Annotated in this window: 116 protein-coding genes and 1 pseudogene (2 of these 117 cut by a window edge); 47 read left to right on the top strand and 70 right to left on the bottom strand. The window is 73.1% G+C overall.

What is annotated here, in order from left to right; all coding sequences use genetic code 11:
• A protein-coding gene (locus tag O7627_RS13440; RefSeq protein WP_278093844.1) for a hypothetical protein crosses the window boundary here: on the bottom strand, positions 1-436 show its 5' portion. The gene continues 98 nt to the left of window position 1, outside the view; the window shows 436 of its 534 coding nt (coding positions 1-436); the start codon lies at positions 434-436; its stop codon lies beyond the left edge, outside the window.
• A gap of 97 nt (positions 437-533) precedes the next feature.
• Complete coding sequence (locus O7627_RS13435) at positions 534-1220, bottom strand: M23 family metallopeptidase (protein WP_278093843.1); 687 nt, start codon at positions 1218-1220, stop codon at positions 534-536.
• A 118-nt stretch (positions 1221-1338) separates the two neighbouring features.
• Between O7627_RS13435 and O7627_RS13430 the strand changes: the two genes are divergently transcribed.
• The 6 genes from O7627_RS13430 to O7627_RS13405 all read left to right on the top strand — a co-directional run bounded on the left by O7627_RS13430 (position 1339) and on the right by O7627_RS13405 (position 6291).
• Positions 1339-1641 (top strand): urease subunit gamma, encoded by a 303-nt coding sequence (locus O7627_RS13430; RefSeq protein WP_278098268.1) that lies wholly within the window; start codon positions 1339-1341, stop codon positions 1639-1641.
• 37 nt (positions 1642-1678) lie between these two features.
• The gene (locus tag O7627_RS13425; protein ID WP_347404656.1) at positions 1679-2044 is read left to right on the top strand and encodes an urease subunit beta; all 366 of its coding nucleotides are present in this window, start codon (positions 1679-1681) and stop codon (positions 2042-2044) included.
• The gene (locus tag O7627_RS13420; RefSeq protein WP_278093842.1) at positions 2041-3750 is read left to right on the top strand and encodes an urease subunit alpha; all 1710 of its coding nucleotides are present in this window, start codon (positions 2041-2043) and stop codon (positions 3748-3750) included. Before O7627_RS13425 ends, O7627_RS13420 begins: the two co-directional genes overlap by 4 nt.
• Before the next feature lie 60 nt (positions 3751-3810).
• Positions 3811-4494: an urease accessory UreF family protein gene (locus O7627_RS13415; protein WP_278093841.1), complete on the top strand. Its 684-nt coding sequence runs from the start codon at positions 3811-3813 to the stop codon at positions 4492-4494.
• A gap of 256 nt (positions 4495-4750) precedes the next feature.
• Positions 4751-5446, top strand: coding sequence for an urease accessory protein UreG (gene ureG, locus O7627_RS13410; protein ID WP_347404655.1), 696 nt, complete (start codon positions 4751-4753; stop codon positions 5444-5446).
• Positions 5446-6291, top strand: coding sequence for an urease accessory protein UreD (locus tag O7627_RS13405; RefSeq protein ID WP_278093839.1), 846 nt, complete (start codon positions 5446-5448; stop codon positions 6289-6291). The genes ureG and O7627_RS13405 overlap by 1 nt, the downstream gene beginning before the upstream one ends.
• Here the strand turns inward: O7627_RS13405 and O7627_RS13400 are convergent.
• Positions 6285-7328 (bottom strand): S1 family peptidase, encoded by a 1044-nt coding sequence (locus O7627_RS13400; RefSeq protein WP_278093838.1) that lies wholly within the window; start codon positions 7326-7328, stop codon positions 6285-6287. The genes O7627_RS13405 and O7627_RS13400 overlap by 7 nt on opposite strands.
• A 237-nt stretch (positions 7329-7565) precedes the next feature.
• Between O7627_RS13400 and O7627_RS13395 the strand changes: the two genes are divergently transcribed.
• On the top strand, positions 7566-8396 hold the full coding sequence (locus O7627_RS13395; protein ID WP_278093837.1) for an SGNH/GDSL hydrolase family protein: 831 nt from the start codon (positions 7566-7568) through the stop codon (positions 8394-8396).
• Here O7627_RS13395 and O7627_RS13390 read toward each other — a convergent pair.
• Complete coding sequence (locus O7627_RS13390; RefSeq protein WP_278093836.1) at positions 8386-8886, bottom strand: helix-turn-helix domain-containing protein; 501 nt, start codon at positions 8884-8886, stop codon at positions 8386-8388. The genes O7627_RS13395 and O7627_RS13390 overlap by 11 nt on opposite strands.
• 56 nt (positions 8887-8942) lie before the next feature.
• Between O7627_RS13390 and O7627_RS13385 the strand changes: the two genes are divergently transcribed.
• A complete protein-coding gene (locus O7627_RS13385; RefSeq protein WP_278093835.1) occupies positions 8943-9506 on the top strand; it encodes a PaaI family thioesterase in 564 nt (187 codons plus the stop codon).
• Between the two features lie 11 nt (positions 9507-9517).
• Here the strand turns inward: O7627_RS13385 and urtE are convergent, their stop codons facing one another.
• The 8 genes from urtE to O7627_RS13345 all read right to left on the bottom strand — a co-directional run bounded on the left by urtE (position 9518) and on the right by O7627_RS13345 (position 17880).
• A complete protein-coding gene (urtE, locus tag O7627_RS13380; protein WP_278093834.1) occupies positions 9518-10216 on the bottom strand; it encodes an urea ABC transporter ATP-binding subunit UrtE in 699 nt (232 codons plus the stop codon).
• A 3-nt stretch (positions 10217-10219) separates the two neighbouring features.
• Entirely contained in the window at positions 10220-10987 is a 768-nt protein-coding gene (urtD, locus tag O7627_RS13375; protein ID WP_278093833.1) for an urea ABC transporter ATP-binding protein UrtD, read from the bottom strand.
• A complete protein-coding gene (gene urtC, locus O7627_RS13370; RefSeq protein ID WP_278093832.1) occupies positions 10984-12255 on the bottom strand; it encodes an urea ABC transporter permease subunit UrtC in 1272 nt (423 codons plus the stop codon). The genes urtD and urtC overlap by 4 nt, the downstream gene beginning before the upstream one ends.
• Positions 12252-13127 (bottom strand): urea ABC transporter permease subunit UrtB, encoded by an 876-nt coding sequence (gene urtB, locus O7627_RS13365; RefSeq protein WP_278093831.1) that lies wholly within the window; start codon positions 13125-13127, stop codon positions 12252-12254. Before urtB ends, urtC begins: the two co-directional genes overlap by 4 nt.
• 46 nt (positions 13128-13173) lie before the next feature.
• The gene (gene urtA, locus O7627_RS13360) at positions 13174-14352 is read right to left on the bottom strand and encodes an urea ABC transporter substrate-binding protein (protein ID WP_278093830.1); all 1179 of its coding nucleotides are present in this window, start codon (positions 14350-14352) and stop codon (positions 13174-13176) included.
• A gap of 200 nt (positions 14353-14552) precedes the next feature.
• Positions 14553-15515, bottom strand: coding sequence for an acyl-ACP desaturase (locus O7627_RS13355; protein WP_278093829.1), 963 nt, complete (start codon positions 15513-15515; stop codon positions 14553-14555).
• Between the two features lie 111 nt (positions 15516-15626).
• The gene (hisS, locus tag O7627_RS13350; RefSeq protein ID WP_278093828.1) at positions 15627-16982 is read right to left on the bottom strand and encodes a histidine--tRNA ligase; all 1356 of its coding nucleotides are present in this window, start codon (positions 16980-16982) and stop codon (positions 15627-15629) included.
• Positions 16983-17130: 148 nt separating this feature from the next.
• On the bottom strand, positions 17131-17880 hold the full coding sequence (locus O7627_RS13345; RefSeq protein ID WP_278098266.1) for an MBL fold metallo-hydrolase: 750 nt from the start codon (positions 17878-17880) through the stop codon (positions 17131-17133).
• Positions 17881-18208: 328 nt separating this feature from the next.
• Here O7627_RS13345 and O7627_RS13340 point away from each other — a divergent pair, with 328 nt between their 5' ends.
• Both O7627_RS13340 and O7627_RS13335 read left to right on the top strand, forming a co-directional pair.
• Positions 18209-19141, top strand: a complete 933-nt coding sequence (locus O7627_RS13340) for a peptidylprolyl isomerase (protein WP_278093827.1) — start codon at positions 18209-18211, stop codon at positions 19139-19141.
• 126 nt (positions 19142-19267) lie between these two features.
• Complete coding sequence (locus O7627_RS13335) at positions 19268-20101, top strand: peptidylprolyl isomerase (RefSeq protein ID WP_278093826.1); 834 nt, start codon at positions 19268-19270, stop codon at positions 20099-20101.
• A gap of 77 nt (positions 20102-20178) precedes the next feature.
• On the opposite strand, the pseudogene O7627_RS13330 reads toward O7627_RS13335, so the two are convergent.
• The 11 genes and pseudogenes from O7627_RS13330 to O7627_RS13280 all read right to left on the bottom strand — a co-directional run.
• Positions 20179-22455, bottom strand: a pseudogene (locus O7627_RS13330) (bifunctional (p)ppGpp synthetase/guanosine-3',5'-bis(diphosphate) 3'-pyrophosphohydrolase); the annotation flags it as partial.
• A 618-nt stretch (positions 22456-23073) separates the two neighbouring features.
• Positions 23074-23637 carry an adenine phosphoribosyltransferase gene (locus tag O7627_RS13325; protein ID WP_278093825.1) on the bottom strand — a complete coding sequence of 188 codons (564 nt, stop codon included), beginning with the start codon at positions 23635-23637 and terminating at the stop codon, positions 23074-23076.
• Positions 23638-23669: 32 nt separating this feature from the next.
• Positions 23670-24887, bottom strand: coding sequence for a protein translocase subunit SecF (secF, locus tag O7627_RS13320; protein ID WP_278093824.1), 1218 nt, complete (start codon positions 24885-24887; stop codon positions 23670-23672).
• Between the two features lies 1 nt (position 24888).
• On the bottom strand, positions 24889-26799 hold the full coding sequence (gene secD, locus O7627_RS13315; protein WP_278093823.1) for a protein translocase subunit SecD: 1911 nt from the start codon (positions 26797-26799) through the stop codon (positions 24889-24891).
• A gap of 191 nt (positions 26800-26990) precedes the next feature.
• The gene (gene yajC, locus O7627_RS13310) at positions 26991-27329 is read right to left on the bottom strand and encodes a preprotein translocase subunit YajC (RefSeq protein ID WP_278093822.1); all 339 of its coding nucleotides are present in this window, start codon (positions 27327-27329) and stop codon (positions 26991-26993) included.
• Between the two features lie 135 nt (positions 27330-27464).
• The gene (gene ruvB / locus O7627_RS13305; protein WP_278093821.1) at positions 27465-28544 is read right to left on the bottom strand and encodes a Holliday junction branch migration DNA helicase RuvB; all 1080 of its coding nucleotides are present in this window, start codon (positions 28542-28544) and stop codon (positions 27465-27467) included.
• Positions 28541-29143, bottom strand: coding sequence for a Holliday junction branch migration protein RuvA (ruvA, locus tag O7627_RS13300; protein WP_278093820.1), 603 nt, complete (start codon positions 29141-29143; stop codon positions 28541-28543). Before ruvA ends, ruvB begins: the two co-directional genes overlap by 4 nt.
• Complete coding sequence (ruvC, locus tag O7627_RS13295; protein ID WP_278093819.1) at positions 29140-29664, bottom strand: crossover junction endodeoxyribonuclease RuvC; 525 nt, start codon at positions 29662-29664, stop codon at positions 29140-29142. Before ruvC ends, ruvA begins: the two co-directional genes overlap by 4 nt.
• A 44-nt stretch (positions 29665-29708) precedes the next feature.
• Positions 29709-30353, bottom strand: a complete 645-nt coding sequence (locus O7627_RS13290) for a TetR/AcrR family transcriptional regulator (protein ID WP_278093818.1) — start codon at positions 30351-30353, stop codon at positions 29709-29711.
• A 6-nt stretch (positions 30354-30359) separates the two neighbouring features.
• Positions 30360-32000 (bottom strand): MFS transporter, encoded by a 1641-nt coding sequence (locus tag O7627_RS13285; RefSeq protein ID WP_278093817.1) that lies wholly within the window; start codon positions 31998-32000, stop codon positions 30360-30362.
• Positions 32001-32057: 57 nt separating this feature from the next.
• Positions 32058-32762, bottom strand: a complete 705-nt coding sequence (locus O7627_RS13280) for a transcriptional regulator (protein WP_278093816.1) — start codon at positions 32760-32762, stop codon at positions 32058-32060.
• 169 nt (positions 32763-32931) lie between these two features.
• On the opposite strand from O7627_RS13280, the gene O7627_RS13275 reads away from it, so the two are divergent.
• A complete protein-coding gene (locus tag O7627_RS13275) occupies positions 32932-33816 on the top strand; it encodes a DUF4328 domain-containing protein (RefSeq protein ID WP_278093815.1) in 885 nt (294 codons plus the stop codon).
• Positions 33817-33826: 10 nt separating this feature from the next.
• Here O7627_RS13275 and O7627_RS13270 read toward each other — a convergent pair whose 3' ends face one another.
• From O7627_RS13270 to O7627_RS13260, 3 genes are all read right to left on the bottom strand, one after another.
• On the bottom strand, positions 33827-34768 hold the full coding sequence (locus O7627_RS13270; protein ID WP_278093814.1) for a sigma-70 family RNA polymerase sigma factor: 942 nt from the start codon (positions 34766-34768) through the stop codon (positions 33827-33829).
• Positions 34769-34778: 10 nt separating this feature from the next.
• Entirely contained in the window at positions 34779-35960 is a 1182-nt protein-coding gene (locus O7627_RS13265; protein WP_278093813.1) for an FAD-dependent oxidoreductase, read from the bottom strand.
• Between the two features lie 87 nt (positions 35961-36047).
• Entirely contained in the window at positions 36048-36446 is a 399-nt protein-coding gene (locus O7627_RS13260) for a hypothetical protein (protein ID WP_278093812.1), read from the bottom strand.
• A 150-nt stretch (positions 36447-36596) separates the two neighbouring features.
• Here O7627_RS13260 and O7627_RS13255 point away from each other — a divergent pair, with 150 nt between their 5' ends.
• On the top strand, positions 36597-37379 hold the full coding sequence (locus tag O7627_RS13255; protein WP_278093811.1) for a helix-turn-helix transcriptional regulator: 783 nt from the start codon (positions 36597-36599) through the stop codon (positions 37377-37379).
• The gene (locus O7627_RS13250; protein ID WP_278093810.1) at positions 37370-37555 is read left to right on the top strand and encodes a DUF397 domain-containing protein; all 186 of its coding nucleotides are present in this window, start codon (positions 37370-37372) and stop codon (positions 37553-37555) included. Before O7627_RS13255 ends, O7627_RS13250 begins: the two co-directional genes overlap by 10 nt.
• Positions 37556-37725: 170 nt before the next feature.
• On the opposite strand, the gene O7627_RS13245 is transcribed toward O7627_RS13250, so the two are convergent.
• The 7 genes from O7627_RS13245 to pgsA all read right to left on the bottom strand — a co-directional run bounded on the left by O7627_RS13245 (position 37726) and on the right by pgsA (position 43785).
• Positions 37726-38475 carry a YebC/PmpR family DNA-binding transcriptional regulator gene (locus tag O7627_RS13245; RefSeq protein WP_278093809.1) on the bottom strand — a complete coding sequence of 250 codons (750 nt, stop codon included), beginning with the start codon at positions 38473-38475 and terminating at the stop codon, positions 37726-37728.
• A 244-nt stretch (positions 38476-38719) separates the two neighbouring features.
• Positions 38720-39334 (bottom strand): pyridoxal 5'-phosphate synthase glutaminase subunit PdxT, encoded by a 615-nt coding sequence (gene pdxT, locus O7627_RS13240; RefSeq protein WP_278093808.1) that lies wholly within the window; start codon positions 39332-39334, stop codon positions 38720-38722.
• 76 nt (positions 39335-39410) lie between these two features.
• Entirely contained in the window at positions 39411-40334 is a 924-nt protein-coding gene (gene pdxS / locus O7627_RS13235) for a pyridoxal 5'-phosphate synthase lyase subunit PdxS (protein WP_278093807.1), read from the bottom strand.
• Between the two features lie 154 nt (positions 40335-40488).
• Positions 40489-40983 (bottom strand): hypothetical protein, encoded by a 495-nt coding sequence (locus O7627_RS13230; RefSeq protein WP_278093806.1) that lies wholly within the window; start codon positions 40981-40983, stop codon positions 40489-40491.
• A 47-nt stretch (positions 40984-41030) separates the two neighbouring features.
• The gene (locus O7627_RS13225) at positions 41031-42191 is read right to left on the bottom strand and encodes a glycosyltransferase family 4 protein (RefSeq protein WP_278093805.1); all 1161 of its coding nucleotides are present in this window, start codon (positions 42189-42191) and stop codon (positions 41031-41033) included.
• A gap of 14 nt (positions 42192-42205) precedes the next feature.
• Positions 42206-43153, bottom strand: a complete 948-nt coding sequence (locus tag O7627_RS13220) for a phosphatidylinositol mannoside acyltransferase (RefSeq protein ID WP_278093804.1) — start codon at positions 43151-43153, stop codon at positions 42206-42208.
• Positions 43150-43785, bottom strand: a complete 636-nt coding sequence (gene pgsA, locus O7627_RS13215) for a phosphatidylinositol phosphate synthase (protein ID WP_278093803.1) — start codon at positions 43783-43785, stop codon at positions 43150-43152. The genes O7627_RS13220 and pgsA overlap by 4 nt, the downstream gene beginning before the upstream one ends.
• Positions 43786-44037: 252 nt before the next feature.
• Between pgsA and O7627_RS13210 the strand changes: the two genes are divergently transcribed.
• Entirely contained in the window at positions 44038-46206 is a 2169-nt protein-coding gene (locus tag O7627_RS13210; protein WP_278093802.1) for an elongation factor G-like protein EF-G2, read from the top strand.
• Positions 46207-46225: 19 nt separating this feature from the next.
• Here O7627_RS13210 and O7627_RS13205 read toward each other — a convergent pair whose 3' ends face one another.
• Together O7627_RS13205 and thrS are read right to left on the bottom strand one after the other, a co-directional pair.
• Positions 46226-46792 (bottom strand): HIT domain-containing protein, encoded by a 567-nt coding sequence (locus tag O7627_RS13205; RefSeq protein ID WP_278093801.1) that lies wholly within the window; start codon positions 46790-46792, stop codon positions 46226-46228.
• 67 nt (positions 46793-46859) lie between these two features.
• Positions 46860-48920: a threonine--tRNA ligase gene (gene thrS / locus O7627_RS13200; RefSeq protein WP_278098265.1), complete on the bottom strand. Its 2061-nt coding sequence runs from the start codon at positions 48918-48920 to the stop codon at positions 46860-46862.
• Positions 48921-49107: 187 nt separating this feature from the next.
• Here thrS and O7627_RS13195 point away from each other — a divergent pair, with 187 nt between their 5' ends.
• The 3 genes from O7627_RS13195 (at position 49108) to O7627_RS13185 (ending at position 52443) form a co-directional block, all read left to right on the top strand.
• The gene (locus O7627_RS13195; RefSeq protein WP_278093800.1) at positions 49108-50250 is read left to right on the top strand and encodes a class I SAM-dependent methyltransferase; all 1143 of its coding nucleotides are present in this window, start codon (positions 49108-49110) and stop codon (positions 50248-50250) included.
• Positions 50251-50332: 82 nt separating this feature from the next.
• Positions 50333-51022 carry a response regulator transcription factor gene (locus tag O7627_RS13190; protein WP_278093799.1) on the top strand — a complete coding sequence of 230 codons (690 nt, stop codon included), beginning with the start codon at positions 50333-50335 and terminating at the stop codon, positions 51020-51022.
• Between the two features lie 29 nt (positions 51023-51051).
• The gene (locus tag O7627_RS13185; RefSeq protein WP_278093798.1) at positions 51052-52443 is read left to right on the top strand and encodes a HAMP domain-containing sensor histidine kinase; all 1392 of its coding nucleotides are present in this window, start codon (positions 51052-51054) and stop codon (positions 52441-52443) included.
• Positions 52444-53259: 816 nt separating this feature from the next.
• Here the strand turns inward: O7627_RS13185 and O7627_RS13180 are convergent.
• Entirely contained in the window at positions 53260-54285 is a 1026-nt protein-coding gene (locus O7627_RS13180) for an adenosine deaminase (protein WP_278093797.1), read from the bottom strand.
• Positions 54282-55157, bottom strand: coding sequence for a methyltransferase domain-containing protein (locus O7627_RS13175; RefSeq protein WP_278093796.1), 876 nt, complete (start codon positions 55155-55157; stop codon positions 54282-54284). The genes O7627_RS13180 and O7627_RS13175 overlap by 4 nt, the downstream gene beginning before the upstream one ends.
• A gap of 102 nt (positions 55158-55259) precedes the next feature.
• On the opposite strand from O7627_RS13175, the gene O7627_RS13170 reads away from it, so the two are divergent.
• Together O7627_RS13170 and O7627_RS13165 are read left to right on the top strand one after the other, a co-directional pair.
• Positions 55260-56243 (top strand): aldo/keto reductase, encoded by a 984-nt coding sequence (locus O7627_RS13170; RefSeq protein ID WP_278093795.1) that lies wholly within the window; start codon positions 55260-55262, stop codon positions 56241-56243.
• A gap of 55 nt (positions 56244-56298) precedes the next feature.
• Complete coding sequence (locus tag O7627_RS13165; RefSeq protein WP_278093794.1) at positions 56299-56502, top strand: hypothetical protein; 204 nt, start codon at positions 56299-56301, stop codon at positions 56500-56502.
• A 192-nt stretch (positions 56503-56694) separates the two neighbouring features.
• On the opposite strand, the gene O7627_RS13160 is transcribed toward O7627_RS13165, so the two are convergent.
• From O7627_RS13160 to O7627_RS13120, 9 genes are all read right to left on the bottom strand, one after another.
• The gene (locus tag O7627_RS13160; RefSeq protein ID WP_007075740.1) at positions 56695-56898 is read right to left on the bottom strand and encodes a cold-shock protein; all 204 of its coding nucleotides are present in this window, start codon (positions 56896-56898) and stop codon (positions 56695-56697) included.
• Between the two features lie 164 nt (positions 56899-57062).
• Positions 57063-58688 carry an MFS transporter gene (locus tag O7627_RS13155; protein ID WP_278093793.1) on the bottom strand — a complete coding sequence of 542 codons (1626 nt, stop codon included), beginning with the start codon at positions 58686-58688 and terminating at the stop codon, positions 57063-57065.
• A gap of 6 nt (positions 58689-58694) precedes the next feature.
• Positions 58695-59393, bottom strand: coding sequence for an LppX_LprAFG lipoprotein (locus tag O7627_RS13150; RefSeq protein ID WP_278093792.1), 699 nt, complete (start codon positions 59391-59393; stop codon positions 58695-58697).
• A gap of 106 nt (positions 59394-59499) precedes the next feature.
• Positions 59500-59772, bottom strand: a complete 273-nt coding sequence (locus O7627_RS13145; RefSeq protein ID WP_278093791.1) for a DUF4235 domain-containing protein — start codon at positions 59770-59772, stop codon at positions 59500-59502.
• Positions 59769-60080 carry a DUF3618 domain-containing protein gene (locus O7627_RS13140; protein ID WP_278093790.1) on the bottom strand — a complete coding sequence of 104 codons (312 nt, stop codon included), beginning with the start codon at positions 60078-60080 and terminating at the stop codon, positions 59769-59771. Before O7627_RS13140 ends, O7627_RS13145 begins: the two co-directional genes overlap by 4 nt.
• Entirely contained in the window at positions 60077-60511 is a 435-nt protein-coding gene (locus tag O7627_RS13135) for a phage holin family protein (protein WP_278093789.1), read from the bottom strand. Before O7627_RS13135 ends, O7627_RS13140 begins: the two co-directional genes overlap by 4 nt.
• A gap of 59 nt (positions 60512-60570) precedes the next feature.
• Positions 60571-61911 (bottom strand): mechanosensitive ion channel domain-containing protein, encoded by a 1341-nt coding sequence (locus O7627_RS13130; protein ID WP_278093788.1) that lies wholly within the window; start codon positions 61909-61911, stop codon positions 60571-60573.
• 96 nt (positions 61912-62007) lie between these two features.
• A complete protein-coding gene (locus O7627_RS13125) occupies positions 62008-62829 on the bottom strand; it encodes a DUF1206 domain-containing protein (RefSeq protein ID WP_278093787.1) in 822 nt (273 codons plus the stop codon).
• 56 nt (positions 62830-62885) lie between these two features.
• Positions 62886-63260, bottom strand: a complete 375-nt coding sequence (locus O7627_RS13120) for a hypothetical protein (protein WP_278093786.1) — start codon at positions 63258-63260, stop codon at positions 62886-62888.
• A gap of 113 nt (positions 63261-63373) precedes the next feature.
• Between O7627_RS13120 and O7627_RS13115 the strand changes: the two genes are divergently transcribed.
• Positions 63374-63658: a GNAT family N-acetyltransferase gene (locus O7627_RS13115; protein WP_278093785.1), complete on the top strand. Its 285-nt coding sequence runs from the start codon at positions 63374-63376 to the stop codon at positions 63656-63658.
• A gap of 61 nt (positions 63659-63719) precedes the next feature.
• On the opposite strand, the gene O7627_RS13110 is transcribed toward O7627_RS13115, so the two are convergent.
• Positions 63720-65321, bottom strand: coding sequence for an ABC transporter permease (locus tag O7627_RS13110; protein WP_278093784.1), 1602 nt, complete (start codon positions 65319-65321; stop codon positions 63720-63722).
• On the bottom strand, positions 65318-66241 hold the full coding sequence (locus O7627_RS13105; protein WP_278093783.1) for an ABC transporter ATP-binding protein: 924 nt from the start codon (positions 66239-66241) through the stop codon (positions 65318-65320). The genes O7627_RS13110 and O7627_RS13105 overlap by 4 nt, the downstream gene beginning before the upstream one ends.
• A gap of 102 nt (positions 66242-66343) precedes the next feature.
• Here O7627_RS13105 and O7627_RS13100 point away from each other — a divergent pair, with 102 nt between their 5' ends.
• The 3 genes from O7627_RS13100 to O7627_RS13090 all read left to right on the top strand — a co-directional run bounded on the left by O7627_RS13100 (position 66344) and on the right by O7627_RS13090 (position 68636).
• On the top strand, positions 66344-66850 hold the full coding sequence (locus O7627_RS13100; RefSeq protein WP_278093782.1) for a MarR family transcriptional regulator: 507 nt from the start codon (positions 66344-66346) through the stop codon (positions 66848-66850).
• A gap of 124 nt (positions 66851-66974) precedes the next feature.
• Positions 66975-68033 carry a hypothetical protein gene (locus O7627_RS13095; protein WP_278093781.1) on the top strand — a complete coding sequence of 353 codons (1059 nt, stop codon included), beginning with the start codon at positions 66975-66977 and terminating at the stop codon, positions 68031-68033.
• A complete protein-coding gene (locus O7627_RS13090; RefSeq protein ID WP_278093780.1) occupies positions 68034-68636 on the top strand; it encodes a SigE family RNA polymerase sigma factor in 603 nt (200 codons plus the stop codon). It abuts the gene before it with no gap.
• A gap of 16 nt (positions 68637-68652) precedes the next feature.
• Here the strand turns inward: O7627_RS13090 and O7627_RS13085 are convergent, their stop codons facing one another.
• A complete protein-coding gene (locus O7627_RS13085) occupies positions 68653-69438 on the bottom strand; it encodes a DUF6042 family protein (RefSeq protein ID WP_278093779.1) in 786 nt (261 codons plus the stop codon).
• Positions 69439-69501: 63 nt separating this feature from the next.
• Entirely contained in the window at positions 69502-71049 is a 1548-nt protein-coding gene (locus O7627_RS13080) for a glycoside hydrolase family 3 protein (protein WP_278093778.1), read from the bottom strand.
• Positions 71050-71219: 170 nt separating this feature from the next.
• Between O7627_RS13080 and O7627_RS13075 the strand changes: the two genes are divergently transcribed.
• From O7627_RS13075 to O7627_RS13065, 3 genes are all read left to right on the top strand, one after another.
• Positions 71220-71354: a hypothetical protein gene (locus O7627_RS13075; protein WP_278093777.1), complete on the top strand. Its 135-nt coding sequence runs from the start codon at positions 71220-71222 to the stop codon at positions 71352-71354.
• Between the two features lie 49 nt (positions 71355-71403).
• A complete protein-coding gene (locus O7627_RS13070; RefSeq protein ID WP_278093776.1) occupies positions 71404-73041 on the top strand; it encodes an ATP-dependent DNA helicase RecQ in 1638 nt (545 codons plus the stop codon).
• Between the two features lie 67 nt (positions 73042-73108).
• Positions 73109-73612, top strand: coding sequence for a hypothetical protein (locus O7627_RS13065; protein ID WP_278093775.1), 504 nt, complete (start codon positions 73109-73111; stop codon positions 73610-73612).
• Positions 73613-73620: 8 nt separating this feature from the next.
• Here O7627_RS13065 and O7627_RS13060 read toward each other — a convergent pair whose 3' ends face one another.
• The 8 genes from O7627_RS13060 to O7627_RS13025 are packed head-to-tail and all read right to left on the bottom strand — an operon-like array spanning position 73621 to position 82405.
• Positions 73621-74604 carry a DNA topoisomerase IB gene (locus O7627_RS13060; RefSeq protein ID WP_278093774.1) on the bottom strand — a complete coding sequence of 328 codons (984 nt, stop codon included), beginning with the start codon at positions 74602-74604 and terminating at the stop codon, positions 73621-73623.
• Positions 74588-75631 (bottom strand): glycosyltransferase family 9 protein, encoded by a 1044-nt coding sequence (locus tag O7627_RS13055; protein WP_278093773.1) that lies wholly within the window; start codon positions 75629-75631, stop codon positions 74588-74590. Before O7627_RS13055 ends, O7627_RS13060 begins: the two co-directional genes overlap by 17 nt.
• Positions 75628-76323 (bottom strand): SDR family oxidoreductase, encoded by a 696-nt coding sequence (locus O7627_RS13050; protein WP_278093772.1) that lies wholly within the window; start codon positions 76321-76323, stop codon positions 75628-75630. Before O7627_RS13050 ends, O7627_RS13055 begins: the two co-directional genes overlap by 4 nt.
• Positions 76320-77789: a PfkB family carbohydrate kinase gene (locus O7627_RS13045; protein WP_278093771.1), complete on the bottom strand. Its 1470-nt coding sequence runs from the start codon at positions 77787-77789 to the stop codon at positions 76320-76322. The genes O7627_RS13050 and O7627_RS13045 overlap by 4 nt, the downstream gene beginning before the upstream one ends.
• Positions 77786-78499, bottom strand: coding sequence for an SIS domain-containing protein (locus tag O7627_RS13040; protein ID WP_278093770.1), 714 nt, complete (start codon positions 78497-78499; stop codon positions 77786-77788). The genes O7627_RS13045 and O7627_RS13040 overlap by 4 nt, the downstream gene beginning before the upstream one ends.
• On the bottom strand, positions 78499-79710 hold the full coding sequence (locus tag O7627_RS13035) for a glycosyltransferase (protein ID WP_278093769.1): 1212 nt from the start codon (positions 79708-79710) through the stop codon (positions 78499-78501). Before O7627_RS13035 ends, O7627_RS13040 begins: the two co-directional genes overlap by 1 nt.
• Entirely contained in the window at positions 79695-80672 is a 978-nt protein-coding gene (locus O7627_RS13030; protein WP_278093768.1) for a glycosyltransferase, read from the bottom strand. The genes O7627_RS13035 and O7627_RS13030 overlap by 16 nt, the downstream gene beginning before the upstream one ends.
• Positions 80669-82405 (bottom strand): HAD-IIIA family hydrolase, encoded by a 1737-nt coding sequence (locus O7627_RS13025; protein ID WP_278093767.1) that lies wholly within the window; start codon positions 82403-82405, stop codon positions 80669-80671. Before O7627_RS13025 ends, O7627_RS13030 begins: the two co-directional genes overlap by 4 nt.
• Positions 82406-82637: 232 nt before the next feature.
• Here O7627_RS13025 and O7627_RS13020 point away from each other — a divergent pair, with 232 nt between their 5' ends.
• From O7627_RS13020 to O7627_RS13005, 4 genes are all read left to right on the top strand, one after another.
• Entirely contained in the window at positions 82638-83672 is a 1035-nt protein-coding gene (locus O7627_RS13020; RefSeq protein ID WP_278093766.1) for a trypsin-like serine protease, read from the top strand.
• 98 nt (positions 83673-83770) lie between these two features.
• Entirely contained in the window at positions 83771-84172 is a 402-nt protein-coding gene (locus O7627_RS13015) for a carboxypeptidase-like regulatory domain-containing protein (protein WP_278093765.1), read from the top strand.
• Between the two features lie 199 nt (positions 84173-84371).
• Positions 84372-85139: a polyprenol monophosphomannose synthase gene (locus O7627_RS13010; protein WP_278093764.1), complete on the top strand. Its 768-nt coding sequence runs from the start codon at positions 84372-84374 to the stop codon at positions 85137-85139.
• Positions 85140-85181: 42 nt separating this feature from the next.
• Entirely contained in the window at positions 85182-86621 is a 1440-nt protein-coding gene (locus tag O7627_RS13005; protein ID WP_278093763.1) for an aldehyde dehydrogenase family protein, read from the top strand.
• 72 nt (positions 86622-86693) lie between these two features.
• On the opposite strand, the gene O7627_RS13000 is transcribed toward O7627_RS13005, so the two are convergent.
• Positions 86694-87098, bottom strand: coding sequence for a ChaB family protein (locus O7627_RS13000; protein ID WP_278093762.1), 405 nt, complete (start codon positions 87096-87098; stop codon positions 86694-86696).
• A gap of 251 nt (positions 87099-87349) precedes the next feature.
• On the opposite strand from O7627_RS13000, the gene O7627_RS12995 reads away from it, so the two are divergent.
• The 4 genes from O7627_RS12995 to O7627_RS12980 all read left to right on the top strand — a co-directional run bounded on the left by O7627_RS12995 (position 87350) and on the right by O7627_RS12980 (position 89739).
• Complete coding sequence (locus tag O7627_RS12995) at positions 87350-88405, top strand: YihY/virulence factor BrkB family protein (protein ID WP_278093761.1); 1056 nt, start codon at positions 87350-87352, stop codon at positions 88403-88405.
• 37 nt (positions 88406-88442) lie between these two features.
• A complete protein-coding gene (locus tag O7627_RS12990; protein ID WP_278093760.1) occupies positions 88443-88853 on the top strand; it encodes a DUF2795 domain-containing protein in 411 nt (136 codons plus the stop codon).
• Between the two features lie 46 nt (positions 88854-88899).
• Positions 88900-89361, top strand: a complete 462-nt coding sequence (locus O7627_RS12985; protein ID WP_278093759.1) for an SRPBCC family protein — start codon at positions 88900-88902, stop codon at positions 89359-89361.
• Positions 89362-89475: 114 nt separating this feature from the next.
• Positions 89476-89739 (top strand): hypothetical protein, encoded by a 264-nt coding sequence (locus O7627_RS12980; protein ID WP_278098264.1) that lies wholly within the window; start codon positions 89476-89478, stop codon positions 89737-89739.
• Here O7627_RS12980 and O7627_RS12975 read toward each other — a convergent pair.
• Complete coding sequence (locus tag O7627_RS12975) at positions 89700-91073, bottom strand: MFS transporter (protein ID WP_278093758.1); 1374 nt, start codon at positions 91071-91073, stop codon at positions 89700-89702. The two genes, O7627_RS12980 and O7627_RS12975, sit on opposite strands and share 40 nt — an antisense overlap.
• 182 nt (positions 91074-91255) lie before the next feature.
• Here O7627_RS12975 and O7627_RS12970 point away from each other — a divergent pair, with 182 nt between their 5' ends.
• Both O7627_RS12970 and O7627_RS12965 read left to right on the top strand, forming a co-directional pair.
• Entirely contained in the window at positions 91256-91468 is a 213-nt protein-coding gene (locus O7627_RS12970) for a hypothetical protein (protein ID WP_278093757.1), read from the top strand.
• Positions 91469-91570: 102 nt separating this feature from the next.
• The gene (locus tag O7627_RS12965) at positions 91571-92032 is read left to right on the top strand and encodes a DUF6401 family natural product biosynthesis protein (RefSeq protein ID WP_278093756.1); all 462 of its coding nucleotides are present in this window, start codon (positions 91571-91573) and stop codon (positions 92030-92032) included.
• Positions 92033-92034: 2 nt separating this feature from the next.
• Here the strand turns inward: O7627_RS12965 and O7627_RS12960 are convergent, their stop codons facing one another.
• Positions 92035-92949: a hypothetical protein gene (locus O7627_RS12960; protein ID WP_278093755.1), complete on the bottom strand. Its 915-nt coding sequence runs from the start codon at positions 92947-92949 to the stop codon at positions 92035-92037.
• 189 nt (positions 92950-93138) lie between these two features.
• Here O7627_RS12960 and O7627_RS12955 point away from each other — a divergent pair, with 189 nt between their 5' ends.
• Together O7627_RS12955 and O7627_RS12950 are read left to right on the top strand one after the other, a co-directional pair.
• Positions 93139-95292 (top strand): SpoIIE family protein phosphatase, encoded by a 2154-nt coding sequence (locus O7627_RS12955; protein WP_278093754.1) that lies wholly within the window; start codon positions 93139-93141, stop codon positions 95290-95292.
• A gap of 79 nt (positions 95293-95371) precedes the next feature.
• On the top strand, positions 95372-96682 hold the full coding sequence (locus O7627_RS12950; RefSeq protein WP_278093753.1) for a cation:proton antiporter: 1311 nt from the start codon (positions 95372-95374) through the stop codon (positions 96680-96682).
• Positions 96683-96804: 122 nt separating this feature from the next.
• On the opposite strand, the gene O7627_RS12945 is transcribed toward O7627_RS12950, so the two are convergent.
• Positions 96805-97902 (bottom strand): FAD-dependent oxidoreductase, encoded by a 1098-nt coding sequence (locus tag O7627_RS12945; protein WP_278093752.1) that lies wholly within the window; start codon positions 97900-97902, stop codon positions 96805-96807.
• A 128-nt stretch (positions 97903-98030) separates the two neighbouring features.
• Between O7627_RS12945 and O7627_RS12940 the strand changes: the two genes are divergently transcribed.
• Entirely contained in the window at positions 98031-99416 is a 1386-nt protein-coding gene (locus O7627_RS12940) for a glycoside hydrolase family 6 protein (protein ID WP_278093751.1), read from the top strand.
• Positions 99417-99625: 209 nt separating this feature from the next.
• Entirely contained in the window at positions 99626-100198 is a 573-nt protein-coding gene (locus tag O7627_RS12935) for a general stress protein (RefSeq protein WP_347404708.1), read from the top strand.
• A gap of 97 nt (positions 100199-100295) precedes the next feature.
• Here O7627_RS12935 and O7627_RS12930 read toward each other — a convergent pair whose 3' ends face one another.
• From O7627_RS12930 to recQ, 3 genes are all read right to left on the bottom strand, one after another.
• Positions 100296-100685 carry a hypothetical protein gene (locus O7627_RS12930; protein WP_278093749.1) on the bottom strand — a complete coding sequence of 130 codons (390 nt, stop codon included), beginning with the start codon at positions 100683-100685 and terminating at the stop codon, positions 100296-100298.
• Positions 100686-101153: 468 nt separating this feature from the next.
• A complete protein-coding gene (locus O7627_RS12925) occupies positions 101154-101975 on the bottom strand; it encodes an SDR family oxidoreductase (RefSeq protein ID WP_278093748.1) in 822 nt (273 codons plus the stop codon).
• Positions 101976-102053: 78 nt separating this feature from the next.
• Positions 102054-103895 carry a DNA helicase RecQ gene (gene recQ, locus O7627_RS12920; RefSeq protein ID WP_278093747.1) on the bottom strand — a complete coding sequence of 614 codons (1842 nt, stop codon included), beginning with the start codon at positions 103893-103895 and terminating at the stop codon, positions 102054-102056.
• A 107-nt stretch (positions 103896-104002) separates the two neighbouring features.
• Here recQ and O7627_RS12915 point away from each other — a divergent pair, with 107 nt between their 5' ends.
• Positions 104003-104650 (top strand): DUF998 domain-containing protein, encoded by a 648-nt coding sequence (locus tag O7627_RS12915; RefSeq protein WP_278093746.1) that lies wholly within the window; start codon positions 104003-104005, stop codon positions 104648-104650.
• A 48-nt stretch (positions 104651-104698) separates the two neighbouring features.
• Here O7627_RS12915 and O7627_RS12910 read toward each other — a convergent pair whose 3' ends face one another.
• Complete coding sequence (locus O7627_RS12910) at positions 104699-105628, bottom strand: phosphotransferase (RefSeq protein ID WP_278093745.1); 930 nt, start codon at positions 105626-105628, stop codon at positions 104699-104701.
• Between the two features lie 115 nt (positions 105629-105743).
• On the opposite strand from O7627_RS12910, the gene O7627_RS12905 reads away from it, so the two are divergent.
• Positions 105744-106889 carry a serpin family protein gene (locus O7627_RS12905; RefSeq protein WP_278093744.1) on the top strand — a complete coding sequence of 382 codons (1146 nt, stop codon included), beginning with the start codon at positions 105744-105746 and terminating at the stop codon, positions 106887-106889.
• Between the two features lie 84 nt (positions 106890-106973).
• On the opposite strand, the gene O7627_RS12900 is transcribed toward O7627_RS12905, so the two are convergent.
• The gene (locus tag O7627_RS12900; protein ID WP_278093743.1) at positions 106974-107531 is read right to left on the bottom strand and encodes a hypothetical protein; all 558 of its coding nucleotides are present in this window, start codon (positions 107529-107531) and stop codon (positions 106974-106976) included.
• Positions 107532-107914: 383 nt separating this feature from the next.
• On the opposite strand from O7627_RS12900, the gene O7627_RS12895 reads away from it, so the two are divergent.
• Positions 107915-108697, top strand: a complete 783-nt coding sequence (locus O7627_RS12895) for a helix-turn-helix transcriptional regulator (RefSeq protein WP_278093742.1) — start codon at positions 107915-107917, stop codon at positions 108695-108697.
• Positions 108685-108864, top strand: a complete 180-nt coding sequence (locus O7627_RS12890; protein ID WP_278093741.1) for a DUF397 domain-containing protein — start codon at positions 108685-108687, stop codon at positions 108862-108864. The genes O7627_RS12895 and O7627_RS12890 overlap by 13 nt, the downstream gene beginning before the upstream one ends.
• 114 nt (positions 108865-108978) lie before the next feature.
• Here the strand turns inward: O7627_RS12890 and O7627_RS12885 are convergent, their stop codons facing one another.
• Positions 108979-109575, bottom strand: a complete 597-nt coding sequence (locus O7627_RS12885; protein WP_278093740.1) for a DUF1684 domain-containing protein — start codon at positions 109573-109575, stop codon at positions 108979-108981.
• Positions 109576-109722: 147 nt separating this feature from the next.
• On the opposite strand from O7627_RS12885, the gene O7627_RS12880 reads away from it, so the two are divergent.
• From O7627_RS12880 to O7627_RS12870, 3 genes are all read left to right on the top strand, one after another.
• Entirely contained in the window at positions 109723-109881 is a 159-nt protein-coding gene (locus O7627_RS12880; RefSeq protein ID WP_278093739.1) for a hypothetical protein, read from the top strand.
• A gap of 96 nt (positions 109882-109977) precedes the next feature.
• Positions 109978-110472 carry a MarR family transcriptional regulator gene (locus O7627_RS12875; protein ID WP_278093738.1) on the top strand — a complete coding sequence of 165 codons (495 nt, stop codon included), beginning with the start codon at positions 109978-109980 and terminating at the stop codon, positions 110470-110472.
• A 10-nt stretch (positions 110473-110482) separates the two neighbouring features.
• The gene (locus O7627_RS12870; RefSeq protein ID WP_278093737.1) at positions 110483-111466 is read left to right on the top strand and encodes a pirin family protein; all 984 of its coding nucleotides are present in this window, start codon (positions 110483-110485) and stop codon (positions 111464-111466) included.
• 65 nt (positions 111467-111531) lie between these two features.
• Here the strand turns inward: O7627_RS12870 and O7627_RS12865 are convergent, their stop codons facing one another.
• The gene (locus O7627_RS12865; protein ID WP_278093736.1) at positions 111532-111663 is read right to left on the bottom strand and encodes a hypothetical protein; all 132 of its coding nucleotides are present in this window, start codon (positions 111661-111663) and stop codon (positions 111532-111534) included.
• Between the two features lie 103 nt (positions 111664-111766).
• Positions 111767-111793 carry the end of a methyltransferase domain-containing protein gene (locus O7627_RS12860; protein WP_278093735.1) on the bottom strand. 1119 nt of this gene lie beyond the right edge of the window, so only the last 27 of its 1146 coding nucleotides appear in the window; its start codon lies beyond the right edge, outside the window — the gene reads right to left on this strand; its stop codon occupies positions 111767-111769.

Raw genomic sequence — 111793 nt, 5'->3', positions numbered from 1 at the left:
CGGGTACGAGATGCCGGTGGACGGCCGACAACGGCGGCCAGGCCCGCTGGGCCACGCCGTGGTCGTACCGCAGGAAGGTGGCCAGCGACACCCGCCCGGGTGCGGTGACGACGACGAGGTTGGCGGTCAGGAGCCAGGAGTCGGTCTCCAGCCGGATCCAGTTCTCACCCCGGCCGCCGATCCGCCAGCCGGCGACCGTCTCCGGCGACGGGCGCAGTCGCAGGCGCAGCCCGAGCAGGACGCGCCAGATGAACAGCTCACCGAGGTCGGGGGCGTCGCCGAACATCGCCCGCGCCCACCACTGGGGACCTGCCTCGGCCTCGGTGGCGAGGGTGAACAGGTCGGCGTAGTCGATCGTCGTGAACGAGCCGAGTGCGCGGATCGACGCGTCGATGGTCTGCGTTCCCACCGCGCTGGTCACCCGATCGACGGTCATTTCGCTACCCTCCACCCGCGCATACGGTGCCGTACACGAAGCAGGCTACGCCTCCTCATACGGTTGCGTATACGAGAGGTGCGGCACAGCACGGGGTTCAGGGCAAGGGTTCGACGACCGCGCCCTCGGCCGGCAGGCCGGACTCCCGGACGGTGGCCTCCCGCGCGCCTCGCGGCCACTCCCGGAACCGCCGGAACGCCATCGGCACCCCCTGCGCCGAGGCCATCTCCGCCCGGTCGCTGACCTGCAGGTGCACGTGCGGCTGGGTCGAGTTGCCGGAGTTCCCGCACTCGGCCACCTGCTGCCCGACCGTGACCCGGTCGCCCACCCCCACCCGCAACGAACCAACCCGCAGGTGTACGACGGCCACGTACCCGCCGCCGTCGGCCAGCTCGACGATCAGGTGGTTGCCGGCGATCGCCGCCACTCCGGCCCGCAGCCGACCCGCCTGACCCATCGCGTACGGAATGAGGGCCAGTTGCGAGCGGCGGGCCGCGTGGTCGGTCTCGCCGTCGTGCGCGGCGACCACCCGACCGCCCGCCGGGGCCAGGATCGGCGCTCCGAAAGCGAGGAACCGCTCCGGCGGCTCGGTGGCGAGAAACGTGCGCCAGTCCCGGCGCCGGGCGGTCCGGCGGCGGTCGTCCACCCCGATGAAGTCGATGGCGTACCGGCTGCCCAGCAGGTCGGTGCCGTGGCTGGGCACCCGCCGGGCCGGACTGTTGCGGGCCAGCCACCGCCCGGTGAACGGCAACGCGAGCAGCACCTGGGGGCCGGTCGAAGTCATCGCCGCAGCATAGGCGGGTTGGGCGAACCCGGGATCTCACTCCATGATCCGCGTAACATCATCGAAACGTGTGGCTGACACGATCCGCTTCATCGTCGCCGTTGTGGAGGTGTGTCGATTGTTCCTCGCCCGCCACGAGCAGGAGCGGTTGATGATTCACGTCGCCGCCGACGTCGCCACCAAACGCCGGGAGCGCGGGCTGCGGCTCAACTACCCGGAGGCGGTCGCGGTGATCACCGCGTTCCTGCTGGAGGGCGCCCGCGACGGCCGCTCGGTGGCCGACCTGATGGAGTCCGGCCGGCACGTGCTCACCCGCGACGACGTCCTCGACGGGGTCCCGGAGATGCTGCCCGAGGTGCAGGTGGAGGCGACCTTTCCGGACGGCACCAAGCTGGTCACCGTGCACGGGCCGATCTCGTGATCGCCGGTAACCCGCTCCCCCGCCCAGGAGGCCACCGGTGATCCCCGGCGAGACGATCCCCGGCGACGGCGACATCACCCTCAACGCCGGCAAGCCGGTGCTGACGCTGCCGGTGCGCAACACCGCGGACCGGCCGGTGCAGGTCGGGTCGCACTACCACTTCGCCGAGGCGAACCCGGCGCTGGACTTCGACCGCTCGGCGGCCTGGGGGCACCGGCTGGCGGTGCCGGCCGGCACGTCGGTGCGCTTCGAACCGGGCATCGGCCGCGACGTCGAGCTGGTCCCGCTGACCGGCGCCCGGGTGGTGGCCGGCCTGCGTGGCGAGTGCGCCGGGCCGCTGGACAACGCGCCCGGCGCGGCCACCGGCGCCATCGGCAGCGACGCGGGATCGGGGGCGGTGTGAGCACGCTGGACCGGCGGCGCTACGCCGCCCTCTACGGCCCGACCACCGGCGACCGGGTCCGGCTCGCCGACACCAACCTGCTCATCGAGATCGAGGAGGACCGCTGCGGGTACGGCGACGAGGCGGTCTTCGGCGGCGGCAAGGTGATCCGCGAGTCGATGGGCCAGTCCCGCGCCACCCGCGCCGAGGGCACCCCGGACACCGTCATCACCGGCGCGATCGTGCTCGACCACTGGGGTGTGGTGAAGGCCGACGTCGGCATCCGCGACGGTCGGATCGTCGCGCTCGGCAAGGCCGGCAACCCGGACACCATGGACGGCGTACACCCGGAGCTGGTGATCGGGCCGGGCACCGAGGTGATCGCCGGCAACGGGAAGATCCTCACCGCCGGGGCGATCGACAGCCACGTACACCTGATCTGCCCGCAGGTCCTGGAGACCGGGCTGGCCAGTGGCGTCACCACCATCATGGGTGGCGGCACCGGGCCGGCCGAGGGGACCAAGGCCACCACGGTCACCCCGAACGCCTGGCACCTGGCCCGGATGTTGGAGTCGATCGACCCGTGGCCGGTGAACGTGCTGCTGCTCGGCAAGGGCAACACGGTCAGCGAGGACTCGATGTGGGAGCAGCTGCGCGGCGGCGCGGGCGGCTTCAAACTGCACGAGGACTGGGGCACCACGCCGGCCGCGATCGACGCCTGCCTGCGGGTGGCCGACGCGTCCGGGGTGCAGGTGGCGATCCACACCGACACCCTCAACGAGGCCGGCTTCGTCGCCGACACCCTGGCCGCGATCGCCGGCCGCTCCATTCACGCCTACCACACCGAGGGCGCCGGTGGCGGGCACGCCCCGGACATCATCACCGTCGCCGCCCAGCCCAACGTGCTGCCGTCCTCGACCAACCCGACCCGCCCGCACACCCGGAACACCCTCGACGAGCACCTCGACATGCTGATGGTCTGCCACCATCTCAACCCGACGGTGCCGGAGGACCTGGCCTTCGCGGAGAGCCGCATCCGGCCCAGCACGATGGCCGCCGAGGACATCCTGCACGACCTGGGCGCCATCTCGATGATCGGCTCCGACTCGCAGGCGATGGGGCGGGCCGGCGAGGTGATCATCCGTACCTGGCAGACCGCGCACGTGATGAAGGCCCGCCGGGGCGCGCTGCCCGGCGACGGCGCCGCCGACAACATGCGGGCCCGCCGGTACGTCGCCAAGTACACGATCTGCCCGGCCGTGGCGCACGGCATCGACGGCGAGGTCGGCTCGGTCGAGGCCGGCAAGCTGGCCGACCTGGTGCTCTGGGACCCGGCCTTCTTCGGGGTACGCCCACACCTGGTGCTCAAGGGCGGCATGATCGCCTGGGCGCAGATGGGCGACGCGAACGCCTCCATCCCCACCCCGCAGCCGATCCTGCCCCGCCCGATGTTCGGCGCGTACGGCCTGGTGCCGGCCGCCACCAGCCTGGCGTTCGTGGCGCCGGCCGCGATCGACGCGCTGCTCGGCGACCGGATCGGCCTCAAGCGCGCCCTCTGCCCGGTGGCCGACACCCGGTCGCGCGGCAAGTCGGACCTGCCGCTCAACGACGCGCTGCCCTCCATCGAGGTGGACCCCGACACGTTCACGGTCCGCATCGACGGCGACGTCGTCGAGCCGCAGCCGGCGATCGAGCTGCCGATGGCACAGCGCTACTTCCTGTTCTGACCCGCCGATGTCCGCCATGACCCCGCCGATGTCCGCCCGGAGTTCGACGACGTCCCGGCGATGTCCGTGCTGATTCCGCCGGTGTCCGCCACCGCCCTGCTGCTGCTCGCCGACGGGCGGCTGCCGGCCGGCGGTCACGCCCACTCCGGTGGCCTGGAGGCGGCGATCGGTGCCCGCCGGGTCACCGACCTGCCCACCCTCGCCGCCTTCCTCCGCGGCCGTCTCCACACCACCGGCCGCACCACCGCCACCTTCACCGCCGCCACCTGCGCCGCCCTGACCCCCGCCACCCCCGCCGGGCGGGTGCGGGAGTTGGATGCGGGGGTGGAGGTGCGGACGGCGTCGCCGGCGTTGCGGCGGGCGTCGCGTGCCCAGGGGCGTGCGCTGCTGCGGGCCGGGCGCGCGATGTGGCCCGTCGATCCGGTTTACCGGGATCTGCACCAACCGGTCGCGCTGGGGGTGCTGGCCGCCGCGGCCGGGCTGGGGCCGGTCGAGGCGGCGGTGGCCGGGGCGTACGGCACGGTGACCGGGCCGGCCAGCGCCGCGGTGCGCCTGCTCGCCCTGGACCCGTACGCCGTGCACGCGCTGCTCGCGGAGCTGGCCGGCGAGTGTGACCGGCTGGCTGCCGAGGCCGCCGAGCGGATCGCCGAACCGGTCGACGCGCTACCCGCTGACTCCGCACCGCTGCTGGAGATCGGTGCCGAGGACCACGAAACCTGGGAGGTGCGTCTCTTTGCGTCCTGATCCGAACCCACGCCCTGAACCGGGCCCGCGTGCCGAGCCGAACGGTCACCACGCCGACGGGCACGAACACTCCCCCGACGAGGTTCCGCACAGCCACCCGGATCCGAACGTCGACCCGCACCCACCTTTGCCGGCCCGCCTCACCCAGCCCGGCCCCACCGCAGCTGGCCGCAGTTCGACCGCGTCTGATGTGGCGGGTCCAAATGGGACCGACCCTCGGCAAACCGGAAGTGTCGGAGTGGCCGGTGTCCGGGCGGTGCGGATCGGGATCGGCGGGCCGGTCGGTTCCGGCAAGACCGCGCTTGTCGCCGCGCTCTGCAAGGCGCTCGGCGACGAACTGCGGCTGGCGGTGGTGACGAACGACATCTACACCACCGAGGACGCCGACTTCCTGCTGCGCCACGGTGTGCTGCCGGCGGAGCGGATCCGGGCGGTGGCGACCGGCTGCTGCCCACACACCGCGATCCGCGACGACATCTCCGCCAACCTGGACGCCGTCGAGGACCTGGAGGCGACTCTCGGTCCGTTGGACCTGGTGCTGGTGGAGAGCGGCGGGGACAACCTCACCGCCACCTTCAGCAAGGGCCTGATCGACCGGCAGATCTTCGTGATCGACGTGGCCGGCGGCGACAAGGTACCCCGCAAGGGCGGGCCGGGCGTCACCAGCGCCGACCTGCTGGTGATCAACAAGACCGACCTGGCGCCGCTGGTCGGCGCGGACCTGTCGGTGATGGACCGGGACGCGACGGCCCGCCGCGGCGACCTGCCGACCGTGTTCCTCTCCCTCGTGGAGCAGCCGGCCGCCGACCCGGTCGCCGACTGGGTCCGCTCGCTGGCCGCACCGCCGACCGGCCAGGAACCAGTCAGCCAGGACTCGACCGGCCCTGCGCCGACCGGCCGCGGCGCACCGGGACCGGCCGCCGGGAGCGTCGGAGTCGGACCGGGGCGCTGATGCGGGCCAGCGCGCGGATCGTCGCGACAGCGGACGGTCCACGCGGCACCAGGTTGGCCGTCCTGTACGGCGAGCCGCCGCTGCTGCCCCGCCGCACCGGGCCGGCCGGGGGCGAGGCGCAGGTGCACCTGGTGGGCGGGGCGGCCGGGCCGCTCGGCGGGGACGTTCTCGCCATCGAGATCGAGGTGCGCGAGGGCGCCCGACTCTGCGTACGCGGGGTGGCCGCCTCGCTGGCGTTGCCGGGGGCAACGGGCCGGCGGTCCCGGCTGACCGTGACCGCCCGGGTCGCGGCCGGTGGCCGGCTGCGCTGGCTGACCGAGCCGCTGATCGGCGCGGCGGGCTGCGACCACGAGTCGCACTCCATCATGGAGCTGGCCGAGGGCGCGGCGCTCGTCTGGCGCGAGGAACTGATCTGCGGTCGGTACGGCGAGCCGGCCGGTGACGTACGACTGGCGACGACCGTGCGGTACGGCGGGCGTACCCTGCTCCGCAATGATCTCGCGGTCGGACCGCGCGCCCCGGGCTGGGACGGCCCGTCGGTCCTCGGCGGCGGCCGGGCGGCCGGCACCGTCGTGCTGGTCGACCCGTCCTGGGCCACGGCCGGTCCACCTCAGCCAGCGGTACTCGACCGGACCGGGGCGGTGTTGCCGCTGTCGGGTGGGCCGGGGGTGCTGGTCAGCGCGGTGGGGGACGATCACGCCGCGGTCCGGCGGGCACTGGATGCCGGGTCCGATCTGGTCCGGCCGGTTGACGTCGACGCGGCGAAGGGGCCGGAGGACGACCTCCGGCCCCTTGCCCGATCGTCAATCAGCTATCAGCCGACTGTCCATCCGGTGAATCAGTAGATGCTGACGCCGTAGCGGCTCAGCACCTCCGGTACGGGCTGGAAGAACGTCGTGCCGCCGGTAGAGCAGTTGCCGCTGCCGCCGGAGGTCAGGCCCAGCGCGACCGTGCCGGCGAACATCGAACCGCCGCTGTCGCCCGGCTGGGCGCAGACGTTGGTGCGGATCATCTGGTAGACGCTGCCCTGCTGGTAGTTCACCGTCGCGTTGAGACCGGTGACGCTGCCGCTGCGGACGCCGGTGGTGCTGCCGCTGCGGCGGACGGACTGGCCGACGTACGCGTTGCCGGCGCTGGTGATCTCCTGGGTGCCGCTGTAGAGGTGGACAGTGCCCGGGTGGCTGCTGGAGTTGAGCCGGACGATGCCGTAGTCGTTGGTCGGGAAGCTGGTGCCGGCCCGGGTGCCCAGCAGCGCGCTGGAGGTCGGTCCGTACCAGGTGGAGCCGATGTTGGTGCAGTGCCCGGCGGTGATGAAGTAGTACGTGCTGCCGCTGCGGACGTTGAAGCCGAGTGAGCAGCGGCTGCCGCCGGTGTAGATCGCCTGGCCGCCGGCGATGGTGAGGCTGAGCGTGCCGGCCATCCGCTCGATCCGCACGGCCGCGCCGTGCCGCTCGGCGGCCGCCTTGACCCGGGCCAGCTTGGCCCCGGTGATGGTGCTGTCCACCTCGACGACGACCTGGTTGGTGACCGGGTCGACCCACCACGCGGTGCCGGGGATCTTCGCCGAGGCGTCCAGTGTGCTGGTCACCTTGGCCAGCTCGGCCGCGCCGCGCTTGACGATCTTCGCGGCGGCGCCGGCCGCCCGGACCTCGGCGACGGCGGCCGCGTCGGTGACGGGGACGACCATCCGGCCGGTGGCCTGGTCGAGGTAGGAGCCCGCGGCGCGGGCGCCGAGCCGCTCGGCCAGTGCGGCGGCGGAGTCGGCCGAGGCGAGCGCGACGGGCGCCGCCTGGGCCGGAGCCGTGGCCAGCAGGCCGGCGGCCAGCGTGGCCACCGCGCCGATGGTGGCCGCTTGTCGGAGTGCGGATCGCATGGATCGCATTGGGGTGCCTCCCAAGGGGGGTTTGGAGGTGTGCGTCTCCGTGACGCACCTTAACGAGTATTCAGGCATTGAAGATCATGAACAAGATGTGAAAGACCGATTTTCCGACGAACCCGATCGAGCGACCATGTTGGAGACAGTTCGCCACTCCCGTCCCACCGGCACCACCGGCGCCGGCCCGCCATCGCGGACCGGCGCACTCCCCCGCCCCCAGGCACCCGTGATCCGGAGGCCAGCATGCCCCTCGTCCGTCGTACGCTCACCCTCGTCGCCGCCACGGTGGCACTCGTCCTCGTCGCCACCAGCCCGGCGACCGCCGATCCCGGTCCCGCGCCGACCTCGATGGCCAGCATGGGCGACTCGATCACCCGCGGCTTCAACGCCTGCGGCTGGTACGTCGACTGCACCGCCCGCTCCTTCAGCACCGGCAGCTACACCTCGGTCAACAGCCACTACCTGCGGATCAGGTCGGTCAACTCCGGCATCAACGGCCGCAACTACAACGTCGGCGAGACCGGCGCCAAGTCGGCCGACATGCCCGGCCAGGCCGACGCCGCCGTCTCCCGGGGCGCCCAGTACGTCACGATCCTGATCGGCGCCAACGACGCCTGCACCAGCTCCGAGTCGACGATGACCCCGGTCGGCACCTACCGCGCCAACCTCGACAACGCGTTGGGCCGGCTGAAGGCCGGCCTGCCGAACGCCCGGGTGCTGCTGATCAGCGTCCCGGACATCCACCGACTCTGGGCGGTCGGCCGGACCAGTTCGTCGGCGCGGCTCGCCTGGTCGCTCTTCGGCATCTGCCAGTCGATGCTGGCCAACCCCACCTCGACCGCCCAGGCCGACGTGGACCGGCGCAACCGGGTCCGGCAGCGGGTGATCGACTTCAACGGCCAGCTCGCCCAGGCGTGTGCCGCGTACGGGTCGAACTGCCGGTTCGACGGCAACGCGGTCTTCGGTTACCAGTTCACCCTCGGCCAGTTGTCCAGCTGGGACTACTTCCACCCGAACACCACCGGGCAGCAGGTGCTGGCCAGCGTCTCCTACCCGGCCGGCTTCAACTGGTAGCGGACGCCATCCCGGTCGCGTAGCGCGGCCGGGCGCCGGGCCCGGGGCGGGGCAGCACGTCCCGGGCCGAGGCGACGTCGTGCCCGTCCGCGCAGCGCAGCACCACACCCACCCGGGCGCCGCAGTCACGGTGTTCCGTGGTCAGCGCCGGCCCGCCCGGGTCGGCGAGGTACCGGTCCCCCCACTCCAGGATGGCGACCAGCACCGGCCAGAGGTCCAGGCCCTTCGGGGTGAGCCGGTACTCGTGCCGGGCGCGGGCGCCCGGCTCCCGGTAGGGCTCCCGCCGCAGCAGGCCCTCCTCCACCAGCATGGCCAGCCGGTTGGTCAGCACCTGCCGGGGTACGCCGGTGCGCTCCCGCATGTCGTCGAACCGGCGTACGCCGTTGAAGACCTCGCGCAGCACGACCACGGTCCAGCGCTCGCCGAGGATCGCCATCGCGCGGGCGATGGTGCAGTTGTCGACCGACCAGTCCAGTGCCGCAGGTCTCATCTCCGCCATGCTAAGTCTCGTTGACAGACTCAGCAACCGGGTGCCACGCTGCCTCCATGACACAGACCCAGGAGCCGGGGCAGCGCGACCAGCCGGGGCAGCGCGACCAGCCGGGAGCCGGCGCCACCACCCGCAGCCGCACCTTCTCCTGGGCGGACCCACTGGCCAACGCGGCGCTGTCCGGCCACCGGTCCGGGCTGGAGATGCTCCAGGCGATGATCGCCGGTGAGCTGGCCGGGCCGCCGGTGATGAACCTGCTCGACATGAGCCGGATGACCGCCGAGGAGGGCCGGGTGACCGTCGAGATGGTCCCCCAGGAGTTCCACTACAACCCGCTCGGCACGGTGCACGGCGGGGTGCTCTCCACCCTGCTGGACACCGCCGCCGCCTGCGCGGTGCACTCCACCCTGCCGGCCGGCGTCGCCTACACCACCCTGGACCTGAACGTGAAGTTCCTCCGGCCGGTGACGGTCGCCTCGGGGCTGCTGCGCGGCGAGGGCCTGGTGCTGCAGCGGGGCCGGCGCACGGCACTGGCCGAGGCGCGGCTCACCGATGACGCCGGCCGACTGGTCGCCCACGCCACCTCGTCCTGCCTGATCCTCGAACCCACCGCCGGCTGACCGGCGGGGATTCAGACCGACAACAACTGGTGTACGGAGGAGTCCCGCAGCTCCTCCCGGTCACCGGAGCGGACCACCTCGCCGGCGTCCAGGATGACGAACCGGTCGGCCAGCCGCAGGGCCAGGTCGAGATACTGCTCGACCAGCAGGATCGCCAGCCCGGCCTGGGTGTGCAGCCGCTCCACCGCCTCCTCGATCTCCAGGATGATGGACGGCTGGATACCCTCGGTCGGCTCGTCCAGCAGCAGCATCTTCGGCCGGGTGACGAGCGCCCGGGCGATGGCGAGCTGCTGCTGCTGCCCGCCGGAGAGGAACCCGGCCCGGCGGCGCAGCAGCGCCGGCAGGGCCGGGAAGAGGTCGAGGGCCTCGTCCACCGCGCCCCGGTCCGCCGCCCCGCCGGCCGCCTCGACCGCCACCTGCAGGTTCTCCCAGACGGTGAGCTGCGGGAACGTCTCGTGACCCTGCGGCACGTAGCCGAGCCCGAGGCGTACCCGTTGGTGGGTCTTGAGTTTGGTGATGTCCTGGCCGTTGAAGAGGATCTGGCCGGCGCGCACCGGCAGCACCCCGGTGATGGCCTTGAGCAGGGTCGTCTTGCCGACCCCGTTGCGGCCCATCACGCAGACCAGGGCGCCGGCCGGCGCCGCCAGGTCGACCCCGAAGAGCACCTGCGCCCGGCCGTACGCGACGTCGAGTCCCTTGACGGTAAGCATCTGCTACAACGCCTCCTGGACGAGTTCGGTGCTCTCCTCGCGGGTCCGGCCGAGGTAGACCTGCTGCACCCGCGGGTCGGCCTGCACCTGCGCGACGGTCCCCTCGCAGAGCAGGCGGCCCTCGTGCAGGACCGTCACCGTGCTGGCGAACCGGCGCAGGAACTCCATGTCGTGCTCGATCACCACCACGGTGTGGTCCTTGGCCACCTCACGGAGCAGGTCGCCGGTGCGTTCCCGTTCGCCGCGGCTCATCCCGGCCACCGGCTCGTCGAGCAGCAGCAGGCTGGGCCGCTGGACGATCAGCATGCCGATCTCCAGCCACTGCCGCTGACCGTGCGAGAGCACCCCGGCCGGCCGGTCGGCAAGCTCCGTCAGGCCGGTGGTGGCCAGCGCCGCCGCGACCTCGTCGGAGACCTCCCGACGCCGGCGCAGCAGCGCCGTCAGGGGCCGCCGGAAGTTGACCGCGAGATCCAGATTGTCCAGGACGGAGAGCTCCTCGAAGACCACCGAGGTCTGGAAGGTCCGGCCGATGCCGAGCCGGACGATCCGGTGTTCGCGCCGGCCGACCAGCTCCTGGCCGTTGAACCGCACCGAACCCGAGGCGGGCCGGGTACGGCCGGTGATCACGTCGATCAGGGTGGTCTTGCCGGCCCCGTTCGGGCCGATCAGGAACCGCAACTCACCCGGCTGCACGGTGAAGTCCAGGTCGGTCAGGGCCTGGAACCCGTCGAAGACGACGTTGAGTCCGCGTACCTCCAGTTGTCCGGTCACCGGCCCTCCCCCACCGTCACGGAGTCGGACGCGGCGGCGCTCGGCGCCGCGGCCGGCCCGGCCGTCCGGTCATCCGGGTCGGCCGCCGCCTGCGCAGCGGGCTGCGCAGCGCCGGCCGGGGTGCCGGGCGGACCGCCGACCGATGCCGGCAGCCCCGGCCGGCCCCGGTCACCGAACCGGTGGCGCAGCGCCGCCGCGCCGTCGGTGAAGAGCCCGGCCAGGCCGCGCGGCGCCCACATCATCACCGCGATGAAGAGCCCGCCGAGCAGGTAGAGCCAGCCGGACGGGAACTGTTCGCTGAGCGTGGTGCTGCCGTAGTTGAACAGGATCGCCCCGGCGACCGCGCCGGCCAGCGAGAACCGGCCACCGATGGCGACCGCCACCAGCATCTCGATGGACGGCACCACGCCGAGGTCGGCCGGGCCGAGGATGCCGACCACCGGCACGAAGAGGGCACCGGCGATGCCGGCCATCGCGGCCGACACGGCGTACACGATGGTCTTGACCACGGCCGGGTCGTAGCCGAGGAAGCGGACCCGGTCCTCGCCGTCGCGGATGGCGACCAGCAGCTTGCCGAACCGGCTGTGGGTGAGCTGCCAGGCGGCCAGCACCACCAGGCCGAGCGCGACCACCACGATGAAGTAGACGATCCGCTTCTGGGCCGGCTCGTAGAGGTCCAGCCCGAAGAAGAACTGCACGTTGGTCAGGCCGTTGGTGCCACCGGTCAGGCCCTGCTGGCCGACCAGCAGGATGACGAAGGCGGCGGCCAGCGCCTGCGACAGCACCGCGAAGTACGCGCCCCGCACCCGCTGCCGGAAGACCAGGATGCCGAGCAGCACCGCGACCACGGTCGGCAGCACCACCACCATCGCCAGAGCGAAGACCGGGTTGCGGAACGGCTCCCAGAGCGCCGGCAGCGTCTCGACGCCGCTCCACACCATGAAGTCGGGCAGGTTGCCCGGCCCGGCGTCGGTCAGCTTGAGGTGCATGCCCATCGCGTAGCCGCCGAGGCCGAAGAAGACCCCCTGGCCGAGGGTGAGCATGCCGCCGCGTCCCCAGGCCAGGTAGATGCCGACCGCGACGATCGCGTAGCAGAGGTACTTGGCGAGCAGGTCCAGCCGGAACGCGCTGAGCGCCAGCGGGGCGACCCCGAGCAGCAGGATGCCCACCACGAGGTAGGAGACCGGCCCGGGACGCAGCGCCGGCCGGCGGCCGGTCCGGGCGGCGGTGTCGGGTGCGGCGGCGGGCGCCGCCGATGGCCCGGTCATGTCAGGGCCCGACTGCGCAGGACGAACATGCCCTGCGGCCGCACCTGGAGGAACGCGACGATCACGGCGAAGACCACCACCTTCGCGAGGCTGGCATCGGTCCAGAATTCGACGTAGCTGTTCAGGACGCCGAGCGCGATCGCGGCCAGCACCGCGCCCCGCAGCTGGCCGAGCCCGCCGGCCACCACCACCAGGAAGGCGTCCACGATGTAGTAGGTGCCAAGCGACGGGCCGACCGGGCCGATCAGCGTCAACGCGACGCCGGCGACCCCGGCCAGGCCCGAGCCGATGAAGAAGGTGAGCTGGTCCACCCGGTCGGTGGCCACCCCGGTGACGGCGGCGAGCTGCCGGTTCTGCATCACCGCCCGCATCCGCCGGCCGTGCCGCATCTTGGCCAGGTAGGCCCAGATGGCGACCACGCTGCCGGCGGCGAGCACCACGATGAAGACCCGGTTGTACGGCACCCGCACGCCGCCCAGGTCGAACCCGCCGGTCAGCCAGCCCGGGGCGGTGACCTGGACGTTCGGGGCACCGAAGATGTCCCGGGCGAGCTGTTGCAGGACCAGGCTCACGCCGAAGGTGAGCAGTAACGTGTCCAGGGGCCGGCCGTAGAAGCGGCGGATCACGAGCCGCTCCAGGATCAGCCCCATCAGACCGCCGACGAGAAACGCGACCGGCAGGGCGGCCGGGACGGCCTGCGCCCCGAACACGCCCTGCAGCAGGTACGCGGTGTAGGCGCCGGCCATGATGAACTCTCCGTGGGCCATGTTGATGACCCCCATCTGGCCGAAGGTGAAGGTCAGCCCGAGCGCGATCAGGAGCAGCACCGCTCCCATGCTCGCGCCGATGACCAGTTGGTTGAGTGTCGCCATGACCGGCGCCTCCTCCGCTAGTACCCGCGTCTGGTCGGGGTCCGGGTCAGGACAGGCCGGTGGCCCAGGGATAGCCCTTCAGGTAGGGGTCGGGTTTGATCGGCTGGCCGGAGTTCCAGACCTCCTTGATCTGGCCGTCGGGCTGCACCAGGCCGATCCGCGCGGTCTTGAAGACGTGCTGGTTCTCGCCGTCGATGGTGACGGTGCCCTCGGGGGCGTCCAGAGTGATGCCCCCGGCGGCCTTCTTGACCTCCTCGACGTCGGTGCTGCCGGCCTTCTTGACCGCCTCGGCCCAGAGGTAGACGGCGTTGTAGCCGGCCTCCATCGGGTCGGAGGTGACCTTGTTCGCGCCGTACTTGGCCTTGAACGCCTCCACGAAGGCGGTGTTCCGCGCCCCCTCGGTGGTCTGGTAGTAGTTCCAGGCCACCAGGTGTCCGGCCACGTTCTCCGGACCGATGCCGACGACCTCCTCCTCGGCGACGCTTACCGACACCGTCGGCATCGCCTCGGCGGTGATCCCCGCGCTGCGCAGCTGCTTGAAGAAGGCGACGTTGCTGTCGCCGTTGAGGGTGTTGAAGACGGCGTCCGGGCTGGCCTGCTGGAGCTTGTTCACCACCGTGCTGTACTCGGTGTGGCCGAGCGGGGTGTACTCCTCGCCGACGACGGACATGCCGTTCGCCTCGGCGTACGCCTTGATGATCTTGTTGGCGGTACGCGGGAAGACGTAGTCGCTGCCGACCAGGAAGATCGACTTCTTGCCCTGCTCCTTGAGGTAGTCCAGGCCGGGCACGATCTGCTGGTTGGTGGTGGCTCCGGTGTAGAAGATGTACGGCGAGCTCTCCAGCCCCTCGTACTGCACCGGGTACCACAGCAGCGCCTTGTTGCGTTCGAACACCGGCAGCATCGCCTTGCGGCTGGCCGACGTCCAGCCACCGAAGACGGTGGCGACCTTGTCCTGTGAGATGAGCTTCTGGGCCTTCTCGGCAAAGGTGGGCCAGTCCGACGCGCCGTCCTCGATGACGGGCTCGATCTGCTTACCCAGTACGCCACCGGCGGCGTTGATTTCCTCGATGGCGAGTAGTTCCGCGTCCTTGACGGTCACCTCGCTGATGGCCATGGTGCCGCTCAGCGAGTGCAGGATTCCCACCTTGATGGTGTCACCCGAGCCGCTGCCACCCTCCGATGGGTCTTCGGCGCAGCCGGTGGCGACCAGCAGTGTCGACAATATACAGAGCAAGACCAGCCGGCCCCGCGAGCCTCGTGGCATTCAACTCCCCTTCTGCCGATTTTCTGTGCCACGAACGTAGGGAGGGCTGATTTCACGAATCTTTGTCCATCGATGTCCAGTGTGTTAACGAAACCTCACGACCGACGCGGAACCGTCGTGAACCGACCGTCGGACGCCTACACCGGACAGTGCAGGGCTCAGCCGATCCGGTCGGCGAGCCGGGACCGGCGGGCGTCGCGCTTCTCCTCGAACCGCGACGCCGACTGCTCCAACCCGTCGAGCTGCGCGGCCAGCTCCTCCCGGGCCGCCTCGCCGTCGGCGTCCAGGCCGGTGACGTTCCAGACGTCCCACTGCCGCAGCACCGGCTGCAGCACCTCGTCGCGGTGCTGGCGCAGGTCGTAGATGCCGGCCAGCGCGATCGCCACCGACTTGCGGGCGAACCCCTCGATCCCGGCGCCCGGCATCTGGAAGTCGGCGACCACGTCGGCCACCGCGCGCATCGCCTGACTCGGCGCGAGCTCGAAGGCGGCGGCGAGCAGGTTGCGGTAGAAGACCATGTGCAGGTTCTCGTCGGCGGCCACCCGGGCCAGCAACTGCTCACAGCGCGGATCGCCGGTCGCCTTGCCGGTGTTGCGGTGCGAGATCCGGGTGGCCAGCTCCTGGAAGGAGACGTACGCCAGCGAGTGCAGCACCTCGTCGTCGTGCGAGTTGCTGTAGCCGGTCGACATGTGCACCATCCGGGCCCGCTCCAGCGCCACCGGGTCCACCGCCCGGGTGACGGTCAGGTAGTCGCGGATCACGATGCCGTGCCGGCCCTCCTCCGCGGTCCACCGGTCCACCCAGGTCCCCCAGGCGCGGTCGCGACCGAACAGGGTGGCGATCTGGCGGTGGTACGACGGCAGGTTGTCCTCGGTCAGCAGGTTCACGATCAGGGCGGTCCGGGCCACCTCCGGGATGGTGGAGTCGGTCGGCGACCACGCCTCGCCACCGAGCAGCCCGTCGAAGGTCCGCCCCTCGCTCCACGGCACGTACTCGTGCGGGAACCACTCCTTGGCCAGGCTCAGATGCCGTTCCAGGTTGCGCTCGACGACCGGCTCCAGCTCGATGAGCAGGGCTTCCTGGCTGAGCTGGGGGGTGCGGGGGGTCGCACTGGCGGTCACGGCGTCTCCTTACGGTGGCGTAACTTACGCAACCGTAGGTTAGAACCGCCGCCGCCGCCAGTCCAACCCCCCGTCGATCACCTCACACGCCTGCTCACCCCCGGGCGGAAGTCAGCCGACCCGGGGCAGGAGGTCCTCGGCCGGCGGCTGCCAGGAGTCCGCCGCGGCGGACACCTGGTCGCCGGAGCGGATGTCCTTGACGGTGTCCCCCGCCTCGGCCCCATCACCCGCGCCGGGGAACCAGACGTACGGGATGCCGCGCCGCTCGGCGTACCGGATCTGCTTGCCGAACTTCGCCGCCGACGGCGCGACCTCGGTCGGAATCCCCCGGGCGCGCAGCGCTGCCGCGATCCGGTCGCTCTGCGTCCGCCGCTCTTCGTCGACGAGCGCGACCAGCACACAGGTCGGCACGGATCGCGAGATCGACAGCGCGTCCGCGCCGAACAGCAGCCCGAGCAGCCGGGTGACGCCGACCGAGATGCCCACCCCCGGGAACCGGGCGGTGCCGGCGGTGGCCAGGTTGTCGTAGCGGCCACCCGAGCAGACCGAGCCGAACCGCTCGTAGCCGAGCAGCTGCGTCTCGTACACCGTACCGGTGTAGTAGTCCAGGCCCCGGGCGATGCGCAGGTCGGCGACGCAGAGCCCGGGGGCGTGCCCGGCGGCCGTCTCGATCACCCGGACCAGCTCGGCGACCCCCTCGTCGAGCAGCGGGTGCCGCACCCCCAGCGCGGCCACCGCGTCGGCGAACGAGGCGTCCGCGGCGGAGATCTCGGCCAGCGCCAGACACGCCTTGGCCTGCGCCTCGGTCGCCCCGGCCGTCTCCACCAGCAGCGCGGCGACCCGGTCCGGCCCGACCCGGTCCAGCCGGTCCACCGCCCGCAGCGCCGCGTCCGGGTCGGTCAACCCGATGCCCAGATAGAAGCCCTCGCAGATCTTCCGGTTGTTGACCTGGATCCGGATCGGCAACGCGCCGTCGGCCTGGCCCAGCGGCAGCCCACCGAGCGCGTCGCCGATGACCAGCGGGAACTCCGCCTCGTAGTGCGGCGAGAGGGTGTCCCGGTCGACCACGTCGATGTCGGCCTGCAGGAACTCCCGGTACCGCCCCTCCTGCGGCCGCTCGCCCCGCCACACCTTCTGGATCTGGTAGCGGCGGAACGGGAACTGCAACCGGCCGGCGTTCTCCAGCACGTACCGGGCGAACGGCACGGTCAGGTCGAAGTGCAGGCCCAGGCCGTCGTCACCGGCGGGCTCGTCGGGGTCGCCCTGCAGCCGGCGTACGAGGTAGACCTCCTTGGAGGTCTCGCCCTTGCGCAGCAGCTGGTCCAGCGGCTCCACCGCCCGGGTCTCCAGCGGCGCGAACCCGTACAGCTCGAAGGTGCGGCGGATCCGCTCCAGGACGTACTGCTCGATCATCCGTTGCGGCGGCGCCCACTCGGGGAAGCCGGAGATCGGCGTCGGCTTGCTCATGCTGCTCCTCGTCGTTACCGGTCCGCCCGCCGTCGCGGGTCGGACCGCGCGGCCGGGCCGAAGCCGCCGGCCGGACCGCGGTGATCGGGCCAGCCGGCCCGGTGGTTCAGCCGTCTGACCCGGGGGTCAGTGGTCTGGCCCGGTGGGGTCACAGGCCGCGCGCGGGCGCTCCGGTATGGGCGCCGCCGGCCGCCGCGACCTCCCGCAGGTACGGGTTGGTGGCGCGTTCCCGGCCGATGGTGGTGGCCGGGCCGTGGCCGGGCAGCACGATGGTCTCGTCGGCCAGCGGAAGGACCTTGTCCCGGAGGCTGGCCAGCATCGCCGGCATGCTGCCGCCGGGCAGGTCGGTGCGGCCGATCGAGCCGGCGAACAGCACGTCCCCGGAGAGGCAGAGCTGCTCGGCGCCCTCCGGCGTCGGGCCCGCGGCCGCGCCGAGCCGGCGGACGTCGTGACCCGGCAGCCGGAACAGCACCGACCCACCGGTGTGCCCCGGCGCGTGATCGACGGTGATCTCCAGGCCGGCCAGCGCGAGGGTGGCGCCGTCGGTCAGCTCGGCCACGTCGTCGGGCTCGGCGTAGGGCAGCCGGCCCCCGAAGAGCGCGGTCAGGTCGGCGGAGAGCGCCTTGCTCGGATCGGCCAGCATCTCCCGGTCGCCCGGATGCACGTACGCGGTGATCCCCCGCGCTCCGCAGACCGGCGCCACGGAGAAGGTGTGGTCGAGGTGGCCGTGGGTCAGCAGGACGGCGGCCGGCTGCAGGCGGTGCTCGGCGAGCAGGTCGTCGAGCCGGTCGAGCACCCCGATGCCCGGGTCGACCACCAGGCACTGCTCGCCCGGCGCGGTGGCGACCACATAACAGTTGGTGCCGAACGCGTCCGCGGGAAAGCCGGCGACCAGCATCTCCGCTTCCCTCCCCTCCACTCGACGATCCGCTGGCCCGGCGCCTCCGCCGCGGCGGTCGGGTGCCCCGCCGGGCGCGGCGGTCGCCGGGTCCGTCCTGGGCAGCCTATCGGGCCTGCCGACCGGGTTCCGCCGGCACACTCCGGCTCGGCCGGCGCACCGCCCGGGGCGCAGAGATAAACTCCGATCGGTTGACGGCCGACCTGCACACCACTTTCCCAGCCGGTGCCCGTACACTCTGGCGGGCGTGTGGCATGGCGCACTCGACGCCCGGCGGCACGACACGCCGTCCGCCACGACGACCATGGCATAGGGAAGGGGAGCGCGGGTGGCTTCCAGCAAGGACCGGCAGCGCAAACTCGCACGCGCGAAGCTCGACCGGCAGATGGCCCGGCGGGCCGCGGCGCTGCGGCGCAAACGGCGCATCCAGGCCGGCGTGGGCGCCACCGTCGCGCTGGCGCTGATCGTGCTCGGTTCGGTCTGGGCGCTCGGCGGCTTCGACAGCGAACCCGCCCCGCAGGCCACCGAGGTCTGCTCCTGGACGCCGCTGGACGCGACCACCAACACCAACCTCAAGGACGTCGGCAACCCGCCCACCGAGGACGTGCCGACCGCCGGCACCCGGCCGATGACGATCACCACGAACCAGGGCGATCCGATCACGGTCGAACTGGACCTCGCCTCGTCACCCTGCGCCGGCGCCAGCTTCGCCCACCTGGCCAGCAACAACTTCTTCGACAACACCCCGTGCCACGAGATCACCGAGGAGGGGGCGATCCGCTGCGGTGACCCCAGCGGCACCGGGGAGGGCGGCCCCAGCTACTCGTACTACAACGAGAACATCCCGGCGCCGGCCGACCCGGCCGCCACCCCGACCGCCTCGGCCAGCCCGGGCGCGGAGCCCAGCGCGGAGCCGACCCCGGCCACGCCGCCGGCCTACCCGGCCGGCACGGTGGCCCTGATCGGCAGCCCGCCGGGCAGCAACGGTAGCCAGTTCCTGATCTTCTTCAAGGACTTCAGCCCTGCCGAGCCGGGCTACTCGATCGTCGGCCGGGTCACCGCCGGGTTGGACGTGGTCGAGAAGATCGGCGCCCTGCAGACCATGGACAACGGCTCGGGCGCCCAGATCAAACCGGCGACCGACGTGCTGATCCAGAGCGTGACGGTGGGTGAGGTGGCCGAGCCGGGCGCCACCCCGGCGCCGCCGCCGGCGACCGACTCGGCCGCCTCACCGGCCCCCACGGCTTCCGGTCAGTCCTGACAAGTCGCACAATTGCTAAACAAGAGGTAGCGCACCGTCACCGACAACAACGCCGAGCACCCAGAGCCGCAGATTACGTCAGCCGCGGACGGAGCACCGCAGCCACATAGCCCAGGAGGAACCACCGTGACGTCCACCAGAGAGCGGCAGCGCGCCGCGGCACGGGCCAAGCTCGAGAAGGAGATGGCCAAGCGCGCCGAGGCGGCGAAGAAACGCCGGCAGCTGCAGGCCGGCATCGCCGCGGGCCTCGGGCTGCTGCTGGTGGTCGCGGGCACCACCTGGCTCGTGATGAGCCTGGGCGGCGACGACGAGACCGGCGGCGACACCGCCGCCGGCAACGCCCAGTGCACCTGGACCGAGATCCCGGCCGGGCAGGGCGGGCCGCAGGTCAAGGACGTCGGGCTGCCGCCGACCGAGGCGAAGAACACCGGCACCCAGACGATGACCATCGACACCAACCTCGGCCCGATCACCGCCAAGCTGGACCTCGCCGAGGTGCCCTGCACCGCGGCCAGCTTCACCCACCTGACCAGCAAGGGCTTCTTCGACAACACCAAGTGCCACCGGCTGGTGACCGAGGGGCTGCAGGTGCTGCAGTGCGGTGACCCGAGCGCCACCGGCGAGGGCTACCGGGAGACCGACGGTACGGGCGGCCCGAGCTACCGGTTCGGCGAGGAGAACCTGCCGCTGGAAGAGCTCCCGCCGTATCCGGACGGGGTGATCGCGATGGCCAACTCCGGCCAGCCCGGCACCACCGGCAGCCAGTTCTTCATCGTCTTCGGCGACTCGCAGCTGGACGCCTCGTACACGGTGCTCGGCACCATCACCGAGGGCATGGACATCGTGAAGCAGGTCGGGGCGGCCGGGCACGACGACGCCTTCGCCCAGCAGGCCGGCGGCGGGCACCCCAAGCAGGAGGTCATCATCAAGACGATGACCATGTCCGAACCGCAGGACTGACCGACCCCACTGCTCCCGGGAGCCGGCCTGACGACCCGTCGGGCCGGCTCCTTCTCGTTGCGCTGGCCGAGTCCCGGTCAGGCGCCGGAGGTGACCCGGTAGGCGTCGAAGACGCCATCCACCTTGCGGACCGCGGCGAGCAGGTGGCCCAGGTGTTTCGGATCGGCCATCTCGAAGCTGAACCGGCTCACCGCGACCCGGTCGCGGGTGGTGGTGACGGTGGCGGAGAGGATGTTGACCCGCTCGTCGGAGAGCACCCGGGTCACGTCGGCCAGCAGCTTGTGCCGGTCCAGCGCCTCCACCTGGATGGCGACCAGGAACGTCGAGGCGGACGTCAGCTTCCAGCTCACCTCGACGATCCGCTCGCCCTGCACCCGCAGGTCCTCGGCGTTGGCGCAGTCGTCGCGGTGCACGCTCACCCCGCCGGAGCGGGTGACGAACCCGAACACCGTGTCCGGCGGCACCGGAGTGCAGCACCGGGCCAGCTTGATCCAGACGTCGCTGACGCCCCGGACCACCACCCCCGGGTCGTGGCTGGCGGTCCGGCTGCGCGGCGGCCGGGTCGCCACCGCCGTCTCGGCGAGGTCCTCGGCCGCCCCCTCCTCGCCGCCGTAGCCGGCCATCAGCCGCTGCACCACCGACTGGGCGGAGACCTGGCTGTCGCCGACCGCCGCGTACAGCGCGGCCACGTCGGCCAGGTGCAGGTCGCGGGCGATGGTCATCAGGTTGTCCGTGCTCATCATCCGCTGCAGCGGGACGCCCTGCTTGCGCATCGCCTTGACGATCGCGTCCTTGCCGGCCTCGATCGCCTCCTCGCGGCGCTCCTTGTTGAAGTACTGCCGGATCTTGGTGCGGGCGCGCGGGCTCTTGACGAAACCGAGCCAGTCCTGGGTCGGGCCGGCGTTGTCGGACTTCGAGGTGAAGATCTCGATCACGTCGCCGTTGGAGAGCGTCGACTCCAGCGGCACCAGCTTGCCGTTCACCCGGGCGCCGATGCACTTGTGCCCCACCTCGGTGTGCACCGCGTACGCGAAGTCCACCGGGGTCGACGCGGTGGGCAGCGGGATGACGTCGCCCTTCGGCGTGAAGACGTACACCTCCTGGCTGGACAGGTCGAAGCGCAGCGCGTCCAGGAACTCGCTCGGGTCGCTCGCCTCCCGCTGCCAGTCCAGCAGCTGCCGCAGCCAGGTCATCTCGTCGATGTGCGCCGGCGGGCCGACCACCGGAGTGTCCTTCTTCTCCTTGTACTTCCAGTGCGCGGCGATGCCGAACTCGGCCGTGCGGTGCATGGCCAGCGTCCGGATCTGCATCTCCACCGGCTTGCCGGTCGGCCCGATCACGGTGGTGTGCAGGGACTGGTACATGTTGAACTTCGGCATCGCGATGTAGTCCTTGAACCGGCCCGGCACCGGCTGCCAGTTCGCGTGGATCACCCCGAGCGCGGCGTAGCAGTCCCGCACCGTATCGACCAGGATCCGCACCCCGACCAGGTCGTAGATGTCGTTGAAGTCCCGCCCGCGCACGATCATCTTCTGGTAGATCGAGTAGAGGTGCTTCGGCCGGCCGGTGGTCTCCGCCTTGATCTTCGCGGCCTTCAGGTCCACCTGGACCTTCTGGGTGACCTGCTTGAGCAGCGCCTCCCGCTGCGGCTGGTGCTCCCCGATCAGCCGGTTGATCTCCTCGAACCGCTTGGGGAACAGCGTGCCGAAGGCCAGGTCCTCCAGCTCCCACTTGATCGTGTTCATACCGAGCCGGTGCGCCAGCGGCGCCAGGATCTCCAGCGTCTCCTTCGCCTTCTGCTCCTGCTTCGGCCGGGGCAGGAAGGTCAGGGTACGCATGTTGTGCAGCCGGTCGGCCAGCTTGATCACCAGGACCCGCGGATCCTTGGCCATCGCGACCACCATCTTGCGGATCGTCTCCGCCTTGGCCGCGTCGCCGAGCTTGACCCGGTCCAGCTTGGTGACGCCGTCGACGAGCAGCGCGACCTCGGGGCCGAAGTCGGTGCGCATCTGGTCCAGGCCGTAGCTGGTGTCCTCGATCGTGTCGTGCAGCAGGGCCGCCACCAGCGTGGTGGTGTCCATCCCCAGGTTCGCCAGGATGGACGCCACCGCCAGCGGGTGGGTGATGTAGGGGTCACCGGACTTGCGGTACTGGCCGGAGTGCCACTTGGCGGCCGTGTCGAAGGCTTTCTGCAGCAACCGGGCGTCGGCCTTGGGGTGGCACTGCCGGTGCATCGAGATCAGCGGCTCCAGCACCTCACTCACCTGGGGGGTCTGCCAGGGTGCGTTGAACCGCGCCAGCCGGGCGCGGACCCGCCGACCGGTGGGCGCGCCGGAGAACCCGAACCCGGTCGGCGGCGCAGACTGGTCGGCAGCCGCGCTCTGGTCGGCAGCCGCGCTCTGGTCGGCGCCCGCACTCTGGTCGACGGCCGCGCTCTGCTTGGCTGCCGCGCTCTGGTCGGGGCCGGTGTCCTGGTCGGGAGCGGTCGACCCGGTGTCGGCGGCTGCGCCGCCGGTGCGGGCCGCCCGAGCCGGCCGCGGGGCGTCGGGCCCGGACCCGGCCGGCACCGGCTTCGGGTCGGCCCCATTGGTCCCATTGCTCCCGGGGGCAGCCGGGCCAGAGCCGACGCGGTCAGCGCCGGCCGGGCCGGTGGTGGGGGTGCCGTTGCGGGTGGCGCCGTTGGCACCGCCCGCGGGTGAGCCCGTCGGGGGCGTACCGGGCGTCCGGTCGGGGACGCCGGCAGGCTCGCCCGTCGGTTGCACCGTGCCCTCCGCCGGAGGGGCGACATCGTGGGACACCGGCCTCCTCACACCTCGCCGGGGATGTGCCGACCGTAGCCGGTCGGCGCGGTCCTGCGCTAGCCGATCAGGGCACGTCGAAAGCCTGCCCGGCAAGTGGCAATCCTACCCGGGCCGGCAACCGGACCGCCCGCCCCCGTACACCGAGAGCGGATAATCCGCCACAATGAGCTATCAAACCGCCAGAAGGGCATGAACCCCACGGGGCGCCAGCCGCTGGCGGCCGCCCAGGAAGGTCAGCTCCAGCAGCACGGTGAAGCCGGCCACCGTGCCACCGGCCCGCTCGACCAGCTCCAGGGTCGCCTCGGCGGTGCCACCGGTGGCTAGCACGTCGTCGACCACCAGAACCCGGTGCCCCGCCGTGAAGGCGTCCTGGTGCACCTCCAGGGTCGCCTCGCCGTACTCCAGCGCGTAGGACGCGGCGTACGCCGCCCGCGGCAGCTTGCCGGCCTTGCGCACCGGCACCACCCCCACCCCGGTGGCGTACGCGATCGCGGCGGCGATCACGAAGCCGCGCGCCTCGATCCCGACCACCACGTCGAACGAGTCCCGCCCGTGGTGGTCGATGATCCCGTCGATGACCTCGCGGAAGACATCGCCGTCGGCGAAGAGCGGCATCAGGTCCTTGAAGACGATCCCCGGCTTGGGGAAGTCCGGGACGTCCAGCACCCGGCTGGCCACCAACCGCGCCGTCGCCGGCCCGCTGTCGCCGCGTACCCCGATCTCGGTCTCCGTCACGCCGCTCCCCTCGCCCGCCGCCGACCCTGACCCTAGCGCCGCTTGCCGCCGGGCCGGTTGCCGCCGGAGCGACCGCCCCGGCCGCCACCGGACCGCTTGCCGGGCCGGGCGCCCACCTTGGGGGCGGACCCGGCCAGCGCGGCCGACTGGGCACGGGCCGGCTGCGCGGCCGCCGGCTCGGCGTCGGTCTCGGGCTCCTCGCCCTCCGGCCGGGCCGCGGCACCGCCGGCCCGCCGGGTGGCCGGGGTCCGGCGGCTGGTGCCGGTACCGCCGCCGGCCCGCCGGGCCAGCACCCGCTGGGTGTGCGACTTGATCCGGGGGTCCTGCTGCTTCAGCGTCACCAGCAGCGGGGTGGCCAGGAAGATCGAGGTGAAGAAGGCGGTGGCCATACCGACGAAGAGCACCAGGCCGAGGTCCTTCAGGGTGCCCGCGCCGAGCAGGCCGGCACCGATGAAGAGCAGGCCACCGACCGGCAGCAGTGCCACCACCGAAGTGTTGATGGAGCGCATCAGGGTCTGGTTGATCGCCAGGTTGGCGGCCTCGCCGTAGGTCTGCGTCGAGCCGGCCGTGATCCCTCGGGTGTTCTCCTGGATCTTGTCGAAGACGACCACCACGTCGTAGAGGGCGAAACCGAGAATGGTCAGGAAGCCGATGATCGTCGACGGCGTCACCTCGAAGCCGACGGCCGAGTAGACCCCGGCGGTGAGCAGCAGGTTGAACAGCAGGCTGGTGACGGCCGCGATCGCCATCCGGGCCTCGAAGCGCAGCACCAGGTAGCCGGTCACCAGGACCAGGAAGATCACCAGACCGAGCAGCGCCCGTTCGGTGACCTGGGCGCCCCACGCCCCGCTGACCCGGTTGGTGCTGATCTCCTGGGGTGTCACCCCCAGCTCCTGGGCGACCGCGTTCTGGACGTCGGTGGCCTCCTGCTGACCCAGCTCCATGGTGCGTACCAGGTAGGTGGTGTCACCCACCTGCTGGGTGGAGACCACCGTCAGCGGCTCGTCGGACGAGACGTCACCGAGCGCGTCGGCGACCGCCTCCTCGGCCCGGTCCATGGTGCCGACGCTGGTCGGGATCTGGAACTCGTTGCCGCCCCGGAACTCGATGCCGAGGTGGAAGCCCTGGATCGCGAAGCTGAGCACCGCGAAGAGCGCCAGACCACCGGCGATGGAGAACCAGAGCTTGCGGCGCGGGATGATCCGCAGGCCGGCGTCGCCCCGGTACAGGCGACTGGCGAGACCACTCATCTCAGGCCTCCTTCAGGCGGGTCTTGCGGGGCTGGCTGTCGTCCCGGTCGTCGCTCTGCTCCAGGGCCCGACCGAGTCCACTGACCCGCGGCGACAGGAACGCCGGGGTACGCGCGAACAAGGTCATGATCGGATGCCGGAAGAGGAAGACCACGACCAGGTCGAGGATGGTGGCCAGACCGAGCGCGAAGGCGAAGCCCTGCACGGTGCCGACCGAGACGATGTAGAGCACCACCGCCGCCATGATCGAGATGGCGTTGGCGGAGATGATGGTCCGGCGGGCCCGGACCCAGGCCCGGGGCACCGCGCTGCGCGGGCTGCGCCCCTCCCGGATCTCGTCTTTCAATCGTTCGAAGTAGATGACGAACGAGTCCGCCGCAACACCGAGCGAGACGATGAAGCCCGCGATGCCGGCCAGCGTCAGCGTGAAGCCGATCTGCCGGCCGAGCACGATCAACGCGCCGTAGACCAGCAGCGCGGAGAGGATCAGGCTCAGGAAGATCACCGAGCCGAGCAGCCGGTAGTAGAAGAAGGCGTACACGATGACCAGCAGCATGCCGATACCGGCGGCCAGCAGACCGGCCCGCAGGTACTCGGTGCCCAGGGTGGCGGTGATGCTCTGCGCCTCCTGCGGCGTGAAGGTCAGCGGCAGCGCGCCGTAGCGCAGCTGGCTGGCCAGCTCGCTCGCGGTCCGGTTGTTGAAGCTGCCGGTGATCTGCGAGTCGCCGGTGAGCACGCCCTGGATCTCCGGGGCGGAGATGACCGTGTTGTCGAGCACCACCGCGACCCGGCACTTGCTCTGGTCGCCGAGCGCGCTGGCGTCACAGGCCTGGCCCTCGTTGTTGAACGCCTCCCGGGTCAGGTCGGTCCACTTGCGCTGGCCGTCCCCGGTGAAGTCCAGGCTGACCACCCACTGGCTGGTGGTCTGGTCGAGCACCGCGGTGGCGTCGTCCACGTCGGTGCCGAGCACCTTGGCGACGTCCAGCAGGTACTTCATCTGACCCTGCTCGCAGGCGACGACCTGCTGGTCGGGTGCCTTGATCGAACCGGGGGTACGGCGGTCGAGCTTGTCGCAGGTGACCATCGGCAGGTTGAACTGCATGGTCGGCGGCAACACCCGGACCTCGGCCGGGGTCAGGTCGGCGAACGGCTTCAGCGTCTCGGCCAGCGCCGGGTCCTGGGTGAAGTCGGCCGGACCCTGCAGGCCCTCGGCGGCGGTCCAGGCCGCCTCGCCGACCTTCTGCCGGACCGCGGCCAGCTGCTGCTCAGGCGTCAGGGCGTTCTGTCCGGCGTCCGCCGGTGGCTCGGCCTCGGCGCTCGGGCTCGGGGTGGCGGTCGGGGTCGGGGTGGCGTCCTGGGCCAGCACACCCTGCCCGCCGCCACTCCCCCCGGCGCTCGGCGAGCCCGCGGCGGCGTCGGGGCTGCCGGACGGCTCCGGGCCGGCCGAGGCGTCCGGGCCGGCCGACGGGTCGGGAGCCGCGGTGGCCGTCGGGGCCGGGGCGGCGCTGGCCCCGCTGCCGTCGGTCATCTTGAGCAGCTTGCGGAAGCGCAGTTCGGCCGCGTCACCGATCTCGTTCAGGTCGCGGTTCTGGCCGGGCAGCAGGACCACGATGTTCCGGTTGCCCTCGGTGACCACCTCGGCCTCGGAGACGCCGAGGCCGTTGACCCGGGCCTCGATGATCTGCCGGGCCTCCTCCAGCGACTCCGACGGCGGGACCCCGCCGTCCTCGGTGGTCGCCTCCAGCGTCATCCGGGTGCCGCCGACCAGGTCGAGGCCGAGCCTCGGCTCCAGCCGGTCCTGCCAGCTCCCGCTGGCGCCGGCGAAGAAGACCATGAGATAGAGGACGGCGAAGATCAGCCCGAGAACGATCAGTTGCCGCCCGGGCCGCATCTGTCCCTGAGGTGGTGCCACGGCTGTCCTGTCTCCCTGCGCGGTTCGGCCGCTGGTGGTGGCGGCAGGTGGAGCGCCGGCCTCCCGGCGACCTGGGTGCTGCCGCGCCGACGTGACGGCACGCCAGCGCGATTATCAAGTATCTTCGATGCCTCCGGGCGCCGCGTACCCGGGGTCGGTGAGGACCCGCGGCCGACGTCCGGCGCCGGTTGTCAGTCCTTGGCCTCGGCCTCGTCGACGACCGGCTCGACCCGCTCGGGCGTGGTCTGGGTGACCACCCGGGCGATCGCCGGGCGGGCGTAGCGGGTCTGCACGCCGGGAGCCACCTCGAGCATCACCGTCTCCTGGTCGACACTGGTCACGGTGCCGTAGAGGCCGCCGATGGTGACCACCTCGTCGCCGGGGCCGATCGAGGACTGCATCTGCTCGGCTTCCTTGCGGCGCTTCTGCTGCGGCCGGATCATCATGAAGTACATGACCCCGAAGAGCAGCACGATCATCATGATCGGCAGAAAGCCGCCGGCGCCGCCGGACTCTTGCGCCAAATACACGGTCTATGACCTTCCCATTGGCCCCGGACGACGCGCCGCGCCGGACCGGAGGCAGGATCTCACGTCCTGTTAACAACGCGGCGAGTGTAATCCCTCAGGCTGAGAGCACCGCAGGCGGCAGGGATCACGAACGGATCACGGCCCAGGCGTCTCCGCGGAGAACAGGTCGGGCGCCGGGGCGGCACCCAGGCCAAAGGTACCAGTCGGGGGCGTACGACCCAGATGGCGCCAAGCCGCCTCGGTGGCCACCCGGCCGCGCGGGGTCCGCGCCAGCAGACCCGCCCGGACCAGGAACGGCTCGCAGACCTCCTCGACGGTGTCCGGCTGCTCCCCCACCGCCACCGCCAGCGTCGACAACCCCACCGGACCACCCCGGAACGAGTCGACCAGCGCGGTCAGCACCGCCTTGTCCAGCCGGTCGAGGCCGAGCTCGTCGACGTCGTAGACGCGCAGCGCGGCCCGCGCGGTGGCCAGGTTGACCACCCCGTCCGCGCGCACCTCCGCGTAGTCGCGGACCCGGCGCAGCAGCCGGTTGGCGATCCGCGGGGTGCCCCGGGACCGGCCGGCGATCTCGGCCGCCCCGTCCTCGGTGATCGGCACGTCCATGATCCGCGCCGACCGGTGCAGCAGCACCGCCAGGTCGGCCGCGTCGTAGAAGTCCAGGTGCGCCACGAACCCGAACCGGTCGCGCATCGGGCCGGTCAGCAGTCCGGACCGGGTGGTCGCCCCGACCAGCGTGAACGGCTCGACGTCCAGCGGGATGGCGGTGGCACCGGGCCCCTTGCCCACCACCACGTCCACCCGGAAGTCCTCCATCGCGCTGTAGAGCAGCTCCTCGGCGGGCTTGGCGATCCGGTGGATCTCGTCGATGAAGAGCACGTCGCCCTCGGTCAGGCTGGTGACGATCGCGGCTAGGTCACCGGAGCGTTCGATGGCCGGCCCGCTGGTCACCCGCAGCCCCGCACCGAGCTCGGCGGCGACGATGTTGGCCAACGTGGTCTTACCTAAGCCAGGCGGCCCTGACAGCAGGATGTGGTCCGGGGGGCGGCCGCGGCCCATCGCGCCGCGCAGCAGCAGGTCGAGCTGGTCGCGTACCCGGTGCTGGGCGATGAAGTCGGCCAGCCGCTTCGGCCGGACGCTGGCCTCGGCGTCCCGGTCGGCGTCGCTGGCGTACCCGGAGACCAGGCCGGTCGACGGGTCGTCGGCAGCGGTCATCGGGTCTTCCCGAGCAGCCGGATGGCCTGCTTGAGCAGCACCGGCACTGGCGGGGTGGCGCCGTCGAGGGTCTCCGCGACCGCGGCCACCGCCTGGTCGGCCTGGGCGGCGGTCCAGCCGAGCCCGATCAGTGCCTGGCGTACCTGGTCCGGCCAGGCGCCGACGGTCACCCCGGCGGCACCGTCGGGGCCGACCGCCACCGGGCCGATCCGGTCGCGCAGCTCCAGCACCAGCCGCTCGGCGCCCTTCTTGCCGATCCCCGGCACCCGGGTCAGGGTGGCGGTGTCGGCGTTGGCGATCGCCTTGCGGACGGTGTCCGGGGTGTGCACGGCCAGCACCGCCTGGGCCAGCCGGGGGCCGACCCCGCTGGCCGTCTGCAGGAGCTCGAACAGCTGCTTCTCGTCGTCGTCGGCGAAGCCGTAGAGGGTCAGCGAGTCCTCCCGGACCACCAGGCTGGTCGCCAGCCGGGCCGGCCCGCCGACCCGCAGGCCGGCGAGCGTGCCGGGCGCGCACTGCACGGCCAGTCCGACGCCACCCACCTCGATCACCGCGCCGTCCGGCGAGAGCCCGGCCACCACGCCCCGCACGCTCGCGATCATGCCGCTCCTCCTCGTCTGGCGGCGGCCGCCGCCGCCAGCTTCGATCTGGTGCCGCCCCGCCAGACATGGCAGATGGCCAGCGCCAACGCGTCCGCGGCGTCCGCCGGCCGGGGCGCCTCGGTCAACCCGAGCAGCCGGGTGACCATCGCCGTGACCTGCGCCTTGTCGGCCCGGCCGGAGCCGGTCACCGCCGCCTTCACCTCGCTGGGAGTGTAGGTCTGGACCGGCAGCCCGGCGCGCGCGCCGGCCAGCACCGCCACCGCGCTCACCTGCGCGGTGCCCATCACCGTACGCACGTTGTGCTGGCTGAACACCCGCTCGACGGCGACGCTGGCGGGCCGGTGTTCGGCCACCAGGTCGGTGAGGGTGCGGTCCAGGTGCAGCAGGCGCAGCGGCAGTTCGTTGCCGGGGTCGGTGTGGATCACGTAGTAGGCGACGAGCGTGCACGGCCGGCCGGGCACCCCCTCCACCACCCCGACGCCGCACCTGGTCAGCCCTGGGTCGACGCCGAGAACCCGCACGCCGCCCCCTCCCCTGCCGTCAGCACGTACGTGTGTTCGACACCCTACTGGTCGCCGATCCGGTCCGGAACGTCGACACGCCCCGCGCCGTCCGGTCCGGCGATGCCGGCCAGGACGGCGTCGACGACCCGGGCCGGCAGGTTCGCTCCGTCCAGGCGGGGCTGGGCGCGCAGCATCCGCTGGGTCAGCACCGGTCCGGTCAGCAGCGCCACCGCCAACTCGACGTCCAGGTCGGCCCGGAGTTCGCCGAGACGTACCCCTCGGCGCAGCACCTCCCGCAGCACCTCGCGGCTCGGCTCGATCAGCTCCTGGTAGAGCCGGTGCCGCTCCGGGCTGGTCCGCCCGGCCAGCACCAGGCTGGGCAGCACCTGGGCGGCCGGGCCGTCGGTGCCCCGACAGATCGGTTCCAGCAGCGCGATCAGGTCGTCGCGGACCGACTCGCCGGCCGGCACGGGCGGTGGGCCCTTCAGGGTACGCAGCGCGTCGCGCAGCAGTTCGTCCTTGCCCGGCCAGCGCCGGTAGATGGTGGCCTTGCCGACGCCGGCCCGCGCCGCGATCGCCTCGATCGCGATCGCCTCGATCGCGGTGCCCTCGGCGAGCAGGGCGAGCGTCGCCGCCACGATCGCCTCGTCCGCGCGGCTGCTGCGGGGTCGGCCGGGTGGCCGGGGCGGGACGTCTGCGACGGTCATGACTGGCTATTCTCGCCCGGCCCCGACCGGATCCCGGGAACCCGGCCCGGTGGTGTCGGCCGGTCCGGCGGTGTCGGCCGGTCTGGCGGTGTCGGCCGGTCCGGGCGCCGGGGTGGGGCGGCCGGGCATCCAGCGCAGCACCACCAGCACGCCCAGCCCGGCCACCACCGCGGCGACGGTGGCGGCGGTGTGCATGGCGGTGAGGAAGGCGTCGTCGGCGGCGGCGATCAGGCCGGCCCCGGCCGGACCGAGCAGGTCGGCCACCCCGTACGCCCCGGAGATCGACTCGCCGGCCGCCGACCGGACCGGCTCGGGCAGCGTCCCGGCGGTGTCGGAGATCCGGCTGCGGTAGATGGCGGCCAGCACCGAGCCGAGCACCGCCAGGCCGAGCGCGCCGGAGACCTGGCGGATCGTGTTGCTGACCGCCGATCCGACGCCGGCCTTCTCGCGGGGCAGCGCGGACATGATCAGTTCGGTGGCCGGCGGCACGATGCTGGCCATCCCGGCACCCTGCAGGAAGAAGACGACGCAGATGATCCACAGTGGGGTTTCGGCGTCGACCAGGGCGAAGGCGCCGACGCCGACCAGGGTGAGGCCGAGCCCGGCGGCGGCGACCGCCTTCGCTCCGTACCGGTGTACCTGGGCGGCGCTGCGGGGGGCGAACAGGAGTTGGGCGCCGGCGAAGGGCAGGTAGAGCAGGCCGGTCTGCAGCGGTGTGTAGCCGCGTACCAGTTGGAAGTAGAACGAGCTGAAGAAGAGCACGCCCATCGCAGCGAAGAAGACCAGCCCGACCAGCGCGACCGGCGCGGCGAACCGCGGCAGCGTGAACAGCCGGACGTCCAGCGACGGGTACGGGATGCGCAGTTCGTGGCGGACGAAGGCGGCCAGCACCGCGAGTCCGCCGAGGATCGCCGCCCAGACCACCGGCCGGCCGAAGCCGTGCTCGCCGCCGTCGATGATGCCGTAGGAGAGGGCGACCAGCCCGACGACCGACAGCGCCACTCCGAGCACGTCGATCCGGCCGGGCTTCGGGTCGCGCGACTCGGGCACCAGCAGGGCGACGGCGATCAGGCCGACGGCCACCACCGGGACGTTGACCAGGAAGACCGAGCCCCACCAGAAGCGCTCCAGCAGCAGCCCGCCGGCGACCGGCCCGATGGCGACGGCCAGACCGACCGCGCCGGCCCAGACGCCGATCGCCCGGCCGCGTTCACGCGGGTCGAAGACGTTGGAGATGATCGAGAGGGTGACCGGCATGATGGCCGCCCCGCCGAGGCCCATCACCGCCCGGGCGGCGATCAGTTGCGCCGGGTCCTGGGCGTACGCGGACAGCAGCGAGGAGAGCCCGAAGGCGGCCAGGCCGAGCAGCAGGAAGCGCTTGCGCCCGTAGCGGTCGCCGAGCACGCCGAAGGTGAAGAGCAGACCCGCGAAGACCAGGGTGTACGAGTTGATCGACCACTCGAGTTCGCCCTGGGTGGCGCCGAGCCCGTGTACCGGGTCGGCGAGGGTGCGCAGCGCGACGTTGAGGATGGTGTTGTCGAGCACCACCACCAGCAGGCTGATCACCAGTACGCCGAGGATCGCCCAGCGCCGTGGATGTCCGGTGTCGGGCGGGTCGGTCCGCCCGGTGTTCGGTGTGGTGCTCATCCTGGTGCCCCTCCCCCGTCGGGTGCGGTGGCTGTCGGCCACCCCCGCCGACCGACTCTAGGGCCGCAGGAAGCGATACGGAACGGTATCGTTTCGTATGTGGCCGGCGTCACCCGCCTGGCCGCATCGGCGTACCGCCTCCCGCAGCGATCCGAGCCGGGCCACCGGTCCGGGCAGCCGCGCCGGCCAACCCGGCCCGGCCGCGAAGACCCGGGTCTCCGGCAGCCCCCGGGCCAGCCGGACGAGCCGATGGTCCCGGCCGGTGGCCTGGGTCTGCGCCCACACCACCACGGTCTGCGCGGCGGTCCGGCGGGCCGCGGTCGACAACGCGCTCCACGGCACCGCGGCGCCCAGCAGCAGGCACGACCGGCCGCGTTCGCGCAACGCGGCCGCCAGCGCGTGCAGCGCCAGACAGTGCTCCTCCCGCTCCGCGGCCGCCAGCAGCACCCCGCGCACCCGTCCCGGTCCCGGTTTCTCCGGCCGGCCCGGACCGCCCTGGTCCGGGCGCGGCGCGTGCCGGTCCAGGCCGGCCCGGATGCCCTCCGACAGCGTGTGCTCGACCGCGATGTCGATCCCGGCCCGGCCGGGCAGGCCAGCCAGCAGCGGTACGCAGAGCTGGTCCCACACCTCCACCACGCCCGCCGCCCCGGCCAGCTCCGCCACCAGGTCGGCCACCCGGTACGGGTCGAGCCGGTCACCGGCCCGGCGCAGCCGGTCGCGGGCCGGCTGCGGATCCACCCGTGACGCCCCCTCGGTCAGCACCCTGGCCACCCTCCCGGAGTCGACGATCCCCTACCGGGACACTTCGTCGGGAGGTCACCGGTTGGATGCGGCCGGCCCGGACCGGTCCGGCGACCGCGCCGACAAACCGGGCTGCGGTGAGTCGACCGACGCCCTAAGCTGGCCGCTCATGTCTACACAGGAGTAACCGATGATCTGCCGAACCTGCGGCGCGGCGCTCGCCGTCTCCGACGCCTTCTGCCCGACCTGCCAGGCACCCGCCCCACCGCCCATGGTCCGGCTCGGCGCACGTACTTACCCGGTGACCGGGATCGGCACCGCCGCGGTGGTGGCCGCCTGGGTCACCGCCGGGTTCACCGTGGCGTACTGGCTCTCCACCCTGATCGGCAGGTCACTCGCCGTCCAGGCCCGGGACACCAGCGACCCGGCGCTGCTGGACGTCGCCCTGCTGGTGACCGTGCTGGTCTCGCTGCCGCTGGTGGTCGCGCTGCTGACCACGGCGGTCCTGACGATCATCTGGACCTACCGGGCCCGCAAGAACCTGGACGCGTTCCCGGACGCGGCGACCCCCATCTCGGTGGGCTGGTCCATCGCCGGGTGGCTGGTGCCGTTCGTCAACCTGGTCATGCCCTACCGGGTGGTGGCCAACATCGCCCGGGAGACGCTGCGCCGGGCGGACACCCCGACCGTGCTGAAGGTGTGGTGGGCGGCGTGGATCGGGTGGGCGATCGTTGACCGGCTGGTCAGCCGCGCCGACGAACAGACCTACGGGAGCCTGCCCCAACTGCTCAGCGCCCGCTCCGACTACCAGCGCTACGTCGGATACTACGGCGAGGCGTTCGGGTACCAGGCGATCGTGGCCGCGGTGATGGTGCTCGCCGCGTACACCTTCACCAGGGTGATCCGGCAGATCAGCGCCGCGCAGCGGGACCGCATCGCCGGCAGCACACCCGCGTTCCACCCGGTCCCCGGCATGGCGGTGCCGGCCACCCTGGCCGGCCCGGCGCACCCGACGACGCCCGGCCGCCCGGCTCAGCCGTCAATGCCCGGGTCCGGAGCCGACGCGGCAGGCTGACCGCCGCCGGTCACCAGGATGTGATGACCGGGGCGGCCGGCTCGCGCCGCCGCCACCAGCGGGTGAGGCGGCCGAGCCGGCCCGGGTCGGCGATGCCGCAGACGGCCGCGATCCGGTCGTCGCGGACCGCCAGGACCACCACTCCGACGACCCGGTCGCCGAGCGCGGCGATCAGGGCGGGCGAGCCGTTGACCACCTCGGCGTACATCGACGGGGAGCCGCCGACCAGCTTCCGCTTCGCCGGGGTCGGCAGGAAGGCGGCCCGCAGGGCGATGGCCAGCCGCCGCGGGTCCGCGTGCCGCAGCAGTTTGCGGGCCGGCCCGAAGCCGGCGCCGTCGGAGATCCCGGTCGCGTCGTCGGTGAGCAGCGCCACCAGCCGGTCTACGTCGCCCGAGGAGGCGGCGGCGACGAACGCCTCGACGACCCTGCGGGCGGCGGCCTGGTCGATCCGACCACCGGCCCGCCCGGCGGCGATCCGCTGCCGGGCGCGGTGCGCGTGCTGCTGGCTGGCGGACTCGGTGATGTCGAGGATCTCGGCGATCTCGGTGTGGCGGTAGGCGAACGCCTCGCGCAGCACGTAGACCGCCCGCTCGACCGGGGAGAGGCGCTCCATCAGCAGCAGCATCGCCAGGGTCACCGATTCGCGCTGCACGGCGGTGTCGGCCGGGCCGAGCATCGGGTCGCCGTCGAGCAGCGGTTCGGGCAGCCACTCGCCGGCCGCCCGCTCGCGCCGGGCCTGCGCCGACCGCAGCCGGTCGAGGGACACGTTGGTCACCACCTTGGTCAGCCACGCCTCGGGCACCTCGATGCGGTCCCGGTCGGCGGCGTGCCAACGCAGGAACGTGTCCTGCACGGCGTCCTCGGCGTCGGCCGCCGACCCGAGCAGGCGGTACGCGAGCGAGGCCAACCGGTCCCGGTTGGCCTCGAAACGCTCCACGGTGGCGGCGTCCATGACGGCCACGCTAGTCGGCCACCGCCGGCTGGACCGGGCGGTGCGGCGCCTTCGCCAGGCGACGCCGGCGGGCCGGCAGTCCGTAGGTCGGGTTGCTGATGCCCCAGGTGGCGCCCCTGAGCACGAAGTTCTTGACCAGCGAGGCGGGCCGGCCGCGCAGCGCCCATGATCTCGACCGCGCCGCGCCGTCCACCGTCTGGAAGATCGCGTCCCGGCTCCCGAGGCTGATGCAGTTGCCGAGGTAGGCCAGCGAGGTCTTCGGGATCCGCTGCCCGGTGAGGTCGCCGATGATCGCGGCCGTCGCCTGCATCCGGGTGAAGCCCGCCGAGCCGCAGGACATCGGCAGCGGCTGGCCGTTGTCGCCGATGACGAAGGCGCTGTCCCCGGCCGCGTAGACGTCCGGGTGGGAGACGGACCGCATCATCCGGTCGACGGTGATCCGGCCGTCGGACTCGACGGCAAGGCCGCTGGCGGCGGCGATCGGATGCACGGCGAACCCGGCCGCCCACACCGTCACGTCGGCCGACAGCGCCGTGCCGTCGGTGGCGACGGCGCCGGTCGGCTCGACCCGAGCGACGGTGGTGTGCTGCGCGACGGTGATACCGAGCCGGTCGAAGGCGCCCAGCAGGTGCCGGCGACCCGACGGGCCCAGCCAACCACCCAGTTCGCCGCTGGTGGCGAGGCTGACCCGCAGCCCGGGTCGGCACTCGGCGATCTCGGTGGCGACCTCGATGCCGGTCAGGTTGCCGCCGACGACAAGCACCGAACCGCCATCGGGGAGATCGGCCAGGCGCTGCCGCAGCCGCAGCGCCGCCGGCCGCCCGGCGACGTCGAAGGCGTGCTCGGCCACGCCCGGAACACCGTGCTCGCCGATGGTGCTGCCGAGGGTGTAGAGCAGGGTGTCGTACCCGATCTGGTCGTCGCCGGCGCTGACGGTGCGCCGCCCGGCGTCGATCGCGGTGACGCGGGCCACGCGCAGCTGGATGCCCGTGCCCGCGAACATCTCCGCCAGGCCGAACCGGCGCAGGTCCCGGCCGGCGGCGAGCTGGTGCAGCCGAATCCGTTCGACGAAGTCCGGTTCGGCGTTGACGACGGTGATCTCGAAATCGTCGGGGTGCAGGTGGCGGGCGAGGACGCCGGCGGCGGAGGCCCCGGCGTATCCGGCCCCCAGAACGGTGATGCGGTGCGGCATTTCTGGCTCCCGTCTGTTCGCGTGCCCTTTGAACGCGGCAGCGGCGGGATATCTGACAGCTCGCCTTATGACGTGGGTCACGGGGGGCTATCGGTCCGGCTCGCCGGGACTCTCGGCCCGATGATCGGGAGCCAGCTCGGAGAGCCGTTTCTGTGCCTGCCGGCCGTACCAGCAGAGTCCGGTCAGTTCGCCGAGCGGTAGGCCGCATCGACACATCCGGTCGCCATCCGGCGCGTGGCGCGCGAGCATCATCCGCAGCGAGTCCGCCTGGACGTGCCGCGGAATGGTGTCCGGGAACAGGACCGGTCCCTGGATCGGCCCGATGGACGGGACCGGCCGATCACGTTCGTCGTAGCGGCGGTGGGGCTCGACGCGGCCCGGGTTGTCGTGGTGCCCGCCGATGCGCCGACTGTTGATCGGCCGCCACCTGCCGTACCGCCCGACCGGCGGACGGTTGCCTGTTCGGTGTTCGTCGTCGTTTCCCATCTGCGCTACCTCCGGTCGAATCGGTAGGTGGGCTCCACTGTTGAAATCCACCCTGGACGACAGACCATGAGGGTCGGAAGATTATTGGTACGACTCAGGGTTTGCACAATGTCAGCGCAACCCGAGTGAACGTGAGGATGTGAATGGGTTGTGGCCGGCAGCGACTTTCTGATAAGGCACCTTCGTCGACTGCGCGAGTTGATCGGGCTCAGCCAGGACGCCTGGGCTGCCAAGATCCATTATTCGGCGCAGCACGTCGGCGGCATCGAGCGCGGCGAACGCCCGGTGACCCCGGACTACCTGGCAGCAGTTGACCAGGCACTCGGGACGTCCTTTGTCGAGTACTACGAGGGGCACATTCGAAACGAGGTGACCCCGATCTGGCTGAAGTCGTGGTTCGAGCATGAACGTGAAGCGGACCTGTTGCGGCACTTCGAAACCGTCATCGTCCCCGGCCTGCTCCAGACCGAGGCCTACGCACGCGCCATCATCGGAACCGAGTTGGCCGGTGCCGCAGCAGAGGAAGCCGTGATGAATCGGCTTGCCAGGCAGGCAGTCATAACCCGCAACGACAGCCCTGCCCGGTTGGTCGTGACTCTCGATGAAGGTGTGCTCTATCGGCCGGTCGGCGGACCGACGGTGATGCGCCCACAGCTTCTTGCGCTGGTGGAGGCGATCCAGCGCCCGAACGTGAGCATCTACGTGGTGCCGTCGCACGTCGGCGCGTACGCCGGGCTCAACGGGCCGCTTGCGCTCGCCAGCGTCCAGGGACGCACGGTAGGGCTGGTCGACGGCCATCCGGAGGGTGGTGTGGTGGAGAACCCGGTGGGCGTGACAGCCCTTGAAAGAAGGTGGGAGGCGGTACGCGAGTACGCTGAGCCGCAGCACCGGAGCCTTGAACTCATCACGAAAGCGGCGGAGTCATGGACCTGAGGAGTACCCCGAACTGGCGCACGTCCCGCCGCAGCACCGCGACGGGTAACTGCGTGGAGGTCGCTGACAATCTCCCCGGTCGGGTGCTGGTGCGGGACAGCAAGGACCAGGCGGGACCGTCGCTGACCTTCGGGCCGTCCGCGTGGGCCGCGTTCCTCCAAGCGGTGAAGCGGTAGCCCCCCTGCGCCGACAGCGGCCAGGTGTGCGCGTGGCGCAGTCGATGATCTGAGCGCTACTGCTGTTAAACCTCGCCGGTAACAGCAGTAGCGCTCAGATCATCGAGGGGATCGCGGGTGGGCGGTCGGTGTTCATGATCATGGCGGCGCCGGCGCGCCCGGGGCGGGGGTCAGGCGACGGCGGCCATTACCTCGTCGGAGACGTCGAAGTTGGCGTAGACGTTCTGGACGTCGTCGGAGTCCTCCAGGACGTCGATCAGCTTGAAGATCTTGCGGGCGCCGTCCTCGTCGAGCGGGACCCGGACGCTCGGGACCAGGGACGACTCGGCCGAGTCGTACTCGATGCCGGCCTCCTGCAGGGCGGTGCGGACCGGGATCAGGTCGTTCGGCTCGGAGATCACCTCGAACGCCTCGTCCAGGTCGTTGACCTCCTCGGCGCCGGCGTCCAGGACGGCGAGCAGCACGTCGTCCTCGGAGAGCCCGGCCTTCGGCACGATCACGACGCCCTTGCGGGAGAACATGTACGACACCGAGCCGGCGTCGGCCAGCGAGCCGCCGTTGCGGGTCAGCGCGGTGCGTACCTCGGTGGCGGCCCGGTTGCGGTTGTCGGTCAGGCACTCGATCAGCAGCGCCACGCCGTTGGGGCCGTAGCCCTCGTACATCACGGTCTGCCAGTCGGCGCCGCCGGCCTCCAGACCGGAGCCGCGCTTGACCGCCCGGTCGATGTTGTCGTTGGGGACGGAGCTCTTCTTCGCCTTCTGGATGGCGTCGAAGAGGGTCGGGTTGCCGGCCGGGTCACCGCCGCCGGTGCGCGCCGCCACCTCGACGTTCTTGATCAGCTTGGCGAACATCTTGCCGCGCTTGGCGTCGATGACCGCCTTCTTGTGCTTGGTAGTCGCCCACTTGGAGTGGCCGGACATAGGTAACCTCCGTCGTCAACCGCCGCCGTCCCGGCTCCACCGCCCGCGGCGTCCGCGGGTCGGCGCCACGCCCACAACAATCGGGTACGCGCGAAGCGCCATCGATCATGGCCGTGCAGCCGTGGCGAGCGGAACCACCCGCCGGACGGGGCAATCCTACCGGCGGCCCCCGGGGTGCTGTCACACCCCGTACAACGGGTCAGCCCGCGGCCCGGACCAGCCCGGCCGGAACCGGGCGCGGCGGTCAGCCCGCGGCCCGGACCAGCTCCACGAAGTAGCGGTGTACCCGCAGGTCACCGGTCAGCTCCGGGTGGAACGCGGTGGCCAGCAGGTTGCCCTGCCGGACGGCAACGATCCGCCCGGCCGCCGCACCGCTGGTGACCCGCCCCAGCACCTCGACCCCGGGGCCGACCCGCTCCACCCAGGGCGCCCGGATGAACACGGCGTGGAACAACGGCCCGGGCACGCCGGCGATCTCCACGGGCGCCTCGAACGAGTCGACCTGCCGGCCGAACGCGTTGCGCCGCACGGTCATCTCGATGCCCTCGAAGCCCCGCTGGTCGGGGCGGCCGTCGAGCACCTCGGTGGCGAGCATGATCATGCCGGCGCAGGAGCCGTAGACGGGCATCCCGTCGGCGACCCGCTTGCGGATCGGGTCGAGCAGCTCGAACTCCACCGCCAGCCGGCTCATGGTGGTCGACTCGCCACCCGGCACCACCAGCGCGTCGACCTCGTCGACCTCACCGGGGCGGCGCACGACACGCGCGTCCGCGCCCGCGTCACCCAACGCCCGCAGGTGCTCCCGCACATCCCCCTGCAGCCCCAGCACCCCCACCACCGGCCGCCCGCTCACACCCACCCCCCGCTCTTCGACATGATCCGGAAGGATCCGGGTCGCCGCTGCGACCCGGATCCTTCGTGATCACGCGACCGGCTCACCAGCCGCGCTCGGCGAGGCGGTGCGGGGCGGGGACCTCGTCGACGTTGATGCCGACCATCGCCTCGCCGAGGCCCCGGGAGACCTTGGCCAGCACGTCGGGGTCGTCGTGGAAGGTGGTGGCCTTGACGATGGCGGCGGCCCGCTGGGCGGGGTTGCCGGACTTGAAGATCCCGGAGCCGACGAAGACGCCCTCGGCGCCGAGCTGCATCATCATCGCCGCGTCGGCCGGGGTGGCGATGCCGCCGGCGGTGAAGAGCACCACCGGCAGCTTGCCGGTCTCGGCCACCTCGCGGACCAACTCGTACGGCGCCTGCAGCTCCTTGGCCGCCACGTACAGCTCGTCGGCGGGCAGCGAGCTGAGCCGGCGCAGCTCGGCGCGGATCTTGCGCATGTGGGTGGTGGCGTTGGAGACGTCCCCGGTGCCGGCCTCGCCCTTGGACCTGATCATCGCCGCGCCCTCGTTGATCCGCCGCAGCGCCTCGCCGAGGTTCGTGGCGCCGCAGACGAACGGCACCGTGAACGCCCACTTGTCGATGTGGTTGGCGTAGTCGGCGGGGGTCAGCACCTCCGACTCGTCGACGTAGTCGACGCCGAGCGACTGCAGCACCTGCGCCTCGACGAAGTGGCCGATCCGGGCCTTGGCCATCACCGGGATGGAGACCGCGTTGATGATGCTGTCGATCATGTCCGGGTCGCTCATCCGGGAGACGCCGCCCTGCGCCCGGATGTCGGCGGGCACCCGCTCCAGGGCCATCACCGCGACCGCGCCGGCGTCCTCGGCGATCTTGGCCTGCTCGGCGGTGACCACGTCCATGATCACGCCGCCCTTGAGCATCTCCGCCATGCCGCGCTTGACCCGGGCACTGCCGACGACGGGGGTGCCGGTGGTGGATTCGGAACTCACGGTGGACTCGGACACGGTGACGTCGCTCCTCGCAGGCGGAATCCGATGCTGGGGAACCCGACCCGGCGGCCGGACCCGGGCCCGATGCTACGCCGCCGACCGGCGGCGACCGACAGCCAATCGACCAACCGGTGGCCTGCACTGTGGCCGGGCTCACCTGCCGAGCGGGTCAGGCGATGGTCAGGTCCGGCTGGGCGGCGAGGGTGGGGTCGTCGACGTCGAAGTAGTGCGGCCGGTCGTGCTTGCGGGCCATCCGCAGCAGCCGGACCAGCGGGCGGCGGCGGGCGGAGAGCGCGTCGCGGACCAGGTCGGTGTGCAGCTGACGGGCCAGCGCCAACCGGCGGCTGGCGGCGACCACCGAGGCGGCGGCCGGGTCGTCCGGGTCCAGCCGGGCGGCCCGCAACTGGCGGGTGAGGTCGTTCTCGGCCGCCTCCCGCTCGTCCGGCCCGGCGTCCAGCGCGATCCGGGCCGCCGCGTACAGCTCCGTGGCGTACCGCTCCTCGGCGAGCACCGCGGCGGCGGCGGCGCGGCGCAGCAGGTGGGCCTCCAGCGCCCGGGCGGCCGCCGCGACCCGGGTGTGCAGCCGCTCGACCCGGGCGGCCGTCCAGGTCAGGTAGACCGCCACCAGCCCGACCGCCAGCGCGGCGCCCACCACCCACCACATGCCCGGCATCGTAGTGCTGCCTCAATCCCCGTCGGTCCGGTACGTCATCAGCTCGGTGCGGTCCACTCCACGTCCATCACCCGGCCGTCGGTCGCCTCGATCGCCGTCGCGTACACCTCAAGCACCCGGCGGGCCACCGTCGGCCAGTCGAACGCGGCCACCACCTGGCTGGCGCAGGCGGACAGCTCGGCCCGGGCGGCCGGATCGTCGAGCAGGTCGCTGACCGCGGCGGCCAGGGCGGCCGGATCGCCGGTCGGGAAGAGCCGCCCGGCCCGCCCGCCGTCCAGCACCCGACGGAACGCGTCCAGGTCGCTGGCGACCACGGTGGTGCCGGCCGCCATCGCCTCGGTGAGGATCATGCCGAACGACTCGCCGCCGATGTTCGGTGCCACGTACAGGTCGACGCTGCGCAGCATCCGGGCCTTCTCCTCCTCCGAAACCCGGCCCAGAAAGGTGATCCGGTCACGCAGCTCGACCGGCACGCCCTCGTGCAGGTCGGTCAGGTCACCCGGGCCGGCGACCAGCAGCCGCAGGCCGGGCCGGCTGCGGGCCAGGTCGACGAAGGCGTCCCGCAGCACCGGGAAGCCCTTACGCGCCTCGGTGAACCGGCCGAGGAAGCCCAGCGTGCCCCCGGTGCCGACGCCGCTCGGGCCGGGCCAGCCGGGCAGCGGCTCGGCCCCGGCGAACTTGCCGACCGCCACCCCGTTGGGGATCTCGACCGCGCCGCCGTCGAGGTGTTCGACCTGCAGCTTGCGGGCCAGCGCGCTGACCGCGATCCGGGCGGTGATCCGCTCCAGCACCAGCTGCAGCATGCCCTGGGCGGCGGCCAGCGCCTTCGACCTGGTCATGGCGGTGTGGAAGGTGGCCACCACCGGCCCGCGCGCGGAGAGCACGGCCAGCAGCGAGACGCTCAGCACGAACGGTTCGTGCACGTGCAGCACGTCGAAGTCGCCGCGGGCCAGCCAGCGCCGCACCCGGGCGGTGGAGAGCGGCCCGAAGGTGATCCGGGCCACCGAACCGTTGTAGGGGAACGGCACCGACCGGCCGGCCGGCACCACGTAGGGCGGCAGTTCGGAATCCTCGTCGGCGGGTGCCAGCACGCTCACCTCGTGGCCGAGACCGAGCAGCGCCTCGGCGAGGTCCATCACGTGGTTCTGCACCCCGCCCGGCACGTCGAAGGAGTACGGGCACACGATGCCGATCCGCACAGCGCCCCTCCCCCTCAGGCCGGCTCGGACGGCGCCACCGGGGCCGGCGTCGGCGGCTGCGACGGGGCCCGTGTCGGCGACGCCGGCTCGACCCACATCCGTTGCAACATGTGCCAGTCTTCCGGATGCCGGGCGATCCCGACGGCCAACTGGTCGGCGATCTGCTGGGTGATCGCCCGAACCCGCTGGTCAAGGGGGGCGCTGTCGGGATCCGGCACGGTCAGCGGGCCGGTCAGCGCCGCTCGCGCCATGTCCGGTTCGTACCACATTGAGGTGACGTAGAGCGGCGCCCCGGTCCGGATCGCCAGCAGGGCCGGACCGGCCGGCATCCGGGTGGGGGCGCCGAAGAAGGTCACCGGCACGCCCCGTGCGGAGAGGTCCCGGTCGGCCAGCAGCGGCACCAGGTGGCCGCGAGTCAACCGGTCCGCGAGCACGTCCACCGGCGGCTGCTGCCCGCCGGTGAGCGGGATGATCTCCATCCCGAGCCGCTCCCGGAAGGCGACGAACCGCTCGTAGACCCCCTCCGGCCGCAGCCGCTCGGCCACCGTGGTGATCGGCCAGCCCTTCGCCGCCACCCAGGCCCCGGCGGCGTCCCAGTTGCCGGCGTGCGGCAGCGCGACCACCACACCCCGGCCGGCGGCCATGTCGGCGGCGAGCAGATCCTCCCCGTCCAGCCGGAAGGTCGCCAGTCGCTGCTCGCGGCTCAGCACCGGCAGTCGGAACATCTCCATCCAGTACCGGGCGTACGAGCGCAGGCCGGCCCGCACCAGCGCGTCGAACTCGGCCGGCGGCAGGTCGGGGCCGACCACCCGGCGCAGGTTCTCGGCGAGTCGGGCCGTACCCCGGCCGCCCTTGCGGTGGGCGTGGTCGGCGCCGGCGCGGAAGGCCGCCGCCGCGACCGGTCGGGGCAGCGCCCGGATCAGCCGCCAACCGGCCAGGTAGCCGAGTTCGACCGGGGTCACCGGCCGACCCCGCTGGGTTCGGCCCGGTTGGCCTGCCGGTGGACGTGCGCGATCCGCTGGCCGACGGTGAACAGCGAGACGGCCGCCAGCAGCCAGAGCGCGGCGACCAGTCCCCAGGAGAGCAGCCCCAGGCCGGTCAGCAGGCCACCGACGCCGACGATCAGCAGCCGTTCGGTGCGCTCGGCGATGCCCACGTTGCAGGTCATCCCGAGGCCCTCGGCCCGGGCCTTGACGTAGGAGACCAGCCCGCCGAGCAGCAGGCAGGCCAACGCCGCCGCCACCCCCCACCGGTCGCCCTCGGTGGCCAGCCAGTACGCGACCGCGGCGAACACCGCACCGTCGGCGACCCGATCCATGCTGGAGTCGAGGAACGCGCCGAATTTGGTGGAGCCGCCGCTCATCCGCGCCATCGTGCCGTCGAGCAGGTCGGTGAGGGCGAAGACGGTGACGATCAGCGCGCCGGCCACCAGGTGGCCGCGGGCGCCGAAGCCGAGGGCGCCGACGAGCACCCCGACCGTGCCGGCGACCGTCACCGCATTGGGGGTGACCCCGATCCGCAGCAGGCTCCGGGCGATGGGCTCGACGACGCGGGTCAGGCCCGCCCGTACCGACACTTGGAAGATCTTCGCCATGGCGGTCCCACGATAACGGTCGCCGTACGCGGGTGGTACGACCGGCCGGGCCTAGTTGCCGGTGCGGGGTTGTGTCCGGTCCCGCGCGGGTGTGAGATCGAAGCAGGGAGGGTGACACAATTCACCCGCAAGCCCGTCACCGTCCCGGTGCACAGCACACCACCCGAGGATATCGCCGCGGACACGTCCGGGCCGCTCCCCCGCTCGCGCGGCGGTCGCCACCAACCACCGGTTCGCAGGGAGGTGCGCCCGATGGCGCAGAAGACTCAGGAGAAGGGGGTCACCGGCGCCGCGCCGGTGGTGGATGCCCCCGGCAGGGTACGCAACGTGGTGCTTGTCGGCCATTCCGGCGCCGGCAAGACCACGCTGGTGGAGGCGCTGCTAGCGGCGACCGGCACGATCGGCCGGCCCGGCGCGGTCACCGACGGCAACACGGTCTGCGACCACGACCCGGCCGCCGTCCGGCAGCAGCGGTCGGTGAGCCTGTCGTGCGCCCCGTTGCTGCACGACGGGGTGAAGGTGAACCTGCTGGACAGCCCCGGGTACGCCGACTTCGTCGGTGAGCTGCGGGCCGGGCTGCGGGCCGCCGACGCGGCGCTGTTCGTGGTCTCGGCCGGCGACGGCATGGACGCGGCCACCGCCACCCTGTGGGAGGAGTGCGCGAGCGTCGGGATGCCCCGGGCGGTGGCGGTCACCCGGCTGGACCACCCGCGCGCCGACTTCGACGAGACGGTGGCGCTGTGCCAGCGGGTCTTCGGCGACAACGTGCTCCCGCTGTACCTGCCGATGCTGGGCGACGACGGGGTCTCGGTGGCCGGCCTGATGGGTCTGATCACCCAGCGGGTCTTCGACTACTCGGCCGGCCCGGTCCCGCAGGTGCGCGAGCCCGACCCGGAGCACCTGCCGGCCATCGCGGAGGCCCGCAACGAGCTGATCGAGGGGATCATCGCCGAGAGCGAGGACGAGACCCTGATGGACCGCTACCTGGGCGGCGAGTCGATCGAGGTGTCGGTGCTCATCGAGGACCTGGAGAAGGCGGTCGCCAAGGGTCACTTCTATCCGGTGGTGCCGGTCTGCGCGGCGACCGGGGTGGGGCTGGACACGCTGCTCGAGGTGCTGACCGCCGGCTTCCCGTCGCCGCTGGAGCACGACCTGCCGCCGGTCACCGGGGTGGACGGCTCGCCGCGCCCGCCGCTGCACTGCGACCCGGCCGGGCCGCTGGTGGCCGAGGTGGTCAAGACCACCATCGACCGGCACGTGGGGCGGGTGTCGCTGGTGCGGGTCTTCTCCGGCACGCTGCGCCCGGAGCAGACGGTGCACGTCTCCGGGCACGGGCTGACCGAGCGGGGGCACCCGGACCACGACGCCGACGAGCGGGTGGCGCACATCTACTCGCCGCTGGGGGCGGCCCTGCGCGAGGTGCCGTACTGCGTGGCCGGCGACGTCTGCGCGCTCACCAAGTCCGGCAGCGCGGAGACCGGTGACACCATCTCGGCCAGGGAGCAGCCGCTGCTGATCGCGCCGTGGGAGATGCCCGAGCCGCTGCTGCCGGTGGCGATCGTGGCCAGGACCCGCTCCGACGAGGACGCGCTGGCGAAGAACCTGGCCCGGCTGGTGGCCGGCGACCCGACGATGCGGCTGGAGCGCAACCCGGAGACCCATCAGCTGGTGCTCTGGTGCATGGGTGAGGCGCACGCCGACGTGGTGCTCGACCGGCTGCGGTCCGGCGGGGTCGAGCTGGACACCGAGCCGGTGCGGGTGGCGCTGCGGGAGACCTTCGCGGTCGGCTCGAAGGGCCACGGCCGGCATGTGAAGCAGTCCGGCGGGCACGGTCAGTACGCCGTCTGCGACATCGAGGTGGAGCCGCTGCCGCGCGGGGCCGGCTTCGAGTTCACCGACCGGGTGGTCGGCGGCGCGGTGCCGCACAACTACATCCCGTCGGTGGAGAAGGGGGTACGGGCCCAGCTCGACCGGGGCATCGTGGCCGGCTACCCGATGGTGGACGTACGGGTGACCCTGGTCGACGGCAAGGCGCACAGCGTGGACTCCTCGGACGCGGCGTTCCAGACCGCGGGCGCGCTGGCCCTGCGGGACGCGGCCGAGAAGGGCCAGGTCACCCTCTTGGAGCCGGTCGACGAGGTGACGATCCGGGTGCCGGACAGCTGCGTCGGCGCGGTGCTGAGCGACCTGTCCGGCCGGCGCGGCCGGGTGCTGGGCACCGAGCCGGACACCAGCACCACCGAGCGGAGCCTGGTCCGGGCCGAGGTGCCCGCCACCGAGCTGGTCCGGTACGCGGTGGAGCTGCGCTCGATGACGTCGGGGGCGGGCACCTTCCGCCGGTCGTTCGTGCGGCACGACCCGATGCCGGCGCACCTGGCCGACCAGGTCCGCAAGGACCACGCGGCGGGCGCCGGGCACTGACCCGCGCGGGCCGACCCGCTCAGCCGGCGGGTGCCGGGGGTGGGTCGGCCCAGGCGCGGGCGAGCAGGTCCCGGGTGTCGACGAGCAGCTGCGGCAGGATCTTCGTCCGGCCGATCACCGGCATGAAGTTGGCGTCGCCACCCCACCGGGGCACCACGTGCTGGTGCAGGTGGGCGGCGATGCCGGCACCGGCCACCCCGCCCTGGTTCATGCCCAGGTTGAAGCCGTGCGCGTTGCTGACCCGGCGGATCACCCGCATCGCCGTCTGGGTGGCGGTGGCCAGCTCGACGGTCTCGGCCGGGTCCAGGTCGGTGTAGTCGGCGACGTGCCGGTACGGGCAGACCAGCAGGTGGCCGGGGTTGTACGGGTAGAGGTTGAGCACCACGAAGACCCGTTCGCCCCGGGCCACCACAAGGCTGTCGTCGCCCTGCCGCCCGGGGGCCAGGCAGAACGGGCAGCCGGTGGGCTGCTCGTACCCCTCGGCGGGGCGGTCCTCACCGGCGATGTAGGTCATCCGGTGCGGGGTCCAGAGCCGGTCCAGGCCGTCCGGCACCCCGATCTGCGCGTGCTGCGCCGCCCCTGTCACGGGTTCGATCCTACGAGCAGCGCGCCGGTTGCCGGCTCCGCGCTGCCGCCCGGATTCCGCCGGCGGATCAGGCCGGCGCCCCGTCGACCGCGCTGGGGCCGGTGTTGGTCCGCGAGCGGACCACCTCGACCACGTGCGCCACCGCCTCGGCCAGCGGCACGCCGTTGCGTTGGGAGCCGTCCCGGTAGCGGAAGGAGACCGCGCCCGCCTCCACGTCGGCGTCCCCGGCGATCGCCATGAACGGGATCTTCTGCTGCTGGGCGGTGCGGATCTTCTTCTGCATCCGGTCGTCGGAGCCGTCCACCTCGGCCCGGATCCCCTCGGCCCGCAGCATCGCCACGAACGAGGCGAGGTATTCGGCGTGCTCGTCGCGGATCGGGATGCCGACCACCTGGACCGGCGCGAGCCAGGCCGGGAAGGCGCCCGCGTAGTGCTCGGTGAGCACCCCGAAGAACCGCTCGATCGAGCCGAAGAGCGCCCGGTGGATCATCATCGGCCGCTGCCGGGTGCCGTCGGCGGCCTGGTACTCCAGGCCGAACCGGCGGGGCTGGTTGAAGTCGAGCTGGATGGTCGACATCTGCCAGGTCCGGCCGATCGCGTCCCGGGCCTGCACGGAGATCTTCGGCCCGTAGAAGGCGGCGCCGCCCGGGTCGGGCACCAGCTCCAGGCCGGAGTCCTCGGCGGCCTGCCGGAGCGTCTCGGTGGCCTCGGCCCACTCGGCCTCCTCGCCGATGAACTTGTCCGAGTCGTCGCGGGTCGACAGCTCCAGGTAGAAGTCGTCCAGCCCGTAGTCGCGCAGCAGGTCGAGCACGAAGGTGAGCAGCGAGCGCAGCTCGGCGGGCATCTGCTCGCGGGTGCAGTAGATGTGCGAGTCGTCCATGGTCAGCCCGCGTACCCGGGTGAGGCCGTGCACGACGCCGGACTTCTCGTACCGGTAGACGGTGCCGAACTCGAACAGCCGCAGCGGCAGCTCCCGGTACGACCGGCCGCGGGCCCGGAAGATCAGGTTGTGCATCGGGCAGTTCATCGCCTTGAGGTAGTACTCCGCCCCCTCCATCTGCATGGGCGGGAACATCGTCTCGGCGTAGTACGGCAGGTGCCCGGAGGTCTCGAAGAGCTGCGCCTTGGTGATGTGCGGGCTGTTGACGAACTCGTACCCGGCCTCCTCGTGCCGGCGCCGCGAGTAGTTCTCCATTTCGCGGCGGATGATCCCGCCCTTGGGGTGGAAGATCGCCAGCCCGGAGCCGATCTCGTCGGGGAAGCTGAACAGGTCCAGCTCCGCGCCGAGCTTGCGGTGGTCGCGCCGGGCGGCCTCCTCCAACACCTTCAGGTACGCCTTGAGCGCGTCCCGGGTCGGCCAGGCGGTGCCGTACACCCGCTGCAGCTGCGGGTTGCGCTCGTTGCCCCGCCAGTAGGCGGCGGCCGAGCGCATCAGCTTGAACGCCCCGATCAGCCGGGTGGTCGGCAGGTGCGGGCCGCGGCACAGGTCCGACCAGCAGACCTTCTCCGAGCCGGCGTCGAGGTTGTCGTAGATGGTCAGCTCGCCGCCGCCGACCTCCAGCTCCTCGCTGGGGTCGAAGCCGGCGCCGGCCGTGCCGACCTCGGTCGCCTCCGCCGGCTGCTCGGTGCCGCCGACGCTCTTGACGTCGATCAGCTCCAGCTTGAACGGCTCGTCGGCCAGTTCGGCGCGGGCCTGTTCCGGGCTGTCGAAGCGCCGCCGCCGGAACCGCTGGCCGGACTTGATGATCTCCTGCATCCGCTTCTCCAGCCGGGTCAGGTCCTCGGGCTGGAACGGGCGGGGCATGTCGAAGTCGTAGTAGAAGCCGTTCTCGATCGGCGGGCCGATGCCGAGCTTCGCCTCCGGGAAGGTGTCCTGGACGGCCTGGGCGAGCACGTGCGCCGTGGAGTGCCGCAGCACGGTCAGCCCGTCGGGCGAGTCCAGGGAGACCGCCTCGACCCGGGTGTCCACCGCCGGCACCCAGTCCAGGTCGCGCAGCCGGCCGGGTTGACCGGCGCCGGCGCCCTCGCGGACCACCACGATCGCCTTCGGCCCGTGGGCGGGCAGGCCGGCCGCGGCCACCGCCTCGCCGGCCGTCGTCCCGGCGGGTACGACGACGGTGTCGTCCACCGCGGCGGGGCGGCCGGTCGGGGGCTGCGGTGCGGACACGGTGACTCCTTCGATCGGGTGTGCCTCGGCGGCCGGCCCGCGTCCCGAGCGGACGAACGGGCGAAAACCGAGTCGGTGGCGCCTGCGATGTTATCGGTCCTGGTTTCTACTGCTGCCGCCGACGCGTCCCCGGCGTTACATTGACGCCGTGGGAGCCTCTGACATGATGGGTACCCTGCAGCGCAGGTACGAGACGTTTTTCGCATCGCGACCCGCGGTGCCGTTCGCGGTCGCCGGCCCGGACGGGTCGGCGCACCTGCTCGGCGGAGCCGAGCCACTCTTCACCATCAAGGTCACCGACCCGCGCGGCGCCAAGGCGCTGGCCGGCCTGGACCAGTTCGGGGTGGCGGTCGCCTATCTGCAGGGCTGGCTGGACGTGGAGGGCGACCTGGCCGCCGCGCTGCGGATCCGGGCGTTCTTCACCGACCGGCATCCGATCGCCTGGCTGGGCCGGTTCGTGCCGGCCCTGCTGCGTGGCCGGCAGGAGGACGACCGGCGGGCCATCTCGCACCACTACGACGAGGACTCGGAGTTCTTCCTGACCTTCCTCGACAGCCGGCACCGCTGCTACACCGAGGGGGTGTTCGCCTCCGACGACGAGCCGTTGGAGGACGCGATGACCCGCAAGATGGATCTGGCGCTGGCCGCGATCGGGGTCGGCCCGGGTGACCACGTGTTGGAGGTGGGCGGCGGCTGGGGGGCGTTCGCCGAGCACGCCGCCCGGCGCGGCATCCGGGTGACCACCACCACCCTGTCCCGGGAGTCGGAACGGTTCCTCACCGAGCTGTTCGAGCGGGAGCGGCTGCCGGTGCGGGTGGTCCGGCAGCACATCTACGGCTTCCGGCCGGACCACCGGTTCGACGCGATCGTGAACATGGGCGTCACCGAGCACCTGCCCGACTACCGGACCACCCTGCGCAAGTACGCCGAGTTGCTGCGCCCCGGCGGTCGGGTGTACCTGGACGCGCTCGCGATGCGGCGCAAGCACCTCTCCTCGACGTTCATGAAGCGCTACGTCTACCCGGGGGCGTCGGCGCCGCTGCTGCTGCACCAGTACCTGCGGCAGGTGGCCCGCTCGCCGTTCGAGCTGCTCAGCGTCGACGACGACCGGCACAACTACTACCTGACCTGCCGGGAGTGGGCCTGCCGGCTGGACGCCGCCCGGGACGAGATCGTCCGCCGCTGGGGCGAGCCGCTGTACCGGCGGTTCCGGCTCTTCCTGTGGGGTTCGGCGGCCGGCTTCGACACCGGCCTGGTGCAGGCCTACCGCTGGGTGCTGCGGCTGCCCTGACCTGACCGGCTGACCCACTCCGGCGCCCCGCCGCCCGGACGGCCACCGGCAGCCGACTTGCCACGCGCAGTACGGTCACTACGTGGCCACGGTCCTCCTGGTCGAAGATGACCATGTCGTACGCGGCGCGATGCTGCGCTCGCTCGCCGACCGCGGGCACGCGGTGCACGCGGTCGGCACGGCTCTCGACGCCCTGCGTCGGGTCGCCGCGGAAACCCCCGACCTGGTGGTGCTCGACCTGGGGCTGCCGGACCTGGACGGCTCGGACGCGCTGCGGATGCTGCGCGGCATCACCGACGTCCCGATCATCATCGCCACCGCCCGCGACGACGAGCAGGCGATCGTCCGGCTGCTGCGGGCCGGTGCCGACGACTACATGGTCAAGCCGTTCACCGGCGCGCACCTGGACGCCCGGATCACCACCGTGCTGCGTCGGGTCGGCCGGGCGAGCCGTACGGTGGCACCGGCGGTGCACGAGGTCGGCGGCCTGCGGGTGGACGTCGGCGAGCGCAGCGCGCACCTGGACGGCGTCCCGCTGGCGCTGACCCGCAAGGAGTTCGACCTGCTCGCCTACCTGGCGGCACGGCCCGGCAGGGTAGTCTCCCGCCGGGAGCTGTTGGAGGAGGTATGGCGTCAGCCATCGGTCGGCGAGGATCAGACCATCGACGTGCATCTGTACTGGCTGCGCCGCAAAATGGGCGAGTCCGCGGCGAAGCCCCGCTACCTGCGCACCGTGCGGGGGGTCGGGTTCCGGTTGGTGGCACCGGACTGAGGCCCGCGCTGGCCTATCTCGGGGCCGGCATGACCTCGATCGTGGCGCTGGTCTTCCTGATCCCGCTCGGCCTCGCGCTGCAGCAGGAGACCCGGGAGGCGGCGCTCGCCGACGCCGCCCGGCGCAGCGGCGTGATCGCCGGCGCCCTGGCGGTCAGCACCGATCCGGAGGTGCTCAGACGCGCCATCGCCGAAACCGGTGACCCGCCCGAGCAGCGGCCGGTCCTGCACGGCCTGGAAACCGGCGGTACGCCGCTGGCCGCCGCCGAGGAGGTGGCCAGGGTGGGCGCCACCGGTGAGCCGGCCGTGGTCGACGTGCCGGGCGGGGTGGCCCGGCTGGAGCCGGTGTCCGCCGGCGACCGGATCGTGGTGGTGGAGGTCTTCGTCCCGGAGTCGGCGCTGACCGCCGGTACCGGCGGCACCTGGCTCATGCTGATCACCATCGCGGTCGGGTTGGTGGTCGCCTCGGTGATCGTGGTGGACCGGCTGGCCGCCAAGGCCGTCGCCTCCGCCCGCGGCCTGGTCAAGGCCGCCCTCGCCGTCGGCGACGGTGACCTGGGGATGCGGATCCAGCCGAGCGGGCCGCGGGAGCTGGCCGAGGCCGGCTACGCCTTCAACCGGATGGCCGACCGGCTGGTGACCTCCCGCACCGACGAGCGGGAGCTGGTCGCGGACCTGTCGCACCGGTTGCGTACGCCGCTGACCGTGCTCCGGCTGGACGCCGACGCGCTCGACTCCGACGACACGAGCGTGGGTTCGTTCAGCGCGGCCGAGCTGGACCGGCGGCGCACGATCCGCCGGATCCGGCAGGCGATCGTCACCCTGGAGGGTGAGATCGACGTCCTGATCAACACCACCCGCAAGACGGTGGCGCACGAGGCCGGTCCCGGGATGTGCGATGTCAGCGAGGTGGTCCGGGACCGGATGGTGTTCTGGGCGGCGCTGGCCGGGGACCAGAACCGCGCCTACCGGGTCACCGGGGCGCAGTTGCGGATCCCGGTGCCGGTGGCCCGGGCCGAGTTCGCCGCCGCGCTGGACGCGGTGCTCGGCAACGTCTTCCGCTACACGCCGCAGGGCACCGATTTCGAGGTGGCCGTCTCCCGCCGCGACGGCTACGTGGCGGTCCGGGTCGACGACGCCGGCCCCGGCATCGCCGACCCGGAACGGGCGCTGCGGCGCGGTGCCAGCGACCGGGGTTCGACCGGACTGGGGCTGGACATCGCCCGGCGGGTGGCCCAGCAGGCAAACGGTTCGGTGAGCATCGACCGGGCCCGGCTGGGTGGGGCCAGTGTGGTGATGCTGCTCGCCGACCCGGAGGCCGCACCCCGGCAGGTGAGCCGGTTCGGGCTGGTCGGCCGGCTGGCCCGGGAGCGCGAGCCGGGTGGCCGCCGCTGGCCCCGGCAGCGCCCCGACCGGGACTGACTTCCGCGCCCGTCGAGCGGCTCGGCGGACGGCCGTCGAGCGGCTCGTCCGGTGGCCGTCCGGCGGCTCGTCCGGTGGCCCGAAAGGGCTTCGGCAGGGCTCCGATGGGAGCGCGCCCAATTATCCGACCTTCCCGACCAAAGTCCGCTCTGACCTGCGGAAACTCCAATACGGCCGGCGCCGTGAAGTTGATCAGTCCACTGTCGACCGCAGGGGAGGCTCAAATCCGTCTTAGGTCTGGGTTAACGCCGCACCACTGGCGCGGGTCGAATGGCAACATCAATGGCGATCCCATCCTGTTCCGCCGGGCCAACACCCACAGTCGCACCCAACCCCGGCCCGGCGGAGCCGTGCGCGCGGCGGGAGAAGGTCCCCCACACCTGATCCCGCCGCGCGCGCCACCCCTGCGAGGAAAGCGTGATCTCACGAAAGGACGGTCAGCTGAAACCGCAGCCGCCTTCGTCCCCCCACCGGGGGGAGGACGGTGCTGCCCAGGGATCGTCAGACGGCACCACCAGCGACGGAACGCTCGCGCCCGCTGTCGGCAGCGGTGCGGCAGCGCGATCGTCGCCCACGAACGCTGGCCCGGCGCGGCCGCCCGCAGCACCCCGCGCCGGGCCAGCTTCCACCCCGCACCCGGATGCCGTCCCGGCGGCGGAGACGGCTGCCTCCTCCCGGCGCCTGGTGCGCTGGGTCGCCGTGATCGTGGCGGCCATCATCGTCACCCTGGCCTGCTGGCAGGACCCCAGCTACGCCCAGGGCGGATGCCCGCCAGCGGCGACAGCGACCTGACGGCGGCGGCCCGCCGCCTGACGGTCAGCGCCCGAAGCTCGCGAGGTGGTCGTCGATCTCGGCGATGATCCGCCGCTTGCCCGGCTCGTCCAGGAAGGACGCGGTCACCGCGTCCCGGGCCAGCCCCGCCACCTCCGCCGGCCCGTACGACAGCAGCCGCGCGGCGACCGCGTACTCGTTCTCCAGTGTGGTGCCGAACATCGGCGGGTCGTCGGAGTTGATCGTCACCAGCACCCCGGCGGCCACCAGTTCGGGCAGCGGATGCGCCTCGATCGCCGGCACGCTGCGGGTCCGGACGTTCGAGGTCGGGCTGATCTCCAACGGGATCCGCCGCTCGGCCAGGTACGACAGCAGCTCGGGATCGCGCACGGCGCTGATGCCGTGACCGATGCGTTCCGCGCCCAGCTCGCGCAGCGCGTCCCAGATGGTCTGCGGGCCGGTGCTCTCGCCCGCGTGCGGCACCGACCGCAGCCCGGCCGCCCTGGCCTGGTCGAAGAAGGGCTTGAACTGCGACCGGGGTACGCCGATCTCGGGGCCGCCGAGCCCGAAGCTGACCAGCCCGTCGGGCCGCTGTCCCAACGCGATCCGCAGGGTTTCCTCGGCGGCCGGCAGGCCGGCCTCGCCGGGGATGTCGAAGCACCAGCGCAGCGCGATGCCGAACTCCGCCTCGGCGCCCTTTCGGGCGTCCTCGATCGCCTCGCAGAACGCCGGCGCCGGGATACCGCGCCGCACGTGCGAGTACGGCGTGATCGTCAGTTCGGCGTAGCGGACCTGCTGGCGGGCCAGTTCCCGGGCCACCTCGAAGGTGAGCAGCCGGACGTCCTCGGGGTCGCGGATCAGGTCCACGACGCTGAGGTAGATCTCGATGAAGTGGGCGAAGTCGCGGAACGCGAAGTACTCGGCGAGCAGGTCCGGATCCGCCGGCACCGGGCTGTGCCCCTGGTGGCGGGCGGCCAGTTCGGCCACGATCCGGGGCAGCGCGGAGCCGACGTGGTGCACGTGCAGCTCGACCTTTGGCAGTCCGGCGATGAACGTGGACAGATCGGTCACGACGCGTTCCTTCCGGTGGGGCTGGTCCGGGCGACGAGGAAGATCCGGCGGAACGGGAAGAGCACCGCCCCGTGCCGCACCGGGTACGCCTCGGCGAGCCGGTCGGCCAGCGCGGTCCGGAAGGCGGCCCACCCGCCGCCCGCCGACTCTCCCCCGCCGTCAGCGGCCGGCGCCGGGCTGGCCGACGCCGGGCTGGCCGACGCCGGGCTGGTCGGCTCGTCGGCGGCCAGTGCGGCGCGGATCGGCCGCAGCGCGGTTCCGGTCAGCCAGGTGAGGACGGGATGCTCGGCGGTGTCGGCGGAGAGCTGGTGCACGTAGGTAGTCTCCCAGGCGTCGACCGCGCAGCCCGCGCCGGTCAGCAGGGTGGCGTATCCGACGGCGTCGTCGACCGAGGTTCCGCGGACCAGGGGCGCCAGCCGCTCCCGCCACCGCGGGTCGTCGGCCACCTCCCGCAGGGCGCGGTGGGACGGGGCGTCGAAGTTCCCCGGCACCTGCATCGCGAGCCAGCCACCGGCCGGCAGTCGCTCCACCCAGCCGGTGAGCAGCCGCTGGTGGCCGGGCACCCACTGCAGCACCGCGTTGCAGACCAGCACGTCGTCGTCGGGGCCCGGGGTGAAGTCCCGCACGTCGGCGACGGCGAAGCGGGCGGTCGAGCCGGTCCGCCCGGCGGCCCGGATCATCTCCGGCGCGGAGTCCAGGCCGGTGACCCGGGCCGCCGGCCACCGGGCGGCCAGGACGGCGGTGAGGTTGCCGGGACCGCAGCCGAGGTCGACCACGGCCCGGGGTCGCTCGGCGGGCACCCGGGCGAGCAGATCGTGGAACGGCCGGGACCGCTCGTCGGCGTACCGCAGATAGGTTTCCGGGTCCCACATGATCCCCTCCCCGGTGGCCGGGCGACAAAACCGTACGTACGTCTTGTTGGATGTTATGGCCTCCGAGGTGGGCGCACAACCTCGGCGACTAGGCTCGCCAGCGTGGAAAAACGCGACTTCTCCCGAATCGGGCGCCAGGTGGGCGTCATCGGTCTCGGCGCCTGGCAGCTCGGCGCCGACTGGGGTCAGGTGGACGACGCCGACGCCCTGGCGACCCTCGCCGCGGCCGTGGATGCCGGCGTCACCTTCATCGACACCGCCGACGTCTACGGCGACGGACGCAGCGAACAGCTCATCGGCCGGTTCCTGCGTGAGCGACCCGACGCCGGGCTGACCGTGGCCACCAAGATGGGTCGCCGGGTGGCGCAGGAGCCGGCGGCCTACACGCTGGAGAACTTCCGCTCCTGGAACGACCGGTCCCGCGCCAACCTCGGGGTCGACACCCTCGACCTGGTGCAGCTGCACTGCCCACCGACGCCGGTGTTCCACAGCGACGCCGTCTTCGACGCCCTCGACACCCTCGTCGACGAGGGCCGGATCGCGGCCTACGGGGTGAGTGTGGAGACCTGCGACGAGGCGCTGGCGGCGATCGCCCGCCCCGGGGTGGCCAGCGTCCAGATCATCCTGAACGCCTTCCGGCACAAGCCACTGGACCAGGTGCTGCCCGCCGCGGCCGCCGCCGGGGTCGGCATCATCGCGCGCGTCCCGCTGGCGAGCGGTCTGCTCTCCGGCCGGTACGACGAGCAGACCCGGTTCGCCGAAAACGACCACCGCACCTTCAACCGCCGGGGCGAGGCGTTCGACGTCGGCGAGACGTTCTCCGGGGTGGACTTCTCGGTCGGGCTCAGCGCGGTGCAGCGGCTGCTGCCGCTGGTGCCGCCCGGGGTGACAATGGCCCAGTTCGCGCTGCGCTGGATTCTCGACCAGCCCGGTGTCACGGTCGTCATCCCCGGCGCCCGCAGCGGTGAGCAGGCCCGCGCCAACGCCGCGGCCGCCGACCTGGCGCCGCTGCCGGCCGCCTCGCTGGCCACGGTCGACGAGGTCTACACCGAGCTGATCCGACCCCAGGTCCACCACCGCTGGTGAGCACCGCCCCGACCCGACGACTCCCGGCGCAGCCGGGCGGAACTGGAGGAACGCCATGAAGGGTTGGCTGGCCCTCGCCCTGGGGCTGCTGGCGATCGTCGTCGGCGCGGTCTGGACGCTGCAGGGGCTGGGCCAGCTCGGCGGCAGCGTGATGACCGGGCAGCGGCTCTGGGCGGTCGTCGGACCGGTGGTGGCACTCGTCGGGGTGGGGCTGATCGTCCTCGGCCTGCGCAGGCGCGGCCGTCGCCCGCCGGGCTGAGCGGCCGTCGCCCGCCGGGCTGAGCAGCCGTCGCCCGCGGGCTGAGCCGGCCCGCCCCGCGGCGGCCGGTGCGGCCCGGCCGCAAACAGCGTCGAGCCCCGCCCGGACGGGCGGGGCTCGATACCGATCCGACGTGGATCACGTCCGACGATGGATCAATCGGCGGGCCGGCGGCAGCCGGCCGTCACTGGATCAGATGGGACGGACCTGCTCAGCCTGCGGGCCCTTCTGGCCCTGAGCGATCTCGAACTCCACCCGCTGGTTCTCCTCCAGCGTGCGGTAGCCGCTGGTCTGGATGGCCGAGAAGTGGACGAAGACGTCAGCACCCCCGCCGTCGACGGTGATGAAGCCGAAGCCCTTGTCTGCGTTGAACCACTTCACGGTTCCCTGCGCCATGTGTATCTCCTTCTAAAACTGGCGGCCGAGCACGCCGTGCGGCCGGTTGGCCGTTTTCGAGCAGCGGCGCCTGAGGCGGCCCCCACGAAGGAGGACTTCTCTCGACCACACCGTCTCTCAACAGCGTGGAACAGCAAACCACGTACGCAAAAACTTCGCACAGCCTACCTGACGAAATTCTCCGACATGTGACCTGAACGATCGAGACTTGCGGTTGTGGTCGCGCTCCCCGCGGGGCTTCGACCGAGCGCCAGGGCGAGGACCGCGGCCACCGCGCAGAGCGCCGCGGTCACCGTGAAGATCTCCCCGTACTCGATGCGTAGCGCCTCCCGCACGGCCTCGTGGTAGGCGGCCAGCTGGCGGCGGTACTCGGCCGGCTGCACGCCGAACGGGAGCGGGGTGGCGAGGTCCGCGGTGAGCTGCTGGAACCGGTGCAGCCCCCAGGCCGTCAGCGCCGCCACCCCGACCAGCATGCCCACCATCCGGGCCACCACCACCGCGGCCGAGGCCACCCCGTGCTGGGCGGCCGGCACCGCCCGCAGCACGGCCGCCGACAGCGGGGCGACCACCAGCCCGAGGCCGACGCCGGCCAGGGCGAGATCGACGTCCATCCGGGCCAGCCCGACCGGCCCGACCGCGTACCGGGCCGCGGTCAGGTCGGCCGGCCAGTTCGCGATCAGCAGGTAGCCGCAGCCGGCCAGCGCCATCCCGCCGGCGGTGACCGCCCGCACCCCGAACCGGCGGGCCACCAGCCCGCCCACCACCGCCCCGACGGTCAACGCCGCCAGGAAGCGGGTGAGCAGCAGCGCCGCGCCGGTGGCGGACCGTCCGAGCACGGTCTGCCCCAGCAACTGGACGTCGACGAGCGTGACCATCAGGGCGGCGCCGGCGAGCGCGCTGACCCCGAGCGCCACCAGGAACGGCCGCATCCGCACCCCGGCCGGGTCGAGCAGCCGGGTACGGGCGCGCGACTGCCAGAGCAGGAAGCCCGCGAAGACCGCCACCCCGGCCGCCACCGTCACCGGTCCCCAGGGCGGCAGCACCGCACGCTGCGGATCCGGGTTGTAGAGGCCGACCACCAGCAGGCCGAGGGCGAGCGCCAGCAGCAACCCGCCGAGCACATCCACCCGCGGGCGCGGTGACCGGGCCGGCTCCGACCGGACCGGCACCGCCCGCCAGACCACCACGGCGGCCGCCGCCGCCAGCGGTACGTTCACCCAGAACACCCCGCGCCAGCCGGCCAACGCGGCGACCGCGGCGCCGTAGAGCGGTCCGAGCACACTGCCGAGTTCCTGCGCCGCCCCGACCAGGCCGAGGTGCACCGGTCGGCGCGCCTCGACGACCAGGTCGGAGACGAGCGCCATCGTCACCGGCAGCAGGGCACCACCGGCCAGCCCCTGCACCGCCCGACCCGCGACCAGCAGCGGCAGGGTGTCGGCCAGCGCCGCCAGCACACTGCCGGCGGCGAACCCGAACAGGCAGAGCTGGATCACCGGGCGGCGACCGAACCGGTCGGAGAGCCGGCCCAGCAACGGCATCCCGGCCACGTAGCCGAGCAGGTATCCGGTCACCACCGGGGTGGCCCGCTCCAGCCGGTTCACCGGCACCCGCAGGTCGGCGAGGATCTCCACCAGCAGCGTGACGACCACGTACGCGTCCAGGGCGGCCAGCAGGACGGCCGCCGCGCCGGCACCGATCGCCCACCGGCCGCGCGCGCTGGTGGCCACACCCGCGCCGGCTGAACCCGCCGCGCCCGCCGGACCCGCCGCGCCGGCTGAATCCGCGCTCACCTCGGGTCAGGGTTCACGGATGGTGACCGGAGCGTCGAAGTCCGAGAAGGTGACCGTGACGGTTCCGGACTGACCGGGCGCCGGGAAGCTGGCCCGGTGCAGCACCGGCCGGTCGACACCGATCCAGAGAGTGCCGGTGACGTCGTCGGTCACGCCGGGCACCAGGGCGGCCAGGGCGGCGCCGTTGAGGGTGCCACTGATCCGGTACGACGGCGCCCCGTCCACGGTCTCGCGCGCCTCGGTGGTGCCCGACGCGGTCCGGACCAGGTGCGCCACCCCACGGTCGGGGGTCAGCATCGCGGACGGGTCGTAGACCGAGGCCGCCAGTGACAGCGGCACCTGTTGCCAACCGCCGGTGAGCCCCTTGACGTGCAGGGTCTGGCCCTTGATGACGAAGGAGAGCTCGACCACGTTGCCGCCCTGGTCGAGCCGCGCCTCCCCCTCGGCGTCGCCGGTCGAGGTGATCACGCCGCTGGCGCCCCGGATGCCGAGCAGGTCGACGGCGCCTTCGGTGTCGATGGAGAACCGCGCGGTCTTGACCGCTGCCAGCTCGGTGCCGGCGGCGGCCAGCAGCTCGGCCGCGGCCGGCAACTGGTCGGCGGCGGCGCCTGCCCCGGCGTCGGCCGGAGTGTCGCGCTCGGTGCAGCCGACCAGACCGGCAAGCAACAGGACGAGCGCGCTGGCGAAGGCGAGGGGACGTCGCATGTCCGGAGCCTACGCCGCGCCCGCCCGGCCCGGACCGGCCGCCGGCGACGGGCAACCCCGCCGGCCGCCGCCCACCGCCGGTCCCGCCGGGTCGGCCCCGAAGAAGTCAGTCCGGCCAGCTGCCGGTGAGCCGGCGTACGCCGACCGCGCCGCCCCGGTCCACGGCCGCCCGCACCACGGCGAAGATCGCGCCCTGCAGGGCGGCAGCGGCCAGGATCTCGCCCCAACCGCGATCCTCGTCGGTCGGGGTGGGCGCCTCGCCGTCCCCCGCGGTCATCTTCCACACCTGCTTGAAGACCGCGCCGGCGAGCAGACCGGCCGACATGCCGAGCAGCAGGCCCACCGGCCGGTAGGCCACCTTGTTGATCGCCTTGCTCACCGGGTCCTCCCTCGTACCACAATGATCAGGATCACCGCCGCCACCGCGCCGGCGGCGACGGCGACCCACGGGACGGGATTGCGGCGGGCGGCGACGCCGGTCTCGTGGGCCGACTCGCGGACCACCGCGGCGGTGTGGCCGGCCCGCTGGCGTACCCGCTCGCGGGTCTGGGCGGCCGACTCCTTGACCCGGGCCTTGACGTCCGCCTTGGCGGCCAGCGCCTGGACGGTCTCGCCCAGTTCCTCCCTGGTCCGCCGGATGTCGGCGCGCAGCGCCTCCGGGTCGCCGCTGCCGTTGCCGTGACTCATGGCTGTCCCCTGTCCTTCACCGCCGCGGTGACCGTGTCGACGTCGGCGCGCACGCTCCGGGCCGCGGCGGTCGGCACCGGTGGGACGGCCTGACGAACCTGCTTGCGGCCGATGAGCGCGAGCACGCCGGCGACCGCGAAGAGCACCACGGCTACGATCAGCGCCGCCGCCCAGGCCGGGATGGCCAGCGCCAGCAGCAGCACGATCGCCGCGATGAGGGTGCCCAGCCCGTACAGCGCGAGGGCACCACCGCCGCCGAACAGGCCGACGCCGATGCCGGCGTGCTTGCCCTTCTCGGTGAGTTCGGCGCGCGCCAGCGCCAGTTCGTCCCGAATGAGCTGGGACATCTGCTCGGTGGCACGCTGCACCAGCTCGGCGGTGGACTGCTCGGCGACGGGCCGCGGAGTACCGCCGTTCACCAGGTCGGCCATGGTGTCCTCCTTTTCGCTTACCCGGGCTGTATGCCCCGGGTGAGGGAGGGTCAATCCTGCTAGCGGCGGGACAAATCCCGGTCCCGGTCGCGGTCGGGATCCACCGGTTCGTCCGGCCCGACGAAGGTGGTGTTGCGGGCCTCTCCGTCGTGGCTGCCGCCGAAGACCCGCGCGTCGTCCTCGCGGACCGACCCGTCGCGGACCGGCTCGTCGCGGACCGGCTCGTCGCGGGCGAAGCCGGCACGGGCCTTCCCGTCCGCGTCGCCGGCACGGGCCTTCCGGTCCTCGTCGCGGGCGAGGCCGGCCCGGGCCGGTTCCTCCCGGGCCTTGCGGCGGGGGCGGACCCACTGCCAGTCGAGCCGGCTGGCGCCGTCGCCGACCTCGGCGCGCATCCGGGGCAGCGCGGTGGGCCGCTGGTCGCGTACCCAGCCGACCAGGTGTTCGCGCACCAGGCAGCGAAGGTCCCACAGACTGCCGGCGTCCGCCGCACTGACCAGGGCCCGCAGGCGCACCAGGCCGCCGGTCGCGTCGGTGACCTGCAGGACGCAGACCCGACCGTCCCACAGCTCGGTGCCCTCCACCAGCCGGCGCAGCTCCTCCCGCATCGCCGGGACCGGCACCGACCAGTCGACCTCCAGCTCGGCCGTGCCGAGCACCGCGGACTGGGTCCGCGTCCAGTTCTGGAACGGTTGGCTGGTGAAGTAGGAGGTGGGCAGGATCAGCCGCCGGTCGTCCCAGATCTGGACGACCACGTAGCTGAGGGTCAGCTCCTCGATCCGACCCCACTCCCCCTCGACGACCACCACGTCGTCGAGGCGCACCGCGTCGCTGAAGGCCAGCTGGATGCCGGCGAAGACGTTGCCGAGCACGCTCTGGGCGGCCAGGCCGGCGATCACACCGGCGACGCCGGCCGAGGCGAGCACGCTGGCCCCGATCGCGCGTACGCCCGGGAAGGTCATCAGCATGACGCCGACCGCGAGCACCACGACCACCGCGATGGTCACCCGGCGCAGTATCACCACCTGGGTCCGGATCCGCCGGGCGTGCCGGTTGTCCGGCACGTCGGTGCGGAACCGCGCCAGTGCGGTGTCCTCCGAGACCAGCAGCAGGCTCGCCACCAGCCACGCGACCGCGCCGATCACGACCAGGACCAGGACGTGCAGCAGCGTCTGGCGCCACTCGGTGCCGACGCCGTAGCCGGTGGAGAACCGGACCGCGAACTGGATGGCCAGTACGATGCCGGCGAACTGGAACGGCCGGTGCGCGTGCTGGGACAGCTCGGTCCACAGGACCGACCGGCGGCCGAGCCGGCGTACCGTCCGGTGGACGATCTGCGCCAGCACGAGCGCGCCGACCGCGGCGGACACGGTCGCGACGACGGTTACGAGATAGGGATGCACTGTCGCTTCCTCTTTCACCACCTGGGCGGCTTGGACAAAGTCCCTATGATGCCGCAAAAGCGTTGAAAGACACCAGCTATTGCTTTACGGGATTAATCACACCTTGCGGTACTTGGCCTGCACGAAGCAGAAGACCCCGAAGGCGGCGATGCCGAGGGCCACCAGGCTGAGCAGGATCATCCCGTACGACTGCTCCCGCAGGGTGTGCAGCGCGGCGTCCAGACCGCGGGACTTCTCCGGGTCGTACTGGACGGCCGCGACCAGCACGAGCAGGCCGGAGATTCCGTAGGCGACGCCCTTGGCCGAGTAGCCCGCCATGCCGAGGCGCTGGGTCAGCTTCCGGGTCTTGGCCGACATCTGCCCGGTCCGCAGGTGCTTCTCGAACCGCTTGATCACACCGTAGATCACCAGCCCGACCCCGACCGCGGCGAGCACCAGCCCGGCCAGGCCGACCAGCCACCGACCGCCGGTGGACTTCATCAACTCCTCGGTCAGGTTCTGCTGGCTCTCCGCGCTGTCGGAGTTGGCGTTGCTGAACACCTTGTACGCCGTCCAGGCGAAGTAGAGGTAGACCACGGTCCGGGCCGCCGAGGCGATCCGCTCCACGGTGCGCTCGTTGCCCCGGTCCCCGGTGTGGCCGATCGCGGCCTCGAAGGCCTGCCAGATCGCCATCGCCAGCAGGCCGACGCCGATCGCGATGACCAGGAAGCGGCCGAGTGGCTGCTCGGCGAGGGTCCGCATGGCGCCGGACTGGTCGCCGTCGGCGGAGGACTGGCCGAAGGCGATCTGCAGCGCCAACCAGGCGAAGAGCAGGTGCACGATTCCGTAGCCGATGAAACCGGCCCGGGCGAGTTTCTCCAGCGCCCGGCTGTTGCGGGCACGGCTGGCTTGGCTGTGGGCATCACGGGTCAGCGACATGGCGCTGACAATCACCACTCGGCGGGAATTCCAAACGTCCCGACGGACCGGCCGGGTCAGGCCTGGGCCAGCCGGACCTCCACCTCGGTCGAGGTGACCTTCTCCAGGTTGACCGCGACCCCACCCACCTCGGTGGCGGGTTCGTTCAGCCAGAGCGAGATCTGCTCGCCGGCCACCTCGACGGTCACCTGGTCGCCGTCGACGCCGACCAGCTTGGCCTCCACGCCCAGCACACTCGCCGTCCCCTCGACGTTGCGGTCGAAGGTGATGTAGCACGACGCGTCGGTGCGGCAGTCGACCGATGCGCCCTCGGCGCTGCAACCGGCCACCACCGCCGCCGCGAGCAGCAGCCCGGCGGCGAGGCCGCCGGTGCGGCGGAACAACGAGAGACGCGACGTGATGGCGGGCCGGGGGGCGATTCGATTCCTCACCGGACCAAGAATACGGCCCCGGGCGCGGTGGTCACGAGTAGGCGACCCTCGGTGGTCGCCGGCAGAACCGCGAGCTGCCGGCGGTCCCGCCCGATCGCGGCGACAATGAGCTGGTGAGCGTACTCGTGGAGGACAACCCCGCCGCGCGGCGGTTCGAGATCCTGGTGGACAACAGCCTGGCCGGCTTCGCCGCGTACGAGGTGCGGCCGGCGGCGGTGGCGCTGGTCCATCTCGAGGTCGACCCGGACTTCACCGACCTCGGCGTCGGCAGCACGCTGGCCCGGGGCGTCCTCGACCAGCTGGGTGAACGCGGCGACCGGGTGGTCGTCGAGTGCGCGTTCATCGCGGCGTTCATCGAGCGGCACCCCGAGTACCGCAGCCTGCTCGGCGTGGGCTGAGACCGGCCCGGACGGTACGACCCGGCCGGTGCCGGGCCGTACCGTCGGCGGCCGGTCGCGGTCAGGCCGCGCCCGCGTCGCGGCGGCGGAAGGCGACCAGACCGACGGCGACCAGCGCGGCCGCCAGGCCAGCGAGCGCGAGCAGCGGCCCGGCGGCGAAGTCCTCGGCCGGCAGCCGCGGCGTGTGACCGAGCGGGGACAGGTCGTACGCCCAGCCGGGAAGGTTCAGCAGGCCGCCGAGCATGCCGACGGTGACCGCGTAGGCCAGCACCGCCCAGATCACCGGAGCCAGCCGCGGGGCGAGTCCGAACCCGGCCGCGACCAGCCCCACCATCAACCAGAGGGCCGGGGCGTGCACCACCGCGGCGGCGAAGAGCCGGGGCAGCAGCTCCGCGTCGCCGCCGCTGACCGCCCCGCTGGCGCCGAGGCCGAGGCCGGCCAGCACGAGCAGCGCGGTGCCGCCGAGCGCGGCGATCGTCAGGTGGCTGGCGAACCAGTGCCAGCGCGGGACCGCGGCCGCCAGCACCGGCTCGACCCGGCCCGCGTTCTCCTCGGTCCGCAGCCGCAGCGCCGACTGGATCGCGAACCCGGCGACCAGCAGCGCGACCAGGGTCAGCACCATGGCGAAGAAGGCGTCCACCGCGTCGCCGGTCGCGGTCTCCGGGAGGAAGTCCCGGACCGCGGCGTTGTCCGCGACGAACGATTCGATCTCGCCGATCAGCGTGCCGTAGACCACCCCGAGGAGGAACACCCCGATCGCCCAGGCGAGCACGGTCGCCCGCTGCAGCCGCCAGGCCAGGCCGAGCGGCCCGGCCAGGGTCGGCGCGGCGGCGGCCCGCCCGGGCCGGGGGGCGAGCAGGGCGGCGCCGACGTCCCGCCGGGCGTTGAGGGCGAAGGCCAGCACGGTCAGCGCGGCGGTCAGGGCGACCGCGGGCAGCAGCGGCCACCACCGGTCGTCGACGTACATCCGGGTGGCCTGCGCCCAGCCGAACGGCGACAGCCAGGACAGCGTCCCGTCGCCGATGTCGCCGACCACCCGCAACCCGTACAGCCCGCCGAGCGCGGCGGTGGCCAGCCCGACCGCGCCCCGCCCGTACGCGGTGAGCTGCGCGGCGACGGCCGCCACCGCGGCGAAGACCAGCCCCACGCCGGCCATCCCGGCACCGAAGAGCAGCGACCCGGTCATCGACAGCTCGCCCAACGAGGCCGGCAGCCCGACCGCCAGCAGCCCGCCGAGGACCAGGTTGACGCCGGCCGCCACGATCAGCGTGGCGGCGGTGCCGGCCTGCCGGCCGACCACGGCGGCGCGGATCAACTCGGCCCGGCCGGTCTCCTCCTCGGCCCGGGTGTGCCGGACGACCAGCAGCACGTTCATCAGGGCCACCGCCAGCGCGGTGAAGGCGAACATCTCATTGGCGGTCATCGCGCCGAGGGTGTAGTCGTCCAGCCCGTGGCCGGGACCGGTGAAGATCTTGGCGGACGGGTTCTCCATCAGCTCGGCCCGGGCCTGCCGGCTCTCGGCGGTCGGGTAGAGGCCGGGCAGCGCGGCCACGCTGGATAGGCAGAACATGGTGATCGCGCCGACCCAGACCGGGATCCGGATCCGGTCCCGGCGCAGGATGAACCGGATCAGCGGCCCGGTCCCGGCCAGTGACCCGGTCACCGCAGTGCCGCCGACGCGCCGTTGCCCCGGGCCGCGAGGTCGTCGCCGTAGTGCCGCAGGAAGAGCTCCTCCAGGGTGGGTGGACTGCTCTTCAGGCTGCGGATGCCGAACTGGCTCAGGTGCCGGACGACCGGGTCCAGGTGGTCGGTCTCGACGTCGAACCGGATCCGCTCGCCGTCGACGCGTGGGGCGTGCACCCCGGGCAGCTCGTCGAGGCCGGTGACCGGACGGGCGGTCTCGACGTCGATCGCCGTCCGGGTGAGGTGCCGCAGCTCGGCCAGCGTCCCGCTCTGCACGGTCCGGCCGAGCCGGATGATGCTGACCCGGTCGCAGAGCGCCTCCACCTCGGCCAGGATGTGGCTGGCCAGCAGCACCGTGCCGCCGCGGGCGCGGATCTCGCCGACGCACTCCTGGAAGACGGTCTCCATCAGCGGGTCCAGCCCGGAGGTGGGCTCGTCCATGATGAACAGCTCGGCGTCGGAGGCGAGCGCGGCGACCAACGCCACCTTCTGCCGGTTGCCCTTGGAGTAGGTGCGCGCCTTCTTGCGCGGGTCCAGGTCGAACCGGCGCAGCAGCTCGGCCCGGCGGTCCGGGTTGAGCCCGCCACGCAGCCGGCCGAGCAGGTCGATCGCCTCCCCACCGGAGATGTTCGGCCAGAGGTTGACGTCGCCCGGCACGTACGCGATGCGCCGGTGCAGCGCGGTGGCGTCGGCCCACGGGTCGCCGCCGAGCAGGGCCGCCGAACCGGCGTCGGCGCGCAGCAGGCCCAACAGGATCCGGATGGTGGTGGACTTGCCGGACCCGTTGGGCCCGAGGAAGCCGTGCACCTCGCCCGGCGCGACCGACAGGTCGAGGCCGTCCACGGCCCGGGTCCGCCCGAAGGTCTTGACCAGTCCGGCGACGGAGATGGCAGCAGTCATGCCGGTAAGCTAGCACCCGTATCACGAATATGTGAAATATAAAATCACCATGATCTGACGCGTATCAGTGATCGGTAACATGAGACGGCGAGAGGGGTGATCATGTCGGACGGTCCTGACCAGGCCGAAGAGGTGCTGTTGCGCTACGTCGAACGGCTGGCACTGGTGTTCGCCCAGTCCGGGATACCGCGGATGCCGGCCCGGGTCTTCGCGTACGTGCTGGCCGAGGACGCCGAGCGCTACACGGCCGCCGAGCTGGCCAGCGGGCTGCGGGTCAGCCAGGCGGCGATCTCCGGAGCCGTCCGCTACCTGCTGCAGACCGGGATGCTGGCCAAGGAGCGGGAGCCCGGCTCCCGCAGCGACCACTACCGGATCTACGACGAGGACATCTGGGGAGCCATCTTCCTGAAGCGCGCGGACGCCCTCATCGCCTACGAGGAGGTCTCCGCCGAGGGTGCCCGGGTGCTTCCGCCCGGCTCGCCCGGCGCCCTGCGGATGCGGCAGAACCAGGAGTTCTTCGCCTTCATCCGGGCCGAGCTGCCGCTCCTCCTGCAGCGCTGGCACGAACACCGGCGTACGCTGACCGCCGGCGAGCCGCCGGGCGGCTGAGTTCTCCGGATGACGTCTACGCGGAAACTCTTCGAAGAAATTCGCGCCCGGCGGTAACCGATCGGGGGTACCGGCCCGTCTTCCCGGTCGGGCGCGCGCGGACGGCGGTGCCGGGAGGCGGGACATGACCGACGAGATCAAGCGGCTCCTCGACGAGGAGCTGGCCGGACGGCCGGCGCCACCGATCGGGGACCTGGTCGAGGTGGCCGTGGCCCGGGGCCGCCGGATGCGGCGCACCAGGGCGCTGCGGCTCGGCTCCGCCGGTGCCGCCGGCGCGGCTGCCGCGGTCGTCGCCGTGCTGGCCCTGGGGCTGCCCGGGCTGGGCGGTGGCATCGCCGGTCCGGGGCGCGTCGCCGGACCCGGCGGCTTCGCCGGCCCGCCGCCGGACGCCTCGGCCCCGACCGACGGCACAGCGAGCCCGACCCTCAGCCCGACCGACTGTGCGCCGACGTCGGGAACCGGTGGGTCCCCCGCCATCGAACTCCCGCCCGGCGCGTCGCCGACGCGCACGGACCCGGCCGGGCAGAGCGCGCCGTTCGCCAACCGGCTGGCCGGACCCGACCTGCCCTGCCCGCCCGCGCGGGAACCGCTACGCCTCGTGCCGGTGCAGACCGGGACCGCCGACCCTCCCGCGCCGGGCCGGCTACCGGACAGCTCGTCGGACGACGCGCTGGTCCCGGCCAGCCCGGCGGGCGTCCTGGAGTTGCTCACCCGGCTGCTGCCGCCGGGCCAGACCAGCGAATACGCCGTCGCCGAACCCGGCGGGTCTTCGGGGCGGTCGATCGGCGTGCAGATCTACCTCGACCGGGGAGCCGGGCCGGCGATGATCCGGGCCTGGATCGACCAGGCCGAGCGGCCCGGCGTCGATCCCCCCTGCGAGTCCTGGCAGACCTGCTACCCGGTACCGGGCGGCGGGCAGGTGGCCGTCGCCGAGCATCCGGACAACTGTGTGCAACGCCGCTCCATCACCCTGTACCGCGCCGACGGGCTCGTGATCAGCATGAACCTCGCCGACTGTCTGATGTGGGACGGCCGGACCAACCCGCCGTCGCGCCCCGCGCTGGACACCCAGGAGGCGGTCGACGTCATGCTCGATCCCCGGTGGGGCATGGCGCTGCCGGCCGACCTCGTCGACGTCGGCAACCGGCGGTTCCGCTCGCTGCCGACCATCCAGGGAGGCTGAGTGAGCGGCCCCCCTCCGCCGGACGCGGCGACCCCGTCCGAACCGCCAGCGGGCCGACCGGCCCGCTGGCGTCGGGTGCTCGGCCGGCGGCCCGCACCCACCGACGACGAGTTCATCGCCTTCGCCCACGCGGCCGCACCCCGGCTGCGGCGGACCGCGTTCCTGATGTGCCGGGACTGGCACCTCGCCCAGGACCTGACCCAGATCACCCTGACCAAGACGTACGTCTCCTGGAAGCGGGTCGCCGGAACCGCGAACGTCGAGGCGTATACCCGCAAGATCCTGCTCCGGTCGCTCCTGGACCATCAGCGGCGCCGCAGCAGCCGGGAGATCAGCATCGCGGCGGTGCCGGAGGCACCGGCCGACCCGGCGGGTCAGCAGGGGACCGACCTCCGGCTGACGCTGCTGGACGCGCTGGGCAGCCTGCCGGAGCGGGACCGGGCGATCGTGGTATTGCGCTACTGGGAGGATCTGAGCGTGGAGACCGTGGCCGAGGTGCTCGGCATCAGCACGGCGGTGGTCAAGACCCAGAGCGCCCGGTCGCTGACCCGGCTCCGGGCGCTGCTGGACGACAGCCGGGCGGACCTGCTGCCCACCGCCTGACGCGGGCTGCCGGCGGTCAGACGGCGTGTTCCGGTGCGGGCAGTTCGGCGAACGGGAAGCGGAGCCGGAAGTCCGGCCACGGCACGGTGATCCGCAGCCAGCCCTGCGTGTCGTGGTCCTCGACCTGCAGCCCGGCGATGCCGGCGAGGTCGGTCAGGGACTCCCCCACCTGGTCGACGGTGACGCCGGCCAGCGCCGCGAGGCCGGCCACGCTGGTGCTGAAGACCCGGCGCCGCCACCGCCGCCGGGTCCGCTGCGCGAGCCGGCGTACCGCGATCGCCACCAGCACCGCCCGGTCGTCGCGCTGCGCGCGTTCCTCGAGTTCGCGCTCCTCGGCCGTCAACGGCAGCACCTCCAGCGGGTTGCGGTCCAGTCGGACCCGTACCCACGGGTCGGCGCCGCCGGCGTCGTCCCCACCGTCCAGTTCGAACAGTCCGAAGCCGGCCAGGCAGGAGAGCAGTTCGCCGACCGTGTGCGGCACCGGCAGCGAGCTGCGCCGGCACATCTCGCCGAACAGCTCGATCCGGGCCGCCCGGACCCGCAGAATCCAGTCGTAGTGCTCGCGCGCGTGCAACTCCGCAGGGCCCGATTCCCGGCGCGGCCGCCGACGACGGGCCCGGTTCACCCAGTCGTCCACGTCCCCGGGGTCGCACCACGCGGCGTCGCCCCAGGGAACCACACCGTCCCAGGTGGACCGCCGGAACGGCTGCTCGTCGGGAATCACGGTCAGATAGGCGAAGGCGCAGGGCAGCCAACGGATCCAGGACGGCATCAGGGCGGCCCGCTGCCAGCGTGGGGTCACCGAGACAACGTTACCGCGACAGCACGTACCCGTGGGGGCACCGATGGTGAGGAGACCATCCAGTCAGGACCGACCGGCGAGCAACCGGGCGGCCGCCTGGCCCGCCGCCCGGGTCGCGCCGTGCGTGGCGAGGTGCACCTCGCCGACCACCCGCTCGGGCAACCCCAGCTCGACCACGACGGCGTCCGGCCGGGCGGCGAGCAGCCGCCCCACCGCGTCCGCCATCCACCGGTGCCGGTGCAGATCCCGTACCACCAGCACCAGCGGCCGGCCGACCGCCGGCAGCAGCGCCGCGGCCGCCAAAGCCTCGTCGGTCCCGTCGGCGGCCAGCCGGATGGTGGTGGTGCCCGGGAGCAGTTCGGCGAGTGGACCGCCGAGGCCCCACGGCGTCTCGGCACCGATGGCGATGTTGCGGGGTGGCGCGAACTCGACCACATGCGCCGGGCCGGCCAGCGGGAGCCGGGCGGCCCGCTCCGGCCGCGGGGCCAGGGTGAGGCGCAGCGCCCGCCGCGCGGCCGCCATGCCGATCGGCGACCCGCCGGCTCCGTTCACCGCCGCCCGGTCCGGCGGCGACCCGGCGGCAGCGGGAGGGGTCCGGTCCGCCCGGGCCGCCGCCGCCCAGGCGGCCAGTTGGCCGACCCGCTTGGCGGCCTCCACCAGCCGCTCCTCCGGAAGCTCCCCGGCCACCACGGCGTCCACGATGGCCTGCCGCAACCGGATGGCCGAGCCCTCGTCGGCGTGGTCGCCACCGACGCAGATCGCGTCCACGCCGGCGGCCAGCGCCCGGACCGTGGCCCGCTCGATGCCGTACCGGTCGGTGATCGCCCGCATCTCGATGCCGTCGGTGATCACCGCGCCCTGAAAGCCGAGTTCGTCCCGGAGCAGCCCGACCAGGACCCGCTGGCTCAGCGTCGCCGGCCACCGGTCGTCGATCGCCGGCACCAGCAGGTGGCCGGTCATCACCGCCTGCACCCCGGCGTCGATCGCGGCCCGGAACGGCGGTAGCTCGCCGGCGTCGAGCTGGGCTCGGCTGGACCGGATCCGGGGCACGTCGAGGTGCGAGTCGACGCTGGTGTCGCCGTGCCCGGGGAAGTGCTTGGCGCAGGCGGCCACGCCCGCCGACTGCAACCCCCGTACCCAGGCCGCGGTGTGCCGGGCGACCAGGTCGGGGGTGGCGCCGAAGGACCGTACGCCGATGACCGGGTTGTCGGGGTTGGAGTTCACGTCGGCGTCCGGCGCGTAGTTCAGGTTGATCCCGGCCGCGGCCAGCTCCAGCCCCAGGTCGCGGGCGACGGCCTCGGTCAGCTCGGGGTCGTCGACGGCACCGAGTGCCAGGTTGCCGGGCCGCGAGCTGCCCTGGCGGGACTCGAACCGCGTGACGTCGCCGGCCTCCTCGTCGATCGCGACGAGGACATCCGGCCGTTCGGCCCGCAGGCCCGCCGTCAACGCGCCCACCTGCTGGGGGTCGACCACGTTGCGGGCGAAGAGCACCACCGCGCCGAGCCCCTCCCCCAGCCACCGACGTACCCAGTCCGGCACCTCGGTGCCCTCGAAGCCCGGCTGCAGCACCGCGGCGGCCAGGCTGGGCAGCTCACCCAGGGACCCGCTCATCGGCGCACCCCCCGTCATCCACGCAGAGCGGACCCGCCACGGTCGCGGCGGGTGCTGTCATGGTCACACCGGCCCAAGAAATAGTCAATAAACCTTTCTATTACTCGGAGTCGGCCTGTCGGGGCTTGCGGAGATGCAACCGGGCACGCTCCCATGCGAGAGTGCTTGGCATGCAGTCGCTGCTGCGAGCCGCGGAGGACACCCCCTGGCAGGAGATTCCCGGCGTCCGGATCGTCGGCGCCGTGCTCGGCACCCTGCTCCTGCTCGCCGCTATCCGGTCACTGTTCGGCAAGGGCGGCCGATGACCGTCCCGGCCGTTTCGCCGATGATCGATCGGGGTACCTCCGACCCTCGATGAAGCTTCCTCTGCACTCGACCCGGCTGCGCCGCGCGGCACGGCAACACTTCGGATGGCGCTCCCTGCGACCCGGCCAGCTGGCCGCGATGCGGGCCATCATGAAGCGGCGGGACGCCCTCGTGGTGCTCCCCACCGGCGCCGGCAAGTCGGCCGTCTACCAGGTGCCGGCCGCGCTGCTGGCCGGCCCCACGGTGGTCATCTCGCCCCTGCTCGCGCTCCAGCAGGACCAGCTCGCCGCCCTCAACTCCGGTGACCGGCCCCGGCTGCGGGCGGTCCGGATCAGCTCGGCCGAGACCCCCGCCCAGCAGGAGACGGCGCTGCGGGAGATCCGCGAGGGACAGGCCCGGTTCCTGTTCACCACCCCCGAGCAGCTCAGCAACCCGGACCGGCTGGCACAGGTCAAAGCGCTGCGGCCGGCGCTGGTCGCGGTCGACGAGGCGCACTGCATCTCGGCCTGGGGGCACGACTTCCGGCCCGACTACCTCTCCCTCGGGCACCTCATCCGAGGTCTCGGGCGGCCCCCCGTGGTGGCGCTCACCGCGACCGCGTCCCCGCCGGTGCGCGACGACATCATCAGCCGGCTCGGTCTGAACGACCCCAAGCTGGTGGTGTCGGGTCTCGATCGGGGCAACCTCTTCCTCGAGGTGGCCCACTGCGCCACCGAGGACTACCGGTGGCGCCGGCTGGTGGCGCTGCTGCGCGCCGACGAGCGGCCCGGCATCATCTACGTGCCCACCCGGCGGGCCGCCGAGGAGCTCGCCGAGCGGCTGACCGGCGCCGGATTCGAGGCGAAGTTCTACCACGGCGGGATGGCCGCCGGCGCCCGCGAGGAGCTGCATGAGGAGTTCCTCGCCGACCAGGTGCCGGTGATGGTCGCCACCTCCGCGTTCGGAATGGGCATCGACAAACCCAACATCCGCTGGGTGGCGCACATGGCGTTGCCGGACTCGCCGGACAGCTACCTACAGGAGATCGGTCGGGCCGGTCGCGACGGTGAGCCGGCCCGGGCCCTGCTGCTGTGGCGGGCCGAGGACGTCGGGCTGCAGCGGTTCTTCACCGGCGGCGCACCGGACGAGGGTGAGCTCCGCGAGCTGGCCGCGCTGCTGCGGGAGGGGCCGGCGACCCGCACCGGGCTGCGCGAGCGGACCGGGCTGAGCGCACGCAAGCTCGGCCAACTGCTCGGCCTGCTGGAGCAGGTGGGCGCGGCCCGGACCGGAGCCAACCAGCGGATCACCAGCCCCCGGTACGCCCCCCAGCCGGCCGACGCCGCCCGGGCCGCCCTGGCCGAGGTGGAGCGGCAGCAGGGCGTCCAGCGGTCCCGTACCGACATGATGCGGGCCTTCGCCGAGGCCCGGAGCTGCCGGGGCCAGACCCTGCTCGCCTACTTCGGCGAGCACCTGACCCGGGTCTGCGGGCACTGCGACAACTGCCACGCCGGCGCGAGCGTCGCCGACAACGGCGCCAGCGGTCCGTTCCCGGTGCACAGTCAGGTCCGCCACGGCGAGTGGGGGGACGGACTGGTGCTCAGCTACGAGGACGACCGGATGACGGTCCTCTTCGACCAGGTGGGATACAAGACCCTGTCCGTGCCGGTGGTGAGTGAGCAGGGCCTACTCTCCCCGGTAGGCGACTGATCCCGCCGGGCACGGACAATGACCGGAACCAGCAGCGTGGGCTTTCCTGACTGAGAGGGGTACCGCCGTGACCGACCTACCGGCGTACAGCGAGTTCGGTTTCACCGACGAGGAGTGGGGGCTGCTCGTCGGCCTGCCGCACGCGGTGCTCACCGCCGCCAGCGCCGCCGAACACGACGGCAGCCGGCGGACCAGGGCCGAGAACGCCGCCGGCCTGGAGGCGATCGGCGCCGGCCGCGAGTCGGCCAGCCCGCTGGTCGCCGCGGTCGCCGGCGAACTGGTCTCCCGGGTGGGCGACCCGGAGGTCGGCGAGGAGCTGCCGGTGATCGAGCCGGCCGATCCGGCGGCGCTGATCAAGGACGTGCTCGGCCGGGCCGGTGCCGCCTCGGCACTGCTCGCGGCGAAGGTCGACGAGGGCGAGGCCGGGGCGTACAAGCACTGGCTGCTCGGGGTGGCCGAGCAGGTGGTGACGGCGGCCCCGACCGGCGGCGTGCTGGGCATCGGCGGCGACGTGGTGACCGACTCCGAGCGGCGGTTCCGCGACGAGCTGTCGCACGTGCTCAACGACTGACGGGCTGATCAAGACCGGCCGAGCAGGTCCAGCACGGCGCCCTCGGCGACCCGGCGGGGGGCGTCCGGGCCGGCTGCCGCCACCACCCCGTCGTGGTAGAGATCCACCACCCGGGGGTCCACATACGACGCCCGGGCCACCGTCGGCGTGTTGCCGAGCAGCTCGGCGACCTCGCGCATGGCGGCGGCGACCGTCCGCCGCCGGCCGGTGGCCGACCGCTGGGGCTCGCTGGCGGCGAGCCGGGTGGCGGCCAGCACGGTGGCGTGCCAGGTGCGGAAATCCTTCGCGGTCATGTCGGTGCCGCTGGCCTCCCGCAGATAGCAGTTGATCTCGTCGCTGCGGACGTCCCGCCAGATCCGGCCGTCCCGGTAGCCGAACAGCCGGTCCGCGTCCCGACGGCTGCGGCGCAGATCCCGCAGGACGCCGCGCAGGTCCGCGTCGTCGACCTGCCGGAGCTGTGCCACCCCACCCTTGGCCGGGAACTCGAACACCACCAGCCCGCGCCGGGTCCGGACGTGCTCGGGCCGCAGGGTGGCCACCCCGTAGGTGGGGTCGTCACCGGCCGCGTACTGGTCGCCGCCGATCCGGAAGGTCCCCATGTCCAGCAGCTTCGCCACGGTGGCCAGCACCCGTTCCCGGCACAGCCCCCGGGTGGCCAGGTCGGCGTCGATCCGGTCCCGCAGCACCGGCAACCGGGTGGCGACCGTCAGCACGTGGTCGAACTTGGCCTGGTCCCGCCGGACCCGCCACAGCGGGTGGTACAGGTACTGCCGGCGGCCGGCGGCGTCGGTCCCGGTGGCCTGGATGTGCCCGCCGGGATGCGGCGAGATCCAGACGTCCCGCCAGGCCGGCGGGATCGCCAACGCGCGCAGCCGGGCCACCTCGTCGGCGTCCCGGATGGGCCGGCCCGCGAGGTCCAGGAAGACCACCCCGCGGCCCTGGCGCCGCCGCCCGTAGCCCGGCTTGGCGGGGTCACTACGCCGCAACCGCACCGCGCCGCCGTCCCACCACGTCGACCTCCTCGACGGCCGCCCATACCCGGTCCACCCCGATCGCAGCCAGCGCCGGATGCAACCGCTCGCCGTCCGGCCGGTCCGCCCTGTCGGCCGGCCAGGGGTCGGCCGGCCAGGAGTCGGAGAGCCCGACCGGCGACGACGCGGAACTCGCCGACGCCCCGGCCGGCGACCGCTCGGCGGCGGGTGACCAGATCACCCGGTGCCACGGTCGGTCCGGGGGTGGACCCCAGTGGTCCGGCCGGATCGGCCCGAAGAGCACCACCGACGGGGTGCCGTAGCCGGTGGCCAGGTGGGCGACGCCGGTGTCGGCGCTGATCACCAGCCGGGCCCCGGCCACCAGCGCGGCCAGGTCCAGCAGGCCGGTCCGGCCGGCCAGCACCCGATCGGCCGGCAGCCCCGCGTCGGCCGCCACCCGCTCGGCCAGCTCCCGCTCGCCGGCCGAACCGGTCACCACCACCCGGTGCCCGGACCGGGCCAGCCGGCCGGCGAGCCGGGCGAACCGGCTCGGTGACCAGCGCCGCAGCGCGTCCTTGCCGCCCGGGTGCAGCACGGTGGCGCCGACCGGCACCGGGCGGGGGCCGGGCGGGCGCAGCGTCAGGTCGGTCGGGTCGGTCGGCACCCCGTACCAGTCCAGGAGCCGGCACCAGCGACGCACCTCGTGTTCGTCGGCGGTCCAGTCCGGTCCGCCGGGGTGCCCGGCCGCGGGGCACCGGAAGGCGATCAGCCGGCCGGGCCGGGTCGCCAGCAGCAGCTCGTGCGACTGCGGTCCGCGGCCGTGCAGGTTCACCGCCCGGTACGGCGACCGCGCCGGCAACCCGGCGCCGGGCAGGCCGTCGAGCGGGATGAGCCGGTCGACGGCGCCGACCAGGCCGACGAGTGGGGCCAGCCAGCCGGGCGCGGCCAGCGCCAGGGTCCGGTCCGGGTACGCGGCCCGCAGGCCGCGCAGGGCGGGCACCGCCGTCGCCAGGTCGCCGACCCCGAGCGCCCGGAGCACCAGGATCATGGGTACGACGACTCGCGATCGGCGCAGACCACCAGCTCCCGCACGGCACAGCCGGCCGGCTGGCCGAGCGCGAAGAGCACCGCCGAGGCGACGGCGGCGGGATCGTTGAGCGCCGCCTCGGCGGGCGGCCGGTACTGCTCGTCGCGCTCGTCGAAGAAGGCGGTGCGCATGCCGCCGGGCACCAGCAGCGTCACCCCGACCGTGCCGGCCAGCTCGGCGGCGAGCGCCCGGGTGAAGCCCACCACCCCGAACTTCGCCGCGCAGTACGCCGTCGCGTCGCTCACCGCCTTGACGCCCAGGGTGGAGGCGACGGTCACCACCGTGCCGTGCGAACTCTGCAGGTACGGCAGCGCGGCCCGCACCACGGCGGCGGTGGCCAGCAGGTCCACGGTGACCACCCGTTCCCAGATCGAGGCGGGCAGGTCGGCCAGCCGGCCGGGCACGTCCACCCCGGCGGCGGTCACCACCCCGTCCAGGCCGCCGGCCTGGACGGCCAGCTCCCGGGTCGCCTCCTCGGCGGCCCGGGTGTCGGCCAGGTCGCACTCCCGCCAGGGCACGTCCGCGGCCGGCGGCCGGCGGTCCAGCACGCAGGGCCGCCCGCCGGCCGCCCGGACGGCGTCGACGACGGCCGCGCCGAGGCCGCTGGAACCGCCGGAGACCAGTACCGACCCGAGGCCGGTCGGCCCGGTCACCGGGCACCGCCGGTGAGCCGGCGGCGGGACCTGGCCGCCGCGATCATGCCGGAGGTGGAGCGGCCGTCCAGGTACGGGACCACCACCGTCTGCCCGCCCCACCGGGACAGCACCTCCGCCTCCGGCAGTTCGGGTTCGTCCCCGCCCCCGGTGCCGTAGTCGCCGCCCTTGACCCAGACGTCCGGCCGCAGCCAGGCGAGCACCGCCTCCGGGGTCGGCTCGTCGAAGACCACCACGGCGTCGACGCAGCCGAGCGCGGCCAGCAGCCGGCTCCGGTCGGCCTGCGACACCAGCGGCCGGTCCGGTCCCTTGAGCGCGGCGACGCTGGCGTCGGAGTTCAGGCAGACCACCAGCGCGTCGCCGAGCTGCCGGGCGGCCTGGAGGGTGGCCAGGTGGCCGGCGTGCAGCAGGTCGAAGCAGCCGCCGGTGGCGACCACCGTGCCGCCCGCGGCGCGGACCCGGGTGATCACCTCGCCGGCCGCCGGGATGCCGACCCGGACCACGCCGTCCGGCGGCGGCCCGGCCGGACCGGCCGGGACGGCTTCGCCGCCGGGTGCCGCCGGCACCAGCTGCGGCACCGGCACCGCCGCGGCCACCCCGCCCCCGGCGACGTACGCCGACGCCTCGGCGACCGCCCGCTGCACCGCCTCGCTCACCAGCGCCCCCTCGGCCAGCGCGATGCTGGCGGCCACCGAGAACCGGTCACCGGCCCCGCAGGTGTCGCCCTCGGCGTGCGCCGGCGCGGGAACCACGAGCGGCCGCGCCCCGGCGTGGCAGAGCAGCGCGCCGTCCCCGCCGAGGGTCACCGCGACGGCCCCGGCCCGCCAGCGCTGGCGCAGCCCCTGCGCGCCGCGCGCCGCCGCGGCCATCCGGGAGCCGCCCGGAGAGTCTCCGGTCAGGTCCCGGACCTCCACCTCGTTCGGGGTGGCCAGCCGGATGCCCGGCACGGCGGCCGGCCCGCGCGGATGCGGGTCCCAGACCACCGGGGCGTCCGACGCCGCGATCGCGGCCCGCAGCGCCGGTTGCCGGGCCACCCCGCGCCCGTAGTCGCTGACCAGGATCGCCGCGGCACCGGCCAGCAGCTCGACGACCGCCTCACCGGGTTCGCCGGGCCGTCCGGCGGGACCGCCCCGGTCGTGCCGCAGCAGCACCCGCCCGCGGGTCCGCAGCCGGATCTTCTCGGGGGTGGCACCGGCCAGCGGCAGCGCGTACACCCGCACGCCGGCGGCCGTGAGCAGCGAACTGAGCCGGGCGCCGGCGGCGTCGTCGGCGAGCGCGGTGACAAGTGCCACCTCGAATCCCCGACCGGCGGCGAAGAGGGCCGCCAGCCCGGCGCCGCCAGGGCGGTCCAGGCTTGTCGTCTCCTCCAGGACCGGCACCGGTGAGTCCGGGCAGAGCCGGGTCACCACGCCCTCGACGTCGCGGTCGAGCAGCGTGTCGCCGACGACCACCAGCCGCCGGGTCACGGTTCGATCCCGTCGCCGGTCGCGTTCTGCAGCACCAGGGCGGGGTCGACGGCCGGCGGCGCGGGTGCGGCCGGGTAGGCGGCCCCGGGCCGGACCGGCGCCGGGTAACCGGCGGCGGGTCCGAGCACCGCCGCCAGCGCCGCCTCCACATATTCACAGAGCACGTGTACGGAGACCAGGTGCAGCTCCTGCACCACCTGCGGGTCGGCCGACGGCACCGCCAGCACCTCGGCGCAGGCCGCGGCGAGCGGGTTGGGCGCCGGGCCGGTGAAGGCCCAGCAGTGCAGCCCCAGCTCCCGGCCGGCCCGGGCGGCGCTCACCAGGTTCGCGCTGTGTCCGCTCGTCGACATCAGCAGCAGGATGTCGTCCGGGCGGCCGTGGGCGCGCACCTGCCGGGCGAACACCTCGTCGAACCCGTAGTCGTTGCCGATGGCGGTCAGCGAGGAGGTCTCCGCGCAGAGCGCGATGGCCGACAGCGGGCTGCGGTCCTCGCGCAGCTTGCCGACCAGCTCGGCGGCGAGATGCTGGGCCTCGGCCGCGCTGCCGCCGTTGCCGGCCACCAGCAGTCGGCCGCCCTGGGCCAGCCGGCGGGCCAGCTCGGCGCCCCAGCGGTCCAGCTCGGCCGCCACCTCCCGGTACGGCAGCAGCGTCGCGGCGAGGCCGGCCAGATGGCTGTCGAGCAGGCTGGCGGGCATCCGGTGGCCGGTCATCAGGCCACCACCCCACTCGGCCGGCGGACGCCGGCCACCGCGGCGTAGATCCCGTCGAGCTGGTCGGCGGCCCGCTTCCAGGAGTACCGCTGCCGGGCCCGGTCCAACGCCGCGGTCGCGTACCCGAACCGGCGTACCCGGTCGTCGAGCAGAGCCCGGATCGCGGCACCGAGGGCGGCCGGGTCGCGGGGCGGCACCAGGTCGCCGGTCTGGCCGTCCACGATGGTGTCGGTCAGCCCGCCGACGGCGGTCCCGATCACCGGCACGCCGCAGGCCATCGCCTCCAGCGGGGTCAGCCCGAACGGCTCGTACCAGGGCGCGGCGACCAGCAGGTCGGCCGAGCGGTACCAGTACGGCATGTCCTCCCGGGGCACGGCACCGACGAGCCGGACCCGGTCGGCCACCCCGGCGGACGCGGCCAGCTCGCGCAGCCGGACGGCGTACGGGTCGGTGTCGAGTTCGTCGGCCGGCGGCCCGCCGACCACCAGGCACTCGGCCTCCGGCACCAGCGCCATCGCCTGGATCACGTCGGCGAAACCCTTCCGTTCCACCAGCCGGCCGACGGTCAGCACCCGCGCCCGGCCGGCCCGGGGGGCGGACGGCCCGGCCGGTGAGAAGGTCTCGTTCACGCCGGACGGCACCACCGTCATCCGGGACCGGGGGACGCCCATCCGGACCAGTTCGCGGACCTCGTCCTGGCTCTGCGCGATCACCCGGTCGACCGCCCGGCCCAGCGCCCGTTCGTACCCGACGCGGCGGGCCGGGCTGGTGTCGTTGGCGCCCTGGTGCCGCCGCTTGACCGTGCCCAGCGCGTGATAGGTCTGCACCACCGGTACGCCGGTCTGCCGGCCGGCGGCGATCGCGGCGAGACCGCTCATCCAGAAGTGGGCGTGCACCACCTCGGGCCGCCACTCGTCGCCCTGCCACTGGGCGGCCAGCCACCGGCTGAACTCCTTCATGTACGGCAGCAGGTCGTCCTTGGGCACCTGTTCCGGCGGCCCGGCCGGAACGTGCACCACGGTCACGCCGTCGCGCATCGGCACCAGCACCGGCAGGTCGGGGTCGTCGCGGCGGGTGTAGACCCGGACGTCGTGCCCGGCGGCGGCGAGCGCCACGGAGAGGTCGGCGACGTGGGTGTTCTGGCCACCGGCGTCCTCGCCGCCGAGCACCGCGAGCGGGCTGGCGTGCTCGGAGATCATCGCGACGCGCATAGTTCCTCCTCCAGCAGGCGGTCCCAGTCCGCGAGGAACCGGTCCAGCCCGAAACTCCTCCGGGCGGCGGCCCGGGCCCGCCGGCCCTGCAGCCGGGCCGTCGCGGGCTCGTCGAGCAGGCGCTGCGCGGCCGCCAGCAGGGTCTCCACCCGGGTGGAGAGGGCACCGGCGTCCGGCGGCACCGCCTCGACCGCCTCGGTGGCGGCCAGCACCACGACCGGCATGCCGATCGTCATCGCCTCGATCAGGCTCAACCCGAGCGAGGTCCACCGGCACAGGTGCAGGTAGGCCCGCCGTCGGCCGAGCTCGGCCTGCATCTGGTGCTGGGGCAGGTCCGCGTGGACGGTGATCCGGTCCGGCGGCAGTCCGAGCCGGTCGGGCAGCTCGGCCACGCCCATCCCGAACACGTCCAGCGGCGCGATCGCGGCGAACCGGGGCAGCAGGTCGGTGCCGGTCACCCGCCATCGCCGGACCGGCTCGTTGACCACCACCGCGAACCGGTCCAGTTCGCCGGTGTAGCCGGCCGTCGGGGGGACGATGCCGTGCTCGATGACCGTGGTCCGGGTGCTGCCGGCGTCCCAGAACAGGTCGTTGAATCCGGTGACGTGGACGATCAGCAGGTCGGACCGGTCGGCCATCGGGTGCCGGCTGTTCGGCACGTCGCCGTGTTTGGGGGTGTTGTGCTCGACGTAGATCGCCGGCAGGTCCCGGCCGACCCGGCGGCGCAGCCACTCGCTGGCCAGTTCCAGCTCCTCCGGCCGCTGCAGGATCACCAGGTCCACGTCCTCGGCGCCGAGCCGCTCGGGGCTGACCTCCAGCACGCTGTCCGGCCACGGGTAGGTGCGTGCCCGGCCGAGCCCGTACGGGCCGCGGTCCGGGGTGACCGGCACCAGATAGCGGTGCTTGCCGTGCACGAACGCGGTGGTCCAGGAGCCGTGCACGTGCCAGAGCAGGATGTTCATCGCACCCGCCTCCGCCCGTCGCCGGAGGGGGCGCGGGAGGGGGCGCCGGAGCGGGCGCCGGCCGGAGCGCCGAGCAGCCGCACGGCCTCGACCACGGCCCGGGGCTCCAGGGTGGACAGGCAGGGGTGGCCGGGCACCGGGCAGCTGGTCGCGCGGGTCTGCCGGCAGGCGGCGGAGGCGTCCCCGAGTCGCACCGTCGGCACCCGGTAGGGACCCCACTGACCGAAGGGGACGGTCGGCGCGAAAAGGCTCACCACCGGTACGCCCAACGCGGCGGCCAGGTGTGCCGGGCCGGTGTTGCCGACCACGAGGCAGCCGGCCCGGGCGATGACGGCGGCGAGCCCGGTCAGCGAGGTCTGGCCGCCCAGGTCGATGCCGGCCCGGCCGGCGACCCGGGCGCTCAGCTCGTCCTCCCCCGGCCCGCCGGTGACCACCACCCGGTGCCCGGCGTCGGCCAGTTCCTGCACGATCCGGCGGCAGGTCTCCGGCGGGCAGGCCCGGGCCTGCACCGACGATCCGGGATGCACCACGATGTAGCCGGCTTCGGCAGGCCCCTCCGGGCCGCCGACGGGCAGCTCCGGCACGCCGGCCCGCAGCCGCAACGTCGGCTCGTCGCCGGGCGGCAGGACGAAGCCGGCGGCCGCGGCCAGGGACAGGGCCCGTTCGGTCTCCGGGACGGCCAGCGGCACCCGGTGCCGGTGGTCCAGCAGGGAGCCCGGATAGTCGTCGCTGATCGCCGAGATCCGCCCGACCCCGGCCATCCGCAGGACGAGCGCCAGCGGCAGCGCCGACTGGTGGAAGGAGGTGAACAGCACCGCCTCGTCGGCTCCGGTGGCGGCCAGCCGGGCGGTCAGCCGTTCGATTCCGGCCCGGTCGACCGGGTCGGGTTCGGGGTCGATCCACGGCAGTCGCCACTCGATCAGCTCGTCGATTCCGGGTAGCAGTTCCGCGGCGGCCCGGCCGCGCGGTCCGCAGAGCATCACCACCCGGTCCGAGCCGGCGGCCACCGCCCGGATGGCCGGGCCGGTGACGAGTACGTCACCGGCGGAGTCGGGGCGGGCCACCAGCACGCAGCGGGGCCGGGCGCGGGCGGCGACGGCCCGTTGCCGGGCGGCCGGGCGGGGTCGCGGCGCGGCGGCGACGAGGCGTTGCCGGCGCAGCACGAGCTCGACCGCGCCGGCCAGGTCACCGGCGAGCGCCGGGGCGGCGGCGATCTCGCCGGGCAGGGTGGCCGGGGTGGGCACGAGAATGCCGGCGGCACCGGCCGCTCCGGCGGCCGTCATGTCGCGGCCGATGTCGCCGATCACGACGCACCGTTCGGGACTGGTGTCCAGCGCGCGGGCGGCGTCGTGGATCATGCCGGGTGCCGGCTTGCGGCAGCGGCAGCCGACCGCGCCCGGCGCCGGCTCGTCGTGTGGGCAGATCTGCCAGGTGTCGAACGGGCCGAGCAGTTCGGTGAGCCGGTCGTGCACCCGCGCCAGGTCCTGCTCGGTGAAGAGCCCGCGGGCCAGGCCGGACTGGTTGGTCACCACGCCGAGCCGCAGGCCGGCGGCGCGGAGCCGGTCGAGCGCCTGCCGGGCGCCGGGAACGGGCCGGACCAGGTCGGGGTCGCCGTTGTACGGCACGTCGTGCACGAGGGTGCCGTCCCGGTCGAACAGCACCGCGTCGAACAGGATCAGGCCGCCCGGCGGGTCCGGCGGGCGCTCGTCCGGCTCGACCTGATCGTTTCGCACGGCGGGCGGGTTCCCGGGAGTAGGAGGAGTAAACGTGAGCCGTTTTCGGGCCCACTCGCCCTCCCCCGGCCCGGCTGGGCTGATCATCCCCGAGCCCACCGCTGGTCCGAATAGGCGACGCGGAGTGCCCGGAAGCGGACAGACAGTTGTCGATGGCCGGACAGAGTTGGCGCCCGGCAGGTCCTAACGTCCCATCCGAGCACGTGCAGCTCGATGAGGAGGTTGATCCAGAGTGGATCCCACAACCACCGTCCCCCGGTCGCGACACCTGATCGCGATCACCCTCACCGCCGTCCTGGCCGCCGCCGCGGTGGCCGCCGCCCCGACCGCGGCCGGCGCGGCGGCGCCGCCCGCCGCCGCGCACACCGCGGTCGCCGACGCCGGCGCACCGCCGGCCGCCGACCTGTCGTCCGGCAGCGCCGCGTCAAACACCGCCGTGGCCGGGCCGGACGGCGCCGGGCTGTCCGGCGCGGCCGGCTCCGGGGCCGCCGGCTCCGGTGGCTTCTCGGCCACCCCGCTCGCGCCCCGGCCGCCGATGGCCGGCATCCAGAGCATCATCGGCACCGACCAGCGGGTCCGGGTCGACCCGACCACGGTCTTCCCGGCCCGCGCCATCGTGCAGGTCGTCCGGGCCACCGGCGGCAGCACCTTCGGCTGCACCGGGTGGCTCTACGGGCCGAGCATCATCGCCACCGCCGGGCACTGCGTGCACCCGGGCGGCGGCGCCAACGGAGGCGGCGGCAACGGCTTCTACCCGCGCGCCGACTTCACGATCATCCCCGGCCGCAACGGCGCGACCAATCCGTACGGCACCTGCACCGCGACCCAGCTGCTCTCGGTCAACGGCTGGACCGCGAACGGCGACGAGACCTACGACTACGCGGCGATCCGGCTGAGCTGCGCGGTCGGCAACACGACCGGCTGGTTCGGCCTGTGGTGGCAGGGCGCCACGCTGACCGGGACAGCCACCACGGTCAGCGGCTACCCGTGTGACAAGCCGTTCGGGCAGCAGTGGCGACACGCCGGCCAGACCGTCGCGGTCACCCACGACCGGCAGGTCTTCTACCAGAACGACACCTTCGGCTGCCAGAGCGGCAGCCCGGTCTACCAGACCAGGGCGGCCGGCAGCTCGTTCTGCACCGGGCAGTGCGTGCTGGCGATCCACGCGTACGGCCTGCACGGCTCCGCACCGCACTCCACCAACAACCACGGCACCCGGATCACCGAGAGCGTGTTCAACAACCTGATCGGGTGGCGGGACTCCTGACGGGTGACCGGGCGGTGGCCAGCGGCTGGCCGCCGCCCGGAACCGGACGCCCGGCCGGCGCGTCCTAGTGACTGTCCGTGATATTCCGAGGAGGAGCGATGGGCGGCAGACGCGTGGCGGTGATCGTGCTCCTGGTGGCCGCGCCGCTGCTGGTGGCGGCGGCGGCCGCGCTGGCGCTCGGTGGCGACCGGCCGGTCTCCGACGACGGCCCGGCGCCGTCGTCGACGGGGGCGGACCCGATGGGCACCGTGACCGGGGTGGCGACCACAGCCGACGGACGCCCGGTGGCCGGGGCCGCGGTGCTGGTGACCGCCCTGGACGACCCGGCGCCGGCCATTCCCGAGATGGGGGTCGTCACCGGCCCCGAGGGGCGCTACGAATGGCGATTGCCGCCAGGTCGTTACGAACTCGTGGCGCGCGCCGACGAGCGGGACGGCGCACCCCGTACCACGACCGTGACGGCGGGAACGGTGACCCGGCTCGACCTCAGCCTGCCCTGACCGCGGCCGCCGCCGCACCGGTGATTCCGGCAGCCGTCCGGCCCGACCGCCGGGTGGCTGCCGCGCGTTCGGCGTGCTGCGGGGTCGGGTGGTCGAGGTGATAGACAGGTAGTACACGACTGGCCCACGCACCGGGGCCGACAGACCACCTGGCTACCCTCTCCCCATCACCGCCGCCGGCAAACCGAGGATACGAGTAATGATCGAACCCGTGCAGCTGCCCGCTCCCTGGCGAGACGCCCGCCTCACCGTCGTGGTACCCACCTACAACGAGGCGGGCAACCTGCCCGTACTGGTGGAACGACTGCTGGCGCTGCCGCTGCCCGGGTTGACCATCCTGGTCACCGACGACAACTCGCCGGACGGCACCGGGGAGGTGGCCGACAAGCTCGCCATCGAGCAGCCGGACCGGGTGCGGGTGGCGCACCGGGCCGGCAAGGAGGGCCTGGGCCGCGCCTACGTCGACGGCATCAGCCGGGCGCTGGACAGCGGCGCGGAGTACGTCGCGCAGATGGACGCCGACCTGTCGCACCCGCCGGAGGCGCTGCCCGGGATGCTGGGCGCACTACTGTCCACCCGGGCCGGTGTGGTGATCGGTTCCCGCTACGTCCCCGGCGGCCAGCTCGACGAGGCCTGGCCGCTGTATCGTCGGGCGCTCAGCGGCTGGGCCAACTTCTACGTGCACACCCTGCTGCAGGTACGCATCCGCGATCTGACGGCCGGCTTCAAGATCTGGCGGGCCGACGCGCTGCGGGACATCGGCCTGGACCGGGTGCAGTCCAATGGGTACAGCTTCCAGGTCGAGATGCACTACCTGGCCACCAGACTCGGGCACACCATCCTCGAGGTGCCGATCCGGTTCGAGGAGCGCAACGACGGCGAGTCGAAGATGACCACGGCCACCAAGATCGAGAGTGCGCTGATGCCGTTCAAGCTGCGGACCCGGCACCGCAACATCCGCCGCTAGCCCGCTGGTTTGTCCCGGTCCTACCGGGGCATCCACCGCCTCATGTACCAGGTGCGGCAACTCATCGCGGGCGGGTGGGGACCGGACGGGGACGCCGGTGAGCTACTCGTGCTGGACCCCTCCGACGGCACCGAGGTGAGCCGCGCGCCGGTGGCCGACCCGGCAGCGGTGGCGGCGGCGGTGAAGGCCGCCCGCGAGGCCGCCCCGCGCTGGGCCCGCACCGCGCCCGCCGAGCGGGCCGCGGCCCTGCACCGCGCCGCGGCGGCGGTGGAGGCGGCGGCCGACCAGCTCGCCGAGGTCCAGACCGCCGAGATGGGTCGACCCGCGGGCGGCGCGCGCGGCGGGGTCGAGGCCGGCGTGGCGAGCCTGCGCCAGTACGCCGAACTCGGTCCGGTACACCGCGGCCGGGCACTGGCCGGACCGGCCGAGGCGATCGACCTGATGGCCGTCGAGCCGCGCGGCGTGGTCGCGGCGATCACCCCGTGGAACGACCCGGTGGCGGTCACCTGCGGGCTGCTCGGCGCCGCCCTGGTGACCGGCAACGCGGTCATCCACAAGCCCAGCGAGCGGACCCCCGCCACCGGCTGGCTGCTCGCCCGGCTGCTCGACGAGCACCTGCCCGACGGGGTGCTCTCGCTGCTCACCGGCGCCGGACCGGTGGGGGCGACCCTGGCCGCCCAGGACGTCGACGTGGTCGCGCACGTCGGCTCGACCGCCACCGGTCGGGCCATCGCCGCCGCCTGCGCGGTCACCGGCGCCAAGGCGCTGCTGGAGAACGGCGGCAACGACCCGGTCATCGTCGACGCCGACGTCGATCCCGAGTGGGCGGCACGGCAGATCGCGCTCGGCGCGTTCGCGAACTCGGGACAGCTCTGCGTCGCGGTCGAACGGGTCTACGCGCACACCTCGATCGTCGAGCGCCTCTCGGCCAGCCTGGTCCGGGTCGCCGAGGCGATGAAGGTCGGGCCGGGCCGGGACCCGCGCACCGAGTTGGGTCCGCTCGTCGACCGGCGGCACCGCGACCAGGTGCACGGCCAGGTGCTGGCCGCCGTCGCCGACGGTGCCCGGCTGCTCTGCGGCGGGTTCGTCCCGGACGGACCGGGCGCCTTCTACCCGCCGACCGTGCTGGCCGACTGCACCGACCGGATGGCGGTCATGCGGGAGGAGACGTTCGGCCCGGTCGCCCCGGTGCTGGCGGTCGACTCCTTCGACGAGGCGCTGTCGCGGGCCGCGAACTCCGCGTACGGGCTCTCCGCCACCGTGCTCACCGGTTCGATGCAGCACGCCCAGCGGGCCTGGCGGGAGCTGCCGGTCGGCACCGTGAAGATCAACGCCGTCTTCGGCGGGGCGCCCGGCGGCGCCGCCCACCCGCGCCGCGGCAGCGGTCAGGGCTTCGGGTACGGCCCGGAGCTGCTCGACGAGCTGACCGCGACGAAGGTGGTGCACATCAGCGCGCCCGACGGCCCGAAGTGGGGCTGGTGAGCCGGCGCGGCCACCACCGGTAGGTGCGCGGGCCGTTCGCGGAGAGTTGCCGGCCGGCGTCGGCGGGCCGGCTCAGCGCCGGCCCAGTGCCCGCCGGCTCTGCCTGGCATTGGCCTTCTGGATGGCGCCCACCAGTTCGGCCTTGGTCATCCGGGACCGGCCCCGGATGTCGAGCCGCCTGGCGACCGACAACAGGTGGTCCTTGGAGGCGTTGGCGTCCACCCCACCGGCGGTCGGCGCCCGCCGGGCGGGTCCACCACCGGCTGCCTGCGCGTCGCTCGGTCCCCGGCGCGCCTTCGGCTCCCAGTGGTCGCCGACCTTCTCGTACGAGTGCTTGACGGCGGCGAACGCGGTCCGGTGGGCGCGCTGCCCCTCGCCGTAGGTCCGCACCGCCGCGTCATGCGTCTTCTCCCAGGTCTCCCGGGCCTTGCGCGGCGAGCGTTTCAGGGTGCTGGGAACCACCTCGGGTGCGGGCATCACGCTCCTCCTTCCCGTCGGCCGCGGGCCCGGCGTCAGGTCGGCGCCGTCGGCGCGCCCCGGTCAGTCCGTCCGCGTTTCCCGCGGTCAGTCCGTCCGCGTTCCCCGTCCGGCAGCCGGCAAACCGGCCGGTCCCGAGGCGGGTTTGCCGGTTACCCTGCCGGGGTAGGGCCTCCGCCACCAAGCCCGCGTCCGGGACCCCACCCGGGAGGGGTCCGACGGCGGGCGAGCGGCGGCAGCAGGGAGAAGCGATGGCGGCAAGGACCGACGGGGCGTCCACGACCACTGCCGTCGAGGACGAGGCCGGGGAGGCCGGCGGTACCGGCAGCGCCGAGGGGGCCGGCGGCGGGAAACCGGGCGGTCGGCGCGCGCCGCGGCTGCCGTACCGGATCCGGCAGTTGCGGTGGCGGACCTGGCGGGACGCGTTCGTCCGCGCCGCCCGGGGGTTCTTCGGGCACAACTGCCCGGACTGGGCGGCGGCGCTCACCTACTACGGGGTGTTGGCGGTCTTCCCCTCCGCCATTGTGATCGTCGCCCTGGTCGGGCTGGTCTCCGACGGCGAGCAGACCGTCGACACCATCGTCGGGCTGGCCCGCGACGTCGGTGCCGGACCGGTGGTCGGCGACGACACCTTCACCGAGGTGATCCGCTCGGTGGTGGTCCAGCGGAACTCGGCAAGCGTGCTGCTCAGCTTCGGGCTGCTCGCCGCACTCTGGTCGGCGTCGAACTTCATCGGCTCCTTCACCCGCGCCTCGAACGCGATCTACGGCGTCCAGGAGGGTCGGCCGTTCTACCTGCTCCGCCCGCTCCAGGTGGGGCTCAGCGCCGTGGTGCTGGTGCTGGTGGCGGCGGTCGCCACCCTGCTCATCGTGAGCGGCCCGGTCGCCGACGCCGTGGGTGACAGGATCGGCCTGGGCGACGCCCTCCGCACCGCCTGGACGGTCGCGAAGTGGCCGCTGCTGGTGCTGATCATGATGCTGTTGCTCTCGCTGCTGTTCTGGATCGCGCCCAATGTCCAGCAGCCGCGGTTCCGCTGGCTGACGGTCGGCGGGGTGGTGGCGATGGCCTCCTGGGTGCTGGTCTCATCCGGATTCGGGCTGTATGTGGCGAACTTCGGCTCGTACGACGTCACCTACGGCAGCATCGGCGCGGTGATCGCCTTCCTGGTCTGGCTCTACCTGTCCAACTGCGCGCTGATGCTGGGCGTCGAGATCAACGCGGAACTGCAGCGCGGCCGGGCGCTGCAGGGTGGCGCCGAGGAGCCGGTGGAGCCGGCCCTACCGCCGCGGTCACCGGCCGACGGATAGGCGTTTAGCCACTCCACCCCCGGGTAGCGCAATAGACATGGAACGTGGCAACAGCAAGCACGGACCGCGGCTGGACGACGAGATGAGCCGGGAGGTCGAGGGAACGGTGCACGGCACCGCCGGCTCCCGGGTCGAGGAGTGGCGCCAGCCGGAACCGCCCGGTGAGGACCAACCGGAGCCGACCGTGGTCCCGACCGGCGACACCCGCATCGGTGTGCCGCAGGGGATGACCCCGGAGGAGGTCGAACAGCGCAGCCGACTCGGGCGGTTCATCAGCCTCTCGGCACTGCCCGGTGACCGGACCGCACTGCGCCGCAGCGCCGAGGAGAACGAAGCCCCCGACGATGTGCTGACGCAGCTGGACCGGCTACCCGACGGCACCGAATACGAGACGGTCTCCGACGTGTGGGCCGCGTTGGGACACCCGAACGAGACACACCGCTGGTGACCGGCCGCGATCCGGCCGACCGGCGACAGATCAAGGAGGAAGTGCCATGGGCGCAGTGACCGAATCCGTTGACGTGGCGGTGCCAGTCCGGACCGCGTACGACCAGTGGACCCAGTTCGAGGAGTTTCCCCAGTTCATGTCCGGGGTGCAGGAGGTCCGCCAGATCTCCGACACGATGACCCACTGGACGGTGGACATCGCCGGGGTGAAGCGGGAGTTCGACGCGCAGATCACCGAGCAGCTGCCCGACGAGCGGGTGGCGTGGACGTCCACCGGCGGCACCAAGCAGGCCGGGGTGGTCACCTTCCACCGGCTGGACGAGCAGCACACCCGGGTGACGTTGCAGATGGAGTTCGAGCCGCACGGCGTCGCCGAACAGGCCGGCGACAAGCTCGGCGTGGTGGACCGGACCACAAAGGGCGACCTCAAGCGGTTCAAGGAGTTCATCGAGAGCCGCGGCGCCGAGACCGGCGCCTGGCGCGGCCAGGTGGACCGGCCCCAGCCGTAGGCCCGCCCGGCACCACCACCGGCGCGGCGGCCGTCCCGGAACACCCGGGGGGTCGCCGCGCCGGCGTTTCGGCGAATGCCCGCCGGGTACGCCAGGGGGATGACCGAGAACCGGATGGACGACGGCCAGGAACGCGCCTGGCGGGACGAGGAACGGTTGCCGCTGAGCGAGTTGGAGCGGGCGATGGGCGCCGCCGCCTCCGACGGCGAGGTGGACGACGTGACCGGCAGCGACGCCGGTGCCGAGTCGGCCTTCGGGCACGGCGCGGAGCCCGCCGACACGCCGCCGGCCGGCCACGGTACGGACGGCGGCCGGGAGATGACCGACAACCAGCGCCGCTACCGACCCTCCACCACGGGTCGTACCGGCCCCAACTGATCCCCGTCGCCAGCCGGGCCGGCGGGCCGGGTCCGCCGGCCGCCGCTGGCGTGCAGGGCGAGCAGCACCACCGTGAGGACGACAAGCGACGGGCCGAGGGCCTCGACCGAGAACCGGCCGATCAGGATGCCGATGCCGGCCGGGGCAAGGGTGCCGCCGAGGCCGGCGGCACCGATCTGCATGCCGATGGTCCGGTCGGCGTGGGCGGCCCCCACCCGCTCGGCGGTGGTGAGGGTGAGCAGCGGGAAGACCGGGGCGGCGCCGAACCCGATGGTGGCGAGTCCGACCACCGCGAGCGGCGCCGGCCCCGGTACGGCCACCAGGACCGCGCCCACCACCATCGCCACCAGGCTCCACCGCAGCACCCGGGCACTGCCCAGCCGTTCGGCCACGAACCCCTGCACCACCCGGCCGACGAAGAGGCTGCCCCAGTAGATCGACACGCACACCCCGGCGACCGTCGCGCTGAGGCCGCGCCCCTCGGTGAGCAGCAGGAAGGCCCACAGCCCGGCGGCCACCTCGATCGCGACGTAGACGGCGAAGCCGAGGGCACCGAGCCAGACCGCGGGCAACGCGAGGGTCTCCTTGATCCGCACCGGCCCGACCGGCGGCGCCGGCGCGACGGCCGGCTCCGGCCCCGCCACCGGCTCCGGCCCCGCCACCGGCTCCGGTCCTGCCGTCGGCTCCGGCTCTGCCACCGGCTCCGGTCCTGCCGTCGGCTCCGGCTCCGCGGTCGGTTGCCGCGTCGACGTGGTCGCGGCCGACCGGTGGTTGGCCCAGGCACCGGCGGTGCGGGCGAACGCGAGCGCGAGCAGTAGCTGGGCGGTGGCCACGATGCCGTAGCCCCACCGCCAGGCCAGGCCGGTGCTGAGCACCGTCGTCATGATCAGCGGGCCGATCGCCACCCCGAGCCCGAAGAAGGCGTGCAACCAGTTCATGTGCCGAGGGCCGAAGGCGGTCGCCGCGTACGCGTTGAGGCCCGAGTCGATGGCTCCGGAGCCGAGCCCCAGCAGCAGCCCGAACCCGAGCATCACGGTCAGCCCCGGCGACACGGAGTAGCCGGCCAGGGCCAGACCGGCCATCCCGGTGCTCGCCGCCAGCAGCCAGCCGACGCCGAGCCGGGCGATGCTGAATCCGGCCGCCACGCTGGAGATCAGGTAGCCGGTCGTGCTGACGGTCAGCAGCAGGCCGACCGCGGCGGTCGGTACGCCGAAGTCGGGGCTGATCGATGGCCAGCCGACGCCGAGCAGGCCGTCCGGCAGCCCGAGGCTGATGAAGGCGAAGTAGGCGAGGAGCAGCAGGGGGAAGCGGGTGGACGGTGGGGCTTTCGGCACGACCGGCGATCTTTCCGTACCACCAGCTGGCACGCCAGCCGGTTGGCTCCCGGGCCGGCAGCCCGACCTCGGCGGACCGGGCCGACGGTGACCGGACACCAGATCGATTATCCGGACAGACAACCCGGAAATGGTCCGATCGGCTGACGGCACCGCCGCCCCGGTGTGGGCAGAATTTCGGGATGCATCAGGCTCCCGGTTTCCTTTCCGCGCGCCAGCGCCGCTGGGCGTGGGTCGGCTTCGTGCTGGCCGCCCTGCAGGCCCCCGTCTCCGCCCGGCTCGTCTCCGACGCCTCCTGGCTCTTCAGCGTCTGTGTGGCGCTGATGGTTGCCACGGTGATCCTCGCCGACGACGCGATGCGGCGTCAGCCGGCCGAGTCCGGCCCGGCGGACTAGTTCGGGTCAACCCCGCGACCCACCCGGATTCGACCGCCCGCCGGCCGGTACCCACCGACCGGACGAGGTGGTCGGGATGCCCGTTGGCTACTGTCGGGTCACATGTATGGGCTGCTCAGCGGGGGTGCCCGGGGTCCGGCCGTGCGGCCGGCACGCTCGGTGTTGACCTCCCTGATGGAATCGGTCGGCACCGCTGGGCTCGCCGCTGCGGCGGACCGGCCGAGTCTGCTGGCCGAGATTGATCAGCACGCCGCGGCGGTCCGCGACAGTCTGGCCGCGGCGGGCAGCGTGGTACACGACGCCGCCCTGGCCGGCTACGCCGAGGGGGTACGCGAGGCGGCCGGCAGCCACGGCTGGCAGCCCCCCACCACCCGTGAGCACGACGGCTCGACGCTCGACGGCTCGACAGTCGACTGGTCGGCCCCGGACTGGGTGCTGGCCCGGCTGGTCGCCGTCTGCGCGCTGGCCAGCGCCCAGGCCGCCCGGGACCGGACGGCCTGGGCCGCTTGCCCGCTCAACGGCGGACCGCCGCCGGCCGGTGGTGACCGGCCGGCGGCGGGGTGAACTCACCGACCACTCGAACCCGGTCGGTTCTGGCTGGCGCCGCTGGTCCCCGGGCCGGCCGAGCCGCCGGACTGCGGGCCTCCGCTGCCCTGGGTACGGCCCTGGCCACCGCGGGCTCCCGCCATCGCCGGTGACTCCTGACCGGCTGGCTGGTTCTGACCACCGGTCCGATCGGCCATCTGCCGATCCATGTCGCCCCGGCCGGCCGCGTAGCCCTGGCCCCGTTCCCGCATCATCCGGGACTCGGTGCTGGCCCGCTGCAGCCAGAGCTCCAGGCGGTGCTGCATCGGCTTGACCAGACCACCGCCGACCCCGACGATGAGCACCCCGGCGACCGTGGCCAGCACGGCGATCAGCACCGGTGTGGTGACGGTGGTGGCGATGCCGACCTGGTTCAGCGCGGCGATCACACCGAGCGCCACGATGAAGATCGAGGTCAGGGTCGCCAGCACCCGGCCGTACGAGAGGCCGCCGAGCGCGCCGGTCATCAGGTCGCGGACGGCACTGGCGATCGCCGCCGCCACCACCACGATCACGATGGCCACGAAGGCCCGCGGCAGCCAGGCCACGACCGCGCCGATCAGGTCACTGATCGCGTTCGGACCCCAGACGCCGAACGCGAACTGCAACGTGAACAGCATGACCGCGTAGAACGCGAGCTTGGCAAGGATGTCGCTGGCGTCGTATCTGGTCCGCTCCAGCGCCCGGCCGACCCCGCCACGTTCCACGGCCCGGTCGAATCCGACCCGTTCCAGGGCCCTATCAACGATCTTTGCGACGAACCGGGCGATGATCCAGCCGATCACCAAGATGGCGATGAAGGCAATCGCCCGCGGCACGAATAGAAGTACCGATCTCCACATGTCGATCAGGGCGTCACCGACGTCGACCTGCCTGACCGCGACGGTTTCGGACATGCTGTCCCTCCTGTCATGGACTTGCCGACGCCCGCATACCCCATGATCTTGTTACCAACCCCACCAGGTCAGAGCATTTTTCGGATTTCGGGTCCGAAACGGCGCACGCCGACGCCGTTCCCATCCGCCCGCCGGCGCCCCGGGGGTCCGTCCGTAACCGGATTCGATCGTTCCCGTTAGGCTGCTGTCATGCCAGGCGCCGTTGGGCGGATCCCCGCCGCTCCTCCCGCGCCGCCGGCCGCTGTCGCCGCGGTGGTCGGACCGCCGGCCGGGGCCCGGGCCTGGCACGACACCCCACTCGGCCCGCCCGAGCAGTGGGACCCCGCCCTGCACGCCGTGGTCGACCTGCTGCTCTCCTCGCCGGTGCCGATGGCCCTCGGGTACGGCACCGAGTTGGCCCTGATCTACAACGACGGGTACGCCGAGCTGATCGGCACCAAGCACCCGACGGCCTTCGGCCGCCCGCTCGCCGAGGTGTTCGCCGAGGGGTGGCACGAGCCCGGCATGGGCGACGTCATCGAGCGGGTACTGCGCACCGGCCAGCCGCAGCTGCAGAAGGAGGTCCTGCTCCCGCTGGTACGCGCCGAATCCGGCCTGGTCGAGCAGGCGGTCTTCACCCGGGGTTACTCCGCGGTGCGCGACTCCCACGGCCAGGTGATCGGGATGCTCACGGTGACCGCCGAGACCACCCAGGTCACCCGCCGGTTGCAGAGCCTGAGCGAGCTGACCTCGGCGCTGTCCGGCACGCTCACCCTCGACGACGTGGCCCGGGTGACGCTGCGCAACGCCGCGGCCTCCTTCGACGCCGACCAGGTCGCCTTTGGCGTCGACGACGGCGCCGGCTGGCGGGTGGTCCGCCGGGTCCGCGGCGAACTGCTCGACGAGGCCGATGAGCGGCTGCCGCCGCTGTGGCGCCGGTTCCCGGCCGACTCCCCCGCGCCGTTGATCGTCACGGCCGGCAGCGGCACGCCCGCCTACCACGCCGACGGCCAACCGCTGCTCGACACGGCGCTGGACCGGCACGACCAGAAGATCCGGGCACTGGCGGCGTTGCCGATCCGCACGCCGTCGACGCGCGGCGCGCTCACCGTCGGCTACCAGCGCCCGCACGACTGGTCGCCGGCCGAGCGGGCGCTGCTGGCCGCCTCCACGGAACTTGTCGCGCAGGCGGCCGAACGGGCCCGCCGGTTCGAGACCCAACACGGCATGTCCCAGCTGCTGCAGCGCAGCATGCTGCCGGAGCACCTGGCCGACCTGCCCCGGATGCGGATCGCCGCCCGGTACGAGCCCGGTGTCGACGGGAACGCCGCCGGCGGCGACTTCTACGACTCGTTCACCCTGCCGGGCGGGCAGCTGGCCGTCGTCCTCGGCGACGTCGCCGGGCACGATGTGCAGGCCGCCGCGTTGATGGGGCAGGTCCGGGCCGCGCTGCGCGCGCTCGCCCTGACCGACCCGGACCCGGCGGTGGTGCTGCACGGGCTGGACCGGCTGGTGCAGAGCCTCGGTGCCGAGGCGCACAGCGACGAGCTCTTCGTCACCGTCGTCTACGGCGTGGTCGAGCCGGAGACCGGACAGCTCACCGTGGCCAGTGCCGGTCATCCGGCCCCGGTGCTGCGCCGGCCGACCGCCGACGGGCCGGTCTCCGCCCGGTTCGTCGAGGTGCCGCCCGGCGTGCCGCTGGGCCTGGACGGCGTCCGGGTGGCGGTCACCGTCGATTTCCGGCCCGGCGACACCCTGCTGCTCTACAGCGACGGGGTGGTGGAGCGTCGCCGCCAGGGGCTCTCCGCCGGGTTGGCGGCGCTGGCCGAGGCGGTCGCCGGCGCGCCGAGCGGGGACCCGCGGGCGCTCTGCGCGGTGGCCACCGGCGCGGTGCCCGGAGCCACCGAGGACGACGTTGCGGTGCTCGCGGTGGAGCACGCCACCGCACCCAGCCGGTCCGCCGGGCTGGAGGTGCCGGCCGAGCCGACCGCGCCCGGTCGGGTCCGGCACTGGTTGACCGCGCAGCTCAACGCCTGGCAGGTGCCCGAGGCGGTGATCGGCTCGGCGGTGCTGTGCACCAGCGAGTTGACCACCAACGCCCTGCTGCACGCCGGGACGGCGGCCCGGGTGGAGATCGACCTGAGCCCGGAGCGGCTGCTGGTGTCGGTGGCCGACAGCGGCACCCGCGGCACGGTGACCCGGACCAGGACCGAGGCGCTGAGCAGCCGGGGGCGCGGCCTGGGCCTGATCGAGCAGCTCAGCGACGCCTGGGGCACCGATCCGACGGTGCGCGGCTCGACCGTCTGGTTCGAGATGCTGATCCCGTCCACCGGTGCTGAGAGCAACGCCACTCGCCCGGACTGACCGGCGAGAGTAGCCGGGGGTCCGGCAGGGAATGGTAAGGCACCTCCCCACCCGCGGGGTGGGCTGGAAGAGGTGTGTGGTGGATCCGATCGACCTCGCGTTCGCGCTGCTGGGACTGGGCGCTCTCCTGGCCGGAGTGCTGCCCCGGCTACTCGAACGGCAGCCACTGTCGATGCCGATCGCCTTCCTCGCGCTGGGCATGCTCGTCTTCGCGCTGCCGATCAGCCTCCCGACGCCGGATCCGCTCAGCCATCCCACCATCGCCACCCACCTCGCCGAGGTGGGGGTGATCGTCGCCCTGATGGGCGCCGGCCTGAAGATCGACCGGCCGCTCGGCTGGCGACGCTGGTCGGCGACCTGGCGGCTGCTCGCCGTCGCCATGCCGCTGACCATCGCCGCCGTGGCGCTGCTCGGCTGGTGGTGGGTCGGCCTGGCGCCGGCCGCCGCGCTGCTGCTCGCCGCCGCGCTGGCGCCGACCGATCCGGTGCTCGCCGCCGACGTGCAGGTCGGCGAGCCCAACGACGTGGAGGACCCGGAGGACGAGGTCCGGTTCGCGCTCACCTCCGAGGCCGGTCTCAACGACGGGCTGGCCTTCCCGTTCGTGTACGCGGCGATGGCGATGGCCGCCGCGGCGGTCGCGGCGGAGGGGCCCTGGTCCTGGGTCGGCCCCTGGGCGACCGTTGACCTCGCGTACAAGGTGGGCATGGGCGTGGTCGGCGGACTGGCGGTGGGATGGCTGCTCGGCCGGCTCTTCTTCCGGGTCCGGTCGGAGGCGCTGCAGTTGGCCCGCCACTCGGAGGGGTTCCTGGCGCTGGCCGCCACCTTCCTGTCGTACGGCGTGGTGGAGGTGCTCGGCGGCTACGGCTTCCTCGCGGTGTTCGTGGCCGCCCGGGCGATCCGGGCGGCCGAGCGGTCGCACGAGTACCACCAGGTGTTGCACGACTTCGCCGAGCAGGTCGAGCGGCTGCTCACGGTGCTGTTGCTGCTGCTGTTCGGCGGCGCGGTGGTGAGCGGGCTGCTCGCGCCGCTCACCTGGCCGGCGGTCGGCGTGGCGCTCGCCCTGATCTTCCTGGTCCGGCCGCTGTTCGGCTGGTTGTCGCTGCGCGGCTCGCCGGGCCGGCCGGCCGAGCACTGGGTGATCGCCTCCTTCGGCATCCGGGGCGTCGGCACCTTCTACTACCTGGCGTACGCGACCGGACAGGAGGCGTTTTCGCAGGAGGAGCTGCTCTGGGCGACGGCAGGGCTGGCCGTGATCGTCTCGGTGGTGGTGCACGGGATCGCCGCCACCCCGGTGATGCGGCTACTGGACGGCGCCGGCCGGCGGATCCCCCGGCAGCACGGCGCCGAGGCGCCGGTGCCGGCCGCTGAGCAGGCCGCCACCGGCGGCTGACCCGGGCGGCCTGCGCACCGGAGATCCGCGGGCGGACCGGCCGGTCGGCGACCACGGTCAGGGTCGCGCTGGCAGCCTCCGCCGTGGCGGACCCGCCGTGGCGGACCCGCCGTCGACTCCGGTCAGGCCGCGGCGAGCGCCCGGCCGAGCTCCCGGCCGGACCGCCAGGCGGTCTGCACCCGGGGCCGACCGAACGCGTCGCCGGCCAGCGCCACCCCGGCATCGTCAAGGTGGAACAGCCGCCCCCCACCGGCCGAGCCAGCCGAACCGGCCGAACCGGCCGAACCGGCCGAACCGGCCGAGCCAGCCGAGCCAGCCGAGCCAGCCGAGCCAGCCGAGCCAGCCGAGCCGGCCGGGCCGGTGGGGCCGGGCGCGCTGGTCGGGTGCGCGTAGCTCCACCGGTGGACGTACCGGTCGCGGGCGGGCCGGGGCAGCCGGAGCAGATCCCGTACCGCCGCCTCGACGGCCGGGCCGGCGGCGGCCGGCTCGGCGAGGTGCCGGCCGGCGAAGTCGGCGGTGGTGTGGGCGACCAGCACGGCGGCGCCGTCGCCGCGCCGGGCACCGTCGTCCCAGATGCCGCCGAGCACCGGGTGGCCGTTGACGAAGGCACCGTCGAAGTCGGCCCAGTCCCGGTCGGCGTAGCGCAGCACGACCGCGAGCACCGGCGACCACCGCTGGCCGCCGGCCGCCGCCACGGCCGCGGTCAGCCGCGGGTCGAGCAGCCGGGCGGCCTGGGGTCCGGGCATCGCCAGCACCACCGCGCGGGCGGGTTCGCCGTCGACGAGTGGGCCGGGTTCGATCCGTTCGACCGGGGCGCCGGTCTCGACCGGCAGGTCGGCGGCGAGCTGCTCGGCCAGGGACCGCAGTCCGGCGGGGGCCGCCCAGCGCATCGGGCCGGGCACCGGCCGCGGCCCGCCGGCCGGTTCACCACCGGCGCCGCACTCGTACGCGACGAAGGTGTCGGTCCACTCGCGGGCCAGTCCGGCCGCCTGCCATCGGCGTACCAGGTCGGCGAAGCCGGGGTCGTCGACGGTGAAGTAGGCGGCGCCGAGGTCGGCCGGGCGCCCGTCGAGCCGCCGGCTCGCCAGCCGCCCACCGGGGACCCGGGAACGCTCCCGGAGTCGGACCGGCACGCCGGCCGAGCGGAGTTCGGCCGCGCAGGCGAGGCCGGCGATGCCGGCTCCGACGACCACGACCTGGGTACGACCATTGCCCGTCATCGCCCGATCGTAGGGCTCGAACTACACATCCTCTTCACACGGACGCAACATACCCGTACGGTGGTGACTGTCTATGGGAGCGCTTCCAGTTACATAGCTCGATCCCCACCGCCCGAAGGGAGCACCGCATGCGCGCGAGAACCGCACTCACCGCGGTCATCGCCACCAGCACCATGGCACTTGCTGTAGCCACCGTGACCGGTGTCGGACTACTGCGACCCAGCCCCGCTGAGGCCGCCGACTCAGTATTTTACGTCGATCCGCAGACGCAGGCCGCCCGCTGGGTGGCCGCGAACCCGGGCGACTCGCGGGCCGCCGTGATCCGGGACCGGATCGCGAACGTGCCGGCGGCCCGCTGGTTCACCCAGCACAACCCGAACACCGTCCGCAACGAGGTGAGCTCATTCGTGGGCGCCGCCGCGGCGGCCGGCAAGATCCCGATCATGGTCATCTACAACATCCCCGACCGGGACTGCAACAACCACAGCGCGGGCGGGGCCCCGAACCACGGCGAGTACCGCCGGTGGATCGACGAGGTGGCCGCCGGGATCGGCGGCCGGGCCGCCACCGTCGTCGTGGAGCCGGACGTGCTGGCCCTGATGACCAGCTGCCAGAACTCGTCCCAGCAGGCCGAGACCACCGCCTCGGTGGCGTACGCCGGGCAGCGGATCAAGGCGGCCTCCTCGCAGGCGAGGGTCTACTTCGACGCCTCGAACTCGGCCTGGCTGCCGGCCGGGGAGATGGCCAGCCGGCTGGTGCGGGCGCAGGTCGCCAGCAGCGCCGACGGCATCGCCCTGAACGTCTCGAACTACCGCAGCAACGCCGAGACGATCCCGTACGCCAGGTCGGTCCTCAACGGAATCGGCGCCTCGCACCTCAAGGCCGTCATCGACACCAGCCGCAACGGCAACGGCCCGGTCGGCACCGAGTGGTGCGACCCGCCCGGCCGGGCGATCGGAGTGCCGAGCACCACGAACACCGGTGACAGCGCCATCGCGGCGTTCCTCTGGGTGAAGCTGCCGGGCGAGGCGGACGGCTGCATCGCCAGCGCCGGCCAGTTCGTCCCGCAGCGGGCCTACGACCTGGCGATCGCGGCCGGCCCGGTGCCGACCACGCCGCCGGTCACCACCCCGCCGCCGGTCACCACCCCGCCGCCGAGCACGACCGCTCCGCCCACCACCCCGCCGCCGGGCAACGGCGCCTGCCGGGTCGCCTACACCACCAACCAGTGGTCGGGTGGCTTCACCGCCGACGTCCGGGTGACAAACGGCGGTTCCGCGCTGAGCAGCTGGACCCTGACCTTCACGGTCGGCTCGAACGTCCAGCTCAGCAACGGCTGGAACGGCACCTGGAGCCAGTCGGGCAGCACCATCACGGTGCGCAACGCCGCCTGGAACGGTTCGCTGCCGGCCGGCGGCACCGCCAGCGTCGGCTACCAGGGCACGTACAGCGGCAGCACGTTGCCGGCCGCGAGTTCGTTCGCCCTCAACGGAAGTGCCTGCACGGCCGGCTGAACCTCGCCGCCGGCCAGGTCCGGTCCGCGCCGGGCGTCCCACGGCGCGGACCGGACCACCGATCCGCCACCATCGCCAAACGTCCGGTCCCGGCCCCGATCGCCGGAAAACGTCGCCGGCCCGGGGGTTACCGCTCCCGGCCGGCCGGGAACCCAGCGCGCTGACGAAGGAGGCAGATCATGAGCACATCCAGGACCCCGACCGAGGCCATGCGGCCAGGTATGCCGGGTATGCCTGGTGGCACCAACCTGCCACCCGGACCCGCCGGCGGCACCTCCGCGCCGGCCGACTACGGCGACCTGGCCTACGGCGATGCCGCCGGGCAGCCGACCGTCACGATGGCGTCCTACCCGGACTACCCGTCGGCGCAGCAGGCGGTCGACTACCTGGCCGACAACAGGTTTCCAGTCGAACGGACCGCCATCGTCGGTACCGACCTGACGCTCGTCGAGACGGTGCTGGGCCGGATGACCACCGGCCGTGCGGCACTGGCCGGTGCGGCGACCGGCGCCTGGTTCGGTCTCTTCATCGGACTGCTGTTCGGCATCTTCACCATCGGAAACTGGCTGGCCGTCATTCTCGCCGGTCTGGTCATCGGTGCCCTCTGGGGCGCGATCTTCGGCGGTATCGCGCACGCGATGACCGGCGGCCGGCGCGACTTCACCTCGGCCAGCTCACTGCGGGCCAACCGGTACGCGGTGACCGTGGACGCCAACTTCGCCGACCAGGCCCGGCAGCTGCTGGCCCGGATGAACTGGCGACCCGCCGAGACGGCGCACTGACCCAGGACCTAACCACCACCACCGAGAGAACGGCCCCGGGGCGGTGCCCCGGGGCCGTTCCGGCATTGCCACGGCTGCCGGCGCGGCGCCGTTGCGGCTACCAGTGCGGCGGCAGGCCGACGAGGAACCCGGCCAGCCGGTCGGCGATGAGTTCGTGGTCCCGGGACGACGGATGCCAGTGGCAACCGCCGTAGTCGAGTTCCGAACCCGGGTAGTACCAGTAGTGGATCCGGCGGTCACCCCGGTCGGCGCGCTCCGCCACGATCTGTCGGGCGGCGTCGACGAGCGCGGGGGTGCCGGCCACGTCCGTCGCACTGACCACGATCGTCGTACCCGGGCCGTACCACGCCCGCAGCCGGTCGAGGAACCCGTGATACGCGGTGCGGTACGCCGCCGCCAGCGTCTCAGGCGTCCACTGCTCGCCGGGTTGATCGCAGTGGAGAAGTCGTTGATGCCCAACCCGACGACGACGAGCTGCGGCCGCCACCGGCGGTCACGCCAGACGTCGCCGTCCACGTTGAGCTGCGCGCGACCGTAGTAGGTGCGGTAGTCGGTGCCGGGTTCGCCGCCGTTGTAGTTGCGGACCATGCCCCGGCCGGAGAAGGCGTTGAGCTGGTAGTCGGCGTTCAACCGCCGGGCGGTGCGGGCGCCGAAGCTGAGGTCGGCGTTCGTGGTGCCGTTGACCTCGTCACCGGTGCAGTCCCGGGTGGCGGAGAGGTTGCCGTAGCCGGCGGTGTAGGAGTCGCCGATGAAGTGGCCGGCACGCCCGATCTGCCCAGCCGGGAGCCGTCGACCGGTTGCCCGGCCGCCGCCGCCTCGGCCGTCCCCGGCAGCAGCACCGCGGTCACCAGCGTGGCGGCCAGTGCCACCGTTGCTCTCGTCGATCGCACGCGCGCCCCTTCCCGCGGCCGGCGTGCTCCGGTCTCCGGGGACCCGGCACCACAGGTAAAGATGATTATCGATGGACGGGCCGGCTATAACCGGCCGGTCCGGACCCGACAACGTCGGCGAGGAAGTCCTCCCAGGTCCGGCGGCCCAGCGCCGGCCCCGGAGCGAGGTTGGCGCCGGCCCGGAACGCCCGGGCCACCGCCCCCGGCAGCGGCGTCGGGACGACGGCCCGGCGCAGGCCGGCGGCCCGCAGATAGCCGCGGAGCAGATCCGCCATCGAGTACGTCCGCGGTCCACCCATCTCCGGCACCAACCCGGCCGGCGGCAGCAGCGCCAGCTCGGCGAGCCGGGCCGCCACCTCGTCGGCGTCGACCGGCTGGAACCGGAAGCCGGCCAGCGCGGGCAGCACCGGCAGCCGCGACAGCTGCCGGGACATGGTCAGGATCAGGTCGTGGAACTGGGTGGCCCGCAGCGTCGTGAACGGCAGGCCGGAGTCGGCCACGATCCGCTCGGTGGCCAGTTTCGACCCGTAGTAGCCGAACATCGCCCGGTCGAGACGGCTCGTCATCGGCACCCGGTCGGCCCCGACGACCGAGACCAGCACGAGCTGCGGGCGACCCGCCTGGGTCGCCGCGCGTACCAGGTTCCCGGTCTTCTGCTCGTCGCCGCGGGGGCTGCCGGCGCAGTGCACGATGATCCCGGCGCCGGCCACCGCCGCCCCGACGCCGGCGCCGGTGGCCAGGTCGCCGGTGACGAACTCGACGCCGGAGTCGGCGGCAGGCGGGCGCCGGCTGAGCACCCGCACCGGACGGCCGGCGGCGCGCAGCCGGGCGACGAGGGGCCGTCCGAGCGTGCCGGTGCCTCCGGTGACCAGGATGGGTGCGGTCATGTTTCCTCCGTACGTCGACGCGTCGTTGCCACCCCTGGGACGAGCCGGTCGGCAACGGTGTGACAGGGCCGGCAGGTGTCAGGAGGCCAGGGTGTCGAGGATCTGCTGGCCGTAGCGGGCCAGCTTGTTCTCTCCGATACCGCTGATCCCGCCCAGGTCGGCCAGGGTCGTCGGCGACTGGGCGGCGATCTGGCGCAGCGTCGCGTCGTGGAAGATCACGTACGCCGGCACGCCCTGCTCCTTGGCAGTGGCGGCCCGCCAGGCCCGCAACCGCTCGAACACCGGCGCGGCGGCCGGCGACAACTCCGCGACCGGGGCAGCGGACCCGGCCGCCCGCGACCTCGCGGGACGGGCGGGCGCCGGGCGGGTGGACTCCCGGCGCATCGTGACGTCCCGCCGGCGGCCCAGCACCTCGGCGCTGGACTCGGTGAGCACCAGCGTGCCGTAGTCGCCCTCGACCGCCAGCAGGCCCTGCGCGAGCAGTTGGCGCACCACCCCGCGCCACTGCACCTCGGTCAACTCGGTGCCGATACCGAAGACGCTGAGCTGGTCGTGCCGGTGGGCGACCACCTTCTCCGTCTCCCGACCGAGCAGGATGTCGATGGACTGACCGGCGCCGAACTTCTGGTTGCGCTCGCGCTGCAGGCGCAGCACGGTCGAGAGGAGCTTCTGCGCGGCGACCGTGCCGTCCCAGGACTCCGGCGGGTCCAGGCAGGTGTCGCAGTTGCCGCAGGCGGCCCCCTGCTGGCCGAAGTACGCCAGCAGCTGCACCCGCCGGCACTGCACCGTCTCGCAGAGCGCCAGCATGGCGTCGAGGTGGGCGGCGAGCACCCGACGGCGGGCCAGGTCACCGTCCGAGCTGTCGATCATCTTGCGCTGCTGCACGACGTCGGCCAGGCCGTACGCCAGCCAGGCCGTGGACGGCAGGCCGTCCCGGCCCGCCCGGCCGGTCTCCTGGTAGTAGCCCTCGACGGACTTGGGCAGGTCGAGGTGGGCGACGAAGCGTACGTCCGGCTTGTCGATGCCCATCCCGAACGCGATCGTCGCCACCATCACCAGCCCGTCGGAGCGCAGGAAGCGCTGCTGGTTGGCCGCCCGGGTGCCGGCGTCCAGCCCGGCGTGGTACGGCAGCGCCGCGATCCCGTTCTGGGTCAGGAACTCGGCGGTCTTCTCGACCGAGGCGCGGGACAGGCAGTAGACGATGCCGGAGTCGCCCGGGTGTTCGTCGCGCAGCAGCTCCAGCAGCTGGCGGCGCGGCTCCCGCTTGGGCACGATCCGGTACTGGATGTTCGGCCGGTCGAAGCTGGCCACGAAGTGCCGGGCGTCGCGCAGGTTCAACCGGGTCGCGATCTCGGCGCGGGTCGCGGTGGTCGCCGTCGCGGTCAGGGCGATCCGGGGTACGGCCGGCCAGCGCTCGTGCAGCATCGACAGCGCCAGGTAGTCGGGGCGGAAGTCGTGGCCCCACTGGGCCACGCAGTGCGCCTCGTCGATCGCGAACAGCGCGATCGTGCCCCGGTCGAGCAGCCGTAGTGTGTACTCCGAGCGCAGCGCCTCGGGCGCGAGGTAGAGCAGGTCGATCTCGCCGGCGAGGAAGGCCGACTCCATCCGGCGGCGCTCGTCGAGGTCCTGGGTGGAGTTGAGGAAGCCGGCCCGCACCCCGAGGGTGGTGAGTGCGTCGACCTGGTCCTGCATGAGGGCGATCAGCGGCGAGATCACCACCGCCACGCCGTCGCGGACCAGCGCCGGGATCTGGTAGCAGAGCGACTTGCCGCCGCCGGTGGGCATCAGCACCAGGGCATCGCCACCACCGACGACGTGGTCGATGATCTCCCGCTGGTTGCCCCGGAAGGTGTCGTAGCCGAAGACCCGGCGCAGCACCCGCGCCGGTTCGTCGGTCAGCTGATCGGTCGGGTTGGCCACCGGGGGATTCTATGGGCAACCCGACCGGTCGCCCGGCGGCGATCGCGGCGCTGTGGATAACTGACCGGCAGGAAGCGAATCCGATCGATCCGGGCCAGAATTGCGGGGTGAGCCAGTCACCCGGCCCGGCCGCCCGCCTCGGCGCGGCGCTGTGGGTCGTCCAGCCGGTCAGTCTGCTGGTGGAGATCCTCACCGCCGCCCGGGTGACCACCCCGTACAGCTTTCTCGACAACACCATCAGCGACCTCGGGGTGACCCGCTGCGGCACCGTGGAGTACCGGTTCGGCCCGGTGCCGGTCTGTTCGCCGTGGCACGACCTGATGAACGTTTCGTTTGTCGCGCTCGGCGTGTTCCTCGCCGTCGGGGCGTTGCTGCTGTGCCGCCGGCTGGGGACCGGTGTCGCCGGTCGGGTGGCGATCGGGCTCTGGGTGGTGGCGGGGCTCGGGTCGGTGGGCACCGGGCTGGTTCCGCTGGACCGTGACGTCGACCTGCACGTGCTGGTGTCGATGCCGGTCCTGATCGCGCAGCCGCTGGCGGTGCTCGCGCTGGGGCTGGCCGTCCGGCGCGCCCATCCGGGGCTGGCCCGGTCGGCGCTGGTGGTGGGGGCCGTCTCGGTGGCCGGTGCGGTCGCCTTCCTGGCCCGCGTCGACACACCCGACCTGGGCGGCCTGTTCGAACGGCTGGCGCTGTGGCCCGGCTATCTCTGGCTCCCCGCCGCCGCCCTCACTCTGCTCGGGCACCGCCGCGCGCGATGATCGAATGATGAAAAGTCCCGGCTTCCAGCCCTGAACCGGGAGTTTTCATCAACTGATCATGGGTGGCGGGACTTGGCGGGCCGCCAGCCGGCGGTGGAGCCAGGTCAGGGCGGCCAGGCCGAGACGACGCTTGGCCCGAGCGATCGGCTCCAGGCCGGGCGGCATCGTCGACAGGCCGCCCCGCACCAGGAAACCGGCGTGCGCCGCGACGAGGGCGTCGACCGTCGCCGCGTCGAGGGGCAGCCCGTCGCCGTGCTCCCGCAGGATCGGGTCCGGGTCGATCCCGTCCGCGGCAGCGCTGACCAGGAGCGTCAGCAGGTCGAGCCCGGGAGCGCCGAGGCGGGCGTGCGGCCAGTCGACGAAGACCACCCGGTCGGGCATCAGCAGCACGTTGTGCGGATACAGGTCGAAGTGCACAAGCGTGTCGCCCTGGGCCGCGGCCAGCCCGTCGGCTTCGAGCCGGACCAGCGCCGGCAGGTTGCCCGCCGCCCACGGCGAGTCGACGGCCAGCCGGGCGGTCGCGGCGGCGTTCCCGGCCAGCGCAGCCCACCCCCCGAGCCGGGGATGGTCCCGGCCGACCGGGACGGGTGACGGGGTCAGCGCCCGGGACATCCCGACCACGGCGGCGACGGTCCGGACGAGGTCGGCCCGCTCCCACGGCAGGGACGGTTCCGCGCCGTCGATGTCCTCGAACACCATCCCCGTCCAGCCATCGTGGTCGAACGAGCCGAGCAGCCGGGGTGCCGGGACCGTCGGTGGCAGGACGGCGTTGACCCGGGCCTCGGCCAGGTAGAACCCGACCTCCCCCGGCCAACGCTCGCCATCGATGGCCTTCGCGACCACCCGCCGGCCGTCGGCGAGCGCGAGCCGGGAGGCGAGCCCGGGCGAGAAGCCGCCCGGACAGTGCGGGCGGCGACCACCCGGCCGCCGGCCAGTAGCTCGATGTGGGCGCGGACGGTCGCCGGTAGCCGGTGCCACCGGGGTCGGCTCCTGCTCCTGCTGATGCTGGCCTCCGTCGGGGGTTGGCCGGTCCGCTGATCTTCACGGCGACGGGTGTGAGAGCGTTGCCGGGTCTTCGAGGGTAGGAGTCCGGATGAGTGTCGCCGCCGCCAATGGCCTCACCGCGCGTTGGGCGGCGGCCCTGGATGACGCCCAGACGGTGCTGTCGGGTGCTGGGGCGTACCCGCTGCTGGCGCTGCTGGCCCGGCACGCCGCCGGACCGGCCCGCGCCGAACTGCTCGCCGTGGCCGCCGATGGCACCCCGTTCGACCTGGCGGACTCCCCCACCACCCGGCTGGCGGTCGGCGTCTGGTCGCGCCACGACCTGCCGCTCACCGAACGGTGGCGGGCCGACGTGCCTGCCGACATGCGCGGCGCGCTGACCGGCGACCCCGCCGTCGACCAGCCGATCCTGGACCGGTGGGCCGCCGAGCACACCGACGGACTGGTCCCGACCATGCCGATCGCGGTGAACCGGGGCACCCTGCTGGTCCTGGCCAGCGCGCTGACCGTGCTGACGACCTGGGCGGAGCCGTTCAGCGAGGGCTGGTACCAACCCGGAGCGGGGCCGTGGCGGGGCCGGCGGGTGACCGGCCTGCACCGGCGCACAAGCGACCTCACCGCGCTGCGGGTCGCCGACACACCGGCGGCCGGGCCGGTCACGCTGCTCACCGTCGCAGGTGATCAGGACGTGGACGTGGTGCTCACCCTCGGTCGACCGGAGCTCGGCCCGGCCCGGCTGCTGCCGGCCGCGATCGGCGCGCTGGCCGGCACCGGGACGCCGCCCGGAGAGCGCGCCCCGGCCGAGCCGACCGAGGAGCCGACCGCCGGGCCCGGCGTCACCGAACAGTTGGTGCCCGCCCGCGACGACCGGCCCGAGCTGGCCGTCTCGACGGTGGCGTTCACCGTCGACGGCGACCACGACCTGCTCCGGCAGGCCGCCCTGTTCGGCCTCGCCACCGCCACCTCCGACACCGCCGGCAGTCACTTCCCGGGCATCAGCCCGGTGCCGCTCGTCGTCTCGCAGGCCCGGCAACGGGCAACGGCGACCTTCGGCCCGCTGGGCTTCCGGGCCGCCGCGGTGACCGCCATCGCCGCCCGGGCCGGTGCCGCGCCGCCCGCCGCGACCACCCGGAAACGGCTGGTACGGGTCGACTTCGATCGCCCGTTCGGCTTCCTCGCCGTGCACCGGCCTACCGGCCTCGTGCTGGTCGCCGGCTGGGTCAGCGACCCGAACTGACCGACCCGCCGCGGCTGCGGGGGCGTCGCTGGTCCCGCCGCTGCGCCCCTTTGGCCGCACCGGATTGGATGCGCGAACGGGCGTTCACCCGTCCGGCTCGTCCGGGTGGTCGGCCCGGTGGTCAAGGGTCAGTTCGAACAGCGCCCGCTGCGCCCGCCGGCCGTACCAGCACAGGCCGGTTTCCTCGCCGAGCGGCAACCCGCAGTGGCAGGTGTCCTCGTCGGCTGCCTCGTGCAGCTTGAGTAGCGCCCGGAGCGTGTCCGCCTGGACGGTCGCGGGGATGGCGTCCGGGAACACGGCCGGCCCGTGGGTCGGCCCCACGGACGGCGCCGGGCGGTCCGGGTCGCGGTGGTCCGGGGCGACCCGGGGCGGGTCGTTCGCGGACTCCAGACAGCCGCCCCAACCGACCGGTGGACCCCAACCACCGGACAGTGTCCCGGTCGGGAACGGCGGAACCCTCCACCGATCCGAGTCCTCCTCCGGGACCTCGACCCCGGGGCCGCTCCCGGTGTCGATCCACTTGAGTCGGGGGCGCCCCCACCCCGGCAGCGGGTGGTGCCCACCGATCCGCCGATCGCTTATCGACCGCCACCGCCGGCCACCACCGGCGCGGGGTCGCGGCTCTTCGTCGTTCTTCTCCATGTGCGCTACCTCCGGTCGGGTCGGCAGGTGCGGTGCGAGGTTCGTAGAGGGCCGGCGCCCGGGGTGCGCCGCTAGGGAGCAACACCCCGGACACCGGGAACCTGGGAGCCCCCGCCGGCCCCTCACTCCGAGGAGGGATGTGGAACCCCTCGGGCAACCTCCGGCGGGGGTCCGGTCAGCCGGCCGGGTGTTGGCGATCCCGACCGGCCGGACCGGTGGCCATCGGGTCGCCGGGAGGGCATCCATCCGCCCGGCCCCTGACGGGTGACCCGTGGTTACCGACCACTCTGGACGAGGCGGCGAGAGGAGCGGAAGATGAATCGACAATCACCGCCGCCCATGCGAACGCACGGACTCGGTAGAGCCTGAGAATGCGAGGGACTATGCCCGCAAGCGATCTTCTGGTAAAGAACCTCCGGATCACGCGCGAGCTGTTGAAGCTCTCCCAGGAAGCGTGGGCTTCTCGCATCCACTACTCGGCTTCCCAGGTGAGCGGAATCGAGCGCGGGGAACGGCCGGTAACCCCGGATTATCTGGACGTCGTCGATCGGGCGTTCGGTACCGCGTTCGTCGAGTACTACGACGAGCATGTGCGCGTGGACCCGTCGCCGGTCTGGCTGAAGTCCTGGCTTGAGCGCCAGAAGGAGGCGACCCTACTGCGATACTTCGAGCTCGCGGTCGTGCCAGCACTCCTGCAGACAGAGGCGTACGCAAGAGAGCTGATCGAGGCGTCAACCACCGGGCCGGCGGCAGAAGACGCCATCGCGACCAGGCTCGCCCGGCGCGAGATCTTGACCCGAGACCTAAAACCAGTTCGGTTGACGGCAATCCTGGACGAGAACGTGTTGTATCGCCATGTGGGCGGCGCACGGGTGATGAGAGAACAGTTGCTCGCCCTGACGGAGGCTCGCCGAGACACGGTGAGTGTCTACGTCGTCCCGGCGGAGGTTGGCTCATACATCGGGCTTGATGGCTCGTTCGCGCTCGCGACGACGCATGGGCGCGTGGTGGGATTCGTGGATGGACCACTGCACGAAGACGCGATCGAGGACATCGACCGGGTCGACGACCTCGAACGCCGGTGGGAGCTGATTCGGCGTTACACTCCAACGCAGGAGCGGTCCCTCGAACTGATCACGAAAGCGGCAGACACATGGGCGACGTAACCCCCCGCTGGCGGAAGTCCAGTCGGAGCAACACCACCGGCGACTGTGTGGAGGTGGCCGACAACATCTCAGGTCGCGTCTTGGTCCGGGACAGCAAGGACCAGGCTGGCCCCGCGCTGACCTTCGGGCCGACCGCGTGGCGGTCCTTCGTCCAGGCCGTCAAGTAGCCCAGAGCCACCAGGAACCCCCGGGCCGTCGTGGTCCGGGGTTCCGTCGTCTCATGGCAGACCTGGACCGCTCACTCTGCGGTCTGCTGGACGGGCACAGGACCGGACCGCCGGTCAGTTGCCAGCGCTGCGGTAAGTCTGTTCGCCGGCTGCGATCCGGGCCGTCAGCCGGTTCTCCGGCGGGGCCAGTGGACAGGCCCAGCGGTCGTCGTACGCGCAGCTGGGGTTGTAGGCGTAGTTGAAGTCGAGCCGCAGGCGGGCGCCGGGCAGCACGGTCACGCCGCGCCCGAACGTGCCCTTCACGGTGTCGGTGAGGTACCGGCCGCCGCCGTACGACTCGGCGCCGCAGGTGCCGTCGCGGAACGGCAGGAACAACCCGCCGCCGTACGCGTCGATCCACCACAGCGTCAGCGGCCCCCACGGCGTCTCGGCCACCCCGACCCGCCGGTAGCGCACCACACCGTCCGGACCGCCGGTGTCGATCTCCTCGGTCCCCTCGGCCGTCCGCAGCGGTACGTCGACCACGGCCTCGGCGCTGGCCGGGAAGTACCGCAGTCCGGTGAAGCCGGCCCGCTGGCCGACCGGGATCGGCGACTGTGGATGACCGGCGAACAGGGTGTCGCGGGCGGCCCGGTAGCCGGCGAGATCCGTCGGCGACAGGTGGAGCCGGGCCATCTGCTCCCGCCAGTCCGCCAGCTCAAGCTCGTCCACCCCACCAGCTTATGACCGCCCGCCGGCACCGCCGGGCGGTGATTGGGGGGCGCGACGCTGGGAAGGCAGCCGGGACCGGTCCGGGCGATCGGTTCAGAAGGCATGGAAGGCGCCAAGAGGGACAACTAGCGCAAGGGAGGGATGGCCATGCGGGCCATGCTCATGGTCGTCGGCGTGATCGCCGCCATTCTCGTCCTGCTCGGCCTCCTGCTGGAGGCGGTCCGCTGGCTGGTGATCATCGGTGTGGTCGCCCTGATCGCCGTGGCGGTGCTCGCCATCTCCAAGGGCCGCCGCGCCTTCCGCTAGGCAGATCCTTCAAACCTGCAAGACGAGACTTCAGCACTCTGAAGCCGTACCCCTGGATGTTTGTTTCGGATTTGAAAGAGAGCTACTCTCGGGGGCATGGCAGAGAGTCTCGACCCGGCTCGGCTGGCCGCCTGGCGCAGCTACATCGAGGCGAGCCAGCGGCTGTTCACCCGGCTCGAAGAGGATCTGCGCACCGACAGCGACCTCACCTTCGCCGACTACCACGTGCTGGTGCTGCTCTCCGAGGCGCCCCGGCACCGGCTGCGGATGGGGCAGCTCGCCAGCCGGCTGGTCTTCTCGCCCAGCCGTCTCACCTACCAGATCTCCGCCATGCAGCGGCGCGGGCTGGTGACCCGGCAGGCCTGCCCGGACGACCGGCGCGGCAGCGAGGCGGTGCTGACCGCCACCGGGCTGCTGGCCCTGCGCGAGGCGGCCCCGCACCACCTGCTGTCGGTACGCCGGCACCTGATGGACGACCTGGACGAGGCCGAGGTCGCCTTCCTGGCCCGGATCTTCACCCGACTCGGCGAGCGGCTGCGCGCCGGCAACACCGACACCACCCACCCCACCGACCTCACCACAACCGGCTAGGAGTGCCCTCATGCCCGCGATCACCGTCGACGACGTCCTGGTCCTGCCGAGGCTGCCCAAGCTCGGCCCGGACACCGAATTCCGGCCGGTCCGCCGGCTGGTCACCGCCCCGAGCGGCTTCGAGGGCGAGGGCTTCCCGGTCCGCCGGGCCTTCGCCGGCGTACCCCTGCACGAGCTGGACCCGTTCATCCACCTGGACCAGATGGGTGAGGTCGACTACGCCCCCGGCGAGCCGAAGGGCACGTCCTGGCATCCGCACCGCGGCTTCGAGACCGTCACCTACATCATCGACGGGATCTTCGACCACCAGGACTCACACGGCGGCGGCGGCACGATCACCAACGGCGACACCCAGTGGATGACCGCCGGCAGCGGCCTGCTGCACATCGAGGCGCCGCCGGAGCACCTGGTGGTCAGCGGCGGGCTCTTCCACGGGCTGCAGCTGTGGGTGAACCTGCCCCGGGTCGCCAAGATGAACCCACCCCGCTACCAGGACATCCGCGGCCGCCAGGCGGCACTGCTCACCACCCCGGACGGCGGCGCGCTGATCCGGGTGATCGCCGGTGAGGTCGCCGGGCACGCCGGCCCGGGCTCGACCCACACCCCGATCACCATCGCCCACCTCACCGTCCAGCCGGGCGCCGAGGTCGACCTGCCGTGGCGGTCGGACTTCAACGCCCTGGTCTACGTGCTCGGCGGGCGGGGCACGGTCGGCACCGACCGGCGGCCGGTGCGGACCGGCCAGCTCGCCGTGCACGGTCCGGGCGAGGCGATCCGGGTCACCGCGGACGAGCGGCAGGAGACCGCCACCCCGGCGCTGGACCTCTACATCATGGGCGGTGAACCCATCCGGGAGCCGGTCGCCCACTACGGCCCGTTCGTGATGAACACCCGCGACGAACTCGTCAAGGCGTTCGAGGACTACCAGGCCGGGCGGCTCGGGGTGATCCCGGCGGCCCGGGTGCCGCACTCCGGCGGCCAGAGCCGGCCCTGAGGGTCGGGCCGGCTGCCGGTCCCACTACCTCACGAGGGGCGGGGCCGGCTGCCGGTCCCGCTGCCTCACGCCGAGACGGCGAAGATCCCCGCCACACCGAGAACCACCATCAGCAGTACGGCGACGAGCGCCCCCCGCTCGCTCTCGACCACCTGCGGTGTCTGTTCCCGATCGTTGTCCATGGTCTCGCTTGTCATTCTGGCCTCCCCTGGGTGGTTTGCTGAGCCCGGCCACGCTCGGCGACCTCGGGAGTCGACTTACCCTGCGGGCACCCGGGAAACCACCTCGGGGCGACCGATTTCACACCCGGTCGGTGAGCGTCCAGGC

Source organism: Solwaraspora sp. WMMD1047 (assembly GCF_029626155.1).
Lineage (GTDB): Bacteria > Actinomycetota > Actinomycetes > Mycobacteriales > Micromonosporaceae > WMMD1047.
The sequence above is the reverse complement of the archived record's forward strand: the minus strand, read 5'-3'. Positions and strand labels throughout refer to the sequence as shown.

What these genes read in the sequence shown, in the direction of transcription:
- O7627_RS13435 (WP_278093843.1), bottom strand. Translation starts at nt 1,220, where the DNA reads ATGACTTCGACCGGCCCCCAGGTGCTGCTCGCGTTGCCGTTCACCGGG.
- O7627_RS13415 (WP_278093841.1), top strand. Translation starts at nt 3,811, where the DNA reads ATGTCCGTGCTGATTCCGCCGGTGTCCGCCACCGCCCTGCTGCTGCTC.
- O7627_RS13405 (WP_278093839.1), top strand. Translation starts at nt 5,446, where the DNA reads ATGCGGGCCAGCGCGCGGATCGTCGCGACAGCGGACGGTCCACGCGGC.
- O7627_RS13400 (WP_278093838.1), bottom strand. Translation starts at nt 7,328, where the DNA reads ATGCGATCCATGCGATCCGCACTCCGACAAGCGGCCACCATCGGCGCG.
- O7627_RS13395 (WP_278093837.1), top strand. Translation starts at nt 7,566, where the DNA reads ATGCCCCTCGTCCGTCGTACGCTCACCCTCGTCGCCGCCACGGTGGCA.
- O7627_RS13390 (WP_278093836.1), bottom strand. Translation starts at nt 8,886, where the DNA reads ATGAGACCTGCGGCACTGGACTGGTCGGTCGACAACTGCACCATCGCC.
- O7627_RS13385 (WP_278093835.1), top strand. Translation starts at nt 8,943, where the DNA reads ATGACACAGACCCAGGAGCCGGGGCAGCGCGACCAGCCGGGGCAGCGC.
- urtE (WP_278093834.1), bottom strand. Translation starts at nt 10,216, where the DNA reads ATGCTTACCGTCAAGGGACTCGACGTCGCGTACGGCCGGGCGCAGGTG.
- urtC (WP_278093832.1), bottom strand. Translation starts at nt 12,255, where the DNA reads ATGACCGGGCCATCGGCGGCGCCCGCCGCCGCACCCGACACCGCCGCC.
- urtB (WP_278093831.1), bottom strand. Translation starts at nt 13,127, where the DNA reads ATGGCGACACTCAACCAACTGGTCATCGGCGCGAGCATGGGAGCGGTG.
- hisS (WP_278093828.1), bottom strand. Translation starts at nt 16,982, where the DNA reads ATGAGCAAGCCGACGCCGATCTCCGGCTTCCCCGAGTGGGCGCCGCCG.
- O7627_RS13345 (WP_278098266.1), bottom strand. Translation starts at nt 17,880, where the DNA reads ATGCTGGTCGCCGGCTTTCCCGCGGACGCGTTCGGCACCAACTGTTAT.
- secF (WP_278093824.1), bottom strand. Translation starts at nt 24,887, where the DNA reads ATGAGTGGTCTCGCCAGTCGCCTGTACCGGGGCGACGCCGGCCTGCGG.
- ruvB (WP_278093821.1), bottom strand. Translation starts at nt 28,544, where the DNA reads ATGACCGCTGCCGACGACCCGTCGACCGGCCTGGTCTCCGGGTACGCC.
- ruvA (WP_278093820.1), bottom strand. Translation starts at nt 29,143, where the DNA reads ATGATCGCGAGCGTGCGGGGCGTGGTGGCCGGGCTCTCGCCGGACGGC.
- O7627_RS13290 (WP_278093818.1), bottom strand. Translation starts at nt 30,353, where the DNA reads ATGACCGTCGCAGACGTCCCGCCCCGGCCACCCGGCCGACCCCGCAGC.
- O7627_RS13285 (WP_278093817.1), bottom strand. Translation starts at nt 32,000, where the DNA reads ATGAGCACCACACCGAACACCGGGCGGACCGACCCGCCCGACACCGGA.
- O7627_RS13275 (WP_278093815.1), top strand. Translation starts at nt 32,932, where the DNA reads ATGATCTGCCGAACCTGCGGCGCGGCGCTCGCCGTCTCCGACGCCTTC.
- O7627_RS13270 (WP_278093814.1), bottom strand. Translation starts at nt 34,768, where the DNA reads ATGGACGCCGCCACCGTGGAGCGTTTCGAGGCCAACCGGGACCGGTTG.
- O7627_RS13265 (WP_278093813.1), bottom strand. Translation starts at nt 35,960, where the DNA reads ATGCCGCACCGCATCACCGTTCTGGGGGCCGGATACGCCGGGGCCTCC.
- O7627_RS13260 (WP_278093812.1), bottom strand. Translation starts at nt 36,446, where the DNA reads ATGGGAAACGACGACGAACACCGAACAGGCAACCGTCCGCCGGTCGGG.
- O7627_RS13250 (WP_278093810.1), top strand. Translation starts at nt 37,370, where the DNA reads ATGGACCTGAGGAGTACCCCGAACTGGCGCACGTCCCGCCGCAGCACC.
- O7627_RS13245 (WP_278093809.1), bottom strand. Translation starts at nt 38,475, where the DNA reads ATGTCCGGCCACTCCAAGTGGGCGACTACCAAGCACAAGAAGGCGGTC.
- O7627_RS13230 (WP_278093806.1), bottom strand. Translation starts at nt 40,983, where the DNA reads ATGTGGTGGGTGGTGGGCGCCGCGCTGGCGGTCGGGCTGGTGGCGGTC.
- pgsA (WP_278093803.1), bottom strand. Translation starts at nt 43,785, where the DNA reads ATGGCGAAGATCTTCCAAGTGTCGGTACGGGCGGGCCTGACCCGCGTC.
- O7627_RS13210 (WP_278093802.1), top strand. Translation starts at nt 44,038, where the DNA reads ATGGCGCAGAAGACTCAGGAGAAGGGGGTCACCGGCGCCGCGCCGGTG.
- O7627_RS13185 (WP_278093798.1), top strand. Translation starts at nt 51,052, where the DNA reads ATGACCTCGATCGTGGCGCTGGTCTTCCTGATCCCGCTCGGCCTCGCG.
- O7627_RS13175 (WP_278093796.1), bottom strand. Translation starts at nt 55,157, where the DNA reads ATGTGGGACCCGGAAACCTATCTGCGGTACGCCGACGAGCGGTCCCGG.
- O7627_RS13165 (WP_278093794.1), top strand. Translation starts at nt 56,299, where the DNA reads ATGAAGGGTTGGCTGGCCCTCGCCCTGGGGCTGCTGGCGATCGTCGTC.
- O7627_RS13160 (WP_007075740.1), bottom strand. Translation starts at nt 56,898, where the DNA reads ATGGCGCAGGGAACCGTGAAGTGGTTCAACGCAGACAAGGGCTTCGGC.
- O7627_RS13150 (WP_278093792.1), bottom strand. Translation starts at nt 59,393, where the DNA reads ATGCGACGTCCCCTCGCCTTCGCCAGCGCGCTCGTCCTGTTGCTTGCC.
- O7627_RS13140 (WP_278093790.1), bottom strand. Translation starts at nt 60,080, where the DNA reads ATGAGTCACGGCAACGGCAGCGGCGACCCGGAGGCGCTGCGCGCCGAC.
- O7627_RS13135 (WP_278093789.1), bottom strand. Translation starts at nt 60,511, where the DNA reads ATGGCCGACCTGGTGAACGGCGGTACTCCGCGGCCCGTCGCCGAGCAG.
- O7627_RS13125 (WP_278093787.1), bottom strand. Translation starts at nt 62,829, where the DNA reads ATGTCGCTGACCCGTGATGCCCACAGCCAAGCCAGCCGTGCCCGCAAC.
- O7627_RS13105 (WP_278093783.1), bottom strand. Translation starts at nt 66,241, where the DNA reads ATGACTGCTGCCATCTCCGTCGCCGGACTGGTCAAGACCTTCGGGCGG.
- O7627_RS13100 (WP_278093782.1), top strand. Translation starts at nt 66,344, where the DNA reads ATGTCGGACGGTCCTGACCAGGCCGAAGAGGTGCTGTTGCGCTACGTC.
- O7627_RS13095 (WP_278093781.1), top strand. Translation starts at nt 66,975, where the DNA reads ATGACCGACGAGATCAAGCGGCTCCTCGACGAGGAGCTGGCCGGACGG.
- O7627_RS13080 (WP_278093778.1), bottom strand. Translation starts at nt 71,049, where the DNA reads ATGAGCGGGTCCCTGGGTGAGCTGCCCAGCCTGGCCGCCGCGGTGCTG.
- O7627_RS13075 (WP_278093777.1), top strand. Translation starts at nt 71,220, where the DNA reads ATGCAGTCGCTGCTGCGAGCCGCGGAGGACACCCCCTGGCAGGAGATT.
- O7627_RS13070 (WP_278093776.1), top strand. Translation starts at nt 71,404, where the DNA reads ATGAAGCTTCCTCTGCACTCGACCCGGCTGCGCCGCGCGGCACGGCAA.
- O7627_RS13055 (WP_278093773.1), bottom strand. Translation starts at nt 75,631, where the DNA reads ATGATCCTGGTGCTCCGGGCGCTCGGGGTCGGCGACCTGGCGACGGCG.
- O7627_RS13040 (WP_278093770.1), bottom strand. Translation starts at nt 78,499, where the DNA reads ATGACCGGCCACCGGATGCCCGCCAGCCTGCTCGACAGCCATCTGGCC.
- O7627_RS13035 (WP_278093769.1), bottom strand. Translation starts at nt 79,710, where the DNA reads ATGCGCGTCGCGATGATCTCCGAGCACGCCAGCCCGCTCGCGGTGCTC.
- O7627_RS13030 (WP_278093768.1), bottom strand. Translation starts at nt 80,672, where the DNA reads ATGAACATCCTGCTCTGGCACGTGCACGGCTCCTGGACCACCGCGTTC.
- O7627_RS13015 (WP_278093765.1), top strand. Translation starts at nt 83,771, where the DNA reads ATGGGCGGCAGACGCGTGGCGGTGATCGTGCTCCTGGTGGCCGCGCCG.
- O7627_RS13010 (WP_278093764.1), top strand. Translation starts at nt 84,372, where the DNA reads ATGATCGAACCCGTGCAGCTGCCCGCTCCCTGGCGAGACGCCCGCCTC.
- O7627_RS13005 (WP_278093763.1), top strand. Translation starts at nt 85,182, where the DNA reads ATGTACCAGGTGCGGCAACTCATCGCGGGCGGGTGGGGACCGGACGGG.
- O7627_RS13000 (WP_278093762.1), bottom strand. Translation starts at nt 87,098, where the DNA reads ATGCCCGCACCCGAGGTGGTTCCCAGCACCCTGAAACGCTCGCCGCGC.
- O7627_RS12995 (WP_278093761.1), top strand. Translation starts at nt 87,350, where the DNA reads ATGGCGGCAAGGACCGACGGGGCGTCCACGACCACTGCCGTCGAGGAC.
- O7627_RS12990 (WP_278093760.1), top strand. Translation starts at nt 88,443, where the DNA reads ATGGAACGTGGCAACAGCAAGCACGGACCGCGGCTGGACGACGAGATG.
- O7627_RS12985 (WP_278093759.1), top strand. Translation starts at nt 88,900, where the DNA reads ATGGGCGCAGTGACCGAATCCGTTGACGTGGCGGTGCCAGTCCGGACC.
- O7627_RS12980 (WP_278098264.1), top strand. Translation starts at nt 89,476, where the DNA reads ATGGACGACGGCCAGGAACGCGCCTGGCGGGACGAGGAACGGTTGCCG.
- O7627_RS12970 (WP_278093757.1), top strand. Translation starts at nt 91,256, where the DNA reads ATGCATCAGGCTCCCGGTTTCCTTTCCGCGCGCCAGCGCCGCTGGGCG.
- O7627_RS12965 (WP_278093756.1), top strand. Translation starts at nt 91,571, where the DNA reads ATGTATGGGCTGCTCAGCGGGGGTGCCCGGGGTCCGGCCGTGCGGCCG.
- O7627_RS12960 (WP_278093755.1), bottom strand. Translation starts at nt 92,949, where the DNA reads ATGTCCGAAACCGTCGCGGTCAGGCAGGTCGACGTCGGTGACGCCCTG.
- O7627_RS12955 (WP_278093754.1), top strand. Translation starts at nt 93,139, where the DNA reads ATGCCAGGCGCCGTTGGGCGGATCCCCGCCGCTCCTCCCGCGCCGCCG.
- O7627_RS12945 (WP_278093752.1), bottom strand. Translation starts at nt 97,902, where the DNA reads ATGACGGGCAATGGTCGTACCCAGGTCGTGGTCGTCGGAGCCGGCATC.
- O7627_RS12940 (WP_278093751.1), top strand. Translation starts at nt 98,031, where the DNA reads ATGCGCGCGAGAACCGCACTCACCGCGGTCATCGCCACCAGCACCATG.
- O7627_RS12935 (WP_347404708.1), top strand. Translation starts at nt 99,626, where the DNA reads ATGCGGCCAGGTATGCCGGGTATGCCTGGTGGCACCAACCTGCCACCC.
- O7627_RS12925 (WP_278093748.1), bottom strand. Translation starts at nt 101,975, where the DNA reads ATGACCGCACCCATCCTGGTCACCGGAGGCACCGGCACGCTCGGACGG.
- O7627_RS12905 (WP_278093744.1), top strand. Translation starts at nt 105,744, where the DNA reads ATGAGTGTCGCCGCCGCCAATGGCCTCACCGCGCGTTGGGCGGCGGCC.
- O7627_RS12900 (WP_278093743.1), bottom strand. Translation starts at nt 107,531, where the DNA reads ATGGAGAAGAACGACGAAGAGCCGCGACCCCGCGCCGGTGGTGGCCGG.
- O7627_RS12895 (WP_278093742.1), top strand. Translation starts at nt 107,915, where the DNA reads ATGCCCGCAAGCGATCTTCTGGTAAAGAACCTCCGGATCACGCGCGAG.
- O7627_RS12890 (WP_278093741.1), top strand. Translation starts at nt 108,685, where the DNA reads ATGGGCGACGTAACCCCCCGCTGGCGGAAGTCCAGTCGGAGCAACACC.
- O7627_RS12880 (WP_278093739.1), top strand. Translation starts at nt 109,723, where the DNA reads ATGCGGGCCATGCTCATGGTCGTCGGCGTGATCGCCGCCATTCTCGTC.
- O7627_RS12875 (WP_278093738.1), top strand. Translation starts at nt 109,978, where the DNA reads ATGGCAGAGAGTCTCGACCCGGCTCGGCTGGCCGCCTGGCGCAGCTAC.
- O7627_RS12870 (WP_278093737.1), top strand. Translation starts at nt 110,483, where the DNA reads ATGCCCGCGATCACCGTCGACGACGTCCTGGTCCTGCCGAGGCTGCCC.
- O7627_RS12865 (WP_278093736.1), bottom strand. Translation starts at nt 111,663, where the DNA reads ATGACAAGCGAGACCATGGACAACGATCGGGAACAGACACCGCAGGTG.